The organism is Aureimonas mangrovi, assembly GCF_014058705.1.
Lineage (GTDB): Bacteria > Pseudomonadota > Alphaproteobacteria > Rhizobiales > Rhizobiaceae > Aureimonas > Aureimonas mangrovi.
Genome location: NZ_CP059692.1, coordinates 2,173,363 through 2,287,606 on the forward strand (window position 1 = coordinate 2,173,363; position 114,244 = coordinate 2,287,606).

The 114,244-nt window shown below is 66.5% G+C and carries 102 protein-coding genes and 2 tRNA genes (2 of these 104 running past the window's edge); 40 read left to right on the forward strand and 64 right to left on the reverse strand.

Going from position 1 to position 114,244, the window contains the following annotated elements; translation table 11 throughout:
• The 3 genes from H1343_RS10380 to H1343_RS10390 form a co-directional block, all read left to right on the forward strand.
• Positions 1–975 carry the 3' portion of a ParB N-terminal domain-containing protein gene (locus H1343_RS10380; RefSeq protein WP_185982848.1) on the forward strand. It extends 78 nt beyond the left edge of the window, so only the last 975 of its 1,053 coding nucleotides appear in the window; its start codon lies off the left edge, out of view; its stop codon occupies positions 973–975.
• A gap of 174 nt (positions 976–1,149) precedes the next feature.
• Positions 1,150–2,205 carry a tyrosine-type recombinase/integrase gene (locus tag H1343_RS10385; protein ID WP_185982849.1) on the forward strand — a complete coding sequence of 352 codons (1,056 nt, stop codon included), beginning with the start codon at positions 1,150–1,152 and terminating at the stop codon, positions 2,203–2,205.
• Positions 2,166–2,266 (forward strand) — tRNA-Val (locus tag H1343_RS10390). Before H1343_RS10385 ends, H1343_RS10390 begins: the two co-directional genes overlap by 40 nt.
• A 116-nt stretch (positions 2,267–2,382) precedes the next feature.
• Here the strand turns inward: H1343_RS10390 and H1343_RS10395 are convergent.
• The 6 genes from H1343_RS10395 to H1343_RS10420 form a co-directional block, all read right to left on the reverse strand.
• The gene (locus H1343_RS10395) at positions 2,383–3,840 is read right to left on the reverse strand and encodes a DUF2793 domain-containing protein (RefSeq protein WP_185982850.1); all 1,458 of its coding nucleotides are present in this window, start codon (positions 3,838–3,840) and stop codon (positions 2,383–2,385) included.
• Positions 3,841–3,936: 96 nt separating this feature from the next.
• The gene (locus H1343_RS10400) at positions 3,937–6,186 is read right to left on the reverse strand and encodes a DUF6311 domain-containing protein (RefSeq protein ID WP_185982851.1); all 2,250 of its coding nucleotides are present in this window, start codon (positions 6,184–6,186) and stop codon (positions 3,937–3,939) included.
• Between the two features lie 77 nt (positions 6,187–6,263).
• Positions 6,264–7,001, reverse strand: a complete 738-nt coding sequence (locus H1343_RS10405) for a class I SAM-dependent methyltransferase (protein ID WP_185982852.1) — start codon at positions 6,999–7,001, stop codon at positions 6,264–6,266.
• Positions 6,994–7,932: a lysylphosphatidylglycerol synthase domain-containing protein gene (locus tag H1343_RS10410; protein WP_185982853.1), complete on the reverse strand. Its 939-nt coding sequence runs from the start codon at positions 7,930–7,932 to the stop codon at positions 6,994–6,996. Before H1343_RS10410 ends, H1343_RS10405 begins: the two co-directional genes overlap by 8 nt.
• Positions 7,922–8,551, reverse strand: coding sequence for a class I SAM-dependent methyltransferase (locus tag H1343_RS10415; RefSeq protein ID WP_185982854.1), 630 nt, complete (start codon positions 8,549–8,551; stop codon positions 7,922–7,924). Before H1343_RS10415 ends, H1343_RS10410 begins: the two co-directional genes overlap by 11 nt.
• An 82-nt stretch (positions 8,552–8,633) precedes the next feature.
• Complete coding sequence (locus H1343_RS10420; RefSeq protein WP_210270024.1) at positions 8,634–9,632, reverse strand: glycosyltransferase family 2 protein; 999 nt, start codon at positions 9,630–9,632, stop codon at positions 8,634–8,636.
• A 280-nt stretch (positions 9,633–9,912) separates the two neighbouring features.
• On the opposite strand from H1343_RS10420, the gene H1343_RS10425 reads away from it, so the two are divergent.
• Both H1343_RS10425 and H1343_RS10430 read left to right on the forward strand, forming a co-directional pair.
• Positions 9,913–11,343, forward strand: a complete 1,431-nt coding sequence (locus tag H1343_RS10425) for a mannose-1-phosphate guanylyltransferase/mannose-6-phosphate isomerase (RefSeq protein WP_185982855.1) — start codon at positions 9,913–9,915, stop codon at positions 11,341–11,343.
• A gap of 20 nt (positions 11,344–11,363) precedes the next feature.
• Positions 11,364–12,785 (forward strand): phosphohexomutase domain-containing protein, encoded by a 1,422-nt coding sequence (locus H1343_RS10430; protein WP_185982856.1) that lies wholly within the window; start codon positions 11,364–11,366, stop codon positions 12,783–12,785.
• A 261-nt stretch (positions 12,786–13,046) separates the two neighbouring features.
• Here H1343_RS10430 and H1343_RS10435 read toward each other — a convergent pair whose 3' ends face one another.
• From H1343_RS10435 to argH, 4 genes are read right to left on the reverse strand one after another with little or no spacing between them, the layout of a single operon-like run.
• On the reverse strand, positions 13,047–13,883 hold the full coding sequence (locus H1343_RS10435) for an ABC transporter substrate-binding protein (protein ID WP_185982857.1): 837 nt from the start codon (positions 13,881–13,883) through the stop codon (positions 13,047–13,049).
• Between the two features lie 29 nt (positions 13,884–13,912).
• Positions 13,913–14,689, reverse strand: coding sequence for an amino acid ABC transporter ATP-binding protein (locus H1343_RS10440; protein ID WP_281374645.1), 777 nt, complete (start codon positions 14,687–14,689; stop codon positions 13,913–13,915).
• Between the two features lie 2 nt (positions 14,690–14,691).
• The gene (locus H1343_RS10445) at positions 14,692–15,555 is read right to left on the reverse strand and encodes an amino acid ABC transporter permease (protein WP_185982858.1); all 864 of its coding nucleotides are present in this window, start codon (positions 15,553–15,555) and stop codon (positions 14,692–14,694) included.
• Positions 15,552–16,970: an argininosuccinate lyase gene (gene argH, locus H1343_RS10450; protein WP_185982859.1), complete on the reverse strand. Its 1,419-nt coding sequence runs from the start codon at positions 16,968–16,970 to the stop codon at positions 15,552–15,554. Before argH ends, H1343_RS10445 begins: the two co-directional genes overlap by 4 nt.
• A 107-nt stretch (positions 16,971–17,077) precedes the next feature.
• Here argH and H1343_RS10455 point away from each other — a divergent pair, with 107 nt between their 5' ends.
• Positions 17,078–17,983, forward strand: a complete 906-nt coding sequence (locus H1343_RS10455) for a LysR family transcriptional regulator (protein ID WP_185982860.1) — start codon at positions 17,078–17,080, stop codon at positions 17,981–17,983.
• Between the two features lie 66 nt (positions 17,984–18,049).
• On the opposite strand, the gene H1343_RS10460 is transcribed toward H1343_RS10455, so the two are convergent.
• From H1343_RS10460 to H1343_RS10475, 4 genes are all read right to left on the reverse strand, one after another.
• Entirely contained in the window at positions 18,050–18,790 is a 741-nt protein-coding gene (locus tag H1343_RS10460) for an amino acid ABC transporter ATP-binding protein (RefSeq protein WP_185985598.1), read from the reverse strand.
• Positions 18,791–18,910: 120 nt separating this feature from the next.
• On the reverse strand, positions 18,911–20,410 hold the full coding sequence (locus H1343_RS10465) for an amino acid ABC transporter permease (RefSeq protein WP_185982861.1): 1,500 nt from the start codon (positions 20,408–20,410) through the stop codon (positions 18,911–18,913).
• Positions 20,411–20,451: 41 nt separating this feature from the next.
• On the reverse strand, positions 20,452–21,642 hold the full coding sequence (locus tag H1343_RS10470) for an amino acid ABC transporter permease (RefSeq protein ID WP_185982862.1): 1,191 nt from the start codon (positions 21,640–21,642) through the stop codon (positions 20,452–20,454).
• A gap of 193 nt (positions 21,643–21,835) precedes the next feature.
• A complete protein-coding gene (locus H1343_RS10475; protein WP_185982863.1) occupies positions 21,836–22,855 on the reverse strand; it encodes an amino acid ABC transporter substrate-binding protein in 1,020 nt (339 codons plus the stop codon).
• Between the two features lie 192 nt (positions 22,856–23,047).
• On the opposite strand from H1343_RS10475, the gene metC reads away from it, so the two are divergent.
• On the forward strand, positions 23,048–24,262 hold the full coding sequence (gene metC / locus H1343_RS10480; RefSeq protein ID WP_185982864.1) for a cystathionine beta-lyase: 1,215 nt from the start codon (positions 23,048–23,050) through the stop codon (positions 24,260–24,262).
• 8 nt (positions 24,263–24,270) lie between these two features.
• On the opposite strand, the gene H1343_RS10485 is transcribed toward metC, so the two are convergent.
• Entirely contained in the window at positions 24,271–25,092 is an 822-nt protein-coding gene (locus H1343_RS10485; protein WP_185982865.1) for a phosphatase PAP2 family protein, read from the reverse strand.
• 98 nt (positions 25,093–25,190) lie between these two features.
• A complete protein-coding gene (locus H1343_RS10490) occupies positions 25,191–25,502 on the reverse strand; it encodes a hypothetical protein (protein ID WP_185982866.1) in 312 nt (103 codons plus the stop codon).
• Positions 25,503–25,846: 344 nt separating this feature from the next.
• Between H1343_RS10490 and H1343_RS10495 the strand changes: the two genes are divergently transcribed.
• Positions 25,847–26,146 carry a YkgJ family cysteine cluster protein gene (locus H1343_RS10495; RefSeq protein WP_185982867.1) on the forward strand — a complete coding sequence of 100 codons (300 nt, stop codon included), beginning with the start codon at positions 25,847–25,849 and terminating at the stop codon, positions 26,144–26,146.
• Between the two features lie 497 nt (positions 26,147–26,643).
• Here the strand turns inward: H1343_RS10495 and H1343_RS10500 are convergent, their stop codons facing one another.
• On the reverse strand, positions 26,644–27,015 hold the full coding sequence (locus H1343_RS10500) for a response regulator (protein WP_185982868.1): 372 nt from the start codon (positions 27,013–27,015) through the stop codon (positions 26,644–26,646).
• A 131-nt stretch (positions 27,016–27,146) separates the two neighbouring features.
• Here H1343_RS10500 and H1343_RS10505 point away from each other — a divergent pair, with 131 nt between their 5' ends.
• The 3 genes from H1343_RS10505 to H1343_RS10515 all read left to right on the forward strand — a co-directional run bounded on the left by H1343_RS10505 (position 27,147) and on the right by H1343_RS10515 (position 29,514).
• Complete coding sequence (locus H1343_RS10505) at positions 27,147–27,452, forward strand: DUF3572 domain-containing protein (protein ID WP_185982869.1); 306 nt, start codon at positions 27,147–27,149, stop codon at positions 27,450–27,452.
• Entirely contained in the window at positions 27,449–28,102 is a 654-nt protein-coding gene (locus tag H1343_RS10510) for a hypothetical protein (protein WP_185982870.1), read from the forward strand. The genes H1343_RS10505 and H1343_RS10510 overlap by 4 nt, the downstream gene beginning before the upstream one ends.
• A 65-nt stretch (positions 28,103–28,167) precedes the next feature.
• Positions 28,168–29,514 (forward strand): DNA polymerase IV, encoded by a 1,347-nt coding sequence (locus H1343_RS10515; RefSeq protein WP_185982871.1) that lies wholly within the window; start codon positions 28,168–28,170, stop codon positions 29,512–29,514.
• Positions 29,515–29,526: 12 nt separating this feature from the next.
• On the opposite strand, the gene dnaE is transcribed toward H1343_RS10515, so the two are convergent.
• Complete coding sequence (gene dnaE, locus H1343_RS10520; protein ID WP_185982872.1) at positions 29,527–33,009, reverse strand: DNA polymerase III subunit alpha; 3,483 nt, start codon at positions 33,007–33,009, stop codon at positions 29,527–29,529.
• Between the two features lie 305 nt (positions 33,010–33,314).
• Positions 33,315–33,695, reverse strand: a complete 381-nt coding sequence (locus H1343_RS10525) for a hypothetical protein (protein ID WP_185982873.1) — start codon at positions 33,693–33,695, stop codon at positions 33,315–33,317.
• Between the two features lie 36 nt (positions 33,696–33,731).
• Between H1343_RS10525 and H1343_RS10530 the strand changes: the two genes are divergently transcribed.
• Positions 33,732–34,271 carry a TRAP transporter small permease subunit gene (locus tag H1343_RS10530; protein WP_185982874.1) on the forward strand — a complete coding sequence of 180 codons (540 nt, stop codon included), beginning with the start codon at positions 33,732–33,734 and terminating at the stop codon, positions 34,269–34,271.
• A 23-nt stretch (positions 34,272–34,294) separates the two neighbouring features.
• A complete protein-coding gene (locus H1343_RS10535) occupies positions 34,295–35,836 on the forward strand; it encodes a TRAP transporter large permease (protein WP_185982875.1) in 1,542 nt (513 codons plus the stop codon).
• 71 nt (positions 35,837–35,907) lie between these two features.
• On the opposite strand, the gene H1343_RS10540 is transcribed toward H1343_RS10535, so the two are convergent.
• Complete coding sequence (locus H1343_RS10540; RefSeq protein ID WP_425484580.1) at positions 35,908–37,011, reverse strand: TRAP transporter substrate-binding protein; 1,104 nt, start codon at positions 37,009–37,011, stop codon at positions 35,908–35,910.
• Between the two features lie 206 nt (positions 37,012–37,217).
• Between H1343_RS10540 and H1343_RS10545 the strand changes: the two genes are divergently transcribed.
• From H1343_RS10545 to H1343_RS10555, 3 genes are all read left to right on the forward strand, one after another.
• A complete protein-coding gene (locus H1343_RS10545; RefSeq protein ID WP_185982877.1) occupies positions 37,218–37,664 on the forward strand; it encodes a GNAT family N-acetyltransferase in 447 nt (148 codons plus the stop codon).
• A 132-nt stretch (positions 37,665–37,796) separates the two neighbouring features.
• A complete protein-coding gene (locus tag H1343_RS10550) occupies positions 37,797–38,006 on the forward strand; it encodes a cold-shock protein (RefSeq protein ID WP_185985599.1) in 210 nt (69 codons plus the stop codon).
• Positions 38,007–38,134: 128 nt separating this feature from the next.
• On the forward strand, positions 38,135–39,268 hold the full coding sequence (locus tag H1343_RS10555) for a GGDEF domain-containing protein (RefSeq protein ID WP_185982878.1): 1,134 nt from the start codon (positions 38,135–38,137) through the stop codon (positions 39,266–39,268).
• A 15-nt stretch (positions 39,269–39,283) separates the two neighbouring features.
• On the opposite strand, the gene pqqE is transcribed toward H1343_RS10555, so the two are convergent.
• Genes pqqE through pqqB form a run of 4 tightly spaced genes read right to left on the reverse strand, consistent with a single transcriptional unit; the run spans position 39,284 to position 42,367 of the window.
• Positions 39,284–40,390, reverse strand: coding sequence for a pyrroloquinoline quinone biosynthesis protein PqqE (gene pqqE, locus H1343_RS10560; protein ID WP_185982879.1), 1,107 nt, complete (start codon positions 40,388–40,390; stop codon positions 39,284–39,286).
• A complete protein-coding gene (gene pqqD / locus H1343_RS10565) occupies positions 40,387–40,680 on the reverse strand; it encodes a pyrroloquinoline quinone biosynthesis peptide chaperone PqqD (RefSeq protein ID WP_185982880.1) in 294 nt (97 codons plus the stop codon). The genes pqqE and pqqD overlap by 4 nt, the downstream gene beginning before the upstream one ends.
• Positions 40,677–41,438, reverse strand: coding sequence for a pyrroloquinoline-quinone synthase PqqC (gene pqqC, locus H1343_RS10570; RefSeq protein ID WP_210270026.1), 762 nt, complete (start codon positions 41,436–41,438; stop codon positions 40,677–40,679). Before pqqC ends, pqqD begins: the two co-directional genes overlap by 4 nt.
• The gene (gene pqqB, locus H1343_RS10575) at positions 41,435–42,367 is read right to left on the reverse strand and encodes a pyrroloquinoline quinone biosynthesis protein PqqB (RefSeq protein WP_185982881.1); all 933 of its coding nucleotides are present in this window, start codon (positions 42,365–42,367) and stop codon (positions 41,435–41,437) included. Before pqqB ends, pqqC begins: the two co-directional genes overlap by 4 nt.
• A gap of 411 nt (positions 42,368–42,778) precedes the next feature.
• On the opposite strand from pqqB, the gene H1343_RS10580 reads away from it, so the two are divergent.
• The gene (locus H1343_RS10580) at positions 42,779–43,141 is read left to right on the forward strand and encodes a hypothetical protein (protein ID WP_185982882.1); all 363 of its coding nucleotides are present in this window, start codon (positions 42,779–42,781) and stop codon (positions 43,139–43,141) included.
• Between the two features lie 4 nt (positions 43,142–43,145).
• On the opposite strand, the gene H1343_RS10585 is transcribed toward H1343_RS10580, so the two are convergent.
• A complete protein-coding gene (locus H1343_RS10585; RefSeq protein ID WP_185982883.1) occupies positions 43,146–45,479 on the reverse strand; it encodes a penicillin acylase family protein in 2,334 nt (777 codons plus the stop codon).
• A gap of 39 nt (positions 45,480–45,518) precedes the next feature.
• Positions 45,519–46,301, reverse strand: a complete 783-nt coding sequence (locus tag H1343_RS10590; protein WP_185982884.1) for an IclR family transcriptional regulator — start codon at positions 46,299–46,301, stop codon at positions 45,519–45,521.
• A 138-nt stretch (positions 46,302–46,439) separates the two neighbouring features.
• Between H1343_RS10590 and H1343_RS10595 the strand changes: the two genes are divergently transcribed.
• The 7 genes from H1343_RS10595 to H1343_RS10625 all read left to right on the forward strand — a co-directional run bounded on the left by H1343_RS10595 (position 46,440) and on the right by H1343_RS10625 (position 55,548).
• The gene (locus tag H1343_RS10595) at positions 46,440–48,047 is read left to right on the forward strand and encodes an ABC transporter substrate-binding protein (RefSeq protein ID WP_185982885.1); all 1,608 of its coding nucleotides are present in this window, start codon (positions 46,440–46,442) and stop codon (positions 48,045–48,047) included.
• 79 nt (positions 48,048–48,126) lie between these two features.
• Positions 48,127–49,068, forward strand: a complete 942-nt coding sequence (locus tag H1343_RS10600; RefSeq protein WP_185982886.1) for an ABC transporter permease — start codon at positions 48,127–48,129, stop codon at positions 49,066–49,068.
• The gene (locus H1343_RS10605) at positions 49,068–49,958 is read left to right on the forward strand and encodes an ABC transporter permease (protein ID WP_185982887.1); all 891 of its coding nucleotides are present in this window, start codon (positions 49,068–49,070) and stop codon (positions 49,956–49,958) included. Before H1343_RS10600 ends, H1343_RS10605 begins: the two co-directional genes overlap by 1 nt.
• Positions 49,955–51,631 carry an ABC transporter ATP-binding protein gene (locus H1343_RS10610; protein ID WP_185982888.1) on the forward strand — a complete coding sequence of 559 codons (1,677 nt, stop codon included), beginning with the start codon at positions 49,955–49,957 and terminating at the stop codon, positions 51,629–51,631. The genes H1343_RS10605 and H1343_RS10610 overlap by 4 nt, the downstream gene beginning before the upstream one ends.
• Before the next feature lie 17 nt (positions 51,632–51,648).
• The gene (locus H1343_RS10615; protein WP_185982889.1) at positions 51,649–53,136 is read left to right on the forward strand and encodes a M81 family metallopeptidase; all 1,488 of its coding nucleotides are present in this window, start codon (positions 51,649–51,651) and stop codon (positions 53,134–53,136) included.
• Positions 53,137–53,160: 24 nt separating this feature from the next.
• Positions 53,161–54,321, forward strand: a complete 1,161-nt coding sequence (locus H1343_RS10620; RefSeq protein ID WP_185982890.1) for a M20 aminoacylase family protein — start codon at positions 53,161–53,163, stop codon at positions 54,319–54,321.
• Positions 54,322–54,408: 87 nt separating this feature from the next.
• Positions 54,409–55,548 carry a M20/M25/M40 family metallo-hydrolase gene (locus tag H1343_RS10625; protein WP_425484581.1) on the forward strand — a complete coding sequence of 380 codons (1,140 nt, stop codon included), beginning with the start codon at positions 54,409–54,411 and terminating at the stop codon, positions 55,546–55,548.
• Between the two features lie 119 nt (positions 55,549–55,667).
• Here H1343_RS10625 and H1343_RS10630 read toward each other — a convergent pair whose 3' ends face one another.
• From H1343_RS10630 to H1343_RS10660, 7 genes are all read right to left on the reverse strand, one after another.
• Positions 55,668–55,949, reverse strand: a complete 282-nt coding sequence (locus tag H1343_RS10630; protein WP_185982891.1) for an HU family DNA-binding protein — start codon at positions 55,947–55,949, stop codon at positions 55,668–55,670.
• Between the two features lie 170 nt (positions 55,950–56,119).
• Positions 56,120–58,540 (reverse strand): endopeptidase La, encoded by a 2,421-nt coding sequence (gene lon, locus H1343_RS10635; RefSeq protein WP_185982892.1) that lies wholly within the window; start codon positions 58,538–58,540, stop codon positions 56,120–56,122.
• Between the two features lie 226 nt (positions 58,541–58,766).
• Positions 58,767–60,035: an ATP-dependent Clp protease ATP-binding subunit ClpX gene (gene clpX, locus H1343_RS10640; protein WP_185982893.1), complete on the reverse strand. Its 1,269-nt coding sequence runs from the start codon at positions 60,033–60,035 to the stop codon at positions 58,767–58,769.
• A gap of 231 nt (positions 60,036–60,266) precedes the next feature.
• Positions 60,267–60,902, reverse strand: coding sequence for an ATP-dependent Clp protease proteolytic subunit (locus tag H1343_RS10645; RefSeq protein ID WP_185982894.1), 636 nt, complete (start codon positions 60,900–60,902; stop codon positions 60,267–60,269).
• 135 nt (positions 60,903–61,037) lie between these two features.
• On the reverse strand, positions 61,038–63,434 hold the full coding sequence (locus tag H1343_RS10650; RefSeq protein ID WP_185982895.1) for a mechanosensitive ion channel domain-containing protein: 2,397 nt from the start codon (positions 63,432–63,434) through the stop codon (positions 61,038–61,040).
• A gap of 169 nt (positions 63,435–63,603) precedes the next feature.
• Positions 63,604–64,962 carry a trigger factor gene (gene tig / locus H1343_RS10655; RefSeq protein ID WP_185985602.1) on the reverse strand — a complete coding sequence of 453 codons (1,359 nt, stop codon included), beginning with the start codon at positions 64,960–64,962 and terminating at the stop codon, positions 63,604–63,606.
• Between the two features lie 78 nt (positions 64,963–65,040).
• Positions 65,041–65,125 (reverse strand) — tRNA-Leu (locus H1343_RS10660).
• 250 nt (positions 65,126–65,375) lie between these two features.
• Here H1343_RS10660 and H1343_RS10665 point away from each other — a divergent pair.
• On the forward strand, positions 65,376–65,519 hold the full coding sequence (locus H1343_RS10665) for a DUF1127 domain-containing protein (RefSeq protein WP_185982896.1): 144 nt from the start codon (positions 65,376–65,378) through the stop codon (positions 65,517–65,519).
• Positions 65,520–65,853: 334 nt separating this feature from the next.
• Positions 65,854–67,266, forward strand: coding sequence for a methylenetetrahydrofolate--tRNA-(uracil(54)-C(5))-methyltransferase (FADH(2)-oxidizing) TrmFO (trmFO, locus tag H1343_RS10670; protein WP_185982897.1), 1,413 nt, complete (start codon positions 65,854–65,856; stop codon positions 67,264–67,266).
• On the opposite strand, the gene H1343_RS10675 is transcribed toward trmFO, so the two are convergent.
• The 5 genes from H1343_RS10675 to yajC form a co-directional block, all read right to left on the reverse strand.
• Positions 67,246–69,036, reverse strand: a complete 1,791-nt coding sequence (locus tag H1343_RS10675) for a DUF4153 domain-containing protein (RefSeq protein WP_185982898.1) — start codon at positions 69,034–69,036, stop codon at positions 67,246–67,248. The two genes, trmFO and H1343_RS10675, sit on opposite strands and share 21 nt — an antisense overlap.
• Complete coding sequence (locus H1343_RS10680; RefSeq protein WP_185982899.1) at positions 69,033–69,914, reverse strand: phytoene/squalene synthase family protein; 882 nt, start codon at positions 69,912–69,914, stop codon at positions 69,033–69,035. The genes H1343_RS10675 and H1343_RS10680 overlap by 4 nt, the downstream gene beginning before the upstream one ends.
• Positions 69,911–70,297: an Mth938-like domain-containing protein gene (locus tag H1343_RS10685; RefSeq protein WP_185982900.1), complete on the reverse strand. Its 387-nt coding sequence runs from the start codon at positions 70,295–70,297 to the stop codon at positions 69,911–69,913. Before H1343_RS10685 ends, H1343_RS10680 begins: the two co-directional genes overlap by 4 nt.
• Positions 70,298–70,305: 8 nt before the next feature.
• Positions 70,306–72,894 carry a protein translocase subunit SecD gene (gene secD, locus H1343_RS10690; protein WP_185985603.1) on the reverse strand — a complete coding sequence of 863 codons (2,589 nt, stop codon included), beginning with the start codon at positions 72,892–72,894 and terminating at the stop codon, positions 70,306–70,308.
• A gap of 121 nt (positions 72,895–73,015) precedes the next feature.
• Complete coding sequence (gene yajC, locus H1343_RS10695; RefSeq protein ID WP_185982901.1) at positions 73,016–73,357, reverse strand: preprotein translocase subunit YajC; 342 nt, start codon at positions 73,355–73,357, stop codon at positions 73,016–73,018.
• Positions 73,358–73,505: 148 nt separating this feature from the next.
• Between yajC and H1343_RS10700 the strand changes: the two genes are divergently transcribed.
• Complete coding sequence (locus H1343_RS10700; protein WP_185982902.1) at positions 73,506–74,363, forward strand: ATP-binding protein; 858 nt, start codon at positions 73,506–73,508, stop codon at positions 74,361–74,363.
• 55 nt (positions 74,364–74,418) lie between these two features.
• On the opposite strand, the gene H1343_RS10705 is transcribed toward H1343_RS10700, so the two are convergent.
• The 11 genes from H1343_RS10705 to H1343_RS10755 form a co-directional block, all read right to left on the reverse strand.
• Complete coding sequence (locus H1343_RS10705) at positions 74,419–75,663, reverse strand: M23 family metallopeptidase (protein ID WP_185982903.1); 1,245 nt, start codon at positions 75,661–75,663, stop codon at positions 74,419–74,421.
• 95 nt (positions 75,664–75,758) lie between these two features.
• A complete protein-coding gene (locus tag H1343_RS10710; RefSeq protein ID WP_185982904.1) occupies positions 75,759–76,406 on the reverse strand; it encodes a methyltransferase domain-containing protein in 648 nt (215 codons plus the stop codon).
• A gap of 10 nt (positions 76,407–76,416) precedes the next feature.
• The gene (surE, locus tag H1343_RS10715; RefSeq protein WP_185982905.1) at positions 76,417–77,172 is read right to left on the reverse strand and encodes a 5'/3'-nucleotidase SurE; all 756 of its coding nucleotides are present in this window, start codon (positions 77,170–77,172) and stop codon (positions 76,417–76,419) included.
• Between the two features lie 2 nt (positions 77,173–77,174).
• Positions 77,175–78,458: a serine--tRNA ligase gene (gene serS, locus H1343_RS10720; protein ID WP_185982906.1), complete on the reverse strand. Its 1,284-nt coding sequence runs from the start codon at positions 78,456–78,458 to the stop codon at positions 77,175–77,177.
• A 42-nt stretch (positions 78,459–78,500) separates the two neighbouring features.
• Entirely contained in the window at positions 78,501–79,316 is an 816-nt protein-coding gene (gene tatC / locus H1343_RS10725) for a twin-arginine translocase subunit TatC (protein WP_185982907.1), read from the reverse strand.
• Positions 79,313–79,801, reverse strand: a complete 489-nt coding sequence (gene tatB / locus H1343_RS10730) for a Sec-independent protein translocase protein TatB (RefSeq protein WP_185982908.1) — start codon at positions 79,799–79,801, stop codon at positions 79,313–79,315. Before tatB ends, tatC begins: the two co-directional genes overlap by 4 nt.
• Before the next feature lie 47 nt (positions 79,802–79,848).
• The gene (locus H1343_RS10735; protein WP_185982909.1) at positions 79,849–80,079 is read right to left on the reverse strand and encodes a twin-arginine translocase TatA/TatE family subunit; all 231 of its coding nucleotides are present in this window, start codon (positions 80,077–80,079) and stop codon (positions 79,849–79,851) included.
• A 171-nt stretch (positions 80,080–80,250) separates the two neighbouring features.
• Complete coding sequence (gene nagZ, locus H1343_RS10740) at positions 80,251–81,273, reverse strand: beta-N-acetylhexosaminidase (RefSeq protein ID WP_185985604.1); 1,023 nt, start codon at positions 81,271–81,273, stop codon at positions 80,251–80,253.
• 101 nt (positions 81,274–81,374) lie between these two features.
• A complete protein-coding gene (locus H1343_RS10745; RefSeq protein ID WP_185982910.1) occupies positions 81,375–82,892 on the reverse strand; it encodes an SPOR domain-containing protein in 1,518 nt (505 codons plus the stop codon).
• Between the two features lie 103 nt (positions 82,893–82,995).
• A complete protein-coding gene (gene argS, locus H1343_RS10750; protein WP_185982911.1) occupies positions 82,996–84,744 on the reverse strand; it encodes an arginine--tRNA ligase in 1,749 nt (582 codons plus the stop codon).
• Between the two features lie 69 nt (positions 84,745–84,813).
• A complete protein-coding gene (locus H1343_RS10755; protein ID WP_425484582.1) occupies positions 84,814–86,028 on the reverse strand; it encodes a deoxyguanosinetriphosphate triphosphohydrolase in 1,215 nt (404 codons plus the stop codon).
• Positions 86,029–86,171: 143 nt separating this feature from the next.
• Between H1343_RS10755 and H1343_RS10760 the strand changes: the two genes are divergently transcribed.
• Positions 86,172–86,519 (forward strand): HesB/IscA family protein, encoded by a 348-nt coding sequence (locus tag H1343_RS10760; RefSeq protein ID WP_185982912.1) that lies wholly within the window; start codon positions 86,172–86,174, stop codon positions 86,517–86,519.
• Positions 86,520–86,532: 13 nt separating this feature from the next.
• Positions 86,533–87,321: an exodeoxyribonuclease III gene (gene xth, locus H1343_RS10765; RefSeq protein ID WP_185982913.1), complete on the forward strand. Its 789-nt coding sequence runs from the start codon at positions 86,533–86,535 to the stop codon at positions 87,319–87,321.
• A 12-nt stretch (positions 87,322–87,333) separates the two neighbouring features.
• On the opposite strand, the gene H1343_RS10770 is transcribed toward xth, so the two are convergent.
• The 6 genes from H1343_RS10770 to H1343_RS10795 all read right to left on the reverse strand — a co-directional run bounded on the left by H1343_RS10770 (position 87,334) and on the right by H1343_RS10795 (position 96,247).
• The gene (locus H1343_RS10770) at positions 87,334–88,185 is read right to left on the reverse strand and encodes a tetratricopeptide repeat protein (protein WP_185982914.1); all 852 of its coding nucleotides are present in this window, start codon (positions 88,183–88,185) and stop codon (positions 87,334–87,336) included.
• Positions 88,186–88,544: 359 nt separating this feature from the next.
• A complete protein-coding gene (locus tag H1343_RS10775) occupies positions 88,545–89,936 on the reverse strand; it encodes a long-chain fatty acid transporter (protein ID WP_185982915.1) in 1,392 nt (463 codons plus the stop codon).
• 269 nt (positions 89,937–90,205) lie between these two features.
• A complete protein-coding gene (locus H1343_RS10780; RefSeq protein ID WP_185982916.1) occupies positions 90,206–92,986 on the reverse strand; it encodes a valine--tRNA ligase in 2,781 nt (926 codons plus the stop codon).
• Between the two features lie 92 nt (positions 92,987–93,078).
• A complete protein-coding gene (locus H1343_RS17150) occupies positions 93,079–93,825 on the reverse strand; it encodes a DUF2497 domain-containing protein (RefSeq protein WP_185982917.1) in 747 nt (248 codons plus the stop codon).
• Between the two features lie 150 nt (positions 93,826–93,975).
• Positions 93,976–95,415 (reverse strand): TolC family outer membrane protein, encoded by a 1,440-nt coding sequence (locus H1343_RS10790; RefSeq protein ID WP_185982918.1) that lies wholly within the window; start codon positions 95,413–95,415, stop codon positions 93,976–93,978.
• A 184-nt stretch (positions 95,416–95,599) separates the two neighbouring features.
• Positions 95,600–96,247 (reverse strand): protein-L-isoaspartate O-methyltransferase family protein, encoded by a 648-nt coding sequence (locus H1343_RS10795; protein WP_185982919.1) that lies wholly within the window; start codon positions 96,245–96,247, stop codon positions 95,600–95,602.
• 145 nt (positions 96,248–96,392) lie between these two features.
• Here H1343_RS10795 and H1343_RS10800 point away from each other — a divergent pair, with 145 nt between their 5' ends.
• Positions 96,393–96,671 carry a hypothetical protein gene (locus tag H1343_RS10800; RefSeq protein WP_185982920.1) on the forward strand — a complete coding sequence of 93 codons (279 nt, stop codon included), beginning with the start codon at positions 96,393–96,395 and terminating at the stop codon, positions 96,669–96,671.
• 103 nt (positions 96,672–96,774) lie between these two features.
• Here H1343_RS10800 and H1343_RS10805 read toward each other — a convergent pair whose 3' ends face one another.
• The 4 genes from H1343_RS10805 to H1343_RS10820 form a co-directional block, all read right to left on the reverse strand.
• Positions 96,775–97,770 (reverse strand): flagellin N-terminal helical domain-containing protein, encoded by a 996-nt coding sequence (locus H1343_RS10805; RefSeq protein WP_185982921.1) that lies wholly within the window; start codon positions 97,768–97,770, stop codon positions 96,775–96,777.
• Positions 97,771–97,955: 185 nt separating this feature from the next.
• Positions 97,956–99,389 carry an aldehyde dehydrogenase family protein gene (locus H1343_RS10810; RefSeq protein WP_185982922.1) on the reverse strand — a complete coding sequence of 478 codons (1,434 nt, stop codon included), beginning with the start codon at positions 99,387–99,389 and terminating at the stop codon, positions 97,956–97,958.
• 49 nt (positions 99,390–99,438) lie between these two features.
• Complete coding sequence (locus H1343_RS10815; protein ID WP_185982923.1) at positions 99,439–99,669, reverse strand: hypothetical protein; 231 nt, start codon at positions 99,667–99,669, stop codon at positions 99,439–99,441.
• 72 nt (positions 99,670–99,741) lie between these two features.
• Positions 99,742–99,999: a DUF2171 domain-containing protein gene (locus tag H1343_RS10820; RefSeq protein WP_185982924.1), complete on the reverse strand. Its 258-nt coding sequence runs from the start codon at positions 99,997–99,999 to the stop codon at positions 99,742–99,744.
• Between the two features lie 311 nt (positions 100,000–100,310).
• Between H1343_RS10820 and H1343_RS10825 the strand changes: the two genes are divergently transcribed.
• The 6 genes from H1343_RS10825 (at position 100,311) to H1343_RS10850 (ending at position 106,241) form a co-directional block, all read left to right on the forward strand.
• A complete protein-coding gene (locus tag H1343_RS10825; RefSeq protein ID WP_185982925.1) occupies positions 100,311–101,036 on the forward strand; it encodes a PRC-barrel domain-containing protein in 726 nt (241 codons plus the stop codon).
• A 172-nt stretch (positions 101,037–101,208) separates the two neighbouring features.
• On the forward strand, positions 101,209–102,690 hold the full coding sequence (locus tag H1343_RS10830; RefSeq protein WP_425484658.1) for an ABC transporter substrate-binding protein: 1,482 nt from the start codon (positions 101,209–101,211) through the stop codon (positions 102,688–102,690).
• Positions 102,687–103,655, forward strand: a complete 969-nt coding sequence (locus H1343_RS10835) for an ABC transporter permease (protein ID WP_185982927.1) — start codon at positions 102,687–102,689, stop codon at positions 103,653–103,655. Before H1343_RS10830 ends, H1343_RS10835 begins: the two co-directional genes overlap by 4 nt.
• Positions 103,652–104,500 (forward strand): ABC transporter permease, encoded by an 849-nt coding sequence (locus H1343_RS10840; RefSeq protein ID WP_185982928.1) that lies wholly within the window; start codon positions 103,652–103,654, stop codon positions 104,498–104,500. Before H1343_RS10835 ends, H1343_RS10840 begins: the two co-directional genes overlap by 4 nt.
• A complete protein-coding gene (locus tag H1343_RS10845; protein WP_246332938.1) occupies positions 104,500–105,462 on the forward strand; it encodes an ABC transporter ATP-binding protein in 963 nt (320 codons plus the stop codon). Before H1343_RS10840 ends, H1343_RS10845 begins: the two co-directional genes overlap by 1 nt.
• A complete protein-coding gene (locus H1343_RS10850) occupies positions 105,459–106,241 on the forward strand; it encodes an ABC transporter ATP-binding protein (RefSeq protein WP_185982929.1) in 783 nt (260 codons plus the stop codon). Before H1343_RS10845 ends, H1343_RS10850 begins: the two co-directional genes overlap by 4 nt.
• Positions 106,242–106,254: 13 nt before the next feature.
• Here H1343_RS10850 and H1343_RS10855 read toward each other — a convergent pair whose 3' ends face one another.
• The gene (locus tag H1343_RS10855; RefSeq protein WP_185982930.1) at positions 106,255–107,577 is read right to left on the reverse strand and encodes an NAD(P)H-dependent oxidoreductase; all 1,323 of its coding nucleotides are present in this window, start codon (positions 107,575–107,577) and stop codon (positions 106,255–106,257) included.
• A 29-nt stretch (positions 107,578–107,606) separates the two neighbouring features.
• Entirely contained in the window at positions 107,607–108,161 is a 555-nt protein-coding gene (locus H1343_RS10860) for a sugar transferase (RefSeq protein WP_185982931.1), read from the reverse strand.
• An 81-nt stretch (positions 108,162–108,242) separates the two neighbouring features.
• On the opposite strand from H1343_RS10860, the gene H1343_RS10865 reads away from it, so the two are divergent.
• The 3 genes from H1343_RS10865 to hemA all read left to right on the forward strand — a co-directional run bounded on the left by H1343_RS10865 (position 108,243) and on the right by hemA (position 110,740).
• A complete protein-coding gene (locus H1343_RS10865; RefSeq protein WP_185982932.1) occupies positions 108,243–109,190 on the forward strand; it encodes an NAD-dependent epimerase/dehydratase family protein in 948 nt (315 codons plus the stop codon).
• Positions 109,187–109,366 carry a hypothetical protein gene (locus H1343_RS10870; protein WP_185982933.1) on the forward strand — a complete coding sequence of 60 codons (180 nt, stop codon included), beginning with the start codon at positions 109,187–109,189 and terminating at the stop codon, positions 109,364–109,366. Before H1343_RS10865 ends, H1343_RS10870 begins: the two co-directional genes overlap by 4 nt.
• A 99-nt stretch (positions 109,367–109,465) precedes the next feature.
• Positions 109,466–110,740: a 5-aminolevulinate synthase gene (gene hemA, locus H1343_RS10875; protein ID WP_185985607.1), complete on the forward strand. Its 1,275-nt coding sequence runs from the start codon at positions 109,466–109,468 to the stop codon at positions 110,738–110,740.
• Positions 110,741–110,804: 64 nt separating this feature from the next.
• Here the strand turns inward: hemA and H1343_RS10880 are convergent, their stop codons facing one another.
• Complete coding sequence (locus H1343_RS10880; protein WP_185982934.1) at positions 110,805–111,653, reverse strand: 3-deoxy-manno-octulosonate cytidylyltransferase; 849 nt, start codon at positions 111,651–111,653, stop codon at positions 110,805–110,807.
• A 5-nt stretch (positions 111,654–111,658) separates the two neighbouring features.
• Positions 111,659–112,357, reverse strand: coding sequence for a glycosyltransferase family protein (locus H1343_RS10885; RefSeq protein WP_185982935.1), 699 nt, complete (start codon positions 112,355–112,357; stop codon positions 111,659–111,661).
• A gap of 181 nt (positions 112,358–112,538) precedes the next feature.
• On the opposite strand from H1343_RS10885, the gene H1343_RS10890 reads away from it, so the two are divergent.
• The gene (locus H1343_RS10890; protein ID WP_185982936.1) at positions 112,539–113,588 is read left to right on the forward strand and encodes a glycosyltransferase family 2 protein; all 1,050 of its coding nucleotides are present in this window, start codon (positions 112,539–112,541) and stop codon (positions 113,586–113,588) included.
• Here the strand turns inward: H1343_RS10890 and H1343_RS10895 are convergent.
• Positions 113,522–114,244, reverse strand: partial view of an SDR family NAD(P)-dependent oxidoreductase gene (locus H1343_RS10895; RefSeq protein WP_185982937.1) — the 3' portion only. Its footprint extends 330 nt past the window's final position; the window shows 723 of its 1,053 coding nt (coding positions 331–1,053); its start codon lies beyond the right edge, outside the window — the gene reads right to left on this strand; it ends in the stop codon at positions 113,522–113,524. The genes H1343_RS10890 and H1343_RS10895 overlap by 67 nt on opposite strands.

Sequence of the window (114,244 nt, forward strand, 5' to 3'; positions counted from 1 at the left end):
TTCGAGTACGTCGACCCGCGCACGTTGTGGGTCGATCCCGCCTATCAGCGCAGCCTTTCGGAACGTTCTCTGCGGATGCTCCGTAAGATCATCGAGGGCTTCGACTGGACGAAGCTGAAGCCGCCCGTCTGCGCCCTCGCCGACGACGGCGCCGGCACCATGACGTTGCGCGTGATCGACGGCCAGCACACCGCGATTGCCGCCGCCAGCAACCCGCACGTCCAGACGATCCCCATCATGATCGTCGAGGCGCCGGACACCCGCGCCCAGGCCGAGGCCTTCATCGGACAGAACGCCGACCGTCTCGGCATGACGGCAACGCAGATGCACGTCGCCGCCGTGGCCGCCGGCGATGAGGAAGCGCTGGTCGTCGCGCGCGTTGCCGAGGCGGCAGCCGTCACGATCCTGCGCAATCCGCCCGGCCGGGACTACAAGCCTGGTGAGACGGTCGCGGTGGCCGCCATCGCAGCGCTGATCAAGAAGGAAGGCGAGGCGCACGCGCAGCACGTCCTCTCGATCCTGTCGGCCGCTGGCGTGGCGCCCATCAAGGCCGACCACATCAAGGCGGTGGACCGACTGCTGACCGAAGCCGAGTTCGGCGCTCTCGACGCGGACGCCCTCGCCTCTTCGATTGTCGCCCACACCAGGTTCGAGAAGGACGCGAAGACGTTCGCCGCCACTCACGGCCTGCCGCTCTGGAAGGCGCTCGCGGCGGTGTGGTTTCAGAAGGCGAAGAAACGGAAGGGCGGCGCCGAGGCGAAAGGTATGGCCATGACGACCACACCTTCGGCTATGGCGAAGGGTGTTGCCATGATGGCAATCCCTGACGACCTCGCGCGAGACCCGCGCCCCGCGCGCGCCGCCTGGCAGCCCGGCAACCAGATCGGCCGGTGCCCGAAGTGCGACAAGCGCTACCGCGGTGGCCCGCAGGCCAGAGAGTGCGCGGACTGCGCCTATGGAGGGTCGGATGGCTGACCCGCTGGACCGCGTCATCTCGCCGGCCGCCGCTGTGGAAAAGCTGTTGAAGGCCGGTGTGAAGATTTCCGAGCGCGCATTGCGCAAGAAGGCCCGCGAACTCGGAGCCTATCGTGAGATCGGCAGGGAGATGTTCCTTCTGCCCGAGGATCTCGAACGGATCATGGAGCCCCGATGCTCGAACTCAAGAAGCGCCCGAAAAGCCCCTACTGGTACGCGCGCGGCACCGTCCAAGGGCGCAGGGTCGAGATCAGCACCAAGTGCACCCGTCTCTCAGACGCCAAGGCCAAGCTCCCTGACCTCCTCGCCGAGCTATGCGCCGATACGCCTGGTGAACAAGCCAATTTCACCTTCGCGACCGCGCTGAAGCTGTACGAAGATCAGAATCCAAATGCTCGCTTTCTGGAGCCTCTGCGCCGGCATTTCGCCGATACCCTTGTGGCCGACATCAACAACGCGACGATGCGGCGAGCGGCGAACGCGCTGTACCCCGGCCGCGCGGCCGCAACGATCCGCCGACAGCTCTACACACCGGTGAAAGCCATCCTGAACTGCGCGGCTGAGGACGACAGATGCAGCGTGCCCAAGCTGAAAGCGCCAGCAGGCGGCGGACGCCGAACTGATTTTTTCCTGCCTGACCAGGCCGACAAGGTGATCCTCGGGCTCAGCAGAAACGCCAACGGCTTTCTGGCCCCTATGGTGACGCTTCTGTTCGGTCAGGGCTGTCGCATGGGAGAGGCCGTCGTGCTGGACGGCACCGACGTGTCTCTTGAGCATCGGTTCGCGATCTTTAGAGACACCAAGAACGGCGAGGAGCGGCGCGTCACGCTGATCCCGCGTGTGGTGGCAGCACTGTCGACCCTGCCGACGATCGGCGTTCCTGGGCCCGTTTTCCGCCGACTGGACGGCCTCCCGTTCCATTCCGGGAAGAACAGCGGCGGGCAGATCAAAAGCGCCTTCAGGACAGCCGTAAAGGACGCCGGGCTAGACGATTCGCGCTTCACCCCGCACGTATGCCGTCATAGCTGGGCGACGTGGTTCTACGCCCAGACGAAGGATGTCCGCCGCCTTCAGGACGAGGGTGGATGGAAGTCGGGAGAATGGCAACGCTACACGAAGCTCGGCACCGCCGATCTGGGCCGCAGCGCACAGACGAAGGGTTGGGATTTCCGAGAAGTGGGGGAAAATCGGGGGAAAAAGAAGCGGAAAGCCCACGCCGCAGCGGCTTAGGCGTGGTTTTTCTCCCTTCACACGGGAGGGGTCACAGGTTCAATCCCTGTCGCGCCCACCATCATATCCAGCATTGGGGCGGAAGCGGCACGACAGCGCACGTCCTCGCCTGCTTGCCGCCTCACGCCCGCCATCCCCTTCCGGTCCCAGCGGATGGGCGGTGACCGCGTTCGCCCCCTATCGCGACTGGCGGTCCTTCAGCTCGGCAAGGTCCCTGCGCGTCTCGCGCAAGGCTTCCCAAAGGAAGGCCGTCAGCTGGTCGGGCCGCAGCCACTGCCGGCTCTCGGCCTCTTCCGGCTCATCCAGCCCCCAGGCGCCGCAATCCAGCCCTTCCGCCTCGAAGGCGGCACGCACGTCCTGCGCCAGCCAGCCCGCGTGGCGGCGCACGCCGGCGCGGGGCCGTTCCTCGGTCAGCGTGCGCTCGACGAACATCTCGTTGCCCTGCGCATCCTCTCCGTCCGGAACCTTCTCGACGCCTGTTTCGACAACCTCCATCCCACCGATCTTCCATCGATAGAGAATCGGCGCCACCGCATCCACGATCCGGGCAGCGCTCGCGCCGATGGGCCCCTCGACATTCTTGTCGCGCGCATCCGATGTGTTGATCGCTCCCGTCGCCGCATAGATCGTCGACCAGCGGCGGGTCGCCGAGCCGACCGGATGGGCATTGTCCGTGGCCGGGCCGACGGCGCCGTCGGCGACCGTCAGCTTATGCACGGGTTCCGTCGTTCCGATGCCGACGCGGTTTGTCTGGGTGTTCACGGCAAGGCCCCACCAACTCGAGGAACCATTGGTCAGGGCAATGCCCACGCCCGGACGCGCACGCAACTGCCCGACATATTCGGGAGCGGCCGAATTCGCACCAGCGGAGAGGACGATCGCCGCCTCGCCCGGTTGGCGATGAATGTGCATGACGCCTGGCGCGATACCGGAGGCGCCGCAGCTGACGGCTCCGTCGAAGCGCACCGAAGCGGGGATGTCCACCGTACCGCTCTGATGGTTGACCCCGAAGGCCGTGCGCCACGTGGCCCCGTCCGCCGAAACCTTCACTGAAAGGTCGTCGCTTCCCGTAAGCCCGATCTCGGCGCGCCCGGACCAGCCGCTCTGAAACAGAAGGCTTGCCGTGTTGGCGGACGCTTCTTTGTTCATCACAAGGCGCAGATCGCCATCGCCGCCGTCGCTCGCGGCGCGCGCTGCCCAGAGCGCCTTGTTGAGGCGTGCGGAAAAGGGGTTCTGCGGGTCGGCGGCCGTCCCGATGCCGAGACGCTCCAGATGCTGAAGACCATCCACGGTCTCTGCGATCGGCGACCAGCCGCCATCGACGAAGCGGCAGAACAAATCCTCAGCCTCAACGAACGCAAGCCAGCCGATGCGCGGCCGAACGATGAGCCAGGCCCCGTCCCGCCACGTGGCGACCCCCCGCTCCTGCCCCGCCCAGACGCCGCTCGCACCGTCCGCGACGATGTGGCGCTCGCCCTCGGTCGGATGCTCCGGCGGTACGGTTCGATCGCGATCGATGACGGCAAGTTGCACCAGCGCGTCGAGCGTCGCCAGCGCCTCGTTGTGTGTCACGTGCTTCTGGGCCTGCGAGGGCAGGATGTAGGGAAGATCGAGATTGGGCGTGGACTGTTCCATGGCACTCACCTTCAAGGGACGATGCCCGAAGGTAACGGCGCCGCCGCAGGGCGGGGATAAGATCACCGGCCTTCGAGGCCGCGATCAGAAGAACTCTTACTGTGCCGTCGAGATTGCGAGGTCGTGGATTCCCATGCCGATCGCGCGAGTGTCACTGTTGACTCCGGCCGATTGAGGCGTGGCCTCGGGCCGCGTCCGGAAACGGATCTCCAGCCGGCCGTCTTCGCCGACGGTGCCGGCGGCCAGGGCGATGTCCAGTCTTTGGGTCGCGGCCTGGGGCCCGTAGACGAACTCGCCGCAGACCACGCCGTTGCATTCCACCAGGAGAGAGCGTTCGGGAATGTTCGGGCCGAGGAGCATCCGGGTCTCCATCTCAAGGGATAGTGCGCCGCCGGTCGCGCCTGTCAGATGGAAGCGCAACGCCGCCTCGCCGCCCGACCATGTTCCCCAGCTCTCCGGCCGGTTCCACCCGCCGTCGAAGTGGAAGCTTCCGCTGGCCTCGTTGGAGAACCGGATCGGGCCGCTGCCGACGGCATAGGTGTAGACGTCCAGCCGCTCGCCCGGTCGGATCTGCGGGACCTCCCCGCCGCAACAGCCGGCGAGAGGGAACGTCCACCAACGCTGGTCCTCGCTGACGAAGGGTTCCTCGGGCAGGGCCTGCGTCAGTCCGGCCGTGAGTTGGCTGAGGTCTTCCGGCGTGTAGCCGAAGCCATCGATCAAGATCGCGCCAAAACCGGCCGCATGTGTGCTGGCGATCATCTCTGTAGGCGGCTGCTGTTCGACGAACCGACCCCAGTTGTACCCCTCGCGCCCGCGGCTGGCGCCAGCCGAGAACCGCAGCGTGTCCGTCAGGAGGAAGGGCTTGAGGTAGTCGTAGTCCACTGTTCGCTGGATCGGCGGATGCTCGGGATACCAGGTCACGGGCATCTGGAATACCGCGGCGCCCCCCCCGAGCCTGCCTTCCATCTCCGCGAAATAACGCTTCATCGCATCATAGCTGGCGATGGGTGCGTCACGCTCCTGCCGCGCCATGCCCAGCGGGACGGCGTCGAAGAGGAAGGCTGCTCCCAGCAGGACGGCGATACCGCGTCTCAGCCAGTCACGCCTGAAACGCCGCAATACGAGCTGGAGAGCCCATGCCGATCCGATCAGGCAGAGGAAGGCGAAGAACGGCAATGTCCGGTTGAGCGCGCGGATGCTCTGGGCGAAATAATAGGAGAAGATCGTCCCAAGCCCGGTCGAGATCGTGAAGACAAGAAGAGCCACCGCCAGCAACGCGGCAATGGCGACGGTCCGCTCTGTCGACAGGGGGGCAACATCCTTCGAGACACCCGACGAGCGCCGCGACAACGCTAGGAACAATGTGGCCAGACCGATGAGACCGAGCACGCCGATATATTGATGGCGCACCTCGCTCTGCGGAACCTGCATCTCCTGATTGAAGATCCTGGCGCGCTCCCGAACCGGCGCGAGCCGATGTCGCTCGCTTGGAAGGACGATCTGCGTCAGGTTCGTTGAATAGTACTGGACGTTGGAAGGCGATCGCGTGCCACTGTCGACCGTTCCGTTCTGGGCCTGGTGGATCAGACGCGGAACCTGTTCGGCCACGAATGTTCCCGCCGTTGCCATGAGGAGAGCGCAGACTACGCCGATGTTCCGTAACTTCGCGTGCGACGAGAAGGCGATGGCGGCCGCCACGAGGCTGAGGATCGAGAAGAAGACCCCGTTATAGGGTGTCTGCAGGGTGATGAGGACGGCGACCAGAAGCGCGAACAGCAATCGCCTTCGCCCCTCTTTTGTCCCGAACCCCATCTGATCCCGGGCAGCCCAGAACAGGATGAGCACCGCGGGTGGGATCAGAAAGTATGTACCGTTCGTCAGGTGCGCCACCCCGCGAAAGAGGTGATAGGGCAGAAAGGCGAAGACCAGCGCGCAGATCACCGCGGGCGCAGTGTCGAACGTCAGCCGACGCAGCGTCCAGAACGCCGAGAAGGCGATCAGGTAGAAGCTTGCGAGGTAATAAAGGTTCATCGCGAGGCCGGCTTCGCCGGTCACAGCCGCGATCGGGCCCATGATCGCGTAGTTCAGGGAATCGAAGCGCGGAAAGTCCAGACGGTCATACGCGAACGGGTAGCCGAGGCGGTCGTTGAAGAAGAGCCAGCCCGTCTCGGCGACATTCTTGATCTGGACCAGCTTGTCGACTGCGTCTCCGGAGAACGTGTAAGCGACATCCAGCCGGCTCAACGGCATCGGCAGCACGAAGAGGAACAGGATGCTGACCAGGATGGCGATCAAGACGTATGATTGCGCTTCTGCGTTCTTCCGCGCGCCCGTGGCGTTCGCCATCCCATAATTCCCTGCCATGACATCGATACCATCGGGCGACCCGCATCCGGCCGCCGCCCCGCGCCTTATTTTCCGTGCTACGCCTTCTGGCAGACGCAATAGACCGACAGGCCGAACGGCAGCCCGACATTGCGGTCGATCATGGAGACTTCTGCGCTCAGGACCTTGCGGAAGAGCCTGTCCACGGGACCCGGCATCAGGCCGCTCTGCTTGCGCGCCTTCCCGCCCTCGCCGTTGCCCTTCTTCAGAAAGCGGCTCGAAAGCCGCATGAGCGCCGCGACCGGGAACAGCACGCTGTTGAAGTATCCCGCTTTCACGACCCTCATCTCGGGCACCATGATCCGCGCGTAGTTCTTCGCCGTGTAGCGCCGGAAGTGGTGCAGCGCCACGTCGTGCTCGGAGAACAGGAACTGGTAGGCCGGCACGGTGGAGACGAAGAGGCCGCCCTCCTTCAGATGCTCGGCGATCCACCGCGCCGCCGCGCGATCATCCGGCAGGTGCTCGAGTACGTCGGTCGCCACGATCAGGTCGTAGCGCTGGTCGAGTTCCAGCGGAACGGGCTGGTCTATGATCCTGCGGACGCGGGCGATCTTGCGCAGCGAGCGAAGGCCCATCTCGTCGATCTCCAGCGCGTCCACCGTCCCGAACTTCAGGAGCGTGGGAATGTTCTGGCCGACCCCTGCGCCCAGATCGAGGATTTCGGCCGCCCGGCCCGGCACCCTCTCGGACAGCAGCGCTTCGAGGAGCTTGATACGGCCGAACTTCAACCAGTTCCGGCTTTCAGCCTCGTACTGGCTGTAGGCTTCGTCATCCATGGTGGATCCCTCTTTGCGCGGCCCCATGCTTGCGCAGCATCGCGAACAGGAAGAACAGCGCGTCTCCGAAGACCGTGACGAGCCGCAAGAGAGCCGCGGTCAGGATCGCCCCGCTCGTCGGCATCGTCGCGGCCAGGCCGCCGACCACGACCAGTTCGCGAATCCCGATACCGGACGGCGCCCCCGGCGTGAGCGTCGAGACGATCCAAGCGACGGCGAAGAGCCCGACGAGCGCGGGCCAGCGCTCGGCCGGCACGGGCTGGTCGCTCACGACCTGTGCGACGCACACGAGGATCACCCCGCCGGCGAGGAAGAACAGCGCGTGATAGAGGCCGACCGGCCAGAGGTCCCGCGCCCTCAGAGAGCCGATCTGGACGGCCGCGCCGGGCCACAGCCGCTTCAGAACGGGCGGGCCAAGGACCGGCAGGCAGACGACGGCCGCGAAGACGACCGCCATCGCCGCAAGGACCCAGCGCAGATCGACCGCCTGGTTCCCCGCCGCCGCAGCGCCCAAGGCAATCGTGCCCGCAACGAAGACCAGCGAGGCGAGTTCGAAAACCGTCGAGAGCAGCAGGCTTGCATGCGACCAGCCGGCCTGTCGGCCGACCAGCTGGCGACCCGCGAACTGGGCGACATTGCCGGGAATGTATTTGGCGATCTGCGTGCGGGCGTAGATCGTGACGGCCTCGCTTCGCTCGACGCGCGGCTCGCCAGCCCAGGTCAGCAGGCGGCGCCACGCAAGGGCCAGCACCACGCCGAGCGCGGCGTATAGCCCGACGCAAGCGAGGAGGATCGCCAGTCCCGAGGCGTCAGGCCGGAACGCGAGCAGCGGCTCTCGTTCACGCCACAGCAACGCGGCGACGAAGAGAAGCGAGACGACCGCAAGAACGGAGCCGGCCGCCTTTGCCCATTTGCCGGCCTCAGCGCGCATTCGGCCGGCAGAGGACGACCGTCCAGGGTATGGGCGAGCGCACCGCGACGGGCGTGAAATGCCGGCCGATGAAGCGCAGGAAGCCGCGCTTGCTCCAATGCTGGAAGTGACCGGGGCTGTTTCCCCACTCCTTCATGTAGACGCCGCGCGAAAAGTTCAGGACGCGCCACAGCGGTTCGCGCGGAACGCTCAGGAGATAATACTCGGCGTTCAGGGCGGCGAGCGCGTCCAGGCCGCGCTGCGGGGCGTCGAGATGCTCAAGCACCTCGCAGCAGACGACCATCTGCGGCGGAACTTCGGGCGGGGTCATCGTCATGACGTTCTGCGTCGCGAAGGTCACCCGGTCGGACGAGACATTTGCCTGCGCTTCGGCCACGCACGTCGCAGAAATGTCAGTGGCATGGATGCGGGCACTGGTCGCCTGAAGCAGGAGTTCGACGATATGCCCCTCGCCGCAGCCGACCTCCAGCACCGTCTTCGGGTCGGCCTGACGGGCGAAGTCGGACACGGCGGCATCGAACTGGCCGACGAGCCAGCGCGCGAGCGGATTGCCGGAATCGTACTTGTCGCTCGCCGTTCCGATGACGAGACCGTCTTCGATCCTGACCTTGCTCGACATCCTGTTTCCTTCAAAGGCGGCTTGACGGTTCGACCGGCGCGCGCGCTGCCCACATGTTCGCAGGGGTTACGGACGTCCAGCGCTAGGATGCGAATGCCACGTCCAGCTTCTTCGGTCGTTGAGCCGCTTCTGCGGTCACGTTCCCGACGATCAGGTCGCCGACATTTCGTGCCTTGGACAGGCGGATCAGCAACTCGGCAATGACGCCGAGCGATATCATCTGCACCGAGAAGATCATCAGGAGGAAGCCGAGGAAGAAGAGCGGCCGATGACCGATCGGTTGTCCCGCCAGCCACAGGATGCTCAGATAGCCGAGGATCGCGGTGCCGATCAGGCCCAGGATGACGCCGAGCCCGCCGAACATGTGACCGGGGCGATGCAGATAACGCGTGGTCGCCACGATCGTGATGAGGTCGAGGAAACCGCGGGCATAGCGCTCCAGTCCGTATTTCGTCTTGCCGTGGCGACGCGGATGATGCTCGACCTCGATCTCTCCGACGCGAAAACCGGCATCGTTGGCAAAGACGGGGATATAGCGGTGCAGTTCGCCATACAGACGCAGCTGCTCGATCACCTCACGGCGATAGGCCTTGAAACCGCAATTGAAATCGTTCAGCGGAACACCGCTCATCCAGGCGGTCGTCCGATTGAAGAGCTTCGACGGGACGGTCTTGGACGGCGGATCGTTGCGCTTGCGCTTCCAGCCGGAAACGAGGTCGTAGCCTTCGTCCAGCTTTTCGAGGAAACGCTGGATCTCCTTCGGATCGTCCTGCAGGTCGGCGTCCATCGTGAAGATGACCTCACCCGTCGCCACCTTGAAGCCCGCCTCCAGTGCGACCGACTTGCCGAAATTGCGCCGCAGCTTCAGCGCCCGAACCCGACCGGGGTGAGTTTGCGCCAGCTCGCTCATCACCCCCCAGCTCCGGTCCGTGCTCCCGTCGTCCACGAAGATGATCTCCACCGACGAGACATGGTCTGCAGCCCCATCGAAGATGCGCTCGGCGAGCGTGCGCAGGGTTTCCTCTTCGTCCTTCACGGGCACGACGACGCTGATGGCACGTTTTGCAATCGGTTGGGTCAAAAAGACAGCCTCGAAGAGGAAGGGCATCGACCGGCAGTTGCGAGCCACGGCCTGCCCGCTCCTCCGTCCTGATTTGAATGTCCTACGTCATTCATAGTCTTTGCATAATTGCCGATTGTTTCGCGCACAAGTCATGACTTTACGATTATTGCGTGTATGTGAGGAACGTGTGGTGCCGCCCTCGCCGCCGTAGCGTTGTGCGCCACCGGATGGACGGTTGCTTGCCGCCTTCCGGCGTGCCCTTTAACCAGACGAGAGAAGCAGGAGTGCGCGAGGAATCATGAGCCAGCCGTCTGCAAGCTCGCCGATCATCCCGGTCATCATGGCGGGAGGGTCCGGTACGCGGCTCTGGCCGGTGTCTCGCGAGACGATGCCCAAGCAGTTCATCGCATTGATGGACGGCGGCGTATCCACCTTCCAAGAGACACTGAAGCGCGTCACCGGCCCCGGCTTCGCGCTCCCGATCGTCGTTACCGGCAACGACTTCCGCTTCGTCGTCGCCGAGCAGATGAAGGCCGCCGGCGTCGTCGGCGAGATCGTGCTGGAGCCCGAGCGACGTGATTCGGCCGCGGCTGTCGCGGTCGGTGCGCTTCTCGGCGAGGCGCGCGACCCGGACGCGGTGTGCCTCGTGCTTGCGGCCGACCACGTCGTTACCGGAGGGGAGGCTTTCGTCGCGGACTGCCTGAAGGCCGCGGAGGCCGCGCGCGGCGGGCATATCATGACGCTCGGCATCGTGCCGACGCATCCCTCCACCGCCTACGGCTATCTTGAACTCGGCGCGTCGCTCGGCTCGGAAGGCGCCTTCGTCCTCGAGAGCTTCGTTGAGAAGCCGGACCGCGCCCGCGCCGAGGGCTATGTGGAGCGCGGGCTCCTGTGGAACTGCGGCAACTTCCTTTTCAAGGCAGGCATCATGCTGGAGGAACTGGAGGCGAACGCGCCCGAAGTGCTGGCGGCGGCTCGCACCGCGCTCGTGGGCGGCGTCCGCGATCTCGACTTTCTTCGACTGGACGCGGTGGCGTTCGCGGCCGCCCCGAAAATCTCGATCGACTACGCAGTGATGGAAAAGACGCGGCGCGCTGGCGCGGTGCGCGCCTCCTTCGGCTGGTCGGACATCGGCTCGTGGGATTCCATCTACGACGTGAAGACCCCGGATGCCGACGGCAACGTGCTCGAAGGCCCGGTCTCCGTCCTCGGCACGAGCGGCAGCCTCGTGCGCTCGGACGGCCCGCTGACGACCGTCGTCGGCCTCAATGACGTCGTGGTGGTCGCGATGCCGGACGCTGTTCTCGTCGCCTCGAAGGACGAGGCGCCGAAGGTCAAGGACCTCGTCGCCAAGCTCGGCCGCGAGGGCTACGGCGAGGCGACTGACCACTTGCGCATCCACCGTCCCTGGGGCTGGTACCAGCGGATCGACATCGGAGACCGCTTTCAGGTGAAGCACATCTGTGTGCATCCGGGCGGCACCCTCTCACTGCAGCGCCACCATCACCGCGCCGAGCACTGGGTCGTCGTCCACGGCACCGCGGAGGTGACGATCGACGGCGTCGTCAAACATTATCACGAGAACGAAGCGGCCTATCTGCCGATCGGATGCACGCATCGCATGCGCAATCCTGGCAAGATTGATCTCAAGATCATCGAGGTGCAGGTCGGCTCCTATACGGGCGAGGACGACATCGTGCGCCTCGAGGATGTCTACGCGCGGACCTAAGGAGCGGACCTAAGGAAACGATGACCAGCCTCTCCTTCGGAACCAGCGGCCTGCGCGGCCTCGTCACAGACCTCTCGGGCGAGCCCGCGCAGCGATGGACGGCTGCGTTTCTCGCCCACGCGGGCACACGGATCGCAAGCCGCACGCTTCTCGTGGGGCGCGATCTGCGCGCCTCCAGCCCGTCCATCGCGGCCGACTGTCTTGGCGCGGCGAACGCGGCGGGCTGGGAAGCCGTCGACTGCGGCGCTCTTCCGACGCCTGCCCTCGCCCTCGAAGCTCTGCGCCGTGGTGCCGCGGCGGTCATGGTGACGGGCAGCCACATCCCGGACGATCGCAACGGGCTGAAATTCTACGCGCCGGGCGAGATCACCAAGGCCGATGAAGCTGAAATCCGCACGGCCTTCGAAGCCCTGCCGGCGGACCTTCCCCCAGCGGGGGACACTCCCGGCGATTCCACAGCCTCAGCGCTGAACACCTATCGCTCGCGCTATCTCAACGCCTTCGCTCCGGATGCACTCGCCGGTCTGACGATCGGCATCTACCAGCAGAGTTCCGTCGCGCGCGATCTTCTCGTCGATCTCCTCTCGTCCCTCGGCGCCGAGACCGTCGCCATCGGCCGCGCGGAGCGTTTCGTGCCGGTCGACACCGAGGCGCATCGCCCGGAGGACATCGCTCTCCTGCGTGAATCGGCGGCGGACGGACGCTTCGCGGCCATCGTCTCGACCGATGGAGACGCCGACCGGCCTCTCGTCGCGGACGGCGTCGGCGAGGTGCTGCGCGGCGATGTGGTCGGGCTCCTGACCGCGCTGCATCTCGGCGCGCGCACGATCGTCACGCCCGTCACCTCCAGCGGCGCGGCCGAAAGCTCGGGCGTCGCCGCAAAGGTGGTGCGCACGCGCGTCGGCTCGCCCTTCGTCATCGAGGCGATGGAGCGTGAAGTCGCAGGCGGGTCCGAAGGCGTCCTCGGCTTCGAGGCGAACGGCGGCGTTCTCCTGGGTTCGCCCGTGTCGATCGACGGGCGATCCCTCGCCCCGCTGCCGACCCGCGACGCCATCCTGCCGATCCTCTGCACACTCGCCGGCTCCAAGGCGCGCGGCCTGTCCGTGGGCGCCTTTGCCGATACGCTCGGTGCGGGACAAGCCCTCGCCGACCGACTGAAGAACGTGCCGGCAAGCGCCAGCGGGCCGTTTCTGACACGGCTTGCCGAAGACGACGCCTATGCCGACGCGCTGATGGCGGAGGCCGGCCCGATTGCGAGTCGCGATCATCTCGACGGCGTGCGTTTCCGGCTGGAGGAAGGCTCGATCGTGCATTTTCGCGCGTCGGGCAACGCACCGGAACTGCGCGTTTATGTCGAGGCCGAAGACCCCGCGCGCGCCTCTACGCTTCTGCGCTGGGGCCTTGCGACAGCCGCCCGCGAGGTCGGCGCTTCGCCCACCTGATATCGCGGCCGCAGTGCAGCGAGCGCGATTCCGCGGTGCGGCGTGCCCTGCGGGTCACAGGCGCGCGTTAGGCTTGCGTTTATCATAGGGGCGCAACATCGGTTTAGCCGGCGGCCGTGCCGCCGGCTGGAGGAGGAAACCGCCATGTCGACGATCCCGACCTACTATCTCGTTCACGGACCCGACGGGTCCTCGACGCTCTTCTATGGAGCGGCTCCGGCCAAGCGGCGCTGAAGCACCGCCCGGCCCGCCAGACCGGCGTCACTGCCCGGCGTTGACCTCGATCTCTTCGAGCGCGTTGGCCTGAAGGCCGTAGCTCGCGAAGATCTCGGCGTAGCGCCCGCTCTCGACGAGGCGCTTCAGCGCGCCCTCGACCGCGTCGCGGATCTGCGCACCCTCTTCCGACTTCAACGTCGGAATGCCCGCGAGCGTGCGCGTGAACGGCTCGCCGATAAGCACGTAGGTGCCGGGCTCCAGATCCTGGAAGTAGGGCAGCGTCTCGTTGCCCTGCACGGCCGCGTCGAGACGCTGGCTCTTGAGCTGTGTGCGCGCATCGACCGAACCCTCGGTGCCGACGACCTCAATCGGGTCGAGGCCGTTCGCGACGCAGTTCTCCTCGCTCCACGCCGCGATGTCGTTCGGCCAGTTGGTGTTGCGCGAGGCGCCCACCGTTCGCCCGCACAGGTCACTCGGCTCCGAGACCTCACTCGCGAGCGAGGTCAGCGTGTAGAACTGGGCGCCGGAGTTCATGTAGTCGACGAAGTCGACCGTCTCGCGCCGCGAGGCGATGTCCGACATGCCGGCCATCGCCATGTCGACCCGGCCCGTCTGGAGCGAGGGCAGCATCTGAATGAACTCGGTCTCCTGCCACTCGATCTCGACGCCGAGCTCTTCGGCGATCGCCTCGCCGAGGTCGATGTCGAGGCCCATAAGTTCGGTCGTCGCCGGGTCCTTGTAGACGATCGGCGCGTAGTTCGGGTTGGTCGCGACGGCAATGCTGCCGGCATCGAGGATGCGCTGCGGCAGTTCCTGCGCGCGGGCGCCCGTAGCAACCGTGAGAAGCGATACCGTGGCGGCGAGAAGTGCGATGCTTTTCATTTCGGCTCTCCTTGGTGGGTCTTTCGATGTCAGGACAGGACGGCGGCGATAAAGTCGCGCGTGCGCTGCTCGCGCGGCTGGACGAGAATCGCGCTCGGCGCGCCCGTCTCCACGATTCGGCCCGCATCCATGAAGATGACGCGGTCTGCGACCTCGCGTGCGAAGCCGAGTTCGTGCGTGACGACGATCATCGTCATGCCGCTGGCTGCCAGATCGCGCATCACCGCAAGAACCTCGCCGACGAGTTCGGGGTCGAGCGCGGACGTCGGCTCATCGAAGAGCATCAGCTTGGGCTGCATCGCCAGAGCGCGGGCGATCGCCACGCGCTGCTGCTGGCCGCCCGAAAGCTGCGCCGGATAGGCGGACGCCTTCTCCGCGAGCCCGACCCGGCTCAGAAGCCGCAGCGCCTCGGCCTTCACCTCGGCCCGCTTGCGGCGCAGGACCGTGACCGGCCCTTCCATGACGTTCTGAAGGACCGTCATGTGATTGAAGAGGTTGAAGCGCTGGAAGACCATGCCGCACGAAAGACGCTGGCGGGCCACCGCGCGGTCGTCGAGCTCGTAAAGCGCGTCGCCCTTCTGACGGTAGCCGGCGAGATCGCCATCGATGCGGATCGCACCCGCGTCCGGCTTCTCGATCTGGTTGAGGCAGCGCAGGAGCGTCGACTTGCCCGAACCGGACGGGCCGATGATGCACAGGACCTCCCCGCGCGCAACGTCGAGGTCGATATCTGCGAGCGCCCGGTGCGAACCGAAGGACTTGGAGACGCCGCGCACGGTGACGATGGGCGAATGTGTGTCGCTCATGATCAGCGCCCTCCCCTGGCATAGCCGCGCGAGAAGCGACGTTCGAGGAAGAACTGGCCGATCGAGAGCACCGAGACGACCGCGATGTACCAGATGGCGGCGACGATCAGGAGCTCGATGACGCGGCCGTTGGCGAAGTAGACCGTCTGCGCGTTGCGCAGCATTTCGGAATACTGGATCACGGAGGCGAGCGAGGTGAGCTTCACCATCGAGATGAACTCGTTGCCGACGGGCGGGATGATGACGCGCATTGCCTGTGGCAGCACGATGCGCCGCAGGATCGTCGGCCGCGCCATGCCGATCGCCTGGGCCGCCTCGCTCTGCCCGTGGTCGACCGAGAGGATGCCGGCGCGCACCACTTCGGCCGTGTAGGCGCCCTGATTGATGCCGAGGCCCAGAAGAGTCGCCACGAAGGGCGTGATGACGTCCACCGTGCGAAATTCGAAGAGGCCTGGGATGCCGAGCGTCGGGAAGACCAGCGCGAGATTGAACCACAACAGCAGCTGGAGGATCAGCGGCGTGCCCCGGAAGAACCAGATATAGCCGCGTGCCGAGTTCTGGAGGACGGGGTTCTTCGACATCACCATGACGGCGAAGAGGACGCCGAGGGTGATGCCGAGCGCCATCGCGGCCACTGCCATGACGATCGTGTTGACGAGCCCGTTCAGGATCGAGCGCGCCGTCAGGAACTGCCCGACGACCGACCATTCGATCTGGCCGACGGCGAAGGCGCGCACGAGGCCGATGAGCGCGAGCAGGATAAGGGCCGTTGCCAACCAGCGGCCGTAATGGCGCCGTGGGACGATACGCAGCCCGGCGAGCGCGGGATCGCCGCCCGCAGGCGATGGGGGCGCGATCGTGCTCATCGGGCGGCCTCGTGCGAAGCGGCGAAGGCGCGCGGTGCGCCGAGCCTGTCACGCAGGCGTGAGAGCTGCTCTCGCACGGCCGAGGGCGCCGTGCCACCGAAGGCCGAGCGGGCCGCAAGCGCCGCCGCCACGCTCAGATGCTCGGCGACGGCCGGCTCCAGCGCCGGGTCGATCTCGGTGAAATCCTCGCGCGACAGCGCCTCCAGCGTCATGCCGCGATCCTCGCAATAGCGCACCGCCTTGCCGGTGATCTCATGCGCCGAGGAAAAGGGCACGCCACGCCGCGCCAGCCAGTCCGCCATTTCGGTGGCCAGCGTGAAGCCCTGCGTCGCCGCCTCCGCCATCCGCGCCTCGTCGAAACGCAGCGTCGAGACGAGCCCGGCCATTGCCGGCAGCACGAGATGCAGCGTGTCCACCGCCTCGAAGGTCGCGCGCTTGTCTTCGATGAGGTCGCGATTGTAGGCGAAGGGCAGGCCCTTCAACGCCACCATCATCGCATTCAGGCTGCCGATCAGGCGTGCGCTGCGCCCGCGCGTCAGCTCGGCGATGTCGGGGTTCTTCTTCTGCGGCATGATGGAGGAGCCGGTGGCGAAACTATCATCCAGCTTCGCCCAGGAGACGGCCTGCGAGCACCAGTAGATGATCTCCTCGCACAGGCGCGAGAGATCGACCCCGATCATCGCTGTGACGAAGAGGAATTCGGCGACGTGGTCTCGGCTGCCGACGGCGTCGATCGAGTTCTCGCACGGCCCGTCATAGCCGAGTTCGGCGGCCGAGAGATCCGGGCGGAGCGCGATGGCGCTGCCCGCCAGCGCGGCGGCCCCTAGCGGCGAGCGCGCCGAGCGACGATCCCAGTCGAGGAAACGGTCGAGATCGCGCGACAGCGCCTGCGCATGGGCGAGAAGCTGGTGACCGAAGGCGATGGGCTGGGCGGCCTGCAGATGCGTGAAGCCGGGCGCGGCCGTCTCGACATGGCGCTCGCCCTGCGCGACCAGCGCGTCGACGATCTCCAGGACACCCGCCGAAAGCGTTCTCGCCTCGTCACGCAGGTAGAGCTTGAGGTCGTTGGCGGCCTGATCGTTGCGCGAGCGCCCCGCTCGCAGCTTGCCGCCGAGCGCGCCGAGCCGCGCCATCAGAAGGCGCTCGACGAAGGTATGAATGTCCTCGTCCGAGGCGATCGTCGCCTCGCGGCCCGCTGCGATGTCGCCGTCGATCTCCGCAAGCGTCGCGAGCATCCTTTCCAGTTCGTCTCCATCGAGAATCCCGGCGCGGTGCAGTTCGCGCGCATGGGCGCAGGAGCCTGCGACATCGTAGGGGACGAGCCGCAAATGGCTGGGGTCGGACCGCGAGAACGCCGTCAGCGCCGGGTCGGGCGCACCCCGAAAGCGGCCACCCCATAAGCTCGTCGTTCCCATTTCTGCCTCCAATTCCAACATGTCGCGATCGTAGGCAGCTACCCCTGCGGATTGGAAATGAAAGTTTTTCCGTGCGGAATTCCAAAATGGCATAGGGTGATCTCAGTATGACCGACAGCCTCGCCCGTGCCCCCTCTCTCGTTTCGCTGCGCGTTCTCCTCGCGCTGGCCGAACGCGGTTCGACCGTGGCGGCAGCGGAGGCCGCCAATCTTTCGCAAAGCGCCGTCAGCAAGCAGCTCGGCAAGCTGGAGGAGACGGTGGGGCACCGCCTCTTCGTGCGCCACCCGATGGGAATGCGGCTGAGCGAGGCGGGCGAGATCTATGTGCGGCAGGCGCGCGTGGCACTGAAGGCGATGGAGGATGCCGCGCTCGAGGTCGCCCGGCTCTCGGGCGACGAGAACGTCCTGCGCCTCCACACGCTGCCGATCTTCGGCGATCGCTGGCTGTTGCCACGCTTCGGGGCCTTTGCCGAAAGATACCCCGAGGTCGATGTCCAATTCACCAGCTTCCGCACCGCCGGCCAGGCCGAGCCTGATGCCGCCTTTCGCTACGGCGCGCCGCCCTTCGCGGGCGAGAGCGCCGACTACATCATCGGAACACGCGTCAGCCTCTACGGTGCGCCGGCCTATCTGGAGCGGATCGGTGCAGGCGCCGGCGGGCTTGACTGGCTGCGCGCAGCGACGATCCTCGAACATCCCGGCACGCCCAATCGGTGGAGCGATCTCGTCGCGTCCGGTACGCTAGCGGCGGACGCACCGGGCCCGCGCCATATCGTGGAGTTCGGCTTCTTCACGCTGGTGATCCGTGCCGCCATCGCGGGCCAGGGTTTGGCGCTCATCCCCGATGACCTGCTGCGCGCGGAAGAGCGCGGTGTCATGCTCGCGCCTGCGGGCGGCCTCGGCTTCGAGAGCCCGAACGCCTACTGGTTCACCTGTCCGGCCGACCGGCCGCAGCGCCGCGCGTTGCGGCTCTTCCGCCAATGGCTGCTGGCCGAGGTCGCAGCCGGGTTCTGAAACGCGAGAGGTCCGAGGATCGGCTCGATCCTCGGACCTTCGAAAAGACAGTGGCGGTCGCGCCGATCAGTGCAGGATCTGCGAGAGGAAGAGCTTCGTGCGCTCGTGCTGCGGGTTAGCGAAGAACTCCTCGGGTACGTTCTCCTCGACGATCTGGCCGGCATCCATGAAGATGACGCGGTTGGCGACCTGGCGTGCGAAGCCCATTTCGTGGGTCACGCAGATCATCGTCATGCCCTCTTCGGCGAGCCCGACCATGACGTCGAGCACCTCCTTGATCATCTCGGGATCGAGCGCGGAGGTCGGCTCGTCGAACAGCATGACCTTCGGGTTCATGCAGAGCGAGCGGGCGATCGCCACGCGCTGCTGCTGGCCCCCGGAGAGCTGGCCCGGATATTTGTTCGCCTGCTCGGGGATCTTGACGCGGGTGAGATAATGCATCGCGATCTCCTCCGCCTTCTTCTTCGGCATCTTGCGCACCCAGATCGGCGCCAACGTGCAGTTCTCGAGGATCGTCAGATGCGGGAAGAGGTTGAAGTGCTGGAACACCATGCCGACCTCGCGGCGCACGACATCGATCTTCTTCAGATCGCCCGTCAGCTCGATGCCGTCGACGACGATCTGGCCCTTCTGGTGCTCTTCCAGCCGGTTGATGCAACGGATCATCGTCGACTTGCCGGAGCCCGACGGGCCGCAGACGACGATGCGCTCGCCGCGGCGGACGCGCAGGTTGATGTCGCGCAGGACATGGAACTCGCCGTACCATTTGTTAACGTTGACGAGTTCGATCGCGACCTCGTTCGACATGGTGGACGCGGCGACGGGGCGCGCGGTGGTCTCAAGCTGGCTCATATCTTTCAAGCTCCTGTCCGGGCCCGCTCACGCCGTGAGCGGTCGCCCGATTGAGGTGTTGGGCGCGATACGCGCTTAGTGTTTGTGGCCCCGCGACAGACGGCGCTCCATCGAGATGGAGTAGCGCGACATGCCGAAGCAGAAGAGCCAGAAGATGAAACCCGCGAAGATCAGGCCTGTGGCCGGCGTCGACGGCGTGATCCATGTCGGATCCGAGAAGCCGCGGCGCACAGTGCCCAGAAGGTCCGCGAGGCCGATGATGTAGACGAGGCTCGTGTCCTTGAAGAGCCCGATGAAGGTGTTAACGATGCCCGGAATCACCAGCGTCAGCGCCTGCGGCAGAATGATCATGCGCATCTTCTGCCAGTAGGTCAGCGCCATCGCATCGGCGCCCTCGTACTGGCCGCGCGGGATGGCCTGCAGACCGCCGCGGATCACCTCGGCCATATAGGCCGCCGCAAAGAGCGACACGCCGACGAGAACGCGGAGGAGCTGGTTGAAGGACATGCCGCTCGGCAGGAACAGCGGCAGCATGAAATTGGCCATGAAAAGGACCGTGATCAGCGGGACGCCGCGCCAGAACTCGATGAAGACCACGCACAGGAGCCGAACCGCCGGCATGCGCGACTGGCGCCCAAGCGCCAGGAGGATGCCAAGCGGCAGCGACGCCGTGATGCCGACCACCGCGACCACAAGCGTGATCAGGAGCCCGCCCCACAGGTTCGTGGGCACGTAGCTGACACCGAAGTTGGCCGAGAGCGCGACGACGACGCCGATGGCGCCGGCCAGGGGGACGAGAAGAAGAGCGGCGCCGGACTTGTTCTCAGCCGTCCGATAGACCGCGAAGGTCGCCATCAGGATCGCGAGGACCGACAGAAGGACCGATCCGACCGTCAGCGTGGTCAGACGCATGCCGAAGAGGTCAGCGCGCGTCGCGCCGAAGATGTTGTGCGTCATCCACATCAGAGCGGAGATGAAGACCACCCACGGAGCGGCCTTCATGGCCCAGTTGCGGCGCACGGTCGCGCTGCGCCCGCTCGCCAGGAACAGCGCGATGCCGGCCGCGGCGAGGAACAGGAACGCGACCCCGCCCGGCGCGAGGTTCAGGCGCCCGCCTGTGAGGAGGACGAAGGAGACCAGCGGAAACACGACCAGCAGGAGGATCGCGTTGAGCCGCTTGAACGGGGCCTTCGGCAACGCCATCGGGATGAGCAGCGCCGCGAAGAGCGCGAAGACGATATCGACGCGCCAGCGCTCGTTCAGCGGATAGAGGCCATAGGTGAACTGCGACAGTCGCGCCTGTACGAAGGCCCAGCAGGCGCCTACGCGCCCGCCCTCGGGCGCCAGGCACGCGGTGCGGTCCGTGCCCTCGAAGACGGCCGTGAAGACCGCCCAGTCGAGGATGCCCCAGATGATCCAGACGCTCACGACCGCGAAGACGATCGTCAGGACGGCGTCGAGCGGCGTCGCGAAGAGGCTCTTGCGGAGCCGACCGGTGAAACCGACTTCGTCGGCCGGCGGCGGCAGCGCTTCCTTCTCTCCCCTGGCGACGAAACGGGCGACCTGTTCTTCCATGCGATCCGATATCCGATTGGTGCAGAGCGTTCGAGCCGAGCTCAGCGCTCGACGAGCGCCATCTTGCGATTGAACAAGTTCATCAGGAACGAGACGGTCAGACTGATCCCGAGATAGACCGTCATCCAGATCACCACGACCTCGACGGACTGGCCCGACTGGTTGAGGACCGTCGAACCGACCGCGACCAACTCGGGATAGCCGATCGCCAGTCCCAGCGAAGAGTTCTTCGTGAGGTTCAGGAACTGGCTGGTCAGCGGCGGAATGATGACGCGGAAGGCCTGCGGCACGACGATGAGGCGCAGTGCGAGCCCGCGGCGCAAGCCGAGCGCGGCCGCCGCCTCGTTCTGCCCTTTGGAAACGGACAGGATGCCGGCGCGCACGATCTCGGCGATGAAGGACGCGGTGTAGACCGACAAGGCGAGGAACAGCGCCAGGAATTCCGGCCGGACCTGGAAGCCGCCCGTCAGGTTGAACGTGCCGCGCTGCGGCAGCTCGAAGCTCATGGGCGAGCCCATCAGCACGAAGACGATCAACGGCACGCCGACGATGAAGCCGAGGGCTGGAAGCAGGATCGAACGGCGCTCGCCCGTCGCCATCTGCCTGCGCCTGTTCATCCGCGACAGCGCGATCGTGGCGACGATGCCGATCAGCGCGACGACGCCGGCGACCCAGGCGCCCTGCTCGAAGACCGCGATCGGCGTCTGCAGCCCGCGATTGGAGATGTAAGAGGAGAACGGCAGCTCGATCGCGTTGCGCGGCAGGGGCAACACGGCGAGGACGCCGAAATACCAGAACAGGATGACGAGCAGCGGCGGCAGATTGCGGAAGACCTCGACATAGACAGTCGACACGCTGCGCACGAGCACATTGTGCGACAGGCGCCCGATGCCGACGATGAAGCCGAGGATCGTGGCGAAAGCGATGCCGGTGCCCGCGACGATCAGCGTGTTCGTCAGACCGACAAGGATGGCCCGGCCATAGGTGGAGTTGTTGGAATACTCGATCGGCAATTGCGCGATGTCGAAGCCGGCCCGCGCATCGAGGAAGCCGAATCCCGAGGAAATGTTCAACGCCGCAAGGTTGCGGGCGGTGTTCGAAACCAGCCACCAGCCGAAGGCGAAGATCGATACGACGAGGACGATCTGAATGACCGCACTGCGCACCGCGGGATTGTTCACCAGGGAATCGCGGGTCTCTTCCCGGGGCATGGGCGAAACATCTGCGGTCATGGGGGCCTGTTCGTGTCCGGAGTGGCGGCGACCTCGGAAGATCGGCACGGCCTGCTCCAACTCATTGATATGTTGCATCGAAGATCGCGAGCCGATCGCCCGCACCGCTCCGATGCTCCGGAGTGAAACGACCGCCGCGACAGGTGAGCCGCGGCGGTCCTGAATGAGTGGCCCGAAGGCCTAAACGCGGACCTTAACGGACCGGCGGGGCGTACTGCAGACCACCGTTGGTCCACAGCGCGTTCTGGCCGCGCGCGATGCCCAGCGGGGTCTCGGAGCCGACGTTGCGCTCGAAGATCTCGCCGTAGTTGCCCACGTGGCGGATGACCTTCACCGCCCAGTCGTTCTCGAGGCCGATGCTCTCGCCGAAGGTGCCGTCCAGGCCGAGGAGACGGCGGATGTCCGGGTTCTCCGACTCCAGCATCTCGTCGATATTGGCCTGCGTCACACCCAGTTCCTCGGCGTTCAGGAGCGCGAAGTGCACCCATTTGACGAGGTTGAACCACTGGAAGTCGCCCTGGCGCACGGCCGGGCCGAGCGGCTCCTTGGAGATGATTTCCGGCAGGACGATGTGCTCGTCGGCGTTGCCCATCTCCAGACGCGAGGCATAGAGGCCCGAGGCATCCGTCGTGAGCGCGTCGCAGCGGCCGCTGTCATAGGCGGCGTTGACGTCGGCCTGCGACTCGATGACGACCGGGTTGTACTCGAGATTGTTGCTGGCGAAGTAATCGGCCAGGTTCAGCTCGGTGGTGGTGCCGCTCTGTACGCAGATCGTTGCGCCCGACAGTTCGAGCGCGGAGGTGACGCCGAGGTCTTCCCGCACCATGAAACCCTGGCCATCGTAATAGTTGACGCCGGCGAAGGCGAGACCAAGCGCCGTGTCGCGGTCCATCGTCCAGGTCGTGTTGCGGGCCAGAATGTCGACCTCGTTGTTCTGAAGCGCAGGGAAGCGCTGAACTGCCGAGAGCGGCGAGAAGGTGACGGCGGAGGGATCGTCGAAGATCGCGGCGGCGACAGCGCGGCAGTAATCAACGTCGAGGCCGGCCCATTCGCCGGCATCGTCCTGGTAGCCGAAGCCGGGAAGGCCGGTGTTCACGCCGCAACGAAGATTGCCACGGCTCTCCGTCTCCTGCAGCGTCTGCGCGGAGGCCACGCCGACCGTGCCGCTCGCGACCGTCAGACCGAGCACGGCGGTCAGAAGCTTCAATTTCATAAGTTCACCTTCCCGAGTTGAGCTTTGCAAGACCATAAGTATCTTCGGTTCGCCCAGGGTGGCGACGTCAGAACCGCCCGGTCTTGGGACCTTGTCCTGACGCGACTTCATGCCATAAAAATTTGCAGGTCAAGCTTTTGACGATTTTTTCCCCGGCGCAAAACTGCTTTAGCCACATTGCGCCAAGGAGACATGCAAGAAGGTGAAAAAGTGAGCATTGAAAAGGGCTTTGATGGTCTGCGGCCCCAGACGCGCGCGCTCCGGGCAGGGCACGATCCGGCCAGCCATCACGGCTTCGTCAATCCGGCGGTCGTTCACGCATCGACCGTCCTCTTCCCGAACACCGACACAATGCGCAAGCGGGCGCAGCTCTACACCTACGGACTGCGCGGAACACCGACGACGGAGGCGCTCGAACGCGCGCTTGACGAGCTGGAGGGCTCTGCGGGCACCATCCTGGTCCCGTCGGGGCTCGCCGCGGTCTCGGTCCCGCTTCTCGCCTTCCTGTCCAGCGGCGATCATCTGCTGGTCGTCGATTCCGTCTATGGGCCGACGCGCCTGTTCTGCGATACGATGTTGAAGCGCATGGGCGTCGAGGTAGAGTATTTCGACCCGGCGCTCGGCGCCGGCATCGCCGCCCGGATGAAGGCGAACACGCGTGCGCTCTTCCTGGAGGCGCCCGGCTCCAACACGTTCGAGATGATCGATGTCCGCGCTATGTCGGACGCCGCCCACGCGGCCGGTGCGCTCGTGATGATGGACAACACCTGGGCGACGCCGCTTTTCTTCCGGCCGCTCGAGCACGGCGTCGACCTGTCGATCCATGCGCTGACGAAATATCCCGGGGGTCATTCGGACGTGATGCTCGGCTCGGTCTCGGCGACGCGCGAAACCTATCAGCGCCTGCGCGCGGCTCAGATGCAGCTCGGCCTCAATGTCGGCGGTGACGACGCCTATCTCGTCTTCCGCGGCCTCAAGACGATGGCCGTGCGGCTCGCGCATCACCAGGCGGCAGCGCTCGAAATTGCGCGCTGGATGGAGGCGCGGCCGGAAGTCTCGCGCGTTCTGCACCCCGCCCTGCCCTCCTTCCCCGGCCACGATCTGTGGAAGCGGCAGTTCTCGGGCGCGAGCGGGCTGTTCTCGGTCGTGATGGCGGGCGGCGGCACCCGCGAGGCGAGCGCCTTCCTCGATGCGCTGCAGATCTTCGGCCTCGGCTATTCCTGGGGCGGTTTCGAAAGCCTCGCGCTACAGCCTGACCTGTCCGACCGCACGGTCGCGCTCGCGCCGGAGGAAGGCCCGGTGCTCCGCTTCCAGATCGGTCTCGAGGACGTCGAGGATCTCAAGGACGACCTCCTGCGCGGCTTCGAGGCCTTGGCCGCGCCCGCATCGGCCCGGGACATGGCCTGACGTCAGGTTCAGCGCAGCGATCGCCGCCGCACCGGAACGAGGCCCGCAAGGCCTCGCCCCCCTGCCCGGAAGCCATAGGCGACACCCCGCAGGGCCAGCCAGCGCGCAACGACGGTTGCCGTCAGGAAGCCGATCGTAAAGCCGATCACGACGTCGCTGGCAAAATGCGCTTCGACGACGAAGCGGCTTGCGGCAAAACACAGGCCGATGACGAGGAGCGCAGGCCGGATCGTCGGGAAGAAGACCATCCCCACAGCCGCGACGGCCCCGGCCGTCGTCGCGTGGCCGGAAGGGAAGGACGAATAGTCCCAGCCGAAGCGTAGGAAGCTGAATCCGAGGTGCCCGTATTCGTCGAGGAACGGCGGGCGGGCGCGGCCGAAAAGCACCTTCAGTATGTTGGTGATGACGCCGGCCAAAGCTACGCTGGCAAAGAGATAGGCAGCATCCACGGCAAGCATGCGGGCTCGCCACCGACGCGCGCGCGGCAAGGCCCGAAGGTCGACGAAGCAGAGGGCGAGGAGGAGCGCGCCCGAGGGATAGAGATACCAGCGCACGAGAACGGCGTCGGTCGCATAGTGCAGGAAGCTGCGCACGCCGTCCGGTTCGCGCGTCATCGCTCTCGCGATCTCGTGGTCGAACGCGACGAGCATCAGAGCGAAGACGCTGGCCGCGACCGCAATCGCCGCCATCGGGCGGGTGAAGAGGGAGATGCCCGTCAGCCGCCGTGGTCGTCGCGCCGGCGCGACCCACGCCTTGGCCGCCTGCCGAAATCCTGCCTGCCCTTCAGCGTCCGCCTCCCTTCGAGACTGTGGCCTGTGTACTTCCGTCATGCCAGCGCCGCATGCGTCTGTCGACCGCACGGAAACGACAACGGGCCCGCTCCTTCTAGGAGCGAGCCCGTCGTGGAAGAGTCCGTATCGCGGACGGATCAGGAAGGCGGAGTGTCCTGCTGCGGAAGCTGCTCGATCACCGTGTTCTGTGCCATCACCAGCGCATCGATGCAGCCGCTCTCGTCACCGGCCGACTGCGCCGCTTCCGCCGAACCGACATGATCGCGCGCGGTCGCTACTTCCAGCCCGCCGGCCTCGGCCTGATCCACGAGCTGCACGATCTGAGGAAGCGCCTCGGCGCAGGTCGGCGTCGCGGCGGGCGCGGCTTCGGTGGCGGCAGGGGCATCCTGCGCAAAGGCGGCAGCGGAGCTGGCGGAAAGGAATGCGAGAGCGAGAAGGGTCTTCTTCAAGGGTGGTCTCCGTTTCTGGTGTTGCCGCCACCCATGGCGGGCCGTTGCGGATGACCAAAAGCCTCGCCCCGTCATGCGGCGAAACCGCGTGGCGCAAAAGGTCGTTTGGTGGCCGTTTCGCGGTCCCTCAGGCGACGTCAAGAGCGTCGCAGGGAAAATGATGAACGGCCTGACTGACTTGGGATGAGAGCACTTGTGGACGGGCGGTCGGCCTTCCGCCCCGCCTCAATTGTCGATCACGAAAATGGGAGAAGTCGTGGCGACCTGGCCCTTCCCCGCCTCCATCCTTGCTCGTCGCGCGAGTCGCGTTTCACGTATGCTGCCGATGCGGTAGATCGACGGGGATGAACCGCTCGCTACCCTTCGACTGCCAGACCTGTGGCGCGTGCTGCGCGCATTCGGCCGACTGGCCGCGCTTCAGCACCGAACCGGAGGAACGCCTTGACGCGCTGCCGCCTGCCTTCGTGTCTTCCGATCTTTCAGGAATGCGATGCGAGGACGACCGGTGCTCGGCACTTTCAGGCGTCGTGGGCGAGCGCACGAGCTGCCTCGTCTATGCGCTCCGCCCGGACGTCTGCCGCGCCTGCATGCCGGGAGATCCCGAATGCATTACGGCCCGGCGCGCCCGCGGGCTGCCCATCTGAATACGTTGAAATGCAAAAGCCGCCGAGGGTTAACCCGGCGGCTCGCGTGCCTCTTTCGAGGAGTGCGGCCTCGCGAACCGCCCGCCAGTACATCCGTGGTCGAGCGAAGCGAAGCCTTTGGCGCATCGACCCGCTATGTTCGGCGGGGACGCGTTGCACCATACCTAAATGGGTACGCACTGAGGCTTGTGCAAGACTTGTGGAGAAACAGGCGCATGGGGAGGAGATGACCGGCCGGTCGCCCGATCGCGGTACGAGGACACCGCTGGTGATCGAGGACCGGCCGGCCGCCCCACGGGACCCAGGAGATGCGGCGGACCTGAGCATTCCATGGGGAAAGCGCGCGAACGAACCGTCCGCGAAAAGGCGCTCCGCCCGGACAAACCATTGCGGAGATTCATGTGGAAAAGCAACGGTCATTGCGACGCTCGCCGCGCGCCGTCTTCACGAATGGTTAAGGACGCCGCAAAGTTCTGAACCCGTCGGGCCAGGAGCGTTCAGGCGTCGCCAAGGAACGCCTTGATCGTCTCGATAAACCGCGTGACCGAAATCGGCTTGGAAATATAGGCTTCGCAGCCGCCTTCGCGGATCCGCTCCTCGTCGCCCTTCATCGCGAAGGCGGTGACCGCGATCACGGGAATTGCCTTCAGCTCCTCGTCGGCCTTCAGTTTGCGGGTCACGTCCAGCCCGGAAATCTCGGGGAGCTGGATGTCCATCAGGATCAGGTCCGGCCGATGCTCGCGCGCAAGATCCATCGCGGCCAGGCCGCTGCGGGTCTGGACCGTCTGATAGCCATGTGCCTCGATCAGGTCGCGGAAGAGCTTCATGTTGAGCTCGTTGTCCTCGACGATCATCACGGTCTTCGACATGGTTCGCGATACTCCAACACTCGAACTCGCGATGCAGGGCGGCCGATGGTTGCAGCCCCGCATGGGCAGGTTCTACACCCGTTTCGTTTAAGAAATGGGAACCGTGCCCTGCGCGGGAAAAGGAGCGCTCGATGCTGAAGGCGGACATGACCTCGAACCGGGGCGACGACGGGCTCGCCACCGGCGTCGCCGCGCTGCAGTTCCTGGCAGGCGATCCGGACCTGACGAACCGCTTTCTCTCGCTTTCGGGCCTTGAGGCGCACGAGCTGCGCGAGGCCGCCACGCAGCCCGCCTTCTTCGCCGGCCTTCTGGACTTCATGCTGGCCGACGAGCGCACGCTGCTCTCCTTTTGCGAAAGCGCGCAGTTGCGGCCCGACGCTGTCGTTTCGGCGCGGACCCACCTTTCGCGCAGCTACGGCGCGGCCGACCCGGCATGACGGGGGCGACGACCGTCGGCCCCGCTCCCGCCGACATCGCGAAGCACCGCGAAGCGCTCCTCGTCCTCGACGTCGACGAGGTGGTCCTCCATTTCGTCGAACCCTTCTGCGCACTCCTCGAGGAGAATGGCGCGCGGATGCATTTCGACAGTTTCGCTCTCACCGGCAATGTCCGATCGCTGGCGACGGGCGCGGCTGTCTCGGGGCAGGCCGTCGGCGGTTTCACGCGCAGGCTCTACGAGGAGCAGGAAACGCGCCAGCGCCCGGTCGACGGCGTCGCCCCAGCGCTCGAGCGCCTCTCGCGCATCGCCGACATCGTTTTCCTGACCGCAATGACGCCGAGCTTCCACACCCATCGCCGCAGACTTCTGGATGCGGCGGGCCTTCGTTACCCGATGATCGCGACGGAGCGCTCAAAGGGCGGCATCGTTGCCGAACTCGCCGAGCGGTGGCACGGGCCGATCGTCTTCGTGGACGATCTGCCGCCCAATCTCGCCGGTGTGCGCCGCAGCCTCGCGCGGACGCGGCTCCTGCATCTGATGGCAAATGACGGGCTGCGCCCGCATCTGCCGCCGCTGCCGGAGGGCGCGGAGCAGGCGCGCAACTGGGCGGAGGCGGAACCGCTGCTGGAGACGATGCTGCGCGGCTGAGCGCGCTTGCCGCAGAGGGCGGCGGGCGCGATAATCGCGCCTGTTCCGTCACCCGCAGGCCCACCATGCCGGACCAGCCCGCCCTTTGCCGCGACTGCCTGCGCGCCCAGCCCGCGGGCGCCCGCCGCTGCACGGCCTGCGGCAGCCCGCGCGTGCTCGCCCATCCGGAGCTGCACGACCTATCGATCGCGCATCTGGATTGCGACGCCTTCTATGCCGCCGTGGAGAAGCGCGACCGGCCGGACCTTGCGGATCGCCCCCTGATCATCGGCGGCGGGCGCCGCGGCGTCGTCCTCACCGCCTGCTACAATGCGCGCATCAAGGGCGTGCGCTCCGCCATGCCCATGTTCAAGGCGCTGCAACTCTGCCCGGAGGCGACGATCATCCGGCCCGACATGGCGCGCTACGCCGAAGTCGGCCGGCAGGTGCGCGAGATGATGCGCTCGATCACCCCGCTCGTCGAACCGCTCTCGATCGACGAGGCCTTCCTCGACCTCTCGGGGACCGAGCGGCTTCACCGGCAGTCTCCAGCCGTCACGCTCGCGCACCTCGCGCGCGCGGTGGAGGATGAGTTGCGCATCAGCGTCTCGGTCGGCCTCTCGCACAACAAGTTCCTCGCCAAGATCGCCTCGGATCTCGACAAGCCGCGCGGCTTTTCGGTGATCGGCCGCGCCGAGACGCTCGCCTTCCTCGCGGCGCGGCCGATCGGCGCCATATGGGGCGTCGGCGAGGCGACGCGGACCCGGCTCGCACATGACGGTCTGACCTCGATCGCCCAGCTCCAGACGATGGACGAAGGCGATCTCATGAAGCGCTACGGCGCGATGGGGCAGAAGCTCTTCCGCCTTTCACGCGGGCTCGACCGGCGCGCCGTCCAGCCACGGGCCGAGGCCAAGAGCATTTCGGCCGAAACGACCTTCGAGGGCGACCTGTCGCGCGAGGATCAGCTGGTTCCGATCTTGCGCACGCTCTGCGAGAAGGTCGCGCGGCGCCTGAAGACGACGGAGCTCGCCGCCGACACCATCGTTCTGAAGCTCAAGGGCAGCGATTTCCGCATCCGCACGCGCAACCGGCGCCTCGCTCAGCCGACGCGCCTGGCCGGCACCATCTTCGAGACGGCGCGCGCCATGCTGCGGCACGAGCTCGACGGCACGCGCTACCGCCTGATCGGCGTCGGCTGCTCTGAGTTCTCGCCCGCCAACGCCGCCGACCCGGTCGACCTCGTCGATGCGGGTGCGGCACGCCGCGCGCAGGCCGAAGGCGCCGTCGACGCGCTGCGCGAACGCTTCGGCCTCGAGGCGATCGAGACCGGCTACACGTTCCGGCCCGCCGCCGCCCGCGAACCGGAAGCGGCGCGCCGCGCGGCGCGCCCGCGCGAGATCAACCCAGGCGACCGCGACCGGCGAGGCTGAAGCTCCCGCGCGTCAGGCCAGTTCGACGTCGAGAATGCCGGGCGCCGCACGGATCGCGCTCGCCATCTGGGGCGAGACGCGGTAGCGTCCGGGCATGGCGATCTCCACCTCCCGCTCGCCCCCGTCCTGCACGATCACCAGAGAGACGGCACTGTCGCCATCGGTCTTCAGATGCGCCCGCAGGGCTGCCAGCGGCGAGGCGTCGCGCATGAAGACGCGCATCGAGCTCTGCATCCGCTCCGCCTCCCGCTCCAGCGACTGGACCGACTGAACCCGCAGGGAGATGCCCTCCGGCCTGTCTTCCGCCGAAACCGTGACGATGACCGAGCTGCCCGGCTCCAGCATCTCGCGATAGGCGACGAGCGTCTCGGTGAAGAGCACCACCTCGTACTGTCCGGTCGCGTCGGAGAGCTGGACGATGCCGATCTTGCCGCCGGTGCGTGTCTTTCGCTCCTGGCGCGAAGTGACCGTGCCGGCCACCCGGCCCGCCGTCGCGCCCTTGCGCACGCTCGCCACCACCTCCTTGTAGGACTGCACGTTCAGGCGCTTCAGCGCCTTGGCATATTCGTCGAGCGGGTGAGCGGAAAGGTAGAAGCCGATCGACTGATGCTCGCGCATCAGCTTCTCGGCGCTCGTCCAGATGCCAGGCTGCGTGAAGCGCAGTTTCTCCGGCTCGGCGCCGGCCCCGCCGAACATGTCGTGCTGGTTCGAGGTGCGCCCCTCGTGCGCCGTCAGCGCATAACCGGCCATGCGCTCCAGATTGGCGCACAGGAGCGCGCGGTCGTGTCCGAAACAATCGAGCGCACCGGCGCAGATCAGATGCTCCAGCGTGCGCTTGTTGACGATCTTTGGATCGATGCGCGCGCAGAAGTCCTCGAGACTCGCGAAACGGCCGCCCTCTTCGCGCAGCGCCACGATATGATCCACTGCATGTTCGCCGACGCCCTTGATGGCCGCGAGCGAATAGAGGATGCGCCCCTCCTCCACCTCGAAGGGCCGATACGATGTCTGCACCGAAGGCGCGACGATCTCGATGCCGAGGCGCATCGCATCGACGCGGAAATCGTTGAGCTTGTCCGTGTTGCCGCTGTCGAGCGTCATCGAGGCGGCGAGGAACTCGGTGGCGTGGTTCGCCTTCAGATAAGCCGTCTGGTAGGCGACGAGCGCGTAGGCTGCCGCGTGGCTCTTGTTGAAGCCGTAGTCGGCGAACTTGGCCAGAAGGTCGAAGATCGTGTTCGCCTGCGCCTTCGCGATGCCGCCCTCCAGCGCGCCTTCGACGAAGCGCACGCGCTGCTTGTCCATCTCCGCGCGAATCTTCTTGCCCATCGCGCGGCGCAGGAGATCGGCCTCGCCGAGCGTGTAGCCCGACAGGACCTGGGCGATCTGCATCACCTGTTCCTGATAGACGATCACGCCCTGGGTCTCGCGCAGGATCGGCTCCATCTTGGGATGGATGATCTCGACATCCTCCTCGCCGTGCTTGCGCGCGTTGTAGACCGGGATGTTTTCCATCGGGCCGGGGCGGTAGAGCGCCACCAGCGCGATGATGTCCTCGAAACAGTCCGGTCGCATCCCGATCAGCGCCTTGCGCATGCCGACCGATTCCACCTGGAACACGCCGACGGTCTCGCCGCGCGTCATCATCTCGTAGGTCTTGGCATCGTCGAGCGGCAGCGCACCGAGGTCGAGGGACACGCCCTTTCTAGCGATCAGCGCCACCGCCGTCTGCAGTGTCGTCAGCGTTTTCAGGCCGAGGAAGTCGAACTTCACGAGCCCGGCCTGCTCGACCCACTTCATGTTGTACTGCGTGACCGGCATGTCGGAGCGCGGATCGCGGTACATCGGCACGAGCTTGGAGAGCGGACGGTCCCCGATGACGATGCCGGCCGCGTGCGTGGACGCGTGGCGGTAGAGCCCTTCGAGCTTCAACGCGATCGACAGGAGGCGATCGACGATCTCCTCCTTCTCGCGCGCCTCCTGCAGGCGCGGCTCCTCCTCGATCGCCTGCGCGAGCGTGACGGGGTTGGCGGGGTTGGCCGGCACCAGCTTGCAGAGCTTGTCGACATGGCCGTAGCTCATCTCGAGCACGCGCCCGACGTCACGCAGGACGGCGCGCGCCTGCATCGACCCGAAGGTGATGATCTGCGCCACCTGCTCTCGGCCGTACTTGGCCTGGACGTAGCGGATCACCTCCTCGCGCCGGTCCTGACAGAAGTCGATGTCGAAGTCGGGCATCGACACGCGGTCCGGGTTGAGGAAGCGCTCGAACAGCAGAGAGAAGCGGAGCGGATCGAGGTCGGTGATGGTCAGCGACCACGCGACGAGCGAGCCGGCGCCCGAACCGCGGCCCGGGCCCACCGGTATCCCTTGCGCCTTCGCCCATTTGATGAAGTCGGCAACGATCAGGAAGTAGCCGGGAAAGCCCATCCGCTCGATGACCGAGAGCTCGAAGGCCAGACGCTCGCGATAGTCGTCCTCGCTCTGTCCCGGCGCCGTCCCGTGATAGGAGAGGCGCGCGGCCAGCCCCTCCTCCGCCTGACGCCGCAACTCGGCGACCTCGGCCCGCTGCGCTTCTTCCGGATCGGCGTCGGCGCCCGCGAAACGCGGCAGGATCGGCTTGCGAGTGCGCGGACGGAACGAGCAGCGCCGCGCGATCTCGACCGTGTTCGACAGCGCCTCGGGCAGATCGGCGAAGAGCTCGCCCATCTCCTCGGCCGACTTCAGACAATGGTCGGGCGTCAGGCGACGGCGATCCTCGTGACTGACGAGACGGTTCTCGGCGACCGCGATCAGCGCGTCATGGGCATCGAAATCTTCGCGTGCGAAAAAATAGGGCTCGTTGGTCGCCACGAGCGGCAGCTCGAACTCGTAGGCGAGATCGACGATGTCGGCCTCCAGCCGCTGCCAGCGATCGCCGTGACGCTGGAGTTCGACATACAGTCTGTCCGCAAATAGCGCCTTCAGCCGCTCCAGCCGCGCGCGCGCCACCGGTTCGCGGCCGGCGTCCAGCGCCGCGTCCACCGGGCCGAGCGGCCCGCCGGTCAGCGCGATGACGCCTTCGCAGCGTCCTTCCAGCCATTCGGCGAGGATGTGGGGACGCGCGTCGCCGCCATGGGCGAGATAGGCCATGGAGACGATTTCGACGAGATTGGCGTAGCCCTCTTCCGTCGCGGCGATGAAGGCCATCGGCGCCATGGAAGAGAACGCGTTACGCTCGCGCCCCTGCCCCGACGGCTCGCCCGCGTCCGAAAAGTCGACGTCGAGCTGGCAGCCGACGATGGGCTGGATCCCGGCCTTGGCCGCCTTCTCCGAGAATTCGAGGGCCCCGAAGAGATTGTTGGTATCGGCGATACCGATCGCCGGCGCCCCGTCCGCCTTGGCGAACTTGACGATCTGGTCGATGCGCAGCGCGCCTTCCAGAAGAGAGAAGGCGCTGTGGATGCGCAGATGGATGAAGCCTGGCCCGTTCGCCGCCGTCGCCTCGCCCATCGCCATCACCCTTCGCACACATCCAGATACCGGTAGAGAACTCGACTCGCCACGCCGGCAGACGATCACCCTGCCCGACCGAGATGCATTTGTCGTGCCACCGCGCCGCGTGGTCCACGCATTCCACAGCGCGCGACCTGCATCGAGACCGGGTACGCAACCGTGAAAATGATTAGACGACGGTCGCGAAAAGGCTGAAGCAGAGGACGAAGGCCGAGATCGCGGCGAGAGAGGCGCATTCCTTGACGAGCAGCATCGGACTGTTCTCCGGTTTGTCGATGTTCATGTTTTGTTCTAGTGCGACTGAAGAGTCAACCCTCGTCGTCCTCGTCCCCGCCGTTTGCCTCCAAGCCCCCTGTCTCCCTGCTTTCCAGCGCCTTGTCGCGCCGGGCCTCTGCGCGCTCCAGGAGTTTCGCGAGTGACGATCCGCTGCTCCCAGCGGCACGGCTCTCGAGGCGCCTGAGCACCAGCAGTTCGAATGCATGACGGGCGCGTACCGCCTCCACCGCCCTGCGCTGGGCGGCGATGCGGCGGGCGAGCGGGTCGCCCTCCGTCACGGTCGTCCCCGCCCAGCGGAGACGCGCGATACGGTGTCGTTCAAGAAAAGACTGGCCTTGTCTGCGCGGAATGTCGTAGCGACCGCACGAGAACGCGCGATCGATGTCGGCCGGAAAGGTCGGCGGCTGGCCCATCCCGAAGGGCGCGACGCGCCCAATGCGGAGGAAATGATGGGAGCGCTGCTCTTGTTCAGCCGGTCCGTGGATCGGCTGAACGCCGGATTTGCGGTCATCGCGGAATACATGGTCCTTGCTGCGGTGCTGATCAGCGGCGGAAACGCGCTCCTGCGCTACACGCTCAATATCAGTTCGAACGGCGCGATCGAGATCCAGTGGTATCTTCTCGCCGGCATGGTGCTTCTGGGCTCGGCCTATACGCTGCGCATGAACGAACATGTGCGCGTGGACCTCATCTATTCCACGCTCGCGCCGCGCACGCGTCTCTATGTCGACATCATCGGCTTCGCCGTCCTGTTCCTCCCAGTCGTCGGATACCTGTTCAGCCTGTGCTGGCCGTTCTTCTGGCGCTCGTTCATCTCGGGGGAAACGTCGATGAACGCGGGCGGGCTGATCCTGTGGCCGGCGAAGGCGGCGCTGCCGCTCGGCTTCGGCCTCCTGTTCCTGCAGGGCCTTTCGGAGCTCATCAAGCGCTTTGCCGCGCTCGCCGGGCTGATCGAGCTCGAAACGAAGTACGAAAAGCCTCTTCAGTAGGCCGCAGACCGGAGGGGTCGCTCATGTTCGCTTACGGTCCGATGCCGCCGCTGATGTTCGGCGGCATGATCTGCTTCCTGCTCTTCGGCTTCCCGGTCGCCTTCTCGCTGGCGGCGACGGGGATGCTCTTCGGCCTTCTCGGCATCCTCACGGAGCATTTCTCGCCGGCGCTCCTCAACGCGCTGCCGCTGCGCTTCTACGGGGTCATCTCCAACGAGCTCCTGCTCGCCATCCCGTTCTTCACCTTCATGGGCGCGGTTCTCGAGCGCTCGGGGCTGGCCGAGGACCTTCTGGAGGGGGCGGGCCAGCTCTTCGGGCCCCTGCCGGGCGGCGTCGCCTATGCCGTCATCATCGTGGGCGCGGTGCTCGGCGCCATCACCGGCACGGTCGCGGCGTCGGTGATCGCGATGGGTGTCGTCTCGCTGCCGGTGATGATGCGCTACGGCTATTCCAAGCGTCTGGCGACCGGCGTCATCGCGGCGTCTGGCACGATCACGCAGGTCATCCCGCCCTCGCTCGTCCTCATCATCCTCGCCGATCAGCTCGGGCGCTCGGTGGGCGACATGTACAAGGGCGCGATCGGACCGGCGCTCCTGCAGATCCTGATCTTCCTCACCTTCATCTTCGTCCTGTCGCGGCTGAAGCCGCATCTGATGCCGCCGCTGCCGCCGGAGGCGCGCACCAAGAGCGGCGGGGCGCTTCTTTGGCAGGTTGCCAAGGCGATGGTGCCCTCGCTGGCGCTGATCCTGATCGTCCTCGGCACGATGTTCGCAGGCCTTGCCACGCCCACCGAAGCCGGCGCCATGGGTGCGATCGGCGCGATGCTCCTGGCTGCCGCGCACCGACGCCTCGACTGGACGCGCACGCGTGAAGCGATGAAGATGACGATGCGCATCACCGCCATGGTGATCTTCATCCTCATCGGGGCCACCGTCTTCAGCCTCGTCTTTCAAGGGATGGACGGCGGCCTGTGGATCGAACATCTCCTGTCGCACATCCCCGGTGGAGCCGTCGGCTTCCTGATCTTCGTCAACGTCTTCATCTTCTTCATCGCCTTCTTCCTCGATTTCTTCGAGATCGCCTTCATCATCGTGCCGCTGCTCGTGCCCGTGGCGAACTCGCTCGGCATTGATCTCATCTGGTTCGGCGTGCTCCTGTGCGTGAACCTGCAGACGGCCTTCATGCACCCGCCCTTCGGCTTCGCGCTGTTCTACCTGCGTGGCATCGCGCCGCCCGAGGTGAAGACATCCGACATCTATCTCGGCGCGATTCCGTGGCTGTGCCTGCAGCTCGTGATGGTGGCGGTGCTGATCTTCTTCCCGCAGTCGGTGACGTATTTCCTCACGCCGGAGGCGACGTTCGACCCCGCGTCGATCCAGATCAACGTTCCGAGCTTCGGCGATCCCTCGCAGGCGCCGGGCGCCCCCTCCTTCGGCACCCCGCCCCCTCCGAGCTTCGGCGCGCCGCCGGCTGGGCCGGTGGACGCGACGCCGCCTCCGCCCTCGTTCGGGGCCCCGGCAGCGCCGAGCTTTGAAGCGCCGGCAGCGCCGAGCTTCGGCCAGTAGCGCGCCCAAAAGAAGAGGCCGGCGGATCGCTCCGCCGGCCTCTTTTCTTGTGCCTCGATGCTGCCCGCCGCCTAGCGTCCGGCAGCCTGCTGCGCATAGGCGTAGCTGTCGTTGGTGAACTCGGCGACGCGGAACCATTCGTAGCTCTGCGTGCGGAACTCGTTCCACGGGTCGAAGATCTTCTTCCAGTTCTCGTTGGTCTCGTCGAGTTGCCGATAGAGGTTCTGCGCCGAATCGTAGGCGGCGTCGAGAACGTCGCGCGGCAGGGGGCGAAGCTGGGCGCCCTTGCCGACGAGCGAGCGGATCGCGCGCATGTTCTTCACGTCGTAATCGGCGGTCATGTCGAGGTTCGCGGCCATGGAAGCCGTCTCCAGCGCGGCCTTGTATGAGTCCGGCAGGCCATCGAACTGCTCGCGGTTGAAGATGTAGTGGACCGTCGGCCCGGCCTCCCAGAAGGCGGGGTAATAGTAGTAGGGCGCAACCTGATAGAAGCCGAGCTTCTCGTCATCGTAGGGGCCGACGAACTCGGTCGCGTCCAGCGTGCCGCGCTCCAGCGCCGGATAGACGTCGCCGCCGGCAAGCTGCTGGCCGACGACGCCGAGCGGCTGGAGCACCTGTCCCGCGATGCCCGCGATGCGCATCTTCAGGCCCTGCAGGTCGGCGACCGAGTTGATTTCGTTGCGGAACCAGCCGCCCATCTGCGTGCCGGTGTTGCCGCCGGGGCGCGCCGTCACGTTGTAGGACTGCAGGAACTCGTCGATCAGTTCGTTGCCGCCACCGTGATAAAGCCAGGCGTTCTGCTGGCGCGCGTTCAGGCCGAAGGGAATCGCCGAGCCGATGGCGAAGGTCGGATCCTTGCCGACATAGTAGTAGAGGACGGAGTGCGCGGCCTCGACCGTGCCGTCCTGCACCGCGTCGAGCGCGGAAAGGCCCGGCACCAGTTCACCCGCCGGGAAGAGCTGGATGGTGAACTGCCCCTCCGTGATGTCCGAAACCATCTGGGCGAAGCGCTGCGAGGCGCCGAAGAGCGTGTCGAGCGTGTTCGGGAAACTCGAGGTCATGCGCCAGCGGATGCGCGGGCGCTCCTGGGCGATCGCCGGAGCGGCAAGTGCGACGCTGGCCGCCGCGCCGCCCGAGACAATGCCGGCCTGCTTGAAGAATTGGCGACGATCCACCTGGATTTCCTCCCATGCTGGGCCGATCTCGCGCCGGCCGTGAAACGGCCGGATACAAGCGGAAGCGGCCCTGCCGCACAAGTGGACGGATCGCATTTTCGCCGTTCTTTCGATCCGAGGAGCTCGCCAGACGATTCCGAAGGGTTTCCACCACTTTGCGAGATCTCTATCGTTTTCGCGGCGAGAGAGAAGAAAGGCATTCCCGGATGGGCGAGATCAGGGCGCTGGAGCGTGGGGACAAGCAGAACTGGCAGAAGCTCTGGCAAGGCTATCAGGCCTTTTACGAGGTTTCGATCTCTCCCGAGGTGAGCGAGGAGACGTTCGAACGTCTGCTTGCCCCGGACGAGCCGATGCACTGCGCCCTCGCGGTCGAGGATGGCGAGCCCGTCGGCCTCGTCCACTACATCTTCCATCGCTCCACATGGACGCGCGGCGACTACTGCTACCTGCAGGACCTCTTCGTCGATGCGGCTGTGCGAGGCCGCGGCACCGGCCGCGCGCTGATCGAGCATGTGCGCGAAAAAGCGGAGGCGGCCGGCGCCTCGCGGGTCTACTGGCTCACGCAGGAGGCCAATCATGACGCGCGCGCCCTCTACGACAAGGTCGCCGAGCGCAGCGGATTCATCCAGTACCGCCAGGTTCTGGGTACATGAAAACCTCGCCCCGCCTGTCTCCAAACTGTCTTAATATGGCCGGCGAGGACTTTTCGTTTGCCGAGAGGCCTCGCGTCAGTCATGGTCTGCGCGCGCACGATGCGCTCGACTTGGAACGAACAGGTTTTTTCAATGGCTACTGGTACCGTTAAGTTCTTCAACGCTGACAAGGGCTTCGGCTTCATTACCCCCGATGACGGCGGAAAGGATCTGTTCGTGCACATCTCCGACGTCGAGCGTTCGGGCATGTCCTCGCTCACCGACGGTCAGAAGGTTTCTTTCGACAGCGCGCCGGATACGCGCGGCAAGGGTCCGAAGGCCGTGAACCTTCAGAGCGCCTGATTGCGCTTCAGATCGCGCAACCCGCGATCCAAGCATTGGAAGGGCGCCTCGGGCGCCCTTTTTTTTATCGCGACGTGCGGTCGCGCGGCACACATATTCCTTAAGCTATAAGACGTATCCTCGCAGTGATGACGCGCCGCTCTTTCGCCATCTGGCATACGCTCTTCGGCGAAGATGCCGTCGATCCGCAGACGCGGGACGAGCTCGGCCGCCTCCTCTTCACCACCATCGTGCCGAAGACGATCGTCGGCATCTCGCTCGTCGCCTTCTCCGCCCTCCTGCACATGAAGACCGGCGACAACGCGATGATCGCCATCGGCATTGCGGGCCTTCTCGCCACGACCTACCGCATCGCCTGCGTGCTCCTGTTCCGCCGCTACGAAGCGACCGCCCGCGTCGTGACATGGGAGCGTGCCTACGGCATCGGCAATTTCTGGTTCGCGCTCGTTCTGGCGGTCTTCTCCTTCGTTGCGGTCCCGATGGAAGGCGCCTCGGCTAAGCTGATGGCGGCGATCCTCGTCGTCGGCTTCTGCGCCGGCATCGTCGGGCGGGCCTCTGTAAGGCCGTGGATCGCGATCCCCACCGTGCTGATCTCCGGGGGCGCGCTAGCGCTGGCAACAGCGCTGCATCCCGGGCCCGAGCATCTCGTCATCGCAGCCGTCCTCGTTGCGATGACGGCCGGAAGCTTCGACATGATCATCAACACCTACAACATCACGCTGGAGCATCTGACAACACGTCAGCGCTTTGCGGAAATGGCGGGGGAGGATTCGCTGACGCGGCTGCCGAACCGCTCGATGCTGCACGAAAGACTCGACGCGCTGTTCGCGCACAAGGAGCCGCAGCTGATCGCGATCCACTTCGTTGACCTCGATCACTTCAAGGCGATCAACGACACCTACGGGCACGCAGCCGGCGACACCATTCTCGTGGAGGTCGCCAAGCGCATGCGGGCCGTTCTGACACGCGGCGCCTTCGCCGCGCGCCTCGGCGGAGACGAATTCGTCATCGTCCAGCCGAATATCGACGACGAGGCCCAGGCCCAGGCGCTCAGCCGCGACGTCGTGAAAGCGATCAGTTGGCCGATCTTCCTGCCGCATGGCGCGGTCAATATTCAGGTCAGCGATGGCTGCTGCATCGTGGAAACAACGGCGGCGACCGGGGCGGAGGCAATGGCCGCCGCCGATGCCGCCCTCTACGAGGCGAAGCGCGACGGGCGCGGAAGGGCCATCGTGCGCGGCTACCGGCCGGACGCGGCCTGAGGCGTCTGCCTTCGCTCAGGCGTGAACGCCAATCCTTCGGTACGACATTTCTTCGACCCCGCTCGCGGCATCGCCTTCGGCCAGTGCCAGCACCTGCCCATGCAAGGGCGAGAGCGAGCAGGCCGGATCCGTCGCCGCGGCGTCGCCCGCAAGCTTCATCGCCTGGCAGCGACACCCGCCGAAATCGATGTCCCTGCGCTCGCAGCTTCGGCACGGGTCCTTCATCCATGCCGTGCCTCGATAGGCCTTGAACGCCGAGGAATGCGCCCAGATCTCGCCGAGCGGCGTCTTGGCCGCATTGTCGAAGACGAGATGGGGAATCTCGTGGGCGCCATGACAGGGCATCGCCGTGCCGTCCGGCGTGATCATGAAGGCGTCGCTCGCCCAGCCGCCCATGCAGGCCTTGGGGTAGCGCGCATAGTAGTCGGGCGCCACGAAATCGATCGCGAGCACACCGCGCAGCGCGGCCTGCGCCTGTGCCACCGTCTCGGCGAGCTCAAGCACGGCGTCACGCGGCGGCATCAGGGCCGCTCGGTTGAAGAGCGCCCAGCCGTGATACTGCACGTTGGCGATCTCCAGCCGCTCCGCCCCCAGCTCCAGCGCAAGGTCGATGAAGGCCTGCGCCTCGCCGATGTTGCGGCGGTGGATGGGGGCGTTGATCGTCAACGGCAGGCCCGCCTCGCGCACACGGCGCGCGGTCTGAAGCTTGGTCTCGTGTGCCCCGCGCCGCCCGCCGATCAGTTCGGTCGTCTCCGGCCGAGCTCCCTGGAAGGAGAGCTGGACGTGGTCGAGCCCCGCCTTCGCCAGGGCCTCGAACGCGCCCTCCTTCACCCCGACGCCGGCCGTGATGAGGTTGGAATAGACGCCGCGCCGGGCGAGCGTTTCCACGAGCCTCGCCAGATCCTGCCGAAGCGTCGGCTCGCCGCCCGACAGATGCACCTGCAAAACGCCGAGATCGGCCGCCTGCTCGAAGATCGAGATCCAGCCGTCAGTGTCGAGCTCCCGGTTCGCCTTCATCAGCGCGAGAGGATTGGAGCAGTATGGGCATTGAAGCGGGCAGCGATGCGTCAGTTCGGCGAGGATGCCGATCGGAGCCTGCAACGTAGATTCTGCAGCGCTCACAGCCGCACCACCATGCGATCCGACCAGTCCTGCAGAAACTCCGTCACGTCGCGCCGGACCTCCGCCTCGTCGGCCTCGTACTCGGCGGCAAGCGCGCCGGCGATCGACGCGACGTCCGTGAGCCCGTCGCATCGGCGCAGGATCGCAAGGCTCACCTCATCCGGCCACAAGACCTTCTCCGGCGATAGAAGCGCCCAGGCCCCTCGCACAGGATCATGCCGCAGGCGCACGTGCCGCGGCAGGCTCGGCCTGGAAGCGTCCGCGACGATCGGGCGATCGCGGGCCGTCACGGCCCGTCCTCCGCAATCGGTACGAAGCAGCCGGGCGGCGTGAAGGCCGGCTCTACATAGGAGAAGTGCAGCGCGTCGAGCATCGCCCAGAGGATGTCGCACTTGGTAAGGAGCGCATCGACGCAGGCCTGCTGCTCCTCGCGCGTCCTCGCGTGCTCCTTCACATAGGCCAGCGCGAAGTCCGCATCGCGCGGCGCCTGCGTCAGGCGCGGCTTAAAATAAGACAACGTTTCCTCGTCCACGTAAGGGTAGCGCGCGAGGATCGCCGGCACGCGCTCGCCGATCGCCAGCGGCGAGAACATCTCGGTCAGGGACGAGGCGATCGCCTCCAGCACCGACCGCTTTTCGACCAGCGTCAGATAAGCGTTCACCGCAAAGCGCGTAGCAGGGAGCGCGAGGCGTTGCGAGGCGACGTCCTGCGCGTCGAGCCCCAGCCCCGTCGCCAGGCGCATCCAGCGCTCGATCCCGCCCGGCTCGCCCGCCGCGCCGTCATGATCGATCACCCGCTCACGCCATTCAATGCGCAGCGCACGGTCATCGAGACGCGAAAGGATCATCGCATCCTTCCGCGGAATGGCGGCCTGGTAACAGTAACGGTTGAGCGCCCAGGCCTGCATCTGGCCGCGGGTCAGATCACCGGCCACCATCCGGTGGTGGAAGGGGTGGCGGTTGTGGTAGCGCGCGTCTCCCACGCTGCGCAGGAGCGCCTCCAGATCGGTCGGCGACAACACACTCTCGATGCGGAAGGGTTGCCTCATACGTGAAGCTCCAATCCATCTTCGGCAACGCTCCAGCCAGCGTCCGTTACGCGGCGTCTTTCTTCCGACGCCTCTTCAAGGATCGGGTTGGTGTTGTTGATATGGATGTAGATTTTCCGTTCGACGGAAAGGTTGTCGAAGGCGTCGATCGAGCCTCCGTCACCGGTGATGGGAACATGACCCATCCGACGACCGGTCTTGGTTCCGACGCCAGCCTCCGCCATCTCGGCATCGGTGAAGACCGTCCCGTCGAACAAAAGCGCATGTGCACCGCGCACTCTTTCGCGCAACCGGTCGTCGACCCGTGCACAGCCCGGAACGTAGTGGACGATGCCGTCGCTTTCGCCGCGGATCTGCACGCCGACAGTGTCGCCACCATCCGCCTCGAAATCGTTCGCCGCGTCGCCCGTCTCCATGAACAGCGCGACCTTGCCGGGCACAGGATACAGCCGAATCGTGATACCGAGCGGCCCTGCCGGCCCTTCCAGCGCGACGTCCTTCTCGATCGGCAGCGTTATGCGTCGCACATAGTCCGGGTCGAGAACGCGGAAGATCGGGTTGGCCTCCAAAACGGCCAGCACCCGGTCGGTCGCGTAGAGATTGAACGCCTGGCGCTCGCGCAGCGAGAGAAGCCCCGCGAGGTGATCGACGTCGGCGTTCGTCAGCACCACGGCGGCAATCGGGCTCGAGCGCAACTCGGCGTCCGCATGAGGCTGCAAGGCCTGGGTCTCGTTGATCTGCTGGCGGATATCGGGTGATGCGTTGAACAGCACCCATCCGCGGCCTTCGCTGCCCTGCGCGGCTATGCTGGACTGGAGGCGCGGCCTCACTTCGCCCTTGCCTTCACGCGCCCTGCGGCTGATGCGGTAGTTACAGTTCCATTGCGGCACGCCGCCGCCGGCGGCCGAGCCGAGCACCCTGATGATCACGGGGCTTCACTTTCTTCGATGCGAGATATCGCGCCCGTCACGCGACGGGCTGGTGATGGGCGAGGCTCTCGCCCCGCCCATACCGAAGGCTACTTGCGGAGTTCAAGCTCCGACGATGCGTAGCGCGAGATCTCGAATCCCGTCGCCACCTGACACATCTGCGGCTTCGTCCAGACCTTCTTCATGTCCAGGCTCCTCTACTGCGGCGCGGCGTCTGCCCCGCCATCACGCCGAAAGAATAGGGCCTGCGCCGCAATCCGCCATGCCGAGCGCCCTCAAAGCTTTTTGACCGGATCGGCGGACTATCGGCATTTTTCTGCCGGTTTCACGGAAAATTCTTCTGTTAAGTGGTTGGAATCAGACGCCGGCTCATGCCACGCTGGTTGTGACGAAAAAGTGGCAGGACGTCCCATGCAAAGGACCGCAGAACGCCCCTCGCCGTTCCAACGTTGGCTGATCGAGGAAAACTCCTGGGACCAGCGGCATGACGATCGCGAATACGTTCCCGAAGTGAGCGCCTATCGCTCCGACGAAGAGCCATGGCGACTGGAACGGCTGCAGCGGGTCTACTCGACGGCACGCGCGCTCTTCCTCATCACCGAGCAGCGCCCGCTGCCGGCGACTGTCGTCGTCTCGCTGCAAGACGAGCGCGGCACGCTGACCGTCACTGCGACGTCGGACGAGTGGTGGGCCTATCTCGAGCTGATCTTCCGCCTCGCCTGGCGCTCGGAGAACGAGGACGCGACGAAGGTGAAGGGCGTCTTCCCCGCCTAGACCTTCAACCATCCGGCGACAGGACGATCGTGGACGCCGTCACCGCATCGACAGCTTCCAACGAATAGGCCAGCGGATGATGGTGCCCCTCAAGCCAGACGGGCGCGAGGTCGCGGTAGTGCGTCGATGCCGGATCGCCGGACTGGCCAGGCATGTTGATGAAGACGCTTTCGTCCCACGCGCCCACATCGACGATCATGCGCACCGACGCGCCGACGGTGATCTCGAAATCGGACGGACGATAGACCGCGCACATCGGCGTCGAGCCGCTGCCGCCGAGGGGCATCGACGGCACCGACAATTCGCCTGCCGCCTCCGGCGCAACTCCTGCAAGCGGGTGATCCAGCGTCAGGCGGTGCAGATCGCCCCAGCGCCAGCCCGCCGGATCGGGCCCGAGCCGCGCGGCGATGTCCGCCCAGGCGGCGGCGAGCGTCCGAGAGACCAGGACGGCGACCTGCTGCTCTTCTCCATCCAACGCGTCCATGACCCCATCGACGTCACCGGGCAGCATGATCGCCTGCAGCGCGGTATCGTGCGTCGCGCGTGCGAACAGCGCCGGCTTCAGATGCCTGGTGAACCAGAGCTCGAAGAGCGCAGCGGGCGCCGAATCCGCCTCCAGCCGCCCGTCCCAATCGGCCAAAAGCTCGGCGGCGGGGCGCGCGCCCTCCTCCAGCGCCATTGCGGCGATCGCAGCCTTCGCGCGGCGCGCGACCAGGGACAGGACGTCGGTCTGCAGCTTTCGCGAATCCTCGAACGTATGCCGATCCTGCGTGTCGAGCACCTCGTGGATGCGGCGCGAGCGGCTCGCTTCGATCCACTCGAAACCGATCGGCGGATTCGTCGCGAGCCATTCGGCCGCGATGTTCATCTCGTTGGCCGTGGCGATGAAGCCTCGCTCGGGATCGACGACATGCGGCAGATCGAGCGGATCGACATGCCCGGCCCATTCGTGCCGCCCGTCGCCCGCCACCGGCAGGAGCCCGCTCCAGTTCGGCCGGATGGGCGTCTTGCCGACGACCTGCCAGCCGATCGTGCCGCTCGCATCGGCGTAGACATGGTTGGTGGCTGGCGTGCCCCAGCCCGTCAGCGCCTCGCGCCAGCTTTCGACGGACCGAGCGCGCATCACCGAAAGGCTCGCCATGTAGGGCGCCGAGCCGGGCTGGCTCCACACGGTGCGCAGCGCATAAGCGCGCTTCGCGGCCTTGTCCTCGAGAAGCACCGGGCCGTGCCGCGTGAAGCGCAGTTCCTGCGTTACCGCGTCGTGGCCTTTCACCTCGAAGCTCTCGCGCACGACCTCCATTGCCTCGAAACCCTCGCCATAGCGATACGACGCGCTATCGCCCTCAGCCGTATCGTAGACGTAGACGTCTTCCTGATCGGCACCCGAAATGGTGATGGCGAACGCACTGTGGCCGTTGTGGCCGAAGGTGATGCCCGGCACGGCGGGCTCACCCGCCCCGATGACGTCGAAGCCCGGCATCGAGAGATGCACGACATAGCGAAGCGAGGGCACGGCGTGCGCGCGGTGCGGGTCCATCGCCAGGATCGGGCGGCCGCTCCCGGTCCGCGAACCGCTGACGGCCCAGTTGTTCGAGCCCTCCGCCTCCGCTCGCGCAATCACCTTGCCGATCGGGTCGACCACCGCCCAGCGCTCTGCGTCCTCCAGGCGCGCGTCCAGTCGCTCGCGGGAGAATGACACACCCGCCGTTCCGAGCTTGAAGACGTCCGCGACGGCGAGCGGCACCGGGCCGACGCCGGTGGCGAGCTCCTCGGAGAGATCGACGGCTGGCTCCAGCGAGCGCCGCAGGCGCTCGGCCTCTTCGCCGGCCCTGCCCAGGACATTCGATCGCAGAACCTCCGAAAGCGCGTTGCGCGTCAGCGCATGGCTGCGGATGCGTACGACATCGCTCGCGGCCCATTTCGCCGGCCGCGTGCCCATCAGCTCGAATTCGCGCGGCAGCGCGGCCTCGCCGCATTGCGTGCTCTCCACATAGGCGTTGATGCCGGCGACGAAGGCTTCGCAGATTTCCTCCGCATCCGGTGCGTAGGCTCTCCACTCCGGCGCCATCTCGCCGCGATAGAGGAACAGGCGAGAGGCGCGATCCTGCGCGAGATAGCCGGGGCCGAGGTCCGCCGCGAGCAGCCCGAGCCCGCGCTTTCGCCACAGGTCGATCTGCCACAGCCTGTCACGTGCCACGTTCCAGCCTTGCGCGAAGAACAGATCGTCCCGGTTCTGCGCGCGGATATGCGAGACGCCGAACCGGTCCACCGCGATCTCGACGTCTGCGACGAGCTCCTTCAGGCGGCGCATCTCCTGCGAACGTAGCATCTCGGTCATGAAACTGGGGCCTTTCGGTTCGATGGTAGCCAGAGTCGGTCAGCCGATGGCGTTGGCCGCATCCTGCAGGCGCGGGACGATCCTGTCCGTCACCGCCTCGTCGGTCCAGTCCGTCGGGGTGACGGAACAGTGCAGCGCACCGAACCCGCCATCGCGCGCGCGGATGGCAACGGCTACGCCGATCTCGTTCATCATCAGCTCGTTGCGCGTGATGCAGAAGCGCTTGCGTGCCGCCGTCTCCACGCTGGCGAGGACGCGGGCGCGGTCCATCTCCGTCTCGGGTGTGAAGCGGCGCATCGGCCATTCCTCGACGCAGCGTGCGCGCTCCTCCTTCGGGCGCAGACCGACCATCGCTCGTCCGCTGGCGGTATTCAGCGCGGGCACACGCCGGCCGATGATCATCGCGGCATAGTTCGTGCGCACATTGGGCAGGCGCACGACGTAGACGATGTCTGAACCGTCGAGGCGCGAGAAGTTGATCGTCTCTCCGAGCGTTTGCCGAAGCTCGATGAGCTTGGGCATGGCCACACGCACCAGCTCGTCCGCCCACAGGTAGGCATTGGCGAGTTCGCTCATGCGCAGTGAAGGGCGGAAGCGCCGCGTGGCCACGTCCTTCTCCAGATATCCGAGCTGGTGGAAGGTATTGAGAATGCGCTGGACCGCGCTTCGATCAAGACGCACGGCGCTCGCGATCTCCGTCAGCCCAACCTCCGGGCGCGCCTCGCCGAAAACCTCCAAGACGCGCATCGCCTTTTCGAGGGAGAGGATCTTGCCAACCTGTCCCGTCCTCGACCTCTCATGAGCGACGTCCGTAGCCTGCATATTTTTTGCTCGTTTCCCGCGCTTGACTATTTCATGAACGTCTACCTAAACTCTCTCATTCTGCCAAGCAGTATCGCAATGCGATACTTTGCCGTCGTCGATTTCCAGCCCGTCCTTACTCGAACGGAGACGCACAGAATGACCTTCCACTTCGAACATCCCGGATGCTCTCTTCCCCGTGCGCTGCGAGCGGCCCTGCTGTCCGCAACCGTTCTGACGGGCGCAGCCCTGCCCGCCGGCGCGCAGGAGATTCGCGCAGTGATGCATTCCGGCATTCGTGTGCTCGATCCGGTGATCACCACCGCACACATCACGCGCAATCACGGCTACATGATCTATGACACGCTGATCGCTATGGACGAGAACCAGCAGCCGCAGCCCCAGATGGCGGACTGGACGATCTCCGACGACGGCCTGATCTACACTTTTACGCTGCGCGACGGGCTGACCTGGCACGACGGTGAACCCGTGACGGCGGCCGACTGCGTCGCCTCGCTCAATCGCTGGGCGGAGCGCGACGGCGGCGCACAGCTGATGATGGACTATGTCGAGAGCCTCGAAGCCACCGACGACAAGACCATCACGCTGACGCTGTCCGAGCCTTTCACCTATGTGATCGAGCTGATGGCCAAGCCCTCCGGCCTGCCGACCTTCATGATGCCCGAGCGTGTCGCGCAGACGCCGTCCACCGAAAGCATCAGCGACTACACCGGCTCCGGCCCCTTCCGTTTCGTCGAGAGCGAGTACCAGCCGGGCGTCCAGGCCGTGTACGAAAAGTTCGAGGAGTACGTCCCGCGCGACGAGCCGCCGAGCTGGACGGCAGGCGGCAAGGTCGTGAACGTCGACACCGTTCGCTGGATCGCAATGCCGGACGCGCAGACCGCGATGAACGCCGTCAACAGCGGCGAGATCGACTATCTGGAGGCCGCGCCCGTCGACCTTCTGCCGATCCTCCAGGCCAATCCGGAGCTGACGGTCGATCTCTTCAACGAACTCGGCTCGCAGACGATGGGCCGGATGAACTTCTTGCACCCGCCCTTCGACAATATCGAGATCCGGCGCGCAGCTCTCGCAGCGTTGGGCCAGGAGCCGGTGCTTTCAGCACTCATCGGCAATCCGGAATACTATTCCGTCTGCGGCTCGATGTACGGCTGCGGTTCGCCGCTGGCGACGGACGCCGGCGACGATCTCATCATGAACGGGCCGGACGCGGCGACGGCCCGCCAGATGCTCGAGGAGGCCGGCTACGACGGCACACCTGTCGTCATCATGCAGCCGACCGACGTCGTCACAACCTCGGCGCAGCCGGTGGTCGCCGCGCAGCAGCTTCGCGAAGCCGGCTTCACTGTCGATCTCCAGCCGATGGACTGGCAGACGCTCGTTACCCGCCGTGCCAGCCAGGCCGCGCCCGCCGATGGCGGCTGGAACATGTTCTTTACAAACTGGGTGATCCCAGAGGTGTGGAGCCCCCTCAACAACCCGATGCTGAACGGCGGCGGTCCGGAAGGTGCATGGTTCGGCTGGCCGACCGATCCCGAGCTCGACGAGATGCGCGTCTCCTTCGCGATGGCCGAGACCGACGAGGAACGCGCCTCGATCGCCGCTGAAATCCAGGAACACGCTTACGAGCAGGTCACCTACGTGCCGCTCGGCGACTACTTCACCCCGTCCGCCTGGACCAGCCAGATCACCGGTTTTCTGAAGGCACCGGTCCCGGTCTTCTGGGCGGTGGAAAAGGCCGAGTAGCGCATCCGCGCCGAACATGCGGCCCCGCCGGATGCGGCGGGGCCGACCCTCCCCGCATCCCTGATCCGAGGACCAAGCGATGATCGGCTACCTCGTGCGCCGCGTGCTCGCCGCGATCCCCGTGATGATCGTCGTCGCGCTGTTCGTGTTCCTGCTCCTGCGGCTGACGCCTGGAGACCCGGCGGCCGTCATTGCCGGCGACATGGCGACCCCGCAGCAGCTCGCCGACATCCGCGCCAGCCTCGGCCTCGACCAGCCGATCTACAACCAGTTCGTCACTTGGGCCGGTCAACTCCTGACCGGTGACTTCGGCACCTCGCTGATCTCGCGCACGCCCGTCCTCACCCTCATCGATCAGCGTCTTGAGCCGACGATCAGCCTCGCGCTCGTGACGATCGTGCTCACCGTTCTCATCGCGGTTCCGATGGGCGTCATCGCGGCCTGGCGGCACGGCAGCTTCATCGACAATCTGGTGATGAGCGCCTCGGTTCTCGGCTTCTCGATTCCGGTCTTCGTGATCGGCTACATCCTGATCCAGGTCTTCGCCATCAATCTGCGCCTCGTTCCGGTGCAGGGCTTCGCCAGTATCTCGGACGGCATTGGTCCGTTCACGCAGCGCATCATCCTTCCGGCGCTGACGCTCTCCTCCATCTACATCGCCCTCATCGCCCGCATGACACGTGCCTCGATGCTGAACGTCCTCGGCGAGGACTACGTGCGCACCGCCCGCGCAAAAGGCCTGAGCGAGCGGCTCGTCCTGTTCCGCCACGCGCTGCGCAATGCCGCCGTGCCAATCCTCACCGTCATCGGCACGGGTTTCGCACTGATGATCTCGGGCGTCGTCGTTACCGAAAGCGTCTTCAACATTCCCGGTCTCGGGCGTCTCACCGTCGATGCGATCCTGGCCCGCGACTATCCGGTGATCCAGGCGCTAATCCTTCTGACAAGCGGCGTCTACGTCCTCATCAACCTCCTGATCGACCTTTCCTATGCCCTGATGGACCCGAGGATCCGTTACTGATGACGAGCCAGGTGGACCGGGGCGCAGAGCCCGTCGTCAAACGCCGAATCCTGCCGCGCGTGGATTGGAAAGGGCTCGGCATCGCGCCGCCGATCGCGGCCCTGTGCCTCGCGGTGATCGTGATCGCGGCGTTCCTCGCGCCGTGGATCGCGCCGCACGATCCGATTGCGATGAACCCGACCGCACGCCTTGCCGAATCCAGCGCCGCGCACCCCTTCGGCACGGATGCCTATGGCCGTGACGTCTTCTCGCGCACGCTGCACGGTGCGCGCATCTCGCTGATCGTCGGCCTCGGCGCCGCGCTCGTCGCCGTGCTCATCGGCCTGCCGCTCGGCATCCTCGCGGGCTTCTTCCGCTGGCTCGACGCCGTCCTGATGCGCATCATGGACGGTCTGATGGCCATCCCGAGCGTGCTCCTTGCCATCGCCATCGTCGCACTCGCGGGGTCCAGCCTCTGGACCGTGATGATCGCCATCACCATTCCCGAGATCCCACGTGTGGTGCGCCTCGTGCGCTCGGTCATCCTCTCGGCGCGGGAGGAGCCCTATGTGGAGGCCGCGATCGCGGTCGGCTCGGGGCTGCCGAAGATCATGTGGCGGCACCTCCTGCCCAACACCATCGCGCCGATGATCGTTCAGGGCACCTATGTCTGCGCCTCGGCGATCCTGACCGAGGCGATCCTCTCGTTCCTCGGCGCGGGCATCGGCACCGAGACGCCCTCCTGGGGCAACATCATGTCGGAGGGCCGGCTCTATTTCCAGATCAAGCCCTCGCTGATCTTCTGGCCGGGCCTCTTCCTCTCGATCTGCATCCTGTCGATCAACATCCTCGGCGACACCGCCCGCGATCTTCTTGATCCACGCATGGCGAAGAAGGGAGGACTGCGATGAACGCGCAAGCCGAGGCGAATGCACCGGCCCTCGTCATCGAGGACCTCGTCGTCGAGACGCGCGGCGGCCGGCCGATCAGCATCCTGAACGGCGTCTCCCTCACCGTCGGGCGCGGCGAGACGGTCTGCCTCGTCGGCGAGAGCGGGTCGGGCAAGTCGGTCTCCTCGCTCGCGACGATGGGACTGCTGCCGAAGGGCGCGCTGGTCGCGAGCGCGGGGCACATCCTTCTCGACGGCGAGAACGTTCTTGCCGCAAAGCCCGCCCGCCTTCGCGAATTGCGTGCGACGAAGATGTCGATGATCTTCCAGGAGCCGATGACCGCGCTGAACCCGGTGCTGACCGTCGAGAAGCAGCTCGACGAGGTGTTGGCGGCGCACTCGCGGCTTTCTCCCGGCGAACGACGGGCGCGCATCCGCGACATCCTCACACAGGTTCACATGCCGGACGTCGATCGCATCGCCGGCTCCTACCCGCACCAGCTTTCGGGCGGCCAGCGCCAGCGCGTGATGATCGCGATGGCGCTCGTGCTGGAGCCGACGCTCCTCATCGCCGACGAGCCGACGACGGCGCTCGACGTGACGACACAGCGCCAGATCCTGCATCTGATCTCCGAGCTGCAGGAAAAGCACGGCACCTCCGTCCTCTTCATCACGCACGACATGGGCGTCGTCGCCGACATCGCGGACCGCGTCTACGTCATGCGCCACGGCGACATCGTCGAGAGCGGACCGGTGGCGCATATCCTTCGCGATCCCGGTCAGGATTATACCCGCAAGCTCCTGTCGGCGGTGCCGGCGCTGCATCCGCGCGCAGAGCGTCCGGCCGGGTCGAGCGAGACCGTGCTGGAGGCGATCGACCTCGCCATGACCTATGGCGGCGGGCGCTCGATCTTCGGCCGCAAGCACGAGACGGTCGCCGCCGCCGACGTGAACTTCAAGCTGAAGCGCGGGCGCACGCTCGGCATCGTCGGCGAAAGCGGCTCGGGCAAGACCACGGTCGCGCGCTGCGTGATGCGGCTCCTCGACCCGACCGGCGGCTCCATCCGCGTCGGCAACACCGACATCTCCGGCCTCTCGCGCCGCTCGCTGCGACCGTGGCGCAAGCGCATCCAGATGATCTTCCAGGACCCCAACCGCTCGCTCAACCCACGCCGCACGGTGGGCGACAGCATCACCGAAGGGCCGATCAACTACGGCACGAGCAAGGGTGAAGCACGGCGCCGCGCGCAAGAGCTTCTGGAACTCGTCGGGCTTGGGCGGGACGCGATCGACCGTCATCCCCACCAGTTCTCCGGCGGCCAGCGCCAGCGCATCGCCATCGCCCGGGCGCTCGCGATGGACCCGGACGTCATCGTCGCCGACGAGGCGGTGTCCGCGCTCGACGTCTCGGTTCAGGCACAGGTTCTGGAACTGTTGGCCGATATCCAAGAGCGACTCGGTGTCGCCATCCTGTTCATCACCCACGACCTGCGGGTCGCGGCCCAGATCTGCGACGATGTCGCGGTGATGCAGAAGGGGCGGATCGTCGAATATGGCCCCGCCGCGCAGGTGCTCGGTGCGCCGAAGGAGCCCTACACCCGCGCGCTTCTGGAAGCGGCGCCCGGCAAGCACTGGGACTTCCCGAACTTTCGCCCGCTCGAAGTTGCGGTGCCCGTCGCGACCGCGGTCCATTGAATTCCGGAAAGATGATCATGACCCCTCCCCGCATCGCCATCGGCGGCTTCATGCACGAGACCAACACCTTCGCGCCGAGCAAGGCAGGCCTCCAGGCTTTCGTCGAGGGCGGCGGCTTCCCGGCGATGAGCGAAGGCCCGGCGATGATCGAGGCGCTGCGCAACGTCAACATGGGCACATGCGGCTTCGTCGAGGAGGCCGAGCGGCGCGGCTGGGAGCTCGTGCCGACCATGTGGTGCCATGCAAGCCCCTCGGCCCACGTCACCGAAGAGGCGTTCGAGACTGTGGCGGGCAAGATCGTGGCCGCGATCGAGGCGGCGGGGCAGCTCGACGGCGTCTATCTCGATCTTCACGGCGCGATGGTCGCCGAGCACGCAGACGATGGCGAGGGGGAGATCATCGCGCGCGTTCGCGCGGTCGTCGGGCCGGACGTGCCGATCGTCGCCAGCCTCGACCTCCACGCCAACGTCTCGCCGCGCATGGTCGCGGAAGCCTCGGCCCTCGTCGCCTACCGCACCTATCCGCATGTCGACATGGCCGAAACCGGTCGCCGCGCGGCCGTCCACCTCGCCCGGCTCGTCGGCGGTGCGGCCGAGTTCAAGGCGTTCCGCCAGATCCCCTTCCTCATCCCCATCGCCTGGCAATGCACCGACATGGAGCCCGCTGGGAGCATCTACGCGCTGGTCGCCCGGCTGGAAGACGGCCCCGTCACCTCCACGTCCTTCCTCTGCGGCTTTCCGGCTGCGGACTTCGCCGATTGCGGCCCCTCGGTCGTCGGCTACGGCGCCACGCAGGAGGCGGCGGACGCTGCGGCGGACGCGATCGTCGAAGCCGTCTTCGCCGCGCGCAACGCCTTTGCCGGCAAGGCCTTCGACCCGCTTGACGGTGTGCGCGAGGCCATGCGCCTCGCGGATGGCGCCACGAAGCCGGTGGTCATCTCCGACACGCAGGACAACCCCGGCGCGGGCGGCGATTCCGACACCACAGGCATGCTCCGCGCGCTGGTGGAGGCCGGTGCAACGCGCGCCGCGATCGGCGTGATCGTCGATCCGGCGGCGGCTCGAACCGTCCACGAGGCGGGCGTCGGGGCGACGGTGAAGCTCTCGCTCGGCGGCAAGTCGAACATTCCCGGCGACGCGCCCTTCGAGGGCGAATTCGAGATCGTCTCGCTTTCGGACGGGCACCTCGTCGCGGACGGCCCGTTCTACGGCGGCGCGCGGATGCGGCTCGGCCCCTCCGCGTGCCTGCGCATCGGCGGGGTTCAGGTGGTGCTCGGCTCGCGCAAGGCGCAGATGGCCGACCAGGAGATGTACCGTTTCGTCGGCATCGAGCCGAAGGATCAGGCGATCCTCGTCAACAAGAGCTCGGTGCATTTTCGTGCCGACTTCGCGCCGATCGCCGAGACCATCCTCGTCTGCACCGCGCCTGGCCCGATGCCGCTCGATCCGGCTTCCCTTCCCTTCACCAAGCTGCGGCCGGGCGTTGCCCTTTCGCCGGCCGCCTGACCAAGACCATCGAAGGACCGTTCCATGACCGTCATTCCGCGCATCGAGAGCTTCGCCGAAGACCTCACCGCCATCCGCCGCGATCTGCATGCTCATCCCGAGATCGGCTTCGAGGAGAAGCGCACCGCCGGCATCGTCGCGGAGGCGCTGCGCTCATTCGGGATGGAGGTGCATGAGGGCATCGGCGGCACGGGCGTCGTCGGCGTTCTTAAGGGGACCGGGGGCGCCGGGCGCACCATCGGGCTTCGCGCCGACATGGACGCGCTGCCGATGGAGGAATTCACAAACCTGCCCTATCGCTCGACGATCCCCGGCCGGTTCCACGGCTGCGGCCATGACGGGCACACGACGATGCTGCTCGGAGCGGCACGCTATCTCGCCGAGGCGAAGGATTTCGCCGGCACCGTCGTCTTCATCTTCCAACCGGCCGAGGAAGGGCTCGGCGGCGCGCGCGCCATGCTCGCCGACAAGCTCTTCGAGCGCTTCCCCTGCGACGAAATCTACGGTCTGCACAACACGCCCGAGCTCGGCCTCGGCGAGATCGCGGTGTTCCCCGGCAAGGCAATGGCGGGCGCCAGTTTCTTCGACATCCGCATCAAGGCGCGCGGCAGCCACGGCGCGATGCCGCACAATTCCAAGGACCCGGTCGTCATCGCGACGACGCTCGCCCAGAGCCTGCAGAGCATCGTCAGCCGCAACGTCACGCCGATGAAGCCCGCCGTCCTGTCGATCACGCAGATCCACGCGGGCTCGGCCTACAACGTCATCCCCGAGGAGGCCTTGCTCGCCGGCACGATCCGCTACTTCCACGACGAGGTGGGCGAACTCGTGCGCGAGCGCATCCGCACGATCTGCGCCGGGCTCGCCACGAGCTTCGAATGCGAGATCGAGATCGACATCCGCGACATCTTCTCCGTCCTCGAGAACCATCCCGCCGAGACCGAGGCGCTGCGCGAGGCGGCGGCGGAGATCGTCGGTCCGGAGAACGTCATCGGCGATCCGCGCCCGACGATGGGCTCGGAGGATTTTGCCGACATGCTGCACGCCGTGCCCGGCTCCTATTGCTGGGTCGGCCACGGCGGCACGGTGCCGCTCCACAATCCGAGCTTCGTCCTGGACGACGCGATCCTGCCGATCGGGGCGAGCCTTCTGGCACGGATCGTGGAAAAGCGCACCGCCGCCTGAGCTTGCGACAGCATCGGCCCGAAAACCGTGTTCGGTTTTCGGAAAGCCTGATGCGTGGATTCAATGGCGCTCTAGGAGGAGACGAAGATGATCGACACGACCAGGCTGCCGCTCGATGCCGAGACGATGCTGGCCGCGCTGAAACCCTGGATCGAGTGCGAAAGCCCGACCTTCGACAAGGCGGCCGTCTCTCGGATGGTGCGTCTCGCTGCCGCCGACATGGAGGCGGCCGGCGCGAGCGTCGAGATCATCCCCGGCCCTGATGGGCTCGGCGACTGCGCGCTCGCCTCCTTCCCGCATCCGCGCGCGGGCGAGCCGGGCATCCTCGTGATGGCACATCTCGACACCGTCCATCCGGTCGGCACGCTCGAGAAGCTGCCCTTCCGGCTAGACGGCGAGCGCTGCTACGGGCCGGGTATCTGCGACATGAAGGGCGGAACGCTCGCCGCGTTCCACGCGATCAAGGCACTGGCCGATGCCGGCATCGAGACACTGCTGCCGGTCTATTTTCTTCTCACCAGCGACGAGGAAATCGGCAGCCCCGGAACGCGCCCGCTCATCGAGGAGACCGCGCGCCGGCACCGTTACATCCTCGTGCCGGAACCGGCCTTCATGCGCGAGGGAGTCGTCACGGGGCGCTATGCGATCGCCCGCTTCCACTTGACGGCGCATGGCCGCCCCAGCCATGCGGGCGCTGCGCTGAAGGAGGGCCGCTCGGCCGTCTCGGAGATGGCCCGGCAGATCCTCGCCATCGAGGCGATGACCGACGAGGACTGCACCTTCAGCGTCGGCGTGGTCCACGGCGGCCAGTGGGTGAATTGCGTGCCGACCGAATGCCGCGCCGAGGTCCTGAGCATGGCCAAGCGCCAGAGCGATCTCGACCGGGGCACGGAAAGGCTGATGGCGCTGAACCGCGCGGAGGCGGACGGCATCGGCTTCACCGTGGAGAAGAGCGTGGTCCGGCCCGTCTGGGAGCCCTCGCCCGGAACGATGGAGCTTTACGAGCGCGCCAAGCGCATCGCCGACACCCTCTCCCTGCCTTTGACGCACGGAAGTTCCGGCGGCGGCTCGGACGGCAACTTCACCGGCGCGCTCGGCTTGCCAACCCTCGACGGGCTTGGCCTGGAGGGCGCCGGCATCCACCGGCTCGACGAGCACATCATCGTCTCAAGCCTCGTCGACCGGGCGCGGCTGATGGCGGGGCTTCTGGCCAAACTCGGCGACTGACCTGCCCGCCATCCGGAAACGAAACTACCGGGCGCACGGCGCTTCAACGCGAAAGGGAGGCCTCACCGGACGGCGGGACCTCCCTTTCGATGGACTGGGCCGACGAGCAGCCCGTCAAATCACTTGGAGCCGTTGACGGCGTCCTTCAGGCCCTTGCCCGGCGCGAACTTGGCGACGTTGCGGGCCGGGATGTCGACCTCGGCGCCCGTCGACGGGTTGCGGCCCTTGGAGGCGGCGCGGTGGGACACGGAGAAGGTGCCGAAGCCGACGAGACGGATGTCGTCGCCCTTGGCAAGCGCCGAGCTGATCGAATCGAAGACCGAGTCGACGGCAGCCGTCGCCTGCTGCTTGGAGAGTTCTGCCTTGTCCGCGACCGCGGCAACCAGTTCATTCTTGTTCATTATACCACCTCCTGAGGACGGCGCCCGAGGGCACCAAATCGGCGACGACGATGGTCAAATAACCGCGATCATTCAAGCCGCCAAAGCCGAAAAAGGCCAGAATTCCGGGCTTTTCACAAAAAATGCCGCCCGAGGGCGGCATTTTTCTCGTCCGGATGGCCGAACCGGCCTCAGTGGGCGACGGCCGCGACGCCTTCCTCCGCCCGATCGGGCGTGGGAAGCGGATTGCGCGCCTCGTCCCATTCGATCGGCTCCGGCTGACGCACGAGGGCGTGCTTGAGCACGTCCCCGATGTGGCTGACGGGTACGATCTCGAGGGCGTTCTTCACGCTCTCGGGGATGTCGACGAGGTCCTTCGCGTTCTCCTCCGGGATCATCACCTTCTTGATGCCGCCGCGAAGCGCCGCGAGAAGCTTCTCCTTCAGACCGCCGATCGGCAGCACCCGACCGCGCAGCGTGATCTCACCCGTCATCGCGATGTCGCGGCGCACCGGAATGCCCGTCATCACCGAGATGATGGCTGTCGCCATCGCCGTGCCGGCCGAAGGACCGTCCTTCGGGGTCGCGCCTTCCGGAACGTGGACGTGGATGTCGCGCTTCTCGAAGAGAGGCGGCTCGATCCCGAAATCGGTCGCGCGCGAGCGGACGTAGGACGCCGCCGCCGAAATCGATTCCTTCATCACGTCCTTCAGATTGCCCGTCACCGTCATGCGGCCTTTGCCAGGCATCATGACGCCTTCGATCGTCAGGAGTTCGCCGCCGACTTCCGTCCACGCCAGACCCGTAACCACACCCACCTGATCGGCCAGTTCCGCCTCGCCGTAGCGATAGCGCGGCACGCCGAGGAAATCGGCGAGATTGGCCGCCGTCACCTCGACCGACGTCGCCTCCCCCTTGAGGATGCGCGTCACGGCCTTGCGGGCGAGCTTGGTCAGCTCTCGCTCGAAGGACCGCACGCCCGCCTCGCGGGTGTAGCGGCGCGCGATCTCGCGCAGCGCGTCGTCACCGACGGAGAACTCCTCGGCCTTGAGGGCGTGGTCCTTGATCGCCTTCGGCAGGAGGTGCCGCTTGGCGATCTCGACCTTCTCGTCCTCGGTGTAGCCGGCGATCCGGATGATCTCCATCCGGTCCATCAGCGGGCCCGGGATGTTCAGCGTGTTGGCCGTCGTCACGAACATGGTGGACGAGAGATCGTACTCGACCTCCAGATAGTGGTCCATGAACGTGGCGTTCTGCTCCGGGTCCAGCACCTCCAAAAGCGCCGACGACGGATCGCCCCGATAGTCCTGTCCGAGCTTGTCGATCTCGTCGAGCAGGAAGAGCGGATTCGACTTCTTCGCCTTCTTCATCGACTGGATGACCTTGCCGGGCATCGAGCCGATATAGGTGCGCCGGTGGCCACGGATCTCGGCCTCGTCACGCACGCCGCCGAGCGCCATGCGCACATATTCGCGGCCGGTCGCCTTGGCGATCGACTTGGCGAGCGAGGTTTTGCCGACGCCCGGAGGACCGACGAGGCACAGGATCGGTCCCTTGAGCTTCGACTGGCGGCTCTGCACCGCCAGATACTCGATGATCCGCTCCTTGACCTTCTCCAGTCCGAAGTGATCCTGCTCGAGGATCTCCTCGGCCTTCTTCAGGTCGACCTTGGCGCGCGAGGGCTTGCCCCAGGGCAGCCCGAGCAGCCAGTCCAGATAGTTGCGCACGACGGTGGCCTCGGCCGACATCGGGCTCATCTGCTTGAGCTTCTTGAACTCGGCGTTCGCCTTCTCGCGGCCCTCCTTCGAGAGCTTGGTCTTCTTGATGCGCTCCTCCAGCTCGGCCATCTCGTCGCGGCCTTCCTCGCCGTCGCCGAGCTCCTTCTGGATCGCCTTCATCTGCTCGTTCAGGTAGTACTCGCGCTGGGTCTTCTCCATCTGGCGCTTGACGCGCGAGCGGATGCGCTTCTCCACCTGAAGGACCGAAATCTCGGCCTCCATGAAGGACAGCGCCTTTTCCAGCCGATCGCGCACCGAGACGAGCGCGAGCATCTCCTGCTTCTCGGGGATCTTGATCGCGAGGTGCGAGGCCACCGTGTCGGCAAGCTTGGAATAGTCGTCGATCTGCCCGGTCGCGCCCACGACCTCTGGCGAGATCTTCTTGTTCAGCTTGACGTAATTCTCGAACTCGGCGACCACCGAACGGGCCAGAGCTTCGATCTCGACACGGTCCTCGTCCTCGGCCTCGATCTCGACCGCCTCCGCCTCATGCCACTCGGTGCGATCGGTGAAGCGCTCGATGCGCGCACGAGATACACCCTCGACAAGCACCTTCACGGTGCCGTCGGGCAGCTTGAGGAGTTGCAGGACGTTGGCGAGCGTACCGAGATCGTAGATCGCGTCCGGGGCCGGATCCTCGTCGCCGGCATTCTTCTGCGTGGCGAGCAGGATCTGCTTGTCAGCGCCCATCACCTCCTCGAGCGCCTTGATAGACTTCTCGCGGCCGACGAAGAGCGGCACGATCATGTGCGGGAACACCACGATGTCGCGCAGCGGAAGCACCGGGTATTGCGCCGGAGCCCCCGCTCCGGCCGTGTCGTTGAGATTCGACATGGAAGGTCCTTTCTGCGGCAGAGCCGCCTGAGGCCGCCCGCCCCGAACCTTCCAGGAAGCGTTCGAAAGGGCGCCTTTTCGATTTCTGCAATGTGGGCCCATGCGGCAGCGCATTCAAGCGGCTTGTCGCCGGGGCGCACAGGCTGGCGCATGCAAGAGAAAACCCGCCCCGGCAGGGCCAGAGCGGGTTATCGAGAAACGCGCGATTGGGAGAATCGCCAGGCCATCAGGCGCTGACGTTTTCCTTCTCGTCCTTGCGCTCGGCGTAGATGTAGAGGGGCCGCGCATTGCCGTCGATGACCTCCTCGGAGATCACCACTTCCTGCACGCCTTCCAGCGTCGGCAGCTCGAACATGGTGTCGAGCAGCATCGCCTCCATAATGGAGCGAAGGCCGCGCGCGCCGGTCTTACGTTCGATAGCCTTGCGGGCAATCGCCTTCAGCGCGTCCTCGTGGAAGGACAGCTCGACATTCTCCATCTCGAACAGGCGCTGGTACTGCTTGACCAGCGCGTTCTTCGGCTCGACCAGAATCTGCACCAGAGCGACCTCGTCGAGATCCTCGAGCGTCGCCAGCACCGGCAGGCGGCCGACGAATTCCGGGATGAGGCCGAACTTCAGGAGATCCTCCGGCTCGACCTTGCGGAAGAGCTCGCCGGTGCGCTGGTCCTCGGGCGACATCACGGTTGCCGCGAAGCCGATCGAGGTCTTGCGGCCGCGGTCGGAGATGATCTTGTCGAGGCCCGCGAAGGCGCCGCCGCAGATGAACAGGATGTTGGCCGTGTCCACCTGCAGGAACTCCTGCTGCGGGTGCTTGCGCCCGCCCTGGGGCGGGACGGAAGCGACAGTGCCTTCCATGATCTTCAGAAGCGCCTGCTGCACGCCCTCGCCCGAGACGTCGCGCGTGATCGACGGGTTGTCGGACTTGCGCGAAATCTTGTCGATCTCGTCGATGTAGACGATGCCGCGCTGTGCCCGCTCGACATTGTAGTCGGCCGACTGCAGCAGCTTGAGGATGATGTTCTCGACATCCTCGCCGACATAGCCGGCCTCGGTCAGCGTCGTCGCGTCGGCCATCGTGAACGGCACGTCGAGGATGCGGGCGAGCGTCTGCGCGAGCAGCGTCTTGCCGCAGCCCGTCGGGCCGATCAGGAGAATGTTGGACTTCGCCAGCTCGACGTCGTTGTTCTTCTGGGCGTGGGCGAGCCGCTTGTAGTGGTTGTGCACGGCCACCGACAGCACCTTCTTGGCGAAGGACTGGCCGATGACGTAGTCATCGAGGACGCCGATGATCTCCTGCGGGGTCGGCACGCCCTCGCGGGACTTCACCATCGAGGATTTGTTCTCCTCGCGGATGATGTCCATGCACAGCTCGACGCACTCGTCGCAGATGAACACCGTCGGCCCTGCAATGAGCTTGCGGACTTCGTGCTGACTCTTTCCGCAGAAAGAGCAGTAGAGCGTATTCTTGCTGTCGCCGCCGCTCGTTTTGCTCATTCTCTCGTTCCTTCCAGTCCCGGCACCGGTGAGGCGCCGTCGCATCGCGGCTCCGACGCACCGCGCTTTACGGACAGTCTATGCCGCGACGCATCCAACGCAAGCGCTCGAATGTCGCCGACGATCCAGTCATGGAGGATCGCCGGGCTGGCTTGAGCGACGCTGAAGCGATCGTGGAGACGGCTTGAGCCGTATCTACGGTGCCCGCGTGCCGACATCAAGGAAGCGGCGTCACGAGGTCGCGAGCGACGCCTCCAGCGCTTCGCGGGACGAATAGACCTTATCGATCAGTCCGAAGGCCTGCGATTCCTCGGCCGTCATGAAGTGATCGCGGTCGAGCGTCTTCTCGATCGTCTCGTAGTCCTGCCCCGTGTGCTGGACATAGACCTCGTTGAGACGGCGCTTCAGCTTGATGATGTCCTGCGCGTGGCGCTCGATGTCCGAGGCCTGGCCGGAGAAGCCGCCCGAAGGCTGGTGGACCATGATCCGCGCGTTGGGCGTGGCGAATCGCATGTCCTTATGGCCGGCGCACAGGAGCAGCGAACCCATCGAGGCCGCCTGCCCGACGCAGAGCGTGGAGACCGCCGGCTTGATGAACTGCATGGTGTCGTAAATCGCCATGCCGCTCGTCACCACGCCACCGGGCGAGTTGATGTAGAGGGCGATCTCCTTCTTCGGGTTCTCCGCCTCGAGGAAGAGCAGCTGGGCGCAGACGAGCGTCGCCATCCCGTCCTCGATCGGCCCGGTGATGAAGATGATGCGCTCCTTCAGGAGGCGCGAGAAGATGTCGTATGCGCGCTCGCCGCGATTGGTCTGCTCGACCACCATCGGCACAAGGTTCATCGCGGTTTCGACGGGATGCTTCATGGGTCCGGGACTTTCGGGCTTGCGATCGGGCGCCGTGACGCACCCGAATCGGTGGCGAGTTGAGCACCACAGATAGGATGGGCCTGCCCGGCCATGCAAGGCGGGCGCACGAGGCGGCCCGTTGAAGGCGCCCGGTCAGATTCGCCGGGTCTCTTCCTCGTCCTGCGAACGCTCCTCTTCGGCCTTCTCGGCTGCTTCCTCCCGGTCCGCGCCCTCGGCGTCGTCGACCGATGTCGCGGCAGCGCTGGCGATCTTCGGCTTCGGAACCGAACGCGCGATCTCGGCATGCTGGGCATCCTCGGAGGCCTGCAGCATACGCAGCGGCGGAGCCGAGCCATCCTTGCCCGTACCGAACCAGATGGTCGTCTGCGGGAACGGGATCTCGATGCGTCGCTCGTCCAGGACTTTCTTGATCAGCGCCTTGTACACGCGCCCGACGCCCCACTGCTTGCCCGGCAGGGTGCGGACGCGCCCGCGCACGAGTATCGAGGAAGCGCCCAGCGTCTCGACCCCCAGGAACTCGAAATCGCCGAGTATGTTCTCGCCCTGATCGGTGGCGCGCAGGCGATCGTACGCCTCTTCCATCGCGGCGCGAACCTCGTCGGTATCCTCGCGGTAGGCGACCTCCACGTCCGCGACGTAGTTCGAGAAATCCTTCGTCATGTTGGAGACCTGATCGACCGACGAAAACGGGATCAGATGATAGGTACCGTCCAGCGAGCGCAGCGAGACGGAGCGGATCGTAAGCTTCTCGACGACGCCCGAGGTCGCGCCGACCTGCACCACATCGCCCTCGTTCATGACGTTCTCGACCTGGATGAAGGCGCCTGTGATGATGTCCTGGACAAGCTTCTGCGCGCCGAAACCGACGGCGAGACCCACGACACCGGCACCAGCGAGGAGCGGAGCGATGTCGATGCCGATCTGCGACAGGACGAGCATCATGACGATGACGCCTAGAATGACCGTGAAGGCGTTGCGAAACAGCGAGAGGAGCGTGCGCTCGCGCGCCGCCGGCACCGTCCCGAAGTTCGGATTCAGCCGATACTCGACCCAGGACGAGACGAGGACGTAGAGTGTGAAGCCGACGACGAGGATCACGAAGGCGCTGAAGGCCCCGCCCAGCATCCGCTGGCCGTTCTGCGACAAAATCCACTGGCCGTAGTCGAAGATCGACCAGGCGGCCAAAAGCTCCATGAAGACGCAGACGATGACGATCGTGCGCAGTGCGAAAAGCAGCCGGGGCACGAAGCCGTTGATACGCCGCTCCAGCAGCGGCAGGCGCTCGCGCGTCTTCGCCGGCACCTTGATGCCTCGCGCAATGAGGCGGGTCAGGAGGGTTATGATGAGCCCGCCGACGACGATGGCGGCCAGCGAATGCAGGCTCGCGACCAGCATGAAGCGAAAGCCGTCCTGCGGACTGGAGAGCCAGAGCCCGTAGAGCGCCGTGACGAACGCAAAGGCGAGCGGCGCCCAGACGGCGCCGAGCAGCGCGTTGACACGTGCCTGGAAACCGTCTTCGCCAGCCTTGTGGCGCCGCTGGAGCCGCTCGGCCACGCGTTTGCGGTTGAAGATAATGTAGAAGACGAGGGTCAGATAGGCGATCGTCACCGCAACGAAGCGCACGGCGTTGGCCGCTCCTTCGCTTGAGGCGGTTTCCACGATCGGCGCGATGAACAGGAACGAGTAGCCGAGAAGAATGATGATGAAGGCGAGGCGCCCGTACCAGTAGCGCGCCTGGTTATCTCCGAAGGGCGTCATGCGCAGCGCAGGATGATAGGGCGCGACGAAAGCCGACAGCGTGATCTGGATCATCGAGGTGATGAAGAAGGCGTTCAGAAACAGCGCCTGCTCGAAATTCGGCGGCCCGGCATAGAAGACGATCGCGGCGATGTGGCCAGCGATCGCGCAAATAAAGATCTTCACCACGCTGACGAGCGTTGCCAGGATCAGAAGGCCGAGACGACGCAACGGCATGCCGGGCCTCGCCCGCCCGGCGATCCAGTCAAGCAGGGGGCGCTGCAAAAAGGCTAGCGCGAAATAGACCGCGAAGACGGCGACTGCGACGGAGAAGACGGGAAGGATCGCGTCGTATACGCGCGGGACGTTGATCGTTCCCGCCCCCGAAAGCAGATCCGCGCCATCTTCCACGACGCCGACCCCCTGCTCGACGAGCGAGGTGACGGCACCGATGGTGGCTCTCGTGGAGGCTGCGAGAGCGGCCGGGACGGACTCCCCGATCTCCATCTCCACGGAGGCGCCCGCTTCCCCTCCCGCCTCGGAGGCGGAGGGCTGATAGGCCAGCGAGCGCAGCGACTCGATCAGCCGGTCGCGCGTCTCCGGCGTCTCCAGGATCCGAATAAGATCGTCGAGGGTGGATCGCTCCTCCGCGCTCGGCGCCGCCGGCTCCTCGGCCGCGGGGACCGAACTCCCGGCCCCGGGAAGCCCCGGCACCTGCGCCATCGCCGGGGCGGCAAAAAGCACGGTGAAGAGGACGGCGGCGAGGAAGCGGAGCGGAGCCTTGAAAGTCATTCTTGCGGAGATCTCTCGGCGATCGGTTCTCGGGTTCTCGGTCGCGCTCGCAGCCTGCGAGCGGAGTGGCCATGCGCGAATCGTGCGGCAAAGGTTTGACTGAGCGCACCCGCAAACGCAAAGCCCGGCCGCAGGGGCCGGGCTCTTCATACAGGACGGTGGTGAAGCGTCAGCTGGCGGCCAGCGCGTCCTCCTCGTCTTCCTTCATCAGCTCTTCCTTCGTCACCGTCTTGTCGGTGACGTCGACCGTGGCGAGGAGGTGGTCGACGACCTTCTCCTCGTAGATCGGAGCGCGCAGGCTCTGCACGGCTTCCGGCGTATTGCGGAAGTAGTCGTAGATCTGCTGCTCCTGGCCTGGGAACTGGCGGACCTGCGCCAGGACCGCGCGCTGCAGCTCCTCGTCGGAGATGGTGACGCCGGCCTTCTCGCCGATTTCGGAGAGGACGAGCCCCAGGCGCACGCGGCGCTCGGCGAGCTTGCGATAGTCCGTGCGCGCCTTCTCCTCGGTGGTGTCCTCGTCCTCGAAGGACTTGCCGGACTGCTCGAGCTCGCGCGACACCTGGGTCCAGATGTTGTTGAACTCGGCCTCGACCAGCTTCTCGGGCAGGACGAAGTCATAGTCCTTGTCGAGCGCGTCCAGGAGCTGGCGCTTCACCTTCTGGCGCGTCTGCTGACCGAACTGGCTCTCGATCTGCTCGCGAACGACGGTGCGCAGGCGCTCCATCGATTCGAGGCCCATCTTCTTGGCCAGTTCGTCGTCGAGCTCGAGCTCGCCCGGTGCCGCGACCTCCTTGACCGTGACGTCGAAGACAGCTGACTTGCCGGCGAGATGCGCCGCGCCGTAGTCCTCGGGAAAGTCGACATTGACCTTGATCTCGTCACCAGCCTTCACGCCGATGAGCTGGTCCTCGAAGCCCGGGATGAACTGGCCCGAGCCGAGCACGAGGTTGGAATCGGTCGCGGAGCCGCCCTGGAACGGCTCGTCGTCGATCTTGCCGACGAAGTCCATCGTGACGCGGTCGCCCTCGGCGGCCTTGCCCTTCTTGGTCTCGTACTCGCGGGCGTTCTCTGCGATCCGCCGGACCTGCTCTTCCACCTCCTCGTCGGCGATCTCGACGACGGGACGCTCGATCTTGATGTCCTTGGTCTCCTTCAGCTCGAAGGAGGGCAGCGTCTCGTAGGCAAGCGTGAACTTGAAGTCGCCCTCGCCCCGCAGAACCTTGTCGGCCTCGGCCTCGTCTTCCGTCATCTGGATTTCGGGCTGCATCGCGGAGCGCTCGTTGCGCTCGGCGATGACGTTGCGCGGCGTCTCGTTGATGATCTGGTTCACGATCTCGGCCATGAACTGCCGGCCATACGTCTTGCGCATGTGCGACATGGGCACCTTGCCCGGCCGGAAGCCCTTCAACTGGACGCGATCCTTCGTCTCGAAGAGACGCGTCTGCAGCCGAGCCTCAAGATCCGAAGCCGGCACGACGATCTCGATCTCGCGCTTCAGGCCCTCGGCCTTGGTTTCCGTTACCTGCATCATGCACCCTTTAGCTCTGACCGGGGCCGACGGCCCGCAGATGGTCGTTCCGTGTCGCGTTCGCGATGAATGTTCTTCTGGTGCGGGTGGAGGGACTCGAACCCCCACGCTGTTAGGCGCTTGGACCTAAACCAAGTGCGTCTACCAATTCCGCCACACCCGCTCGGCCATGAAGACAGCCGTCGCGCGGCGCGCGTTCTATATCACCGGCGTTTTCAGCGTCAAACCGCAAAGTGGGCCTCTGTGCGATCCCTCGGATGCGGACCTTCCCTACCGCAATGCACAAAGCGCAGACCTGCCATGCGGAACGAACGCTGGTGAGAAAACCACCTCCCGCCTATCTCTCAACCATCGAAGCGGGGCGACAAACTCCGGTTCAAACGATTAGATCAGGAAAGGGAAAGGGCGCAGACATGAACCTCGTTCGTTCCTACGGCAACTGGCGGCGTTACCGCGAGACCTGCAGCGAGCTGAACAAGCTGACGTCTCGCGAACTCTCCGACCTCGGTATCGCGCGCTCGGACATCCCGCGTCTTGCACGCGAGGCGACGCGCTGACAGTCAAGGGTTTCGCCACGGTCCATCCTCCTCCCAGGACCGTAGCGGATGAGCCTCTCGCATCCTCCTCCCAGCGAGAGGCACCTAACGGTGCCCGTCGGTCCTCCCCCGACGGGCACCGAAAAGATCCAGAGATTCGCAGCGGCCCATCCTCCTCCCAGGGCCGAAGCGAATAGAGCCTCTCGCATCCTCCTCCCAGCGAGAGGCCACCAAACGACACCCGCCGGTCCTCCCCCGGCGGGTGTTGTCGTTTGACGTTCTCCTCGTCGACGCCTTGCCGCGCCACCGAAGCTGCCGCCTTTCATGCCGAGGCGCCGGATGGTATGACGCCGGCATGTCGAAAGAACCCATTCACATCGTCGGCGGCGGCCTCGCCGGCTCCGAGGCCGCGTGGCAGATCGCATCGGCCGGCGTTCCGGTCGTGCTGCACGAGATGCGCGGCGTCACGGGCACGGACGCACACCAGACCGATGCCCTGGCCGAGCTCGTCTGCTCCAATTCCTTCCGCTCGGACGACGCGACCGCCAATGCCGTGGGCGTCATCCATGCCGAGATGCGCTTGGCCGGCTCGCTCATCATGCGGTGCGCCGACGAGAACCAGGTTCCGGCGGGCGGCGCGCTCGCGGTCGATCGCGAGGGTTTCGCGGCAGCCGTCACCGGCACGCTGGAAGCCCATCCGCTGGTCGAGATCCGGCGCGAGGAGATTTCCGGCCTCCCGCCTCAAGAATGGGGCCGGACGATCATCGCGACCGGACCGCTGACGGCGCCGGCGCTGGCCGAATCCATCCGCGCGGAGACGGGCGGCGATGCACTCGCCTTCTTCGACGCGATCGCGCCGATCGTCCATTTCGACACGATCGATCTCGACAAGGCCTGGTTCCAGTCGCGCTACGACAAGGTGGGCCCCGGGGGCACGGGCAAGGACTATCTCAACTGCCCGATGGACAAGGCGCAGTACGAGGCTTTCGTCGCTGCACTGACTGCCGGCGAGAAGACCGAGTTCCGCGAGTGGGAAGGCACGCCCTATTTCGACGGCTGCCTGCCGATAGAGATCATGGCCGAGCGCGGCTCCGAGACGCTGCGCCACGGGCCCATGAAGCCGATGGGGCTCACCAACGCGCACCAGCCCGACATCAAGGCCTATGCCGTCGTCCAGCTTCGCCAGGACAACGCGCTCGGCACGCTCTACAACATGGTCGGTTTTCAGACGAAGCTGAAATACGCCGAGCAGGTGCGCATCTTCCGTACGATCCCCGGGCTCGAGAACGCGGAGTTCGCCCGGCTCGGCGGCCTGCATCGCAACACCTATCTCGACAGCCCGCGCCTTCTCGACGGCACGCTGCGGCTCAAATCGCGCCCGCAGCTTCGCTTCGCCGGCCAGATCACTGGCTGCGAGGGCTATGTGGAATCGGCCTCCGTCGGTCTGATGGCCGGGCGCTTTGCGGCGGCGGAGGCGCTCGGGCGCGCCGTCACGCCGCCGCCTGCGACCACTGCGATGGGCGCACTTCTGGGTCATATCACCGGCGGCCACATCCTGGCCGAGGAAGAGGGCGGCAAACGTTCCTTCCAGCCGATGAACGTCAATTTCGGGCTGTTCCCGCCGGTGGAGGTCCCGCGCGAGGAAGGCAAGCGGCTGCGCGGAAAAGAAAAGACCATCGCCAAACGGCGCGCGCTCTCCGCCCGAGCGCTCGCGGACTTCGCGGTCTGGCTCGACGGGCAGTCTGCCTCAGCCGCCGCTGCCGCCTGACGGCCACTGCGACGCGCGCAGGAGGATTGTGAAGCCGAGGCCGATCGGGGCGTCGGTCCGGTCGAGCGTCAGCGATTCGACGCGCAGGCGCGCCGACCGCCCGCCACGCGAGACGAGATCCAACACAGGCGCATCGACCGGATCGGTGCCGAAGAGATCTTCGGGCAAGGCGGCAATGGTCTGCGCCAGATCGAAACGATCATCGATCGCACGGAACCGCACGACGAGCCCTTGGCCATCGAGCCAGGCCGCCAGTTCCTGCGCGTCCACGGCACGATTGCCGGTCGTGTCCAGCGGATGCGCGTAGAGGCCGGTGACAGCGAGGTCGTAACCCGCGAGCGGCAATGGTCTTGCGCCGAAGGTCGAAATGCCGCGCGTTTCGGCCACGCCGGGCGCCGAGAACGACAGGCCGAGCGCGGCCAGAACCGCTCGCGTGCCCGCCTCGCCCGATCGCGTTGCGGCCGCCAGCGCCTCCGCGCGCTCGGGCGGTATGAACGGCTCCAGCCGAGACAACTGTCCGACATCGCCCAGCGCCGAGATCCGCGAGCGCAGTTCCAGCGGCTCGCGACGCTCCAGACCCTCAAGGCGCAGGCGCCCACCCTCCACGAAGCGCGATTCGATCAGCGCGATCTGGCTGCGACCGACGATATTACCGACGCTCCACGGCCCAGCGACCGACAGAGCTAGAAGCAGGGGCGCGACCGCATAGATCCAGCGAATGTCGCCCCGCGTTGGCCCGAACGCTTGAAGAATAACCGCGCCCGCGACGCCGCTCCCCGTGAGCGCCAGGAAGTAACGGGGCGCCGTGACGCCCTCCCCGCCAATCCGCAGCCAGAGCGCATAGGCAAGAAGCGCCAGCGGTACCACGAGCATCGCCGCCCAGAGGCGCCCGAAGAGCCGTGCGGGCAGCGCACCGCGCTCCAGGAACGGGTCGATCGCGATTCGAACGCCGAGAACGAGAAGCGAGAAGAAGCTGACGATCCAGCCGATCTCGCCTGCCGGCACTTCTCCCGTCAGCAGGATACGCCCGGCATACAGATGCAGGACGAGCGCCGTGACGAGCGCAAGCGGCGCGGCCACCCAGTCGAAGAGGGGACGCACCACCGTAACAAGCTTCTCCTCGCCAAGCGGTCCGGCTTCCGGGCTGGTGTCGCGCGCCGGCACACGGCCGAGCGCGAAGAGCGGACCGACCAGCGTGAACGACGTGACGAGGATATGCTCGTAGGCGCGGTTCGAGAGGCCGACGTCGAAGAGGAAACGGACCATCTCCAGGATGGCGAAAAAGCCGGCGACAAAGAGCAGAATTGAGAAGAAGGCGAGCGTGACGCCAACGATCGTCCACAGGCTGTGCCACCAGAAGGCACCCGACGACCCATGTCGCAGGAAGGGGGCAAGCGGCACGCACAGGATCGAGGCGCAGATGAGGGCCGGCGCGAAGAGGAGAAGCGGGCGCCCGAACCAGACCAACAGCGCCAGCGAGAGGCCCACCATAACGGGCAATGCAGCCAGAGCGAACGGCCGCGCTGTGAGCAGGGGCTCCAGGCCCGCGCGTGCGGCGACGGAAGCCGCGCCCGCAACCGCGATGGCGGACAGGAGCCGCGTCAGGTCAAGCCCGACGTCGAGACGTGCGACCTCGAGGTTGGCCAGGACGGAGAAAAGCAGGATCAGGACGGCGGCGAGCGGGAAGCGCATCGTTGCCAGAAACGCGCCGGTGCCCAGACCACGCAGGACTGCCGCGCTCCTGCGAAATGGGCCCGCGAGCCCCATCATGCCGTTGTCTGCCGGGCGCGCAGCGCGCGCCAGTAGAGAAAGCTGCGCCTGAACGGTCCGACGCCGCGCGGCGGCGATGCCGGGCGGCTCCCGATCGCGCCTGCGGCCGCCTGCAACCGCGCCGGGACGAGCGTGACCGGCAGGAACGCGGGCCGAACGCTCCGCGGCAGCGCCGGCCAAAGGCGACGAGCCTTGGCATGATGCTCCGTGGCGAGCGCCATCAGCGCCTGCGTCACCGGGCTGTCCTGGCTCGGTTCGGCCGCCCACTGCGCGCGCGTGACACCCGCCGCCTCGAAGATCTCGTCCGGCACGAAGGCTTGCGCGCGCTCCGGCCGCGTCACGCCGCGCTCCAGAACGGTGGCGATCGTCAGAGCGACGCCGGCATGGCCGGCGATATCGGCGCAGCGCTGGGCCGCGTTGCGGTCTAGGATCATCGCGGCCAGCATCAGAATCGTCGATGCGGTCTCTCCCGCATAGGCTTCCAACGCGGTGCGGTCCGGCATGGTGTCGTCATAGAGGTCGAAGATGCGGGCGTCGATCAGGCGCTCCGCGATCGCAACCGGCAGATCGAACCGGCGCATCGTCGCCATGAACGCGCCGGCCACGGGCGAGCCCTCCCCGGCCGCCAGCGGATCGACCGCGTCCGAGGCGAGCCGGTCGCGCCACCATTGCAACCGGATCTCGCCCGGCAGCGCCTGGTTGACGTGATCCCGCACGCTCGCGGTCTCGCGATCGAACGCGTAGAGTGCGGCGAGCGGTCCTTGCGCATCCGCCGGCGCGAAGGCCAGGGCGACGGCGCGATCAGGATCCGCCCTTCGCAGCTCTTCGAGGCAATGTGCGAAGGCCGCGTCGAGCTTTGCTTCGGACGACCCGCTCACTCGACGGCAACGAGCGCGGCGCCGACCGGCCGTCCCTCCGAGAGCATGATGTTGTAGGTGCGCACCGCCGCGCCCGTCGACATCGGATCGACCGAGATGCTGGCGCGGCGGAAGCGCTCCATGAGCGCCGGCGGCAGGCGCCGGATTTCGGGACCCGTGCCGAACAGCATGAAGCGGATGCCTTCGGCTTCGTTTAGCGCCTTCAGGAGCCGCTCGCCCTCGAAGGGCCGCTCCACCGTCGCCCCCCAGCCATAGAGACCGGACGGCAGGCAGAGGAGCGAGCCACGATGCGACATGTCGGCGAAGCGGAAGCCGCCGTTGCCGTAGGAGTCGATCGGCGCGGGACGCGGATAATGCGCGTCTCGTACGCTCGTCTCGGACATGGCGGGCCTCAGGTCCGGCCCTGCGGGGTGGGCGTGCTCCCGGTGATCTCGCCGCGCCTGTCGACCTCCTCCTCGATCACCTCACCCTTCGCATTGGTCTTGCGAAGCTGGAAGAAGATCAGAACCGGCGCCGCAATGAAGATCGACGAGTAGATGCCGACGAGTACGCCGACGATCATCGGGGCGACGAAGGTCTGAATGACGCCACCGCCGAAGACGTAGAGCGCCACAAGTGCGAGCAGCGTCGTCGCGGCCGTCAGGATCGTGCGAGACAGCGTCTCGTTGAGAGAGAGGTCGATTACGTCCGAGATCGTCATCTTCTTGAACTTGCGCAGATTCTCGCGGATTCGGTCGAATACCACGACCGTATCGTTCAGCGAGTACCCGATCACCGTGAGGATGGCGGCGATGGTGGACAGGTTGAACTCGAGCTGCGTCACGACGAGGAACCCGAGCACCATCAGCGCATCGTGCGCGGTCGCGACAAGGGCGCCGATCGCGAACTGCCACTCGAACCGCACCCAGACATAGAAGGAGATGCCAGCGAGTGCGCCGAGAAGGCCGAGAATCGCGGCCAAGGCCAGTTCGCCGGAAACCGTCGGGCCCACCACTTCGACACGCGAGAGGTCGTAATCGGCCTCCAGCGCGCCACGTACCGCGTTGATGCTCGTCTGCGGCGTCTGCTGATCGACCTCCTGCACGGCGTAGCGGATCAGGACGTCGCTCGGCGAGCCGAATTCCTGAACCTGCACATCGCCTTCCACGAGACCGGACAGGTCGGCGCGGATCTGCGCAACGTCCGCCTCGCCTGTCTTGGCGCGGGCTTCGATGACCGTACCGCCCGTGAAGTCGATGCCGTAGTTCACCCCTGTAGCCGCGAAGCCCGCAACGGCTCCGAGCGACAGCGCAAGTGTGGCGCCGAACCCCCATTTGCGCACCGCCATGAATCGCAAACGCGTGCCGTGCGGGATCGGCGAGACCCACCCGCGTGGGACTTCCTTCGGGCGGCGGCGCTTGACCCAGTAGGACACCAGCCAGCGCGTCAGGGTCAGGGCCGTGAAGATGGTCGTGAAGATGCCGAGCGCGAGCGTGACGGCAAAGCCGCGCACCGGACCGGAGCCGAGGAAGAACAGGATGCCGGCTGCGATCAGCGACGTGATGTTGGCATCCATGATGGTGCCGAGGGCCTTGTTGAAGCCCGCATCGATCGCCTGGATCACCGAGCGGCCGGCCCGCCGCTCTTCCAGAATGCGCTCGTAGATCAGCACGTTCGAATCGACCGCCATGCCCATCGTCAGCACGATGCCCGCGATGCCGGGAAGGGTCAGCGTGGCGCCGAGGAACGACAGGAGTGCGACGAGGATGATCACGTTGGCGATCAGCGCCACGTTCGCGATCAACCCGAGGAAGCCGTAGCAGACGATCATGAAGACGACGACGAAGACAGCCGCGACGATCGCCGCGAGCTGACCGGCCTCGACCGAATCGGCGCCTAGCCCGGGTCCGACCGTCCGCTCCTCGATGATGTCGAGCGTCGCCGGCAGCGCGCCCGCGCGCAGGAGCACCGCAAGATCGTTAGCCGACTGAACGGTGAAATTGCCGGAGATCTGCGCCTGACCACCGAGGATCGGCTCGTTGATGTTGGGCGCCGAGAGCACCTGATTGTCGAGCACGATCGCGAAGGGCCGGTTCACATTCTGCTGCGTGACCGCGCCGAACTGCTGGGCCCCGCGCGAATCGAAGGTGATGTTCACCACCGGCTCGTTCGTCTGCGAGTTGAAGCCGGCCTGTGCGCCGCTCAGATTCTCGCCCGAGACCATCACCTGACGCTGCACAAGGATGGGGAACGGCGGATCGTCGGTCGTGTAGAGGAGTTCCGTTCCGGCCGGTGCGCGGGCGCTGCCCGAAGCCACGGCCTCTGCCGAGTTCTGCGTGTCCACGAGCCGGAACGTAAGCTGCGCGGTCTGATCGAGAAGCGCTGCGAGGCGATCGGGATCCTGCAGACCAGGGACCTGCACCATGATGCGGTCGAGACCCTGGGCTTGGATGATCGGTTCCGTGGTTCCGACCTCATCGACGCGCCGGCGAACGACCTCGATCGACTGCGCTACGGCGTTTGAAAGCCGGTAGTTGATGCCCTCGTCCGTCAGCGTGAGGTTGAAAACCCCCGGCTGCGGCTCGGCGAGGGACAGTTCGGTGACCGAACCGCCCGTGAGCATGCCCGACGAAACGGGCGCAAGGAGCTGCTGGAGCGCGGTGCGTGCTGCGGCAGACTGCGAGGGATCGCGCAGGCGGAAGTCGATCCGCTGCCCCTCGTCCGAAAGGCCGCTATAGGCGATGCCGGCACCGCGCAGGGCCTGTCGCACCTGATCGCGCGTGTTCTGCAGACGCTCGGCGACGAGCGAGGCACGGTCGACTTCCAGGAGGAGGTACGAACCGCCCTGCAGATCGAGGCCAAGCGTCATCGGCTGGCTCGGCATGAAGGACGGCAGGGCGTCGATCTGGCGCTGGCTCAGGACGTTCGGAAGCGCAGCCAGCACCCCGAGTGCGACGATCAGCCAGATAAGTATCGTCTTCCAGCGCGTGAAATGCAGCATGATCGGCCCGATCGACATTCAGGATGCGGGGCGAGGAGTCCCGGTCTTCGAACCGCAAGATAAAGGTTGAGGCCGCGCGGCTAAACCGTGCGGCCGTCTGCGCAATTGACCGTTAAAACGGCTATTTCGTGTTGGCGGCGGTGGGCTCGCCCTTCACGCGGACATCGGCGACCATCGCCTGAAGGACGCGCACCTTGACCTGCTCTGAAATCTGGACCTCGAGCTCGCCGTTGTCCATCACCTTCGTGACCTTGGCAACGATGCCGCCGCCGGTGACGACCGTGTCGCCGCGGCGGATGTTCTTCAGCATGTCCTCGCGCTTCTTCATGTTGCGGCGCTGCGGACGGATGATGAGGAAGTACATGATCGCGAAGACCGCGACGAAGGGCAGGATCGAAATCAGGATACTTTCGGTACCACCAGCCGCACCTGCGGTCTGCGCGAAAGCCGGGGACACGAACATGATTTCTCCTCGAGGTGTAGACGACGGCACCGGACGGGCCTTTACGATGTGCGCGCAATATACGAACGGTCCGGTCGAATGCAACAAGGCGTGCCGGGCGCGAGGGGCGCGGGTCTACACCGCGCGCATGCGGAGGGGGAAGAGCCCGATGAGGGACATGCTGGCAGAGCTCGTCGCAACCGTTCGCCGCGTCGCGGCCGCATTGGAGCGAAGCGCGCCGCCCGCGCCCGAACTGCCCGACCTCGATCTGGCCGACTGTTTCGTCTTCGAGCCGCCCGCCACGCTGCGTCCTGTGCCGCAGGTGGCGCGCGTGCCGCTCGACATCCTCGCGGGGATCGAGCGGTCCAAAGCGACGCTTCTGGAGAACACCCGTCGTTTCGCGGCCGGCCTGCCGGCCAACAACGCCCTCCTGTGGGGAGCGCGCGGCATGGGCAAGTCCTCGCTGGTGAAGGCAGTCCACGCCGAAGTGAACACCGATCACACACCGTTGAAGCTGATCGAGATCCACCGCGAGGACATCGAGCACCTGCCCGGCCTCATGGTGCATCTGCGCGACGCCGACGTGCCGGTGCTCCTGTTCTGCGACGATCTTTCGTTCGACGGCGACGATGCCTCCTACAAGTCACTGAAGGCGGCGCTGGAGGGCGGCGTCGAGGGCCGTCCGTCCAACGTCCTCTTCTACGCCACGTCCAACCGCCGCCATCTCCTGCCCCGCTCGATGATGGAGAACGAGCAGGCGACCGCGATCACGCCCGGCGAGGCGGTCGAGGAGAAGGTTTCGCTTTCGGATCGATTCGGCCTCTGGCTGGGCTTCCACGCCTGCTCCCAGGACGACTATCTGACGATGGTCTCGCGCTATCTCGATGCCTACGCCATCGAGGCCGAGGATGAAGAGGTGCGCCGCGCCGCGCTCGAATGGGCGACGACGCGCGGCAGTCGCTCGGGGCGCGTCGCCTTTCAGTTCGTCACCGACTTCGCCGCCTCCAAGGGCATGCGCCTCGGCTGAACGACAAAGGCCCGGCGCCTTTCGGTGCCGGGCCTCAAAATTCGGTGCGCCAAGATCAGAGATACGTCATCGGATCGACGGGCGTCGAATCCTTGCGCACCTCGAAGTGCAGCATCGGCGTTTCCGTCTCGCCGGTCATGCCGGCCTTGGCGATATCCTGGCCGCGCGTGACCGTCGCGCCGCGCTCGACGAGAATCTCGTCGGCATGCCCGTAGACGGTGACGAGGCCGTTGTCGTGCTTGACGAGAACGGTCTTGCCGAACTCTTTCAGCCCCTCGCCGGCGTAGATGACGACGCCGTTCTCGGCTGCCTTCACCGGCGTGCCGCGCGGCACGGAAATGTTGACGCCGTCATTGCGGCGCGAGCCGACGCGATCGCCGAAGCCGTTGACGACGCGGCCCTGCACCGGCCAACGGAACTGGCTGATGCCGGTCGACTGCGGGGCGAGCGAAGCGACCTCGCGCTCCGTCTCGGCCGCGACGGTGGTCGCAGGGGCGGCCGGAGCCGCAGGCGCGGGCTGCGTCGCGGCAGGCGCGGCGGGCGTCGTCGCAGCGGCCTGTGCCGGCTGCTGAGGCGCCGGCTGCTGGAGCGCGGGCTGCGCGGCCGGGGTGGCGGCAGAGGGCTGGCTCGCCTGCGTGGCGGCCTGCGCCTGCAGCGTCGTCTCGGGCGCACCGAGCGCGGCGACGCGGGTGTTCTGCGAGGCGCCGCCCGGCAACGTCAGCGTCTGACCGATGCGGATGTTGTCGCCGGTGATGTTGTTCGCGCTGCGAAGGTCCGCGACGCTGACGCCGGTGCGGCGCGCGATCGCCCCGAGCGAGTCGCCGGCGGCGACCGTCACGGTGCCGCCCGGCTGGGCCGTCGCGGACTGGGTCGGCGCGGCGGCCGGACGCGTCTGCGGGACGGTCGAGGACGCCTGCTGCTGCTGAGCGGGTTCGGAAGGGAAGTTCGTCGCCTGCATGGCGCCAGGCTGCGGAGCCGACTGGTAGGCAGCGCCCGGAGGCGGGGGAAGCTGCGAACGCTCCACGCCCGACGAAGCACCGTAACCCGTGCCCTGCCCGGCCGAAGCCGGGTACTGGGACTGTATTGAGCCGGTGTTCGTCGTGTCGACACCTCCCATGCCGTAAGTGTTGGAGGCGACGGACTGCTGCGCGGGGGCCTGCTGCGGCATCGCGCCGGTGTAGAACCCGTCGTTGAGCCTTGCGACATCGTTGCTGCAGCCGGCGACCGCCGCCGCCACACCGACGATTGCGACCGAACGCACCCAACCGCGCTTCAAGCTCACCATGACGCGCTCACTCATCGAAGTCACCGTCCCCACGCAATACGACCTGCAGCCAATAGACGCCGTTAATATTACTGCCCGGTTAAGACCCGGAGCAGGCCGGCGAATTTGTCTCACAAAGCCTGCGCGACACCTTCCTTCAGCGGCTGGGTGCGAACAAGGAACAGCGATTCCGTCTCGAAACGGCTGCCGGCCTTGTGGTTGCGCGTCAGCATCTGCCGCCCGGCAGGATCCCCGATGGCGCAGACGAGGATGCTCGGCGATGCCATCTGTTCCAGAAAGGCACGCGGAAGTTCCTCGAAGGCGCCATGGACGAGGACGCGGTCATACGGTCCGCCCTCGGCATAGCCCTCACGCCCGTCTTCAAGGATCGCGGTCACGTTCGTCAGGCCGAGGTCGAGAAGCCGCTGGCTCGCCGCCTTGTGAAGCGTCCGGTATCGTTCCAGCGTCGTCACTCGCGCGCCGAGCTTTGCCAGGAGCGCCGTCGTGTAGCCACAGCCGGTGCCGATCTCCAGGATACGGCTGTCGGGCTGGACCTTGAGCGCGTTGACGACACGCAATGCGAGGCCCGCCGAATGCGTGGTCTCCCCGCAGGGCAGCGGGAAGGACTGGTCGGCATAGAGATCGCCCTCGACGCCCGGCAGGAACAGGCGCCGAGGCACCGCCTCCACCGCCTCCAGAAGCTTCACCGGAACGCTCTCGCGAGAGCGCATGCGCAGGAAGAAGCCGGCCAGATCCTCGCGATCGCGCGATGCGGTCATGCGTCTGCCGTCACGCGAAGAGCGAGGCCATCTCGCCGCGCAGTTCGTGGTCGGTGAGATCGAGTTGCAGCGGCGTGACCGAGACGAAGCCCTCGCCCAGCGCGGCAATGTCGGAGCCTTCGATCTCCCGGCCCGCCTGGCGACCGAACTTCAACCAGAAATACGGAAAGCCGCGGCCGTCGCGGCGCTCCTCGAGGCCGAGCGCATAGTCCAGCTTGCCCTGCCGGGTGACGCGCGTGCCGACGACGGCATCGGGACCGATCGCCGGGAAATTGATGTTGAAGAGCGTCGAGAGTGGCGCCTCGACCGTGAGCAGCTTTTCGATGATCGCCGGAGCGTGGCGCTCGGCCGTCTGCCAGTTCGCCTCGCGGTTGGAGTTCGGCGTGAAGGCCTGCGAGAGCGCCATCGAGCGCAGACCGAGCATCGTGCCCTCGATGGCCCCCGCGACCGTGCCCGAATAGCTGACGTCGTCGCAGATGTTGGCGCCGGCGTTGACGCCCGAAAGAACGAGGTCCGGCGGCTCCGGCATCACCTTCTTCAGCGCCATGATGACGCAATCGGTCGGCGTTCCGGTCAGCGCGAAGCGGCGCTCCTCGATCTGGCGCAGGCGCAGCGGCGAGGACAGCGTCAGCGAGTGGGACAGGCCGCTTTGGTCGGTTTCCGGCGCTACCACCCAGACGTCGTCGCTGAGTGTCGCGGCGATCCGGCGCAGCACCTCCAGACCCTCGGCGTGGATGCCGTCGTCGTTCGTCAGGAGGATACGCATCGTCAGTTCGCCCTTTCGATGATCTCGATGCCGCCCATGTAGGACCGCAGCGCCTCCGGCACGATGATCGAGCCGTCGGCGCGCTGGTTGTTCTCCATCACGGCGATCAGAGCGCGTCCCACCGCCGTGCCCGAGCCGTTCAGCGTGTGCACGTAGCGAAGCTGCTTGCCGCCATCCACCCGGTAGCGCGCGTTCATGCGGCGGGCCTGGAAGTCGCCGCAGACCGAGCAGGACGAGATTTCGCGGAACGTGTCCTGCCCCGGCAGCCAGACCTCGATGTCGTAGGTCTTCTGCGAGGCAAAGCCCATGTCGCCGGCGCAAAGCGTCACAACACGGTAGTGCAGGCCGAGGCGCTTGAGCACCGTCTCGGCCGCCGCCGTCATGCGTTCGTGCTCTTCCAGCGCGGTCTCAGGCGTCGTCACCGAGACGAGCTCGGCCTTGTAGAACTGGTGCTGGCGCAGCATGCCGCGCGTATCGCGGCCCGCCGAACCCGCCTCGGAACGGAAGGAGGGCGTCAGTGCGGTGAAGCGCAGAGGCAGAGCCGCCTCGTCCAGCGCCTGCTCGCGCACGAGGTTCGTCAGCGAAACCTCGGCGGTCGGGATAAGCCAATGCCCCTCGCCGGTCCGGAACAGGTCCTCCGAAAACTTGGGCAGTTGGCCGGTGCCGTAGAGCGCCTCGTCGCGCACCAGAAGCGGCGGCGAGACCTCCTCGTAGCCGAACTCGCCGGTGTGGACGTCCAGCATGAACTGGCCGAGCGCGCGCTCCAGCCGTGCGAGCTTGCCGGTGAGGACCGTGAAACGCGAACCGGACATCTTGGCCGCCCGGTCGAAATCCATCATCCCGAGCGCTTCGCCGAGGTCAAAGTGCTCGCGCGGCGCGAAGTCGAAGAGCGGCTTCTCGCCGACGCGACGTATTTCGACATTGGCGCTCTCGTCCGGCCCCTCGGGCACATCGGCGAGCGGAACGTTCGGCACCTGCGCCAGCGCGTCCTGGAGCGCGGCATCAATGCGGCGCTCGGTCTCCTCGCCGGCCTGGATGCGGCCCTTCAGATCCGCGACCTCGGCGATCAGGCTTGCGGCCAGCGCCTCGTCCCTGGCGGCCTTCGCGCTAGCGATCTGCTTGGACGCCTCGTTGCGCCGCCCCTGCAACTCCTGAAGGCTCGAGAGATGCGCGCGACGCTCGCCGTCGAGCGCCAGCAGCCTTGCGGAAAGCGCCGCAGCGCCCCGCCGGCGCAGCGCCTCGTCCAGAGCTTCGGGATTTTCGCGTATCCACTTCAGGTCGAGCATATTCCACCGTTACCGCTGCCTCGACCGAGCAGCCGCCGATGGCTATTCGGCCGGCGTTTCCCTGACGGCGAGACGCTCGGCACGCTTCTTCTCGATCATCCGGGCCGTGATGATGGAGACCTCGTAGAGAAGGATCGTGGGGATCGCAAGACCGATCTGGGACAGGGGATCGGGTGGTGTGATGACCGCCGCGACGATGAAGGCGATGACGATGGCGTACTTGCGCTTGCCGGCGAGCCCGTCGGCGCTGACGATCCCGGCCCGCACCAGCAGAGACGCCACCACCGGCAGTTGGAACACCAGTCCGAAGGCGAAGATGAGCGTCATGATGAGCGACAGATACTCGGAGACGCGCGGCAGAAGCGCGATCGTCGCCTGCCCGTCGCCACCGGCCTGCTGCATCGACAGGAAGAACCACATCACCATCGGGGTGAAGAAGAAATAGACCAGCGCCGCGCCGATCAGGAAGAGGACGGGTGTCGCGATCAGGAACGGCAGGAACGCGCCACGCTCCTCGCGGTAGAGACCGGGCGCCACGAACTTGTAGATCTGAATGGCGATCAACGGGAAGGCGAGGAAGAAGCCGCCGAAAGCCGCGATCTTGACCTGCGTGAAGAAGAATTCCTGCGGCGCTGTGTAGATCAGCTCGACATTGGCCGAGTCGAGCCCGGCCCACGCCGTCCCGATCTGGTAGGGCACGACGAGCAGGTTGAAGAGCTGCTTGGCGAAGGCAAAGCACAGCACGAACGCCACGAAGAAGCCGGCGAGCGACCAGATCAGCCGGCGCCGAAGCTCGATCAGATGCTCGATCAGCGGAGCGGAGGACGCGTCGACCTCGTCGCGTTCGGATGCACTCAACGCACGGCCTCCTGCGGGCTTTCGCGCCGCGTCTCGTCATTCGCCCCGATCGGCTCCATGACGGGCGCCGGCGCAGCGTCCGCCTGACCGGCGACCGCAGCATCGGGCGCGGAAGGCGCCCCCTCGGTCACCGGCATGGGCCTTGCCGCAGCGTCGGCAGGCGGAACGCGTGGCTCCGGCGCCTTCGTGGCGGCCTTGAGCGAGGAGCGGATCTCGTCACCCACCGCCTTCATCGGGTTCATGGCCTTGCGGATGTCGCTCGTCGGATCGAGCTTCTTCACGTCTGCTGCGGCCTTGCGCAGCTCGTCGAGCTCCGCCTCGCGCAGCGCATCGTCGAACTGTCGACGGAAGTCGCCGGCCATCCGGCGAAGCTGGCTCGTCGTGCGCCCGAAGGTGCGCAGCATCCCCGGCAGATCCTTAGGACCCACCACGACGATCATCACGACGGCGATGACGAGAAGCTCGACCCAGCCGATTTCGAACATGTTGGTACCGCGCTCCCAGGCCCCGAAGGCCCTCGCCTAACGACGCTTCAGACGCGCGACTTCTCAGCGGTCGTGTCGCGGACGATCTCGTCGTCACGCTGGTCGATCGAGCGACGCTCGGTCGTGGCCGTCGGAGCCTCGTCCTCGCTCATGCCCTTCTTGAAGCTCTTGATGCCCTTGGCGACGTCGCCCATCAGTTCGGGGATCTTGCCGCGGCCGAACAAGAGAAGCACGACGGCAAGCACGATGAGCCAGTGCCAGATGCTGAAGCTACCCATTTCACGATCTCCTGCGCCGCATGGCGCCGACTGAAGGCGGCACCGAATTCATGACGCCCTGACAAACACGATTGTGCAAGGCAAATCAATGCAAACCGTGGACCTGGCACGCGCTCGGGCGCGCCGACAAACTCAGATGTAGGAACGGAAAATGGCGGGCGCGAGACGCGATCAGGCGAAGCTTTGCGTCAATTCATCGAATTCGGCCCGCAGATCGTCGCCCTCGACCGGTTCGGCGCCCCTGGCGATCACCGCAACCGCTGCGGCAGCGCGCTCTGCCGCCCGGCCCTCCAACTCCGGTACACCCCGCGAGACGGCGATCATCTCTTCGAGATCACCGTTGCAATGGAGAACCATGTCGCATCCGGCGCCGACGGCGGCGCGCGCGCGTTCGTCGAAGCGCCCGCTCAGCGCCTTCATCGAGAGATCGTCCGTCATCAGAAGCCCGTCGAAGCCGATCGTGCCGCGCACGATCTCCTCGATGACGCGCGGCGAAAGCGTCGCGGGGTTGGCAGGATCGACCGCCTCGAAAAGGAGATGGGCCGTCATCGCGGCCGGGAGGTCGACGAGGTCGGCAAAGGGCGGAAAGTCGTGCTCCTCGAGTTCAGCCAGCGAGGCAGAAACCACGGGCAGCTCGAGATGGCTGTCGGCATTGCCGCGCCCGTGGCCAGGAACGTGCTTCATCACCGGGAGCACGCCGCCGGCCATCGACCCCTGCGCGGCCGCCCGTCCGAGCGCCGAGACGATCGCCGGCTCGCTCGCATAGGCCCGATCGCCGATCACCGAATGGGCCCCCTCCACCGGCACGTCGAGGCACGGCAGGCAATTGGCGTTGATGCCATAGGCGAGGAGGTCGCCCGCGATCAGCCGGCCCTGAAGCCATGAGGCGCGCAGCCCCGCCTCCTCATCCTGCCGGAAGATCGCGCCGATGTCGCGCGCCGTGGGGTAGTTCGGGGCGAGCGGCGGGCGGAGGCGCTGGATGCGCCCCCCCTCCTGATCGACGAAGACCGGCGTATCGTCACCGCCGCCGATCTCCTTCAGCGCGGCGACGAGATCGAAGAGCTGGTTCGCTTCCGAGACGTTGCGGCGGAAGAGAATGAAGCCCCAGGGGCGCTCGTCGGCAAAGAAGGAGCGCTCGTCGCGGGTCGGCGCAAGACCGATGCAGCCCGAGATCCAGGCCTTGGAAACGCTCATGGTCCGTCTTTCGATGATGTCGGAAGCACCGCCGGACGGCGGCGCGTCGAGAGAGCCCGGCGCCGGCGCCAGGCGCGCAGCCCCCAGCGCCGCGCCGAGCGTCAGCGCGTCACGAAGCAGCTGCCGCCGGCCGACTGGACGTTCGCGCAAACCTGGTTGGCCTCCTCGCGGGACGCGGTGGTGATGCGCACGCGATAGTAGGTGCCGCGATCGGGGATCTCGGCCGTCTGGATGGACATTCCGCGCCCGCCGATCGCGCTGGCGAAGCGCGAGGAGAGCGTCGACATCGACTGTTGTGCGAGTTCCTGCGAAGGCTGCGAGGAAATCTGCACGAAGAAGGCGTCGGCCGGCGGCGGGGTCGGCGCCGGCTCGGCGATTGCTGCCGTCGATTCGGCCGGCGCGGCCGGCTGCGTTTCTTCGAGCGCAGGCGCGGGGCTTTCCGCAGTGGCGGGCGGAAGCTGCGTGGAATAGGGCAGCGTAGGCTGGACGGTGCCGGTCGTCTCCGGCTCGGCGGCGGGCGCAGCTTCGGCCGCCGGCTCGCGCGGGACGAGCGTCCCGTCCGGGCGCACGTCATAGGTTCGCACGCGATGCGGCTGGAGGGATGGCGCGGCGGGCTCAGGCGCCGCCTGGGCGACCTGCGCACCCTCGAGTTCTTCGAGGCTCGCCATTTCGGTGAGGTCCGGAAGCTCGGGCGCGCCGACCATCACGCCGGGGAGATTGCTCGGCGTATCGTCGAACGAGATGTCGAGCGGCTGCTCGGCGGCCGAGATCAGCATGTCCTGCTCGAGCGGCTGGGACGGTCCGCCTCGCGCAGAGCGCTCGAAGACGGCGTTGTTCTGGTTGGGAACGACGCGACCGCCCGGATCGACCGGCGCGATCTTCACAGGTTCGGAATCAGCCCGAATGAGGATCGGCTCGCCGCTGCCGGTCGCGCCGGCAATGACGCCGCTGCCGGCCCACAGACCGAAGACGCCGACGAGCGCCACGGCCGCGACGCCACCGGCGAAGAACATCGCGCGCCGTCCGCGCCCGCCCGATGCAGCCAGACGCTTCCGAGCAACCACCGCTGCCGGAGCCTGTGCCCCCGCATCGGGCACGGCCGCATAATGCGATCCATCCTCATCGGCCTCGTATGGCTCGTAACCGCCGGCTTCGTAACCGTAAGCGTAGGCGTCCTGCTCATACTCTCCGACATGCTCATGGGCATCGTACTCATGGGCATCGTAGGGATCGGCAAAGGCCGGCTGCGTGTAGACCGGCGTCGCCTGGAGCGCGGCGAGCTCGCTCGCGATCAGGCGGTCGAAATCGTCCTGCGCGTTGGTGCGCGGCGCAACTGCGGCCTCGTGGAATTCCTCATGGCGTTCGGGCGCGAAAGCCGCCGTCTCGGCGGGCCGCGAAACGCGCGGCGCAGCGGGCTCTGCCAGATCCATCAGCGCCACCTCGACGCCGGTCGGCTCCTCACCCGTGAAGATCGGCCGGCGCCCGGAAGCGCGATGCGCCGGCTGGGTCCCGCGATGGGCGCCCATGCCCTGCGGCCCTTCAATCATCTCGACGAGGTCCGCGAAGGGATCTTCGGCCGTCTCGCCAGCGCCCGGCCTGCCGCTCTGGTATCCGCTCATCGCCCTCAAAAACCCCCGTCTTCACCGCCCCGCTGCCGATCGGCCGACGGGTCGCCTCGACAATGCGAGCGCTAGGCGAGGATCGTGGTCAAAGCATGATCCGTCACCGCATCTCCTCGGGCGCATCCACACCGACGAGGCCGAGCCCCGAAGCGATCACTGCGCCGACGGCGCTCACAAGATGGAGGCGCGCTGCGGTGATTATCGGCTCGTCAACCTTAACGAAGCGTAAAGCCGGGTCGTCCTTGCCACGGTTGTACTGCGCGTGGAAGGCCGAGGCGAGTTCGTAGAGATAGAAGGCCAGCCGGTGCGGCTCCTTGGCCTGCGCCGCCGTCTGCACGAGGCGCGGATACTCCGCCAGCTTGCGGATCAGCGCGATCTCGCCCTCGTCCGAGAGCGTCGCCAGCGTCTGCGCGTCGAGCGGCAGAGCGCCGACGTCGATCCCCTCGCCTTCCGCCTGCCGGCGGATGGAGGCGGCCCGCGCATGGGCATACTGCACGTAGAAGACCGGATTGTCCTTCGACTGCTCCGTCACCTTTCGGAAATCGAAGTCGAGCGGTGCGTCGCTCTTGCGGAAGAGCATCATGAAGCGCACCGCGTCGCGGCCCACCTCGTCGACGACGTCCTTCAGCGTCACGAAGTCACCTGCGCGCTTGGACATGCGCACGGGCTCCCCATCGCGGAAGAGCTTCACGAGCTGGCACAGGACGACGTCGAGATCGGCCTTCTCGCCGGAGATAGCCCGTGCCACCGCCTGCAGGCGCTTGACGTAGCCACCGTGATCGGCGCCGAGCACGTAGACCATCTCGTCGAAGCCGCGCGCCGCCTTGTCGGCGTAATAGGCGACGTCGGCGGCGAAATAGGTATAGGCGCCGTCCGACTTCACCAGCGGGCGGTCCATGTCGTCACCGACATCGGTGGAACGGAACAGCGTCTGCTCGCGGTCCTCCCAGTCCTCCGGCGTCTGTCCCTTGGGCGGCGGAAGCGTGCCCTGATAGACGAAGCCGCGCGCGCGCATCTCGTCGATGGCCTGGCCGATCGGCGCGCCGTTGTCGGCGTGCAGCTTGCGTTCGGAGAAGAAGACGTCGTGCTTGATGCCGAGCGCCTTCAGGTCGTCGCGGATCGCCATCATCATCGCGTCGATCGAGTAGTCGCTGACGATCGGCAGCCATTCGGCCTCCTCCATGTCGAGGAGGCTGCGGCCATAGCGGATGGTCAGCGCGACGCCGACGGGCTTGAGATAGTCGCCCGGATAAAGCCCGGCCGGAATCTCGCCGATCTCCTCGCCCAGCGCCTCGCGGTAGCGCAGATAGGCTGAGCGCGCGAGGACGCCGATCTGCACGCCCGCGTCGTTGATGTAGTATTCCTTGGTGACGTCGTGCCCGGCCTGCGCCAGGACGTTGGCGATCGCATCGCCCACCACCGCGCCACGGCAATGGCCGACATGCAGCGGGCCGGTCGGATTCGCCGAGACATATTCGACGTTCACCTTGCGCCCGGTCGGCGCGCCCTTGCCGTAGTCGGCCGCGTTGCGCAGCAGCGTCTCCAGATGCGCGGTCCAGTAGGCAGGACGCAGGCGCAGATTGACGAAGCCGGGGCCTGCAACCTCCACGGCCTCGACGTCCGCGTCCTCGCGAAGGCGCTCGGCCAGCGTCTCCGCGAGCTCGCGCGGCTTCAGGGACAGAGGCTTGGCGAGGATCATCGCGGCGTTGGTCGCCAGATCGCCGTGGCTCGCGTCGCGCGGCGGCTCGACCGTCAGGCGTGTCAGGTCGGCGCCCGACTTTCCTTGTGCGGACAGAGTCGCTTCCACGGCCTTGCGGATGCGCTGCTCGAAGTCGGCGAAGATGTTCATGCCACCCTTCCAGGGTTCGTTCTTGGGCCGCTCAGGCCGGATGCGCCGCCCTTCGGCGGACGGCGCGCGCTAGCGTAATTCGGGGCTAACGTCAAACAGACGCCGGTGCTCCGCGAGCGCGTAGGTGTCGGTCATGCCGGAGAGATAGTCCGCCACGCGCCGCTTCAGACGCAGGCCGTCCATCGCCGGCGCGTCGTCGCGCCAGCCGGCGCCCATCTTCTGCGGATTGGAGACGTAGACGGCGAAGAGGTCTTCGACAACCTGCTCGGCCTGCCCCATCACCGCCATCACCCGCGGCGCGCGGTAGACGTTGGCGAAGAGGAAGCGCCGGGTCTGGGCGATCGCCTCGCGCATGGCGGGCGAGACGTCGATCAACGTGCGGCCGGCATCGCGCACGTCTTCGATCGAGCGCACCCCGCTCGCGGCGATCGCGGCCCCGGAGGTCGCGATCACGTCCTCCACCATCGCGGTGATGTGCCGGCGCATGATCTCGTGGATGGTGCGAGAGGCGTCGAGCCCAGGATAGCGCGCCCTCACCTCGCGCAGGATCGAGCCCGCAAGATCCAGCGCCTCAAGGTCCTCGATGCCGATCAGCCCGGCGCGCAGCCCGTCGTCGAGATCGTGGGTGTTGTAGGCGATGTCGTCGGAGATCGCGGCCGCCTGCGCCTCCAGCGAGGCGAACCGGTCGAGCCCGAGCGGAAAGAGCGCGTCGAAATCGGCGATCGGGCGCGGCAGGCCATGTGCCGGATCGGCGTGAGGGCCCGCGAGAGGCCCATTGTGCTTGACGAGCCCTTCCAGCGTCTCGAAGGCGAGGTTCAGCCCATCGAAGGCGGCGTAGCGGCGCTCCAGTGCCGTAACGATGCGCAGCGACTGGGCGTTGTGATCGAAGCCGCCCGCCCCGTCCATGCAGCGCTCCAGCGCCCGCTCGCCGGCATGGCCGAAAGGCGTGTGGCCGAAATCGTGGACGAGCGCGATCGCCTCCGTCAGATCCTCGTCGAGGCGCAGTGCGCGGGCGAAGGCGCGGGCGATCTGCGAGACCTCGATCGTGTGCGTCAGGCGCGTGCGGTAGTGATCGCCTTCGTAGGCAATGAAAACCTGCGTCTTGTGCTTCAGGCGCCGGAAGGCGCTGGAATGGACGATGCGGTCGCGGTCGCGCTGGAAGGCCGTGCGAGTCGGGCTCTCGGGCTCCGGCACGAGGCGCCCACGGCTGCGGCGGAAGTCGCAGGCGAAGGGGGCGAGCGGCTCGCGGCCGAGCCCCAGGGCGCCGATGGTAACTTCCGCCAAGCCCGCTCTCCGATCCGGTGGTTGAAACAGCGTTCAGGGCACGGCGCGCCGATTGACCCTTGCGGGCGCCGTCCATACCTTAGGCCGAGCCCTGCAACAACATGAGGCCGGATGCCGCTGATCGCGCCAACCGGACAGATGCCATGAGCGAGACCCTTTCGCCGGCCACGCCCCTCACCATTTCCGACGCCGCCTTCCGCCGCATCGCCGCGATCCTGAAGAACGCCAGCGGCGAGACGGCGCTGCGCATCTCCGTCGAAGGCGGAGGCTGCTCGGGCTTCTCCTACAAGTACGACCTCACGGGCGAGACCGAACCGGACGACCTCGTGCTGGAGAAGGAAGGCGGGCGCGTGGTGGTCGATCCGATGTCCCTCGTCTACATGGGCGGATCGGTGGTGGATTTCGTGGACGACCTGATGGGCCAGTCCTTCCAGATCCGCAATCCGAACGCTGTCGCAGCCTGCGGCTGCGGCACCAGCTTCTCCGTCTGAAAGCCTTGCCCGCGTGCTGATCGCCACCTGGAACATCAACGGCGTCAAGGCGCGTCTCGACAACCTGATCGCGTGGCTCGACGAGCGCTCGCCCGACGTCGCCTGCCTGCAGGAGATCAAGAGCGTCGACGAAGCCTTCCCGCGCGCCGCGCTGGAGGCGAAAGGCTGGCATGTCGAGACACACGGCCAGAAGGGTTTCAACGGCGTCGCGCTGATCTCCCGCAAGCCGCCGCTCGAGGGCAGCGTGGCGCGCGGCCTTGCCGGCGACGACACCGACGAGCACGCCCGTTTCATCGAGGCGATCTACGATGGCGAGAGCGGTCGCGTTCGCGTCGCCTCGCTGTATCTTCCGAACGGCAATCCGCTCGGCACGGAGAAGTTCGACTACAAGCTGCGCTGGATGGCGCGGCTCGAGGCTCACGCGCGCGTCAGGCTCTCCGAAGAGCTGCCTTTCGTTCTGACGGGTGACTACAACGTCATCCCGCAGCCGGAGGACGCCCGCAACCCGTCGGCCTGGACGGGCGACGCGCTGTTCCAGCCCGAAAGCCGTGGCGCGATGCGCAGGCTCGTCAATCTCGGTTTCACCGAGGCGCTGCGGGCCGCCAGCGATGCGCCCGACATCTACACCTTCTGGGATTACCAGGCCGGCGCCTGGCAGAAGAACAACGGCATCCGCATCGATCACGCTTTGCTTTCGCCCGAGGCGAGTTCACGCCTGCGCGGCGTTGGCATCGATGCGCATGTGCGCGGCTGGGAAAAGCCGTCGGACCACGTTCCGTTGATCGTCGATCTCGCCGCCTGAGCGGCGGGCCTTTCAGCGTAGCGGCGAGGCCCCTTGCGCGTAGGCGAGAGCGCTGCGGCGATCATCCTCGGAGGAGAGCGAGAACACCTCCTCCTGCAGGGGCCGGATCCATTCGCGGTCGATCGGGTTCGCGTCCTGCAGTGCGCTCGTCAGCATGGCAAGCCCGCGCGCCCGCTCGGCGCGCAGCTCGATCCGCTCACCGTCGAAGATCAGATAACCGAGCAGCGCCTCGGCGCGAACGTGGCCCTTGCGCGCCGAGAGCTGGAGCCAGCGAGCGGCCTGGCGCGGATTGGCCGAGCCGCCCTCGCCTGTCAGCAGCATGCGGCCGAGCTCGAACTGGGCGCGTGCATCACCGAAATAGGATGCGGCATGGCTGTAGAGCTGGCGGGCCTGCACCGGGTCTGCGCCCACCGGCGTACCAGGGATGCCCGCGCTGAAATACTCGGCGAGCGCCACCACCGCACTCGCGACATAGGCCGCATTCGGCGAGTAGGACGCATCATCCTCCTGATCTCGCACGATCCGCTCGAACATCCGGAAGGCCTTGTAGTCGTCCTCGGGCACGCCATCGCCGGCGGCATACATCTGGCCGAGCTTCCAGCGCGCGCCCGGATGCCCCCTCTCGGCAGCGAGGCTGAGCGCCTCGAACGCCTCCACCTTCTCACCACGCTTGTAAGCGCTGAAGCCGAGGCTGAACATTTCCCGGATCGCCGCCTCGGACGTCGTCGGCACCGTCGCCGCGCCATCAAGCGCAGCGGCTGGCGAGGACGCGGCGAGCAGAGCCAGCCATGCGATCGAGTGACGATTAAACCTGCGCACGACGCGACCGATCCACACGCGGTGCCGCAGCACCGACTTCGACATTCACCGCGCGACGGGCGGCACCGTTGACGATACGCAAAGAGACGGGCACTTGGCCCGAAGGCCGTTCGACGCGGCAGACCTTCTTTTTCATGGCCCCCTCGCTCCCATCCTGTTCCGCATGGTGGCATTCCCCCCGAATGCCATTCAGCGCACGTTCATCTCGCCATTCTGCGTGTGCGCCGTTTATGGCGGCAGCACGGCGTGCGTGTCATGGTGCAGCGTAGACGATGCAGTTCCGCAATAGTGTTGCGTCTTGGTGACAGAGATGAACTTCCGCCGCGTCAACACTCGGTCGGGCATGGAAAAGGGGCGCGCCTGCTCCAGACGCGCCCCTCAAACTACCGGCGATATGGTTCGTCTCAGAAGGACAGCTTGAGAGAGGCGCTGCCGCCGTACACCCAGTCGTCACCCACCGTCGCGTCGAAATAGGCACCGTCGTCGATGGACTGCTCGCCGTCCGTCCAGTAGCCGACCACGCCGCCGATGCGCAGTTCCGCAAAGCCCCGCCTCAGCGAGACGCCGCCGGTCACCGTGTAGAGGTCGGTGTAGGTTGTGTCGGAGCCCGTGGAGACGCCGCGGTCGTAGCCGAAGGAGATCGCGCCCGACACCGTCTCGTTGAAGGCACGGCCGAGGCCAACATTGGCCGTCCAGCCATCGCGCCAGTTATAGGGCTGGATGGTCGAGGACGTACCGGTGATCGGGCTGGAGATCGTGCTGACGACCGTGCCGTTGGTGCTCCAGTCCGTCCAGCGCAGCGATGCGAGGAGGAGCGTCCCCGGGGCGATGCCGGTCTGTCCGCTGAGGGTGAAGCTCTGCGGGCTGATGGCCGTGCTAAGAGTGGATTCGACGGGGATCACGGCGCCCGGCGCGGGCGTCGCCTGCCCGATGCCGCCGACGATCAGCGCCTGCTGCCCGGCCGACAAGCCGAAGGCGGGGTTGGAGAAGAAGGTCGGCACGGAGACCTGCGTCCCATCCGCCAAACGGACGAACGCGGAATCGACAGAGACCGAGCCGCCACCGCTGATGCTGTCGTGCTTGACCTCGGACCGGTAGAGGCCCTGGACGCGCAGCGCGATCTCCGGGCGTTCGTAGGCGACGCCGATTCGGTAGCCGGTTTCGTAACCGCCGGTGCTGTTGACGTCGACTTCGGTCGGCAGGATGAGCTGCGAGCCCGTTCCGGCGAGCAGCAGGCCGGCCCCGGCCAGCGGCGTACCGGCAAAGGCGCCGCTCAGGTTGCGTTCGCCGAAGCTCGAACCGTCGAAGTCGAAATCCTCGAAATAGACGCCGCCGAGCAGGCTGAAGCGACCGATCTCGGCCGTATAGCTGAGGCGGCAGGTTGCGCCGAACTCGTTCGACTTGAACTCGATCGAGCGGGTCCGCGAAGAGGCGGTCGATCCCGGCTCGGAGAAGGACGGCAGCGCGCCGCCGGGCGCGCCATCGTAGTTGGCCTCGGCCGCAAACGATTCGGTGAAGTGCCCGGCGCAGGCGAACTGGTCACCGCCGAACTTCAACGCGTAGCTCGGAATCAGGTAGTCGCCGGTATAGGTCCCGTAATCACCGGAGGCGCCGTTGATCGAATCGAAGCCGCGGCGCGGGTCGATGTAGGTGACGCCGGCGCGCGTTGAGTAGGGCCCGCTCTCGAAGAGGATGTCGGTGTCGGCAATGCCCCGCTGGAAACCACCGGCCTGCGCGCCGGAGACGGCGGTCAGCCCGATGGCCGTCGCGGCCAGAAGTTTCGTCAGAGTCTGCATTGCCGGTGATCCCCCCAGATCGTTCGGGCGTTCAGAACGCCGCCGCCCTTTGGTACACCGACGCTAGCTGCGCTACCGCGCATTGGAAAGCGCGCTCGCTCACATGCCGAAGCGGAACCCACTCGCGAGAATTTCTCCACAACCAATTGTCTTTTCTGTCGTTTCGACCATCTCAGGCACCGATAGACATCGTGCTTTCGCCTCTTCCGTTTACGGAAGAGGCGCAGAGAGTGGCGCGAATGTGACAGTCTGACGCTTCGAAAGCACACTCACCCGTCGAGACGGGCGAGCGCGGCCTCCAAAGCTTCGGCCTCGGCAAGGTAGGCGGCACGCTTTTCACGTTCCTGCTCGACAACCTCTTCGGGCGCATTGGCCACGAAGCGTTCGTTGCCGAGCTTCTTGTCGATCCTCGCGACCTCGTCGCGAGCCTTGCCGGCGGCCTTTCGCAGGCGCGTGCGCTCCTGATCGACGTCGATCATACCGGCCAGAGGCAACGCGAAACGCCCGCCCCCCACCACGATCTGCGCCGACTGCCCCGGCGCTTCGTCCGCCTGGACGATCGAGGAGAGACGCGCGAGGCGCTTCAGGGCCGCCTCGTGGCGGAGCATGCGTTCGGCCGTCGCCGGGTCGCAGGCGACAGCGACCAACTCGGCCTCGGCGCCCGCCGGCACGTTCATCTCAGCGCGCACCGAGCGGATCGCCGAGACCATCTCGACCAGCCAATTGATGTCGGCGGCGGCCTCCTCGTCCTCGAAACCGGCCTGCGGCCAGCGGGCATGGCAGAGGAGTTCGCCGCGCCCTTCCCCGGCCGGGGCCGTCGTCGCCCAAAGCTCTTCCGTCATGAACGGCATGAACGGATGCAGCAATGCGAAGATGCGATCCAGAACCGTGCCGGCGACGCGCCGCGTCTCGGCCTTGGCCGCCTCGTCGCTGCCGGCGAAGACGGGCTTTGCGAACTCGAGATACCAGTCGCAGAAGGTGTTCCAGACGAATCGATAGATCGCGGCCGCCGCGTCGTTGAAGCGGAAGGCGGCGAGCGCCGCGTCCGTCTCCGCGACGGCGCGCGAGAGTTCGGTCGCGATCCAGCGGCTCAGCGGAAGCTGCAGCGACCCGAAGTCCAGTTCGCCGCCGTGCTCGGCTCCGTTCATCTCCGCAAAGCGCGTGGCGTTCCAGAGCTTGGTGCCGAAGTTGCGGTAACCGGCGATGCGCTGGGGGTCGAGCTTCACGTCGCGCCCCTGCGCGGCCATAATTGCGAGCGTGAAACGCAGAGCGTCCGCGCCGAACTCGTCGACAAGGTCGAGCGGATCGATGACGTTGCCCTTCGACTTCGACATCTTCGCGCCGGTCTTGTCGCGAACGAGGGCGTGCATGTAGACGGTCGAGAAGGGCTCCTCCTTCATGAAGTGGAGGCCCATCATCATCATCCGCGCGACCCAGAAGAAGATGATGTCGAAGCCCGAGACGAGAACGCTGGTCGGGTAGTAGGTCTTCAGCTCCGGCGTCTCATCCGGCCAGCCGAGCGTCGAGAAGGGCCAGAGCGCGGAAGAGAACCAGGTGTCGAGCACGTCCTCGTCGCGCGAAAGGAAGCCGTCGAGCGCCTGCGGGTCGGCTGCCAGCTCGGCGGCGCGCTCGCGTGTGATCGTTCCGTTCAGGACGTAATGCGCCAGCGCCGAGGCGATGGCCTCCTCCTCCTCCTCGGCCACGAAGATCTCGCCGTCCGGCCCGTACCAGGCCGGGATCTGGTGCCCCCACCAGAGCTGTCGCGAGATGCACCAGGGCTGGATGTTCTCCATCCAGTCGAAATAGGTCTTCTCCCAGTTCTTCGGGACGAAGGCCGTGCGCCCCTCGCGCACGCTGGCGAGCGCGGGGCGGGCCAGCGTCCCGGCGTCCAGATACCACTGATCGGTCAGGTACGGCTCGATCGGCACGCCGCCGCGATCGCCGTGCGGCACCATGTGAACATGGTCCTCGATCTTTGCCAGATACCCTTCCGACTCCAGCCAATCGACCAGCATGGCCCGCGCGGCGAAGCGGTCGAGCCCCTGGAACATGGCGACGGCGCGTTCGCCATCGTCGGGGTACAGTCCCTCCAGGAACTCGGCGTTGTCGCGGATATCGATCGTGCCGTCCGGCGCGAGCACGTTGATGATCGCAAGATCGTTGCGGCTGCCGACGTCGTAGTCGTTGAAGTCATGCGCGGGCGTGATCTTCACCGCGCCGGAGCCGGCCTCAGGGTCGGCGTAGTCGTCGGCGACGACCGGAATGAGGCGGCCGACCAGCGGCAGGCGGACTTGTCTTCCGACCAGCGCCGCATAACGCTCGTCGTCAGGGTTCACCGCGACGCCGCTGTCACCCAGCATCGTCTCGGGCCGGGTCGTGGCGACGGTGATGAAGGACGAGGGATCATCGAGGGAGAACCGCGCACCGTCCACCGGGTAGCGGATGTGCCAGAGATGCCCGTTGATCTCGCGCTGCTCCACCTCGATGTCCGAGATCGCGGTGCGCAGCTTGGGGTCCCAGTTGACGAGCCGCTTGTCCTTGTAGATCAGCCCCTCGCGATAGAGCTGGGCGAAGACCTTGCGCACGGCTCGCGAGAGGCCCTCGTCCATCGTGAAGCGCTCGCGCGACCAGTCGCAGGAGGCACCCAGACGGCGGAGCTGCTTCAGGATCGCCCCGCCCGACTCGCCCTTCCACTGCCAGACCCGCTCGACGAAGGCCTCGCGCCCCATGTCGCGCCGGCCTGGCTCCCCGCGCTCGGCGAGCTGGCGCTCGACGACCATCTGCGTCGCGATGCCGGCATGATCGAGACCCGGCTGCCACAGGACGTTCTGCCCCAGCATCCGGCGGTGACGCACCAGGATGTCCTGCAGCGTGTTGTTCAGCGCATGGCCGATATGGAGCGAACCCGTGACGTTCGGCGGCGGGATCACGATGGAGAAGGGCTCGGCGTCCTCGCGCGCGCCTCGGCCGGCCTTGAAGGCATCGGCCTCGTCCCAGCGCGCCGCGATCCGCGGTTCCACGGATGCCGCGTCGTAAGTCTTCTCGATCATCGTCTCTGCCCGTTTGTGCGTCGGACAGCCGTTACAGGGAAGCTTTCGAGCCTGTCAACGAAACGCGTGAAGCGGCGGCGCAGGCCGAAGGATCAGCGACGCGGCCCGCGCGCCACGCGCTCGATCTCCTCGCGCACGAGGCGCTCGACGAGCTTGGGCAGGTTGTCGTCCAGCCAGTCCGTCAGCATGGGGCGGAGCATCTCCTGCGCCATCTCCTCCAGCGAGCGCATATGCCCTTCGCGGATGGCCTCGGCGAGTTCACCGAAGGACGCGCCGACGAGCTCGCCGGTGCGCTCGGAGGTGAGCGCGTCCGCCTCCCCGACCACGCGGCGCTCGACATCGTCCTCCAGGACGGCAGCGCGAAAATCATGCAGGCGTCGGCTGTCGCTGTTGGCCGGTTGAAACGCCGGACGCTCTCCGTCCGGAGCAGCCATCGCCTCGTGCTCGCCTTCTGCTGCAGCCTCGCGCTCGAATGCGGCCGGTGGCGCCACCGGCTCGTCGTGAACGGCATCGCCGGTTTCGCTCGCGCCGACATTGGACCAGTCGACGAGGTCTTCCTTCTCGAACTCGTCATGGAGATGGGCCGCGAGCTCGTCCTCGAAGGCGAAGTCACCGCCGGTGACGGCGGGCGCCGTGTCCGGTGCGCTCCAGGCGTAGGCGGTATCCTCCTGCGGGGTAAGGCGCGCGATCACCCGCGGCTCGCCGCCTTCAGCTTCGCCGTAACGCTGGACCTGGGGACCGCGCGTGGGGGCTGCTTCGTCGCCAGTCTCGATGATGCGCCGGATCGAGGCCAGAATCTCGTCCATCGAAGGCTCATGGGCGGCGTTCGATCGTGTCATCGGCGAATCCCCTCTTCGATGCACGGCGCCCGCCGCGCGAATCACGACCCCGAGGCTAGACGCAAAGCGGGCGTGGATGAATCCCTTCACCCACGCCCGCAGTCGTCATCGACAGGCTTTTTTTAACGAAGTGCCGGAGCGCTTCGCGACTCAGCGCCCATCCGGTGTGCGCATGCCATGCCACTTGTCCTGGACTGCCTGATAATGCTCCTCCGGATCGTAGATCTCGGCGCCGAGCGCGAGCTGCTGGGCATCGATCCGGCCAACGGCAGAGAGGAGCTGATAGGCCGCGACGATCACGTCGCGCTGCGAGCCGGCCAGAAGCACCTGTGCGGAGATCACGTCGGCCTGCGCGTTGAGGACGTCGAGCGTCGTACGCTGGCCCACTGAACGCTCTTCCGACACGCCGCCGAGAGCAAGCTGCGCCGCGGCGACCTGCGCCCGGTAGCCAGTCACGTTGGCTTCCGCCGCCTGGAGCTGTGCGAAGGACGAGGCAACCAGTGCCCGGACCTGATCGCGCGTGAGATCCACCTCGATACGCCGCTGGCCGAGCACTTCCTTGGCCTGGCGCACCTGCGACGAGACGAGGCCGCCCTGGTAGATGGGGATCGAGAGCTGGGCGCCGACCGTGGCAGACACCTGGTTCTGCGTCGTGACGTTGGGATCGACGACCCCCGGCAGGTCGGTGAAACCGCCACTGCCGCGATTGCTCTCGTTCAGCGAGTAGACGTTGTCGACCGAAGCGCCGACCGAAATCTGCGGCAGGCGGGCACCTTCGGCGGACTTCACCTGGAAGGAGGCGGCCTCGACGGCGAAAAGCGTCGCCTGGATGGCGGGATGTTCGGCCTGAGAGATCTGCAGCGCCTGGGCGATCGAAGTCGGCATCAGCCCGTCACCGGGGCGGATGCCAGGCTCCAGATTGCCGGGAACGTCCCCGACAATGTCGAGATACTGCGACTCGCTCACCGCGACCTGCGCGAGTGCGCTGTTCAGGAGCGCGGTGGCCAGCGCTTCCTGGGACTGCGCTTGCGCGACATCCGTGCGGGTGCCCTCGCCCACCTCGAACCGCGCATCCGCGGCCCGGACCTGTTCACGCAGGAAGGCGAGGTTCTGACGGCGGAACTCTGCGATCTGCCGGTCGCGGCGTACGTCCATGTGCGCTGTCACCGCGTCGAGCAGCGTGTTCTGGACGGTGTTGGAGAGGCTCGCCTGCGAGGCACGCACCTGAGCCTGCGCCGAGCTGACGTTGTTGGGCGTCTGGAAGCCGTCGAAGATCACCTGATTGATCTCGATGCCGGCCGAAAGCGACTCGGTGCGCCCTTCTTGAAAGGGAAGATCGTCGCCGCGGCTCGTATGCGAGCGAACGGCCTGCGCCCCCGCCGAAGCGCCGATCGTCGGTCGCATCCCCGCTCGGGCCTGAGGAACGTTCTCGTCGGTGGCGCGAAGCTGGGCCCGCGCCACGTTCAGCGATTGGCTGTTCGAATAGGCCTTGGCCATGGTTTCGCGCAGGGTCTGCGCCTGCGCATCCCCGCTCCAGTTCGCCGCCAAGGCCACGAACATGGCCGTCGACAGCCAGAAACTCTTACGCATGGAGCCCCCATTCCAGTCCACCGCATCTCGAACCCGAGACGCGGCAGCATCAAAAAGCCGACGACTGGAAAGCTGCCGGCCTACATACACGAGTGTACGTTACCACGCGTATTGCGACTGCGAATTACGTTTTGTGTCCATTCACCAAATTTTCGCACACTGTGCCCCGGTAACGACACTCGGGTCAGAAGACGAAAGAAGGACTCTTCTGGAAGCCGGGGAGCGGTCGGAGACTGCAATTGAAGCCGAAGCGGTCGGAAACGATGTCGCCGTCCTTCACGAACAATCGCGCCATGCCAGCGTTGCCGTAACCGACCACGGTCACAAGACGGCCCCGGTCGGCGAGCTGGTCCATCAGCGCCTGCGGCACCGTGTCCACCGCGCCTTCGATCAGGATGACGTCGTAAGGGGCGGCCGCGCTGTGCCCCTCGTTCAGTGGGCCCGTGACGACCTCGGCCGAAGCACCGGCCTGCGCCAATGCAACACGGGCCGTCTCGGCCAGCGTCTCGTCGCTCTCCAGCATCGTCACCTGCGCGCCGAGGCGCGACAGGATCGCGGCCGCGTAGCCCGTGCCGCCGGCCACGTCGAGCGCCTTGTCCCCCAGGCGGACCTCGACGAGCTGCAGGAGCTTGGCGAGCGGCGAGGCCTCCATCATCGTGCGGCCGCTGCCGAGCGGCATCTCGGCACCGATATAGGCGAGTTCGCGGCGCTCGGCCGGCACGAAGAGTTCGCGCGGAACATTGAGAAACGCACGCAGGATTTCGAGGTCGGTGACGTCGGTCGTGCGGATCTGGTTGTCCACCATCTTCACCCGCGCCGCTGCGAAATCCATGGAGCTGCCCTCGTCATATCGTCTGTCGCCCTCCCCTTAGAACCTTTCGCGGGCGGACGGAAGCCGCACGCCGCGCCTCGGCCCTTCCGAAGACCACAGGCGCCCCTAAGTGTTCGGTAACCGCCTTCCGGATCAGGAGGATTCCATGAACGCGAAGATCGCCATCGTCAGCCTCGCAGCGCTTGGGCTGTCCGGCTGCGTCTCTGCCCAGACGACCGCCTTCTACGACACGTTCGAGGTCCGGCCGGCCGGCGAGCCGGTCACGTTCTGCGAGAACTACGCCGACCAGACCTTCCGCAACACGCTCACGAACATGGGCGACTACGACCGTGGCTCGGTGGCCGGCAACGGAATCACGCGCCTGCAAGCGCGACGCATCGCCGAAAACGCCTATGAGCGGTGCCTTTCCGGCCGCACGAACTGAGGCTCAAGAGGTGCGAAAAGGCCCCGACGTCGGGAAGACGCCGGGGCCATCTTGTATCCGGAGCAGAGGCGCGTCACCGCGCTCCTGCAGTCCCGTAAGGCTCTTACTGGAAGAGACGCAGGACGTTCTGGGCCGACTGGTTGGCGATCGAGAGCGCCTGCACGCCGAGCTGCTGCTTGACCTGCAGAGCCTGGAGACGGGTCGACTCTTCGTTCATGTCGGCATCGACGAGGCCCGAAACGCCATTGTCGATCGTGTCCATGAGGTTGGAAACGAACGACTGCTGCAGATCGATACGCGAAGCGACAGCACCGAGGTCGGCAGCCGCCTTCGTCACGCTGTTGATGGCGGTATTGACGGTCGCGATGAACGCCTTCATGTCGTCGAGCGACTGCGGCTCACCGGGCGTTGCAGGAGTTCCTGGGGTGCCAGCAACCGGATTGCCGTCTTCATCCTCGGTATCTGGGGTGCCCGGGGTCCCCTCACTTCCACCGGTCGCCCGGATGTCGATCTGTGCAACCTCACCCAGCAGGCCGCCGCTCTCTTCGGCATCGACGTCCGTGAAGAGGACGATGTCGCTGATGTCGATCTCGATCGAGCCGAGCGTCACCGAACCGTCCGCGCCGCGCGTGAACGAGGAGATGACGTTGCGGGCAGCGAAGGTAGTCTCGCCGCCCTCGGTGGTGCCGGCGTTCAGCAGCCAGTTTTCGCCGGAGAACGTCGACGACGACGCGACAGACTTCAGCTGCGAGATAAGCTGATCGATCTCGGCCTGGATGACCTCGCGGTCGACGCCATCCTGCGTCGCAGCCGTCAGCTTCGTCTTGATCTCGTCAAGCACGTCCTTCGCGGCGTTCAGCCCCTGATAGGCCGTGTCGACCGTGGCGGCGCCGAGGCCGAGCGCGTCCTTGACGGTGCCGAGCGCCTTATTGTCCGACTTCAGCGTGGTCGAGATCGACCAGTAGGCGGCGTTGTCCTTCGCCTCACCGATCTTCAGGCCCGTCGAGATGCGGGTCTGCGTCGCGTCGAGCTGCGCGTTGGTAGACTGCAGCGTGCGAAGAGCCTGCTGGGCGGCGATGTTGGTATTGATGGAGGTCATTGGAAAAGTCCCCTTTGGACGAAACACGAGAGGGACATGGGCGAGAACGCCCTGCGGCTTCGGCATCATGCCTCGCGGGGCGCCGGAGCCCGGCGACCGTCGCGGCCACGGACGCAACCTAGGGCGGGGACTTTAAGAAAGAGTGGAGGCGCCCGGCCGCCACACGACCGGACGCCGCTTTTCGATCAGGCGGCGTTGTAGCCGAACATCGACTTCACCTCGAGAAAGTCCTCGAAGCCGTGACGGCCCCATTCGCGCCCGTTGCCGGACTGCTTGTAGCCACCGAAGGCACCGGCGAAATCACCCGACGCGCCATTGATGTGAACCATGCCCGCGCGAATCTGCCGGGCGACCTCGCGCGCGTGCTCGACGTCCGAGGAGGTCACGTAGCTGGACAGGCCGTAGACCGTGTCGTTGGCGATCTCGATCGCTTCGGCCTCGTTCGTATAGGGCAGGATCGACAGGACCGGGCCGAAGATCTCCTCGCGTGCGATCGTCATGTCGTTGCGCACGTCGGCAAAGACCGTCGGGCGCACGTAGTAGCCGCGGTTGAGGCCCTGCGGGCGGCCGGGGCCGCCGGCGACAAGCCGTGCGCCCTCTTCCATACCCTTTTCGATCAAGGCCTGGATCTTGTCGTACTGCGCCTGGCTGACCACAGGTCCGATCTTGGTTCCCTCGCCGCGCGGGTCGCCCACCACCGTCGCGTCCGCGACGGCGCGCGCGATCTCGGCCGCTTCATCGTGGCGCTCGGCCGGCACCAGCATGCGTGTCGGCGCGTTGCAGGACTGGCCGGAGTTGCTGAAGCACTGCGCCGCGCCGTGGCGCACCGCCTTCTCCAGATCGGCATCGGGCAGGATGATGTTCGGCGACTTGCCGCCCAGTTCCTGCGAAACGCGCTTCACCGTGTCAGCGGCTGCTTTCGCCACCGCAATGCCGGCGCGGGTCGAGCCGGTGAAGGACATCATGTCGATGTCCGGGTGGGTGGAGAGCGCCTGCCCGACGCCCGGTCCGTCACCGTGCACCATATTGTACACGCCGGCCGGCACGCCCGCCTCGTGCATGATCTCGGTGAACACGATCGCGGAGATCGGTGCGACCTCGCTCGGCTTCAGCACCATCGTGCAGCCGGTAGCGAGTGCCGGGCCCACCTTACAGCCGATCTGGTTCATCGGCCAGTTCCACGGCGTGATCAGGCCGCAGACGCCGATAGGCTCGCGCGTGATCGTCGTCGTGCCGACGCGTTCGTCGAACGCATAGGTCTTCAGTATTTCCAGGACCGTCGTCAGATGGCCGAGGCCGGCACCGGCCTGCGCGGCCGTGGCGAAAGGAAGCGGGGCGCCCATCTCGTCGCTGATAGCACTCGCCATGTCGTCGTAGCGCTTGCGATAGACCGCGATAACGCTCTCCAGAAGCTCGACGCGCTCGGCGCGGCTCGTGCGAGAGAAGCTGGAGAAGGCCCGGCGAGCGGCCGCGACGGCGCTCTCCACGTCGCCCCGGCCGCCGAGCGGGATTGTCGCGAAGACCTCCTCGTTTGCCGGGTTCACCACCTCGGCAGTGCCGGATTGCGTGATGGGGTCCACCCATCCCCCGTCGATGTAGAACTGCGCGGTATTGGTCATCCGTCCCTCTCCTTCCTCAAGGTCTTTCGGCGGCAGCGCGCCGACCCGATCAGCTCGGCGAGCCCTCGGATGCCTGTGTGAAGTCGAAATCGGCGACCATGTCCTCGACCTCGGTGGTGATCTCGTCGAGGAAGTCGGACACGTCCTCGCTGTTTTCAGACCCCTGCGTGACCAGCATCGCAAGCTGTATCTTCAGCACCGTCGCCACCTCGTCGAGCGTCTTGCCCTCGAAGAGGTTGGAGATTTTCTCGTTGATCGCGTCGAGTTCGTCGTCGGTCATTCCGTTCCCTTCCATGATGTGCCTGCGGGGCCGCCTTCGCCGCGACCCCGCCACGCTATACGACGAACGCCGTCAAAGGGGCGAGCCGTTCTCCTCCTCCTCGAAGGACACCGCGACATCCGCATCTGCCGAAAGGCGCACCTTGTCGCCCTCGACTTCTGCGACGAGGCCGCCGGGCACGAAGTGGTGGTGGCCCCTGTGCGAGCCCTCGCCGCTGTCCTTCCTCGTAAGCTTGATCCGGTCCCCGTCGACGCGATCGACGGTGCCGACATGCACCCCGTCCGCGCCGATGACTTCCATGTGTTCCTTGATGTTCGTCAGCTGCGACATGTCTTTCTCCTCTGTCAGCTCAGCCTGCAACTCGCGAGAAGGCGGAATGGATGCGCGAGAGTGCGTGGCAGCATACGTCCGCGCGCGGAGCACAGGATGCGCACACACCGCGCACAGCAACGCCGCATGGAACGAGTGTCTCTTCGCGCATGCACACAGGCCGCACGCGGTCCTTGATGCTTCGAGCACGCATCAGCGATGCAGTAGCCTTACCTTCTGAGACGCTTTTTGGGATGATTACCCCGCGTGAGGGAACGAAAGCCTTTCAAAGCCCTTTTATGGTGCGAACAGTCTTTGATCGGGAGACAACAATGAAGAAGACATTTCATTCCGCCCTTCTCGCTGGTGCGTTGATGCCTTTCGCGGCATTCGCGCAGACCACAACGCCCCCGTCCGATGCTCCGGCCGGCGGTGCGATGGAAGAGCCTGCGACCCCGCCGGCCGGTGGTGCGATGGACTCCCAGCCGTCCGACGGCATGGCGACGCCGCCGGCCGCCGAGGGTGAGATGGAGACGAGCACTGAGGCAATGGGAACGGCGTCCGCAACCGGTGAAGGTCCGTTCGTGACGGTTCCTCCGACGGGAGCGTGGCGTGTCTCCGACCTCGAGGGCAAGAACGTCGAAGATGCCACCGGCGAGAGCATCGGTAGCATCTCCGACGTCCTCGTGGACGAGAATGGCGAGGTAATCGCGGTTCTGGTCGGCGTCGGTGGCTTCCTCGGAATCGGTGCCAAGGACGTGGCCGTCTCCATGGAGGCGCTCGAGTTCGGCCCGGGCTCGACCGAGGGCCTTTCGACGGCTCCGGCCGCTGACGCCGCTCCCGCCGGCGGCACGGCTCCGGCAGCAGAGGCTCCGGCAGAGGCCGACACGGCGGAGGCTCCTCCAGTGATCGGCGAGGACAATCTTCCCGACCGGATCGTCCTCAACGTGACGCGCGACGAACTCGAAGCGGCCCCGGCCTACGGCGAGCCCGAGGACGCGGCAGCCGATGCGGGCGGTGGCGAGACGGCCCCGGCTGGCGGCACCGCGCCCCAGTAAGGCTTACGGTTTCTGAAGCCTTTCGTAAAAGGCCCGGCGGGACTTCGGCCCGCCGGGCCTTCGCGTTTGGGAGTAGTTGATTTTCTTTCGGCTATCTCGACAATCTCCGCCTCATATGCTGCACACGAGCCGTATGGAGGCGACCGGGAGGTTTTGACGAATGCCCTATCTGATGTCCGCCCTGGCCGGGGCCTTGGCGTTCGTCGTGATCGGCGTATCCGGCCCCGCTGCGGCGCAGCCTCGCGACGATATCGTTCTCGGCATGGCCATCGAGCCGGCGGGTCTAGACCCGACGATCGCGGCCCCCGTCGCGATCGGTCAGGTCGTCTGGCAGAATGTCTTCGAGGGCCTGACGCGCATTGACCGCGATGGAGCGGTGCAACCGCAACTCGCGGAGAGCTGGACAATCTCCGAGGACGGCCGCGTATATACTTTCACGCTGCGGCAGGGCGTTTCCTTCCACGACGGTGCCGCCTTCGACAGCGCCTCGGCGAAGTTTTCGCTCGACCGCGCGCGCGGCGAAGCCTCCACCAACCCGCAGAAGCAGTTCTTTGCCGCCATCGACGGCGTCGAAGCGCCTGATCCGTCGACGCTGGTCGTGACGCTCTCGCGGCCGGCCGGCAACCTCCTCTACTGGCTCGGCTGGCCGGCGGCTGTTATGGTCGACGAAGGCTCCGCTGAAACCAACCGCTCGCAGCCCGTCGGCACCGGTCCGTTCCGGTTCTCCGAATGGCGGCAAGGCGACCGGCTGACGCTGACGCGCTTCGACGGCTACTGGGGCGACAGCCCGGCGCTTTCGCAGGCGACGTTCCGTTTCATCTCCGATGCGCAGGCGCAGGTTTCCGCCCTCCAGTCCGGCCAGGTGGACGCCTTCCCCGAGTTCGGCGCGCCGGAGCTTTACGCGAGTTTCGAGGTGCGAGAGGAGTTCGAGACCGTCGTCGGCCACACCGAGCTCAAGGTCGTCGCCGGCATGAACGGGCGAAAGCCCCCCTTTGACGATGTCCGCGTGCGGCGCGCGCTAATGATGGCGGTCGATCGTCAGATGATCGTGGACGGCGCTCAATCGGGTTATGGCGAGCCGATCGGCAGTCATTACACGCCGAACGATCCGGGCTTCGTCGATCTCACCGGTGAGATCGCCTACGATCCGGAGGGGGCGCGGGCGCTTCTGGCAGAGGCCGGCTATCCGGATGGTTTCACGGCGACCATCAAGGTGCCGCAGATGAACTACGCGCGCCGTTCTTCGGAAGTCCTTCAGGCGATGCTGGCCGAGATCGGCGTGACCCTCCAGATCGTGCCGACCGAATTTCCGGCGGCCTGGGTCGATCAGGTCCTTCAAAGGCATGATTTCGATATGACGATCGTCGCCCATGCCGAGCCGCTCGATATCGCCATCTACGCTCGCGAAGACTATTATTTCGGCTACGACAACCCCGCCTTCGTCGAGACGATCCGTAAGGCGGAGGAAACAACCGACGACGAAGCGCGCTTTGCGCTCTACGGCAAGGCCCAGCGAATGCTGGCAAAGGACGTACCGGCTCTCTACCTCTTCGTCATGCCCAAGCTCGGCATCTGGAACGAGAAGCTTGAGGGCCTGTGGGAGAACGAGCCGATCCCCTCGAACGACCTGACCGACGTCTCCTGGCGCGAATGAGCGAACGGGAAGCGGGCGGCTCGCTCGCGCGCCTTCTTCTCGGCCGCTTCACCGGCCTCGTCGCGACGCTTTTCGCTGTCACGGCCGTGGTTTTCCTCGTCATGCAGGTGCTGCCGGGCGACCCGGCAGCGGTAATGCTCGGCACCTCCGCCCAGCCTGACACGCTGGCCGCGCTGCGCGCGGAACTCGGCCTCGACCGCCCCGCCGTCATGCGCTACGGCGCGTGGCTTGCCGGCCTTGTCACCGGTGATCTCGGCACCTCCACCACCTATGGCGTGCCGGTCGCCGGGCTCATGGCGGATCGACTTGCGGTCACGCTGCCGCTCGCGGGGCTGGCGATCCTCCTTTCGCTTGCGGTCTCGTTGCCGCTCGCGGTCGCTGCGGCGGGACGGCGTGGAAGCTTGGTGGACGCTGGCGTCTCCCTCTTCGCGCAGGCCGGCGTCGCACTTCCGAACTTCTGGATCGGGCTCCTACTGATCCTTTTCTTCGCCACGGTCTGGCCGATCCTGCCGTCCGGCGGTTTTCCGGGCTGGGACGCCGGCCTCCTCCCCGCCGCCTCGGCGCTTGTCCTGCCCGCCATCGCCCTCGCTCTGCCGCAGGCTGCGATCCTGACGCGCGTCGCACGCTCGGCGCTTCTTGATACGCTGCAGGAGGATTTCATCCGCTCGGCGCGCGCAAAGGGTATAAGCCGGCGCCGCGCGCTGTGGCGCCACGCATTGCCCAACGCACTGATCCCGGTCGTGACGATCCTCGGCCTTCAGCTCTCCTTCCTCGTCGCCGGCGCGATCCTCGTGGAGAACGTCTTCGCGCTGCCCGGCATGGGGCAGCTCGCCTATCAGGCGCTGATGCAGCGCGACTTCGCGGTGCTGCAGAACGTCGTCCTGTTCTTCGCCGCGATCGTGATCGTGGTGAACTTCCTCGTCGACCTTTCTTATCTCGCGTTCGATCCGCGCGTTCGCGCATGAGCGCACGCGTGGATGAAACAAGCCGGCCGCGGCGTCTGCCCGCGCGCCTCATTGCCGGCGCCGCGATCCTCGTGATCATTGTGGCGCTCTCGCTCCTGTCGCTCGTCTGGACGCCGGTCGAAGCCCCCACGCGGCTGCGCATCGCGCTGCGGCTCGCGGCGCCCGGCGACGGGGGCCTCCTCGGCGCCGACCAGCTCGGCCGAGACGTCCTCTCCCTGCTGATGATCGCGGCCCGCCACTCGCTGGCCATCGCCGCGCTCTCCGTCGCAACGGGGGCCGCGATGGGCATCGCCATCGGCCTCGCGGCCGCCGCCCTCTCCGGCCGTCTCGCCGGACACGCCATCATGCGGGCGATGGATGTCGTCTTCGCCTTCCCGCCGATCCTCTCCGCGATGATGCTCGCCGCGCTTCTCGGCACCGGCTTCGTCAACGCCGTCGTGGCAATCGCCGTCTTCGTCACGCCGGTCTTCGCGCGGGTCGCGCGGGCCGGCGCGCTACGGGTGCTCGCGCGGGACTACGTCCTTGCCGCGCGTGGTGCGGGCAAGGGGCCCGTGCGGATCGCGGCCGAGCATGTCCTGCCGAACATCTCCGGGGACCTCGCGGTGCAGGCATCGATCCAGTTCGGCCTCGCGATCCTGACCGAAGCCGGCCTGAGCTTCCTTGGGCTCGGCCTCGCTCCACCGGCCCCGTCCTGGGGACGGATGCTCGCCGAATCGCAGACGTTCCTGTCAGCCGCGCCCTGGCTGGCGCTCGCGCCGGGCCTTGCGATCGCGATCACGGTCACCGGCGCCAACCTTTTCGGCGACGGCCTGCGCGACCACCTCGACACGCGGGACGAGCGCTGATGAGCACCCTCCTTCGTGTCCATGATCTCGCGATCGAGATCGGCGGCGTGCCGCTCCTCCACGACGTTTCCTTCCAGCTCGATGCCGGCCACACCCTCGGCCTCGTCGGCGAATCCGGTTCGGGCAAGTCGCTTCTGGCGCTCGCGCTGATCGGGCTTCTTCCGGCGTCCGCGAGCGTGCGTGGCCGCATCGAGTTCGAGGGCCGGGACCTCCTCAAGCTGAACGACCTTGCGATGGACAAGGTGCGTGGCCACGGCATCGCAGCTGTTTTCCAGGAGCCGATGACGGCCCTCAACCCCGCGATGCGCGCCGGCACACAGATCGCCGAGGCGTTGCGCCTCGACGGGCTCGGGCGGCGCGCCGCCCTGTCGAAGACCGTGCGCCTGCTCGACCGGGTGCGCATTCCCGATCCTGAAGCGGCCGCGCGCGCCTATCCTCACCAGCTCTCCGGCGGCCAGCGCCAGCGCGTCGCGATCGCCATGGCGATCGCCCGCTCGCCGCGCCTGCTTCTGGCCGACGAGCCGACCACCGCCCTCGACGCCGGCGTCCAGGCGGAGATTCTCGATCTTCTGGCGGAACTCGTCTCCGAGAAGGGCATGGCACTGATCCTCGTCAGCCACGACCTCGCGGTCATCGCCCGCGCCGCGCGGCGCACCTTGGTGCTCTACTCCGGCACGCGGTTCGAGGAGGCGCCGACCGCCGCGCTGATCGCCGCGCCGCAGAACCCCTACACACGCGCGCTGACGGCGGCGATGCCGCGCGAGCGCGCCAGCAAAAACGACCGCCTGCCCACCATTCCCGGCCGTGTGCCGTCGGCCGGTGCGCCGATGCCCGGCTGTCGCTTCGCCCCCCGCTGCGGCCTCCGCATCGATGCCTGCGAGGATGGCGAGCCCGAATGGCGCATCGTCGCGGGTCACGGGGTGCGCTGCTTGCGAGCCGGCGCGGTGGACCAGCCGCGATGAGCGCGCCGCTCCTCACCCTTCGCGACCTCACGCGCATCTATCGCCCGAGCGCGCCTTTCGGCGGACTCCGCGAGACGCGCCCGGCCCTGCGAGGGGTGTCGCTCGATCTCGCACCGGGCGAAATCCTCGGCATCGTCGGAGCGTCGGGCTGCGGGAAATCGACGCTTGCGCGCATCTGCGCGGCGCTCGACACGCCGGATGGCGGGAGCGTGCGGCTCGGCGATGTCGAACTCGCCGACGCGCGACCGGTCGCGCTGATGCAGGCACGGCGGCTCGTCCAGATGGTGTTTCAGGACCCCTACGGCTCGCTCAACCCACGCCACCGCGTCGGGCGGATCATCGCTGAACCGCTGCATCTCCTGCCCCTTTCGGGCGATGAGAGACGCCGCCGCGTCGCGGAAGCGCTCGCCGAGGTCGGGCTGGATGAGGACGCCGGGCGCCGCTATCCGCACGCCTTCTCCGGCGGCCAGCGCCAGCGCATCGCCATCGCCCGCGCCATCGTCGCGCGGCCGAGACTTCTCGTCGCCGACGAGGCGGTGTCCGCGCTCGACCTTTCGGTCCAGGCGCAGATCCTCAACCTCATCCTCGACATCCGCGAAGCGACGGGCATGGCCGTCCTGTTCATCAGCCACGATCTGGCGGCCGTTGGCGCCATCGCCGATCGCATCGCCGTCATGGACGAAGGCCTGATCGTCGAGACCGGCCCCACGCGCACCGTTCTCGAAGCGCCCGAAAGTACCGTCACGCAGGCGCTCGTGGCGGCGAGGTTGACGCTCTAGCCTCCCTGCTTCCTCAGCCGAGGAATCGTTCGTCGGCGCGGTCGAGGTCACGGCGAAGGCGCGTGACGGTCAGCGTGTCGTCGGCTCGGCAGTTCTCGTGTGTCAGAAGATCACCCGCACGAACCGGCGTCGTGACGACGGCCTTCTCCGCAAGACCCAGCGGCAGCGCCTTGCGCTCCCGCGCGTCGCGCCATTCCATTGCAAAGCCGCGATAATCCGCCATGCCGATGCGGCCCAGCGTCTCACCGACCGCGAGGTCGCGTTTTGCGACCGCGCCGCATTCCCCCACTGGCCGGTCCAGCGGCTGCATGTCGGGCCGCCCATAGATTACGGCGCGCGCGGCCGAAAGCGGCGTCTCGAGGCTCGTCAGATGGAAGGGCCTCGTCAGCGAGAAGCAGGGGCCGGGGCCGACCTTCAGATCCGCCATGCGCTCGATAGCGCGCGGGTGGCGCGGCCTCGCGATGCAGAATACCCCCGGCGCGACACCTTTGCCGATCGTATAGTCCACGCGCCCGCCCGCCGACAGGACACCGCCATCGGCCTCGGTGCAGAGGACCTGCGCGAGATTGTCGAGCGTCGCCTTCGGCCCGTGCATGCCCGGCACGTCGGGTACAAGGCCCGTACAGTTGGCGATGGCGGTCATCTCGACCATCGTCTTCGAGCCGTCGATGAACTCTACCAGCATGCGCGCGTTCATGTTACGCTCGCGCGCCTCGTCCTCGTAGTCGTCCGGCACGGCAGTGACGTCGAGCGGGTTGTTCTTGCCCTTGCCCGCCGCGACGATCTCCATGCCGAGGGACTGGGCGAAGGAAATCAGTTCCAGCGTCGCAGCCGGCTCGTCCCCTGCGGAACCCGTGTAGACGGTGCCGGCGCGCCGAGCCTCGGCAGCCAGATGCCGGCCGACGGTGATGTCGGCCTCCACGTTCAACATCACGATGTGCTTGCCGTTGCGGATCGCCTCCAGCGCCAGCCGCGCTCCGACCTCAGGGCTGCCCGTCGCATCCACCACCACATCGATGCGCCCGGCCGCGCACATCGCGTCGAGATCGTCGGTGATGGCTATGCGTCCGCTCTCGATGGTGCGGTCGATCTCAGCCGCGCTCGCGGCAATTTGGCCGTGGTCCGCATCGTAGCCGGCCATGGCGATCGCCTCGCGCGGGCGCGTCGGGCGGCTCGCGCCGATGGCGCCGATGCGGATGCCTGACATCAGCGCCGCCTGCACCACGATGTCCGTGCCCATCTGCCCCGCGCCCGCGAGGGCGATGGTGACGGGACCCTTCTCCTCGCTCCAGCGGTGGAGTTCGGCGGCAAATCCGATGCGCTCGATCACGGGCATGACGGTCCTTTGGTCGGCATTTGCGAAATTTAGGAACGGACGCGGTCGCCGCGCCCCCCTCCGAAGACGGTTTTGAGGATCAGGCCGAGATCCCCGAAGAAGCTTTGCTCGCGAAGATAGGCGGCGTCGAGGACGGCAAGGCGTTCGGGATCGGACATGTCGACGCCGGCGATCTGCGCCGGGCCGGTGATGCCCGGTCGCAGGGCGAAGACGCCGCGCTCGCGGCGCGCCTCGATGAGTTGCCTCTGGGTAGGCAGGCAGGGGCGCGGGCCGACGAGGCTCATGTCGCCCTTCAAGACGTTCCAGAGCTGCGGCAACTCGTCGAGCTTGAAGTGCCGCAGGCGTGCGCCGAGCGGCGTGACGGCGGCGCGAGGCGTTTCATGCGAGGCGGCATGCGCCGTGCCGGAGCGCATCGTGCGCAGCTTGTAGAAGGTGAAGACACGCTCGCCCTGCCCCACGCGCGACTGGCGGAAGATGCCCGCGCCGTCGCTCTCGCGTCGGATCATCCAGGCGAGCAGAAGGATTAACCACCCGAGGAGAACGAGGCCCGCGAGGCTGCATGCGATGTCGAAAAGACGTTTCATCGTCGCTGCGAATGCCGCAAACGCTTCGGTGTGGCAAGCAAGCCGTTGCCTCGCCCGCGACTTCTGTTCACTAACGGTCTCATGCGCGTTCTCGTCACAGGCTCGACAGGCTTCATCGGCCGTCATCTGGTGCCCCGTCTCCTCGACGAGGGCGACGACGTGTTCGCGCTCGTTCGCCGCGAGGGCGAGACGCCTCTACCGGGCGTGACACAGGTCTTCTGCGGTGAGGACCTGGTTGCGGGGATGGCGGCGGTCGAATGGCCGGACGAGCTCGACCTCGTCGTCCATCTCGCCGCGCTCAACCCGCCGCGCGGAACGCCGGAGGCCTCCGACAGGGCCGCGCTGATGCGCGCGAACGCCGCCGGCACGCGCGCGCTCGCCGAGCGCGCGGTCGAGGCCGGCGTGCCGCGCTTTCTCTTCCTCTCCAGCGCCAACGTCCACGTGCCGCAGGACGACCGCCCGATCATCGAGGACGATATCGGCGCCCCCGCCGACCCTTACGCCGAATCGAAGCTCGCGGCCGAGGGCTATCTCGGCGAGACGCTGGCCGGCTCGGGCACGCGCTACACGGTTCTGCGCCCAGCCCCCGTCTATGGCCCGGGCGGCGGCGGCGCTGTCGCGGCGCTCCATCGTCTGGCGAAATCGCGCCTGCCGCTGCCCTTCGCCTCGCTGGAGGCGCGGCGAAGCATCCTCGCCGTGGAGAACCTCGTCGATGCGCTCCTGTGGGCCCGCGCCCATCCGGGCGCCCAGGACGACGTCTTCCTCGTCGCAGACGACGAGGCGGTGACGCTCGCCGAACTCGTGGAGATGATGCGCGAGACCGAAGGGCGGCCGCGCCGGCTCTTCCGCGCGCCCGCCTCGCTCGTGCGCCTCGGCCTCGGTGCACTCGGCCGCGGGGAGATGGCGCGCAGGCTCTCTGAGGACTTTGTCGTCGACACCTCGAAGATCCGGCTGCGCCTCGGCTGGCGCCCTCGCCTCTCGACGCGTGAGGGCCTGGTCTCGCTCGGCCACACGGTGAGCAAGCGATGAGCGATCACAAGCCTGTCGATCCGGCCAAGCTCGCCCGCCAGCAGCGGCTGGAGCAGACGCTTCGCGAGAACCTCAAACGGCGCCGCACGCAGGCAAAGGCGCGGCGCGAGGACGTCGACCTGGCGGACAAGACCGACGAGCCCCAAACGCGGGACGAACAGGGCCGCGACGCATAGGACAATCGGTCCAAGGCGAACGGCCGCATAAGCCCCTCGCGGGCGTGGACTTCCATCCCACGGCACCTTAGAACCCTTCTCACGAAGGAGTTCTGCATGATCGACTATCGGAGCCATTTCGAGGCCGCCATCGAGGCGCTGCACGCCGAGAAGCGCTACCGTGTCTTCGCCGACCTCGAGCGCATCGCCGGGCGTTTTCCGAAGGCGGTCTGGCGCCACGATGGCGAGGCTCGCGAGATCACCGTCTGGTGCTCCAACGACTATCTCGGCATGGGCCAGCACCCGGCCGTGACCGACGCGATGACGCGCACCGTTTCCTCGATGGGCACCGGTGCGGGCGGCACGCGCAACATCTCCGGCACCAATCATCCGCTGGTCGAACTCGAGGCGGAACTCGCCGACCTTCACGGCAAGGAAGCGGCCCTCGTCTTCACCTCGGGCTTCGTCTCCAACGAGGCGTCGATCTCCACGATCGCCAAGCTCCTGCCGGACTGCGTGATCCTCTCCGACGAGCTGAACCACGCCTCGATGATCGAAGGCGTGCGCAAGTCCGGCGCCCGCAAGCAGGTGTTCCGCCACAACGATCTCGGCCATCTCGAAGAGCTTTTGAAGGCTGCCGGCGAGCGTCCGAAGCTCGTCGTCTTCGAGAGCGTCTACTCGATGGACGGCGACATCGCGCCCATCGCCGAAATCGCGGCGCTCGCCAAGCGCTACAACGCGATGACCTATATCGACGAGGTCCATGCCGTCGGCATGTACGGGAAGCGCGGCGCCGGCATCTGCGAGCGGGACGGCGTCTCGGAGCGCATCGACGTGATCGAGGGCACGCTCGCCAAGGCTTTCGGCGTCCTCGGCGGCTATATCGCCGGCCCCCGCGCGATCATCGACGCGGTGCGCTCCTACGCACCGGGCTTCATCTTCACGACGGCCCTGCCCCCGGCGCTCGCGGCCGCCGCGACCGCCTCGATCCGCCACCTGAAGGCATCTGGCGTCGAGCGCGCCGGCCAGCAGCGCCAGGCGGCCCGCACCAAGGCGGTGTTCGGCGAGGCCGATCTGCCGGTGATGGCCTCGCAGACGCATATCGTGCCGTTGCTCGTCGGCGATCCGGATCTATGCAAGCGCGCCAGCGACCGGCTGCTCGAACGCCACGGCATCTACATCCAGCCGATCAACTACCCGACCGTGCCCCGCGGCACGGAGCGTCTTCGCATCACGCCGACCCCGCTCCACGACGACGCGCTGATCGATGAGCTTCGCGCGGCGCTGGTCGAGACCTGGGAGGCGATCGGCATTCCCTTCGCCTCGCAGCGCCCCGCCGAGGAAGAGCGGGACGTGGAAGCAACGCCGCTGGTCGTCTCGAAGGCGGGCGGCTAGGGCCGAGAACCGCGTTCGGCCTTCGGACAGCTCGGCATTCGGATCGAAGGCGTGGAAGCGGCCTCTAGCCTTTCGAGGCCGTGTCCTTCGCAGCGTGGCGCTGCTTGCGCGTTGCCGGCTTGAGCGAGCGCAGCCAGCCGTCCACCCGCCCCTGAAGGCGCGTGAGTCCCATCAGCCTGTCGATGGCGACATTCGCCGTCTCGACGCGCTCGGTCAGAACCTCGGCTGCCGTCAGCGCCACATCGTCGGGCGAGATGTCCGGGAAGCGCCGGGCGATGGCCGCCAGCGGCGAAGCCTCGTCCCGCGCGCCGGTCATCTCGATGCGGCCGGACCGGCGCATCAGCCGCAGGGTGATCTGCTCGAACGTCCAGTCGTGATCGTAGAAGAGCTTCCACCTGGCGCTGCGTTTGGCGGTGAAGCCGGCGAGCACGATGCGCGTCGCCGGCACGGCCTCCGAAAGGAACAGCGCCAGCGCGAAGCCCGTCGTCGGCAGATGCGTCGACGGGTAAAAGCCCGCGACGCTCTGGCTGAGGTCGAGATGGCCGACCGCGCCGATGCCGAAATCGGCGGCCGGGCTGAAGACCTCGCCGCCCCCCACTCTGATGTTGAGGATGCCGCAGAAGCCCCCCTCGCGCAGCGGCGCCAGCACCTGCGGCACCTCGCGACGATGGACGATATTGGCGCCCATCGTGCCGGACCGTGCGACGAGAAGCGAGATCCCATCAAAGGGTTGGGACAAGACCTTGTAGGTCTTGTTGAAGAAGACGAAGAGCGTGTCGTCCGCGTATTGCCGGCGCAACGCGGCGACATCCATCGCCTCGCTGTTGCCGACGAGGACGATGGTCGAAAAGCGTGCGAAGAAGGCGGCGGCCTGCTCCGGCGCCTCAGCCCCGGTTATCGCCTGGCCGGCCATGTCGCTCAGGAGGCCGAGACCTTCTGCTGCACATGGAGGACACGCTCGCGCATGGCGAACCACTCCTCGGCGTAGTCGTCGTTCCGGTACTCGTCGAAATACGGCCCGCCATCGGTGAAGTGCACGTTCTTGGCGGCCGGGTCGTGGTCGTACTCGTTGACCAGCCAGTTCCAGGCCGGCGGCAGCTTGCCGATCTCGTCGTCGCTCTCCAGCCACTTGAACTGGTGGAGCTGAAGGCCCGTCGCCGTGTTCACGTAATCCGGCGTCAGCGCACGGCAGCGCGCATTGTTGAAGAGGAGGACACTCGACCAGTTCTTCTTCTCGTATTTGGTCTGCACCTGTCCGAGGAACTTCGTGTCGACCTTGGGCTGGTAGTCGTGCTGCACGCACATCACCGCCTTCGTCTCGTCGCGCAGCGCCCACAGTTCGGCGATGTCCGCACGCATCAGCATGTCGCAGTCCATGAACAGGCTCCAGCCCTCGTAGTTCGAGAGGTAGGGCGTAAGGAACCGCGAGAACGAGAATTCGGTCGATTGGAGCGCGTTGCGCTCGCGGGTGAAGATGCCCTCGAGGTTCGACAGCACCAGCGGCGAGAACATGACCGGCATCGTCGAATGCTCGATGATGCTCTGCGTCAGGACGTGGTAGGCGACCACTTCCTTCGTGTCGAAACCGATGAAGACGCGTGCGATCTCGGATGCCATCTGCGTTGTTCCCGCCCAATCGAAAGGTAGCCGTAGCAAGCGCGCTTTAGGCCATCGCCGCCGGCACATCAACATCGCAGGCCCGATCACGGCCTTGTGCGTGTCCAGTGATTCCGCCATAAGCACCGCCGCGCCCTGTGCCGCGCCCAACGGCGGAAGGACGCCTGTCCGGCGGAGATGCATGCGTTATCCAGTGTCATCGACGAAGGAATGGTCGGCGTTCGATAATCTCGGCCCGCTACGTAGGCTTTCCATCGGATTTCGCGAGATGCGCCGGCGGCGCAAGGCGCGCCGGATCACGCCGGACGACAGCCTGCAGCTTCTTTCGGGACGCGGACAGGCGCTGGCGGATGGCGAGATCGCGCTGATCCTGTGCGTGCGCAACGGGGCAGCCTACCTGCCGCTCTTTCTCCAACACTATCGCGCGATGGGTGTCTCCCGCTTTCTCGTCCTCGACGATAATTCCGAGGACGACACTCGCGCCTATCTGGCGAAGAGCGCCGACGTCGACGTCCATGCATCCGCCTTGGATTACACCGGCGCCATGCGCGGGGCGCTCTGGCGCGACGCGCTGATCGACCGTTACGGCCGCGACCGCTGGTATGTCATGGTCGACGTCGACGAGTTCCTCCTTTTTCCCGGCTGCGAGGCGCGCTCGCTTTCCTCCTTCGTAGACGATCTGGAGCGGGCGGGGCGCCTTCGATCGCTGGCTCCCATGCTCGACACCTATCCCGATGGCCCTCTGGAGACTGCTCGGCTCGACGAGGCTGCCCATGTCGAGGATGTCGGTCCTCTGATCGACGGTGACGGATACGATGCCGACGTGATGAAATACTGCCTCGGCGTGCGCGGCGGCCCGCGCCACCGCCTGTATGGCAACTTCATGCGCTTAACGAAATTTCCGGTCATCTTCGCCGATGCTCGCACGCGCCTGACGGGCGCCAGCATCCATGGCCCCTTCCCGCATACGCGCAACTACCAGGCGCCGACGTCGGCGCTCCTGCATCTCAAGTTCACGGCCGGCTCGGCGGAGGAGTTTCGCCGGTTCGTGCGTCACGGCCAGCATTTCGGTGGCGCACAGTTCTACCGTAACATTCTGGAGACGAACGGCTTCGGCGGCGGCAGCGACCTTCGCTATGAGGGATCAATCCGCTGGGGTTCGTCTCAGGGGCTGGTCGATGCAGGCTTCATGCTCGACACGCGTGCCGGCGCCCTCGCGCCCGCCTCGTAGGAGCGATACCACGCGACGAACCGGGCAAGTCCCTCTTCGAGGGAGGTCGACGGACGGAAGCCGACAGTGCGCTCGATCCGGGTGATATCGGCATAGGTGGCGGGCACGTCGCCCGGCTGAGCCGGCAGATACTCCCGGACCGCCCTCTGCCCAAGCGCGTCCTCGAGCAGCGACACGAACCGTTCAAGTTCCACAGGGCGGTTGTTGCCGATATTGTAGATCGCATGCGGCGCGCCGCCCGCGTCCAGCGGCGCCGGCCCGTCGCCCGACGGGCTCTTGTCGAGAAGGCCGCAGATCCCCGCGACGATGTCGTCGATATAGGTGAAGTCGCGCAGCGCCCGCCCCTCGTTGAAGAGCTGGATCGGCCGCCCTTCGAGGATGGCCTTGGTGAACGAATAATAGGCCATGTCGGGTCGCCCGAACGGGCCATAGACGGTGAAGAAGCGGAGGCCGGACGCCGGGATGCCGTAAAGCCAGGCGTAGGAGCGCGCCATCAGTTCGTTCGCGCGCTTGCTCGCGGCGTAAAGGGAAACCGGCTGTTCGACGGGATCGTTCTCGGCAAAAGGAACCTTGGCGTTCGTACCATAAACCGAACTCGAGGAGGCGTAGATCAAGTGCGCTGGTGTCGCCGCGCGGCACGCCTCCAGGATGCTGAG

Coding starts and splice junctions, on each gene's coding strand:
- H1343_RS10385 (WP_185982849.1), top strand. CDS start 1,150: ATGCTCGAACTCAAGAAGCGCCCGAAAAGCCCCTACTGGTACGCGCGC.
- H1343_RS10395 (WP_185982850.1), bottom strand. CDS start 3,840: ATGGAACAGTCCACGCCCAATCTCGATCTTCCCTACATCCTGCCCTCG.
- H1343_RS10400 (WP_185982851.1), bottom strand. CDS start 6,186: ATGGCGAACGCCACGGGCGCGCGGAAGAACGCAGAAGCGCAATCATAC.
- H1343_RS10405 (WP_185982852.1), bottom strand. CDS start 7,001: ATGGATGACGAAGCCTACAGCCAGTACGAGGCTGAAAGCCGGAACTGG.
- H1343_RS10410 (WP_185982853.1), bottom strand. CDS start 7,932: ATGCGCGCTGAGGCCGGCAAATGGGCAAAGGCGGCCGGCTCCGTTCTT.
- H1343_RS10415 (WP_185982854.1), bottom strand. CDS start 8,551: ATGTCGAGCAAGGTCAGGATCGAAGACGGTCTCGTCATCGGAACGGCG.
- H1343_RS10425 (WP_185982855.1), top strand. CDS start 9,913: ATGAGCCAGCCGTCTGCAAGCTCGCCGATCATCCCGGTCATCATGGCG.
- H1343_RS10430 (WP_185982856.1), top strand. CDS start 11,364: ATGACCAGCCTCTCCTTCGGAACCAGCGGCCTGCGCGGCCTCGTCACA.
- H1343_RS10435 (WP_185982857.1), bottom strand. CDS start 13,883: ATGAAAAGCATCGCACTTCTCGCCGCCACGGTATCGCTTCTCACGGTT.
- H1343_RS10440 (WP_281374645.1), bottom strand. CDS start 14,689: ATGAGCGACACACATTCGCCCATCGTCACCGTGCGCGGCGTCTCCAAG.
- H1343_RS10445 (WP_185982858.1), bottom strand. CDS start 15,555: ATGAGCACGATCGCGCCCCCATCGCCTGCGGGCGGCGATCCCGCGCTC.
- argH (WP_185982859.1), bottom strand. CDS start 16,970: ATGGGAACGACGAGCTTATGGGGTGGCCGCTTTCGGGGTGCGCCCGAC.
- H1343_RS10455 (WP_185982860.1), top strand. CDS start 17,078: ATGACCGACAGCCTCGCCCGTGCCCCCTCTCTCGTTTCGCTGCGCGTT.
- H1343_RS10460 (WP_185985598.1), bottom strand. CDS start 18,790: ATGTCGAACGAGGTCGCGATCGAACTCGTCAACGTTAACAAATGGTAC.
- H1343_RS10465 (WP_185982861.1), bottom strand. CDS start 20,410: ATGGAAGAACAGGTCGCCCGTTTCGTCGCCAGGGGAGAGAAGGAAGCG.
- H1343_RS10470 (WP_185982862.1), bottom strand. CDS start 21,642: ATGACCGCAGATGTTTCGCCCATGCCCCGGGAAGAGACCCGCGATTCC.
- H1343_RS10475 (WP_185982863.1), bottom strand. CDS start 22,855: ATGAAATTGAAGCTTCTGACCGCCGTGCTCGGTCTGACGGTCGCGAGC.
- metC (WP_185982864.1), top strand. CDS start 23,048: ATGCAAGAAGGTGAAAAAGTGAGCATTGAAAAGGGCTTTGATGGTCTG.
- H1343_RS10485 (WP_185982865.1), bottom strand. CDS start 25,092: ATGACGGAAGTACACAGGCCACAGTCTCGAAGGGAGGCGGACGCTGAA.
- H1343_RS10495 (WP_185982867.1), top strand. CDS start 25,847: ATGAACCGCTCGCTACCCTTCGACTGCCAGACCTGTGGCGCGTGCTGC.
- H1343_RS10500 (WP_185982868.1), bottom strand. CDS start 27,015: ATGTCGAAGACCGTGATGATCGTCGAGGACAACGAGCTCAACATGAAG.
- H1343_RS10505 (WP_185982869.1), top strand. CDS start 27,147: ATGCTGAAGGCGGACATGACCTCGAACCGGGGCGACGACGGGCTCGCC.
- H1343_RS10510 (WP_185982870.1), top strand. CDS start 27,449: ATGACGGGGGCGACGACCGTCGGCCCCGCTCCCGCCGACATCGCGAAG.
- H1343_RS10515 (WP_185982871.1), top strand. CDS start 28,168: ATGCCGGACCAGCCCGCCCTTTGCCGCGACTGCCTGCGCGCCCAGCCC.
- dnaE (WP_185982872.1), bottom strand. CDS start 33,009: ATGGCGATGGGCGAGGCGACGGCGGCGAACGGGCCAGGCTTCATCCAT.
- H1343_RS10525 (WP_185982873.1), bottom strand. CDS start 33,695: ATGGGCCAGCCGCCGACCTTTCCGGCCGACATCGATCGCGCGTTCTCG.
- H1343_RS10530 (WP_185982874.1), top strand. CDS start 33,732: ATGGGAGCGCTGCTCTTGTTCAGCCGGTCCGTGGATCGGCTGAACGCC.
- H1343_RS10535 (WP_185982875.1), top strand. CDS start 34,295: ATGTTCGCTTACGGTCCGATGCCGCCGCTGATGTTCGGCGGCATGATC.
- H1343_RS10545 (WP_185982877.1), top strand. CDS start 37,218: ATGGGCGAGATCAGGGCGCTGGAGCGTGGGGACAAGCAGAACTGGCAG.
- H1343_RS10550 (WP_185985599.1), top strand. CDS start 37,797: ATGGCTACTGGTACCGTTAAGTTCTTCAACGCTGACAAGGGCTTCGGC.
- H1343_RS10555 (WP_185982878.1), top strand. CDS start 38,135: ATGACGCGCCGCTCTTTCGCCATCTGGCATACGCTCTTCGGCGAAGAT.
- pqqC (WP_210270026.1), bottom strand. CDS start 41,438: ATGAGGCAACCCTTCCGCATCGAGAGTGTGTTGTCGCCGACCGATCTG.
- H1343_RS10580 (WP_185982882.1), top strand. CDS start 42,779: ATGCAAAGGACCGCAGAACGCCCCTCGCCGTTCCAACGTTGGCTGATC.
- H1343_RS10585 (WP_185982883.1), bottom strand. CDS start 45,479: ATGACCGAGATGCTACGTTCGCAGGAGATGCGCCGCCTGAAGGAGCTC.
- H1343_RS10590 (WP_185982884.1), bottom strand. CDS start 46,301: ATGCAGGCTACGGACGTCGCTCATGAGAGGTCGAGGACGGGACAGGTT.
- H1343_RS10595 (WP_185982885.1), top strand. CDS start 46,440: ATGACCTTCCACTTCGAACATCCCGGATGCTCTCTTCCCCGTGCGCTG.
- H1343_RS10600 (WP_185982886.1), top strand. CDS start 48,127: ATGATCGGCTACCTCGTGCGCCGCGTGCTCGCCGCGATCCCCGTGATG.
- H1343_RS10605 (WP_185982887.1), top strand. CDS start 49,068: ATGACGAGCCAGGTGGACCGGGGCGCAGAGCCCGTCGTCAAACGCCGA.
- H1343_RS10610 (WP_185982888.1), top strand. CDS start 49,955: ATGAACGCGCAAGCCGAGGCGAATGCACCGGCCCTCGTCATCGAGGAC.
- H1343_RS10615 (WP_185982889.1), top strand. CDS start 51,649: ATGACCCCTCCCCGCATCGCCATCGGCGGCTTCATGCACGAGACCAAC.
- H1343_RS10620 (WP_185982890.1), top strand. CDS start 53,161: ATGACCGTCATTCCGCGCATCGAGAGCTTCGCCGAAGACCTCACCGCC.
- H1343_RS10625 (WP_425484581.1), top strand. CDS start 54,409: ATGATCGACACGACCAGGCTGCCGCTCGATGCCGAGACGATGCTGGCC.
- H1343_RS10630 (WP_185982891.1), bottom strand. CDS start 55,949: ATGAACAAGAATGAACTGGTTGCCGCGGTCGCGGACAAGGCAGAACTC.
- lon (WP_185982892.1), bottom strand. CDS start 58,540: ATGTCGAATCTCAACGACACGGCCGGAGCGGGGGCTCCGGCGCAATAC.
- clpX (WP_185982893.1), bottom strand. CDS start 60,035: ATGAGCAAAACGAGCGGCGGCGACAGCAAGAATACGCTCTACTGCTCT.
- H1343_RS10645 (WP_185982894.1), bottom strand. CDS start 60,902: ATGAAGCATCCCGTCGAAACCGCGATGAACCTTGTGCCGATGGTGGTC.
- H1343_RS10650 (WP_185982895.1), bottom strand. CDS start 63,434: ATGACTTTCAAGGCTCCGCTCCGCTTCCTCGCCGCCGTCCTCTTCACC.
- tig (WP_185985602.1), bottom strand. CDS start 64,962: ATGCAGGTAACGGAAACCAAGGCCGAGGGCCTGAAGCGCGAGATCGAG.
- H1343_RS10665 (WP_185982896.1), top strand. CDS start 65,376: ATGAACCTCGTTCGTTCCTACGGCAACTGGCGGCGTTACCGCGAGACC.
- trmFO (WP_185982897.1), top strand. CDS start 65,854: ATGTCGAAAGAACCCATTCACATCGTCGGCGGCGGCCTCGCCGGCTCC.
- H1343_RS10675 (WP_185982898.1), bottom strand. CDS start 69,036: ATGATGGGGCTCGCGGGCCCATTTCGCAGGAGCGCGGCAGTCCTGCGT.
- H1343_RS10685 (WP_185982900.1), bottom strand. CDS start 70,297: ATGTCCGAGACGAGCGTACGAGACGCGCATTATCCGCGTCCCGCGCCG.
- secD (WP_185985603.1), bottom strand. CDS start 72,894: ATGCTGCATTTCACGCGCTGGAAGACGATACTTATCTGGCTGATCGTC.
- yajC (WP_185982901.1), bottom strand. CDS start 73,357: ATGTTCGTGTCCCCGGCTTTCGCGCAGACCGCAGGTGCGGCTGGTGGT.
- H1343_RS10700 (WP_185982902.1), top strand. CDS start 73,506: ATGAGGGACATGCTGGCAGAGCTCGTCGCAACCGTTCGCCGCGTCGCG.
- H1343_RS10705 (WP_185982903.1), bottom strand. CDS start 75,663: ATGAGTGAGCGCGTCATGGTGAGCTTGAAGCGCGGTTGGGTGCGTTCG.
- H1343_RS10710 (WP_185982904.1), bottom strand. CDS start 76,406: ATGACCGCATCGCGCGATCGCGAGGATCTGGCCGGCTTCTTCCTGCGC.
- surE (WP_185982905.1), bottom strand. CDS start 77,172: ATGCGTATCCTCCTGACGAACGACGACGGCATCCACGCCGAGGGTCTG.
- serS (WP_185982906.1), bottom strand. CDS start 78,458: ATGCTCGACCTGAAGTGGATACGCGAAAATCCCGAAGCTCTGGACGAG.
- tatB (WP_185982908.1), bottom strand. CDS start 79,801: ATGTTCGAAATCGGCTGGGTCGAGCTTCTCGTCATCGCCGTCGTGATG.
- H1343_RS10735 (WP_185982909.1), bottom strand. CDS start 80,079: ATGGGTAGCTTCAGCATCTGGCACTGGCTCATCGTGCTTGCCGTCGTG.
- nagZ (WP_185985604.1), bottom strand. CDS start 81,273: ATGAGCGTTTCCAAGGCCTGGATCTCGGGCTGCATCGGTCTTGCGCCG.
- H1343_RS10745 (WP_185982910.1), bottom strand. CDS start 82,892: ATGAGCGGATACCAGAGCGGCAGGCCGGGCGCTGGCGAGACGGCCGAA.
- argS (WP_185982911.1), bottom strand. CDS start 84,744: ATGAACATCTTCGCCGACTTCGAGCAGCGCATCCGCAAGGCCGTGGAA.
- H1343_RS10760 (WP_185982912.1), top strand. CDS start 86,172: ATGAGCGAGACCCTTTCGCCGGCCACGCCCCTCACCATTTCCGACGCC.
- H1343_RS10770 (WP_185982914.1), bottom strand. CDS start 88,185: ATGTCGAAGTCGGTGCTGCGGCACCGCGTGTGGATCGGTCGCGTCGTG.
- H1343_RS10775 (WP_185982915.1), bottom strand. CDS start 89,936: ATGCAGACTCTGACGAAACTTCTGGCCGCGACGGCCATCGGGCTGACC.
- H1343_RS10780 (WP_185982916.1), bottom strand. CDS start 92,986: ATGATCGAGAAGACTTACGACGCGGCATCCGTGGAACCGCGGATCGCG.
- H1343_RS17150 (WP_185982917.1), bottom strand. CDS start 93,825: ATGACACGATCGAACGCCGCCCATGAGCCTTCGATGGACGAGATTCTG.
- H1343_RS10790 (WP_185982918.1), bottom strand. CDS start 95,415: ATGCGTAAGAGTTTCTGGCTGTCGACGGCCATGTTCGTGGCCTTGGCG.
- H1343_RS10795 (WP_185982919.1), bottom strand. CDS start 96,247: ATGGATTTCGCAGCGGCGCGGGTGAAGATGGTGGACAACCAGATCCGC.
- H1343_RS10800 (WP_185982920.1), top strand. CDS start 96,393: ATGAACGCGAAGATCGCCATCGTCAGCCTCGCAGCGCTTGGGCTGTCC.
- H1343_RS10805 (WP_185982921.1), bottom strand. CDS start 97,770: ATGACCTCCATCAATACCAACATCGCCGCCCAGCAGGCTCTTCGCACG.
- H1343_RS10810 (WP_185982922.1), bottom strand. CDS start 99,389: ATGACCAATACCGCGCAGTTCTACATCGACGGGGGATGGGTGGACCCC.
- H1343_RS10815 (WP_185982923.1), bottom strand. CDS start 99,669: ATGACCGACGACGAACTCGACGCGATCAACGAGAAAATCTCCAACCTC.
- H1343_RS10820 (WP_185982924.1), bottom strand. CDS start 99,999: ATGTCGCAGCTGACGAACATCAAGGAACACATGGAAGTCATCGGCGCG.
- H1343_RS10825 (WP_185982925.1), top strand. CDS start 100,311: ATGAAGAAGACATTTCATTCCGCCCTTCTCGCTGGTGCGTTGATGCCT.
- H1343_RS10830 (WP_425484658.1), top strand. CDS start 101,209: ATGTCCGCCCTGGCCGGGGCCTTGGCGTTCGTCGTGATCGGCGTATCC.
- H1343_RS10835 (WP_185982927.1), top strand. CDS start 102,687: ATGAGCGAACGGGAAGCGGGCGGCTCGCTCGCGCGCCTTCTTCTCGGC.
- H1343_RS10840 (WP_185982928.1), top strand. CDS start 103,652: ATGAGCGCACGCGTGGATGAAACAAGCCGGCCGCGGCGTCTGCCCGCG.
- H1343_RS10845 (WP_246332938.1), top strand. CDS start 104,500: ATGAGCACCCTCCTTCGTGTCCATGATCTCGCGATCGAGATCGGCGGC.
- H1343_RS10850 (WP_185982929.1), top strand. CDS start 105,459: ATGAGCGCGCCGCTCCTCACCCTTCGCGACCTCACGCGCATCTATCGC.
- H1343_RS10855 (WP_185982930.1), bottom strand. CDS start 107,577: ATGCCCGTGATCGAGCGCATCGGATTTGCCGCCGAACTCCACCGCTGG.
- H1343_RS10860 (WP_185982931.1), bottom strand. CDS start 108,161: ATGAAACGTCTTTTCGACATCGCATGCAGCCTCGCGGGCCTCGTTCTC.
- H1343_RS10865 (WP_185982932.1), top strand. CDS start 108,243: ATGCGCGTTCTCGTCACAGGCTCGACAGGCTTCATCGGCCGTCATCTG.
- H1343_RS10870 (WP_185982933.1), top strand. CDS start 109,187: ATGAGCGATCACAAGCCTGTCGATCCGGCCAAGCTCGCCCGCCAGCAG.
- H1343_RS10880 (WP_185982934.1), bottom strand. CDS start 111,653: ATGGCCGGCCAGGCGATAACCGGGGCTGAGGCGCCGGAGCAGGCCGCC.
- H1343_RS10885 (WP_185982935.1), bottom strand. CDS start 112,357: ATGGCATCCGAGATCGCACGCGTCTTCATCGGTTTCGACACGAAGGAA.
- H1343_RS10890 (WP_185982936.1), top strand. CDS start 112,539: ATGCGTTATCCAGTGTCATCGACGAAGGAATGGTCGGCGTTCGATAAT.